100 protein-coding genes, 6 tRNA genes, 1 pseudogene and 1 riboswitch (2 of these 108 cut by a window edge) are annotated in these 115343 nt (G+C 42.4%); of the genes and pseudogenes, 24 read left to right on the forward strand and 83 right to left on the reverse strand.

Annotated features, from left to right (window positions below; all coding sequences use genetic code 11):
• The 16 genes from pglZ to nspC all read right to left on the reverse strand — a co-directional run.
• Window positions 1-2208: the 5' portion of a BREX-1 system phosphatase PglZ type A gene (gene pglZ / locus ACGHVY_RS08595; RefSeq protein WP_390598412.1), read on the reverse strand. Its footprint begins 333 nt before the window's first position; only the first 2208 of its 2541 coding nucleotides appear in the window; the start codon lies at window positions 2206-2208; the stop codon falls past the left edge of the window.
• Window positions 2205-3803, reverse strand: coding sequence for an RNA-binding domain-containing protein (locus ACGHVY_RS08600; protein WP_390598414.1), 1599 nt, complete (start codon window positions 3801-3803; stop codon window positions 2205-2207). Before ACGHVY_RS08600 ends, pglZ begins: the two co-directional genes overlap by 4 nt.
• 43 nt (window positions 3804-3846) lie before the next feature.
• Window positions 3847-4680, reverse strand: a complete 834-nt coding sequence (locus ACGHVY_RS08605) for a hypothetical protein (protein WP_390598416.1) — start codon at window positions 4678-4680, stop codon at window positions 3847-3849.
• Window position 4681: 1 nt separating this feature from the next.
• On the reverse strand, window positions 4682-5815 hold the full coding sequence (locus ACGHVY_RS08610; protein WP_390598418.1) for a DUF3696 domain-containing protein: 1134 nt from the start codon (window positions 5813-5815) through the stop codon (window positions 4682-4684).
• Window positions 5812-6993, reverse strand: a complete 1182-nt coding sequence (locus tag ACGHVY_RS08615) for a DUF262 domain-containing protein (protein WP_390598420.1) — start codon at window positions 6991-6993, stop codon at window positions 5812-5814. Before ACGHVY_RS08615 ends, ACGHVY_RS08610 begins: the two co-directional genes overlap by 4 nt.
• Window positions 6994-7004: 11 nt before the next feature.
• Window positions 7005-10535 carry a BREX-1 system adenine-specific DNA-methyltransferase PglX gene (gene pglX / locus ACGHVY_RS08620; protein ID WP_390598422.1) on the reverse strand — a complete coding sequence of 1177 codons (3531 nt, stop codon included), beginning with the start codon at window positions 10533-10535 and terminating at the stop codon, window positions 7005-7007.
• 21 nt (window positions 10536-10556) lie between these two features.
• Window positions 10557-14165 (reverse strand): BREX system P-loop protein BrxC, encoded by a 3609-nt coding sequence (gene brxC, locus ACGHVY_RS08625; protein WP_390598424.1) that lies wholly within the window; start codon window positions 14163-14165, stop codon window positions 10557-10559.
• Window positions 14166-14168: 3 nt separating this feature from the next.
• Window positions 14169-14780 carry a BREX protein BrxB domain-containing protein gene (locus tag ACGHVY_RS08630; RefSeq protein ID WP_390598426.1) on the reverse strand — a complete coding sequence of 204 codons (612 nt, stop codon included), beginning with the start codon at window positions 14778-14780 and terminating at the stop codon, window positions 14169-14171.
• Window positions 14777-15406, reverse strand: coding sequence for a BrxA family protein (locus ACGHVY_RS08635; protein WP_390598428.1), 630 nt, complete (start codon window positions 15404-15406; stop codon window positions 14777-14779). The genes ACGHVY_RS08630 and ACGHVY_RS08635 overlap by 4 nt, the downstream gene beginning before the upstream one ends.
• 337 nt (window positions 15407-15743) lie before the next feature.
• Window positions 15744-15819 (reverse strand) — tRNA-Gly (locus ACGHVY_RS08640).
• Window positions 15820-15853: 34 nt separating this feature from the next.
• Window positions 15854-15938, reverse strand: a tRNA-Leu gene (locus ACGHVY_RS08645).
• A 32-nt stretch (window positions 15939-15970) separates the two neighbouring features.
• A tRNA-Gly gene (locus ACGHVY_RS08650) sits at window positions 15971-16043 on the reverse strand.
• A 20-nt stretch (window positions 16044-16063) separates the two neighbouring features.
• Window positions 16064-16147: transfer RNA gene (locus ACGHVY_RS08655), tRNA-Leu, on the reverse strand.
• A gap of 23 nt (window positions 16148-16170) precedes the next feature.
• Window positions 16171-16252: transfer RNA gene (locus ACGHVY_RS08660), tRNA-Leu, on the reverse strand.
• 34 nt (window positions 16253-16286) lie between these two features.
• A tRNA-Gly gene (locus ACGHVY_RS08665) sits at window positions 16287-16359 on the reverse strand.
• A 118-nt stretch (window positions 16360-16477) separates the two neighbouring features.
• Window positions 16478-17617 carry a carboxynorspermidine decarboxylase gene (gene nspC, locus ACGHVY_RS08670; RefSeq protein ID WP_390598430.1) on the reverse strand — a complete coding sequence of 380 codons (1140 nt, stop codon included), beginning with the start codon at window positions 17615-17617 and terminating at the stop codon, window positions 16478-16480.
• Window positions 17618-17795: 178 nt separating this feature from the next.
• On the opposite strand from nspC, the gene ACGHVY_RS08675 reads away from it, so the two are divergent.
• A complete protein-coding gene (locus tag ACGHVY_RS08675) occupies window positions 17796-18353 on the forward strand; it encodes an NAD(P)H-dependent oxidoreductase (protein WP_308745274.1) in 558 nt (185 codons plus the stop codon).
• A gap of 116 nt (window positions 18354-18469) precedes the next feature.
• Here ACGHVY_RS08675 and ACGHVY_RS08680 read toward each other — a convergent pair whose 3' ends face one another.
• From ACGHVY_RS08680 to ACGHVY_RS08780, 21 genes are all read right to left on the reverse strand, one after another.
• Entirely contained in the window at window positions 18470-19630 is a 1161-nt protein-coding gene (locus ACGHVY_RS08680; RefSeq protein ID WP_390598432.1) for a WG repeat-containing protein, read from the reverse strand.
• A 239-nt stretch (window positions 19631-19869) separates the two neighbouring features.
• The gene (locus tag ACGHVY_RS08685) at window positions 19870-23118 is read right to left on the reverse strand and encodes an efflux RND transporter permease subunit (protein WP_390598433.1); all 3249 of its coding nucleotides are present in this window, start codon (window positions 23116-23118) and stop codon (window positions 19870-19872) included.
• A gap of 144 nt (window positions 23119-23262) precedes the next feature.
• The gene (locus ACGHVY_RS08690; protein WP_390599663.1) at window positions 23263-24726 is read right to left on the reverse strand and encodes a TolC family protein; all 1464 of its coding nucleotides are present in this window, start codon (window positions 24724-24726) and stop codon (window positions 23263-23265) included.
• 54 nt (window positions 24727-24780) lie between these two features.
• A complete protein-coding gene (locus ACGHVY_RS08695) occupies window positions 24781-27900 on the reverse strand; it encodes an efflux RND transporter permease subunit (RefSeq protein ID WP_390598435.1) in 3120 nt (1039 codons plus the stop codon).
• 22 nt (window positions 27901-27922) lie between these two features.
• Window positions 27923-29014: an efflux RND transporter periplasmic adaptor subunit gene (locus ACGHVY_RS08700; RefSeq protein ID WP_390598437.1), complete on the reverse strand. Its 1092-nt coding sequence runs from the start codon at window positions 29012-29014 to the stop codon at window positions 27923-27925.
• 47 nt (window positions 29015-29061) lie between these two features.
• The gene (locus ACGHVY_RS08705; protein ID WP_390598439.1) at window positions 29062-30249 is read right to left on the reverse strand and encodes a 6-bladed beta-propeller; all 1188 of its coding nucleotides are present in this window, start codon (window positions 30247-30249) and stop codon (window positions 29062-29064) included.
• Between the two features lie 12 nt (window positions 30250-30261).
• Window positions 30262-30573 (reverse strand): NVEALA domain-containing protein, encoded by a 312-nt coding sequence (locus tag ACGHVY_RS08710; RefSeq protein WP_390598440.1) that lies wholly within the window; start codon window positions 30571-30573, stop codon window positions 30262-30264.
• A 167-nt stretch (window positions 30574-30740) separates the two neighbouring features.
• Window positions 30741-32381: an O-antigen ligase family protein gene (locus tag ACGHVY_RS08715; RefSeq protein WP_390598442.1), complete on the reverse strand. Its 1641-nt coding sequence runs from the start codon at window positions 32379-32381 to the stop codon at window positions 30741-30743.
• 24 nt (window positions 32382-32405) lie between these two features.
• On the reverse strand, window positions 32406-33281 hold the full coding sequence (gene lepB, locus ACGHVY_RS08720) for a signal peptidase I (RefSeq protein WP_390598444.1): 876 nt from the start codon (window positions 33279-33281) through the stop codon (window positions 32406-32408).
• Window positions 33278-35158 (reverse strand): glutaminase domain-containing protein, encoded by a 1881-nt coding sequence (locus tag ACGHVY_RS08725; RefSeq protein ID WP_390598446.1) that lies wholly within the window; start codon window positions 35156-35158, stop codon window positions 33278-33280. The genes lepB and ACGHVY_RS08725 overlap by 4 nt, the downstream gene beginning before the upstream one ends.
• Window positions 35149-37104: a transglutaminase domain-containing protein gene (locus ACGHVY_RS08730; RefSeq protein ID WP_390599664.1), complete on the reverse strand. Its 1956-nt coding sequence runs from the start codon at window positions 37102-37104 to the stop codon at window positions 35149-35151. The genes ACGHVY_RS08725 and ACGHVY_RS08730 overlap by 10 nt, the downstream gene beginning before the upstream one ends.
• Before the next feature lie 51 nt (window positions 37105-37155).
• A complete protein-coding gene (locus tag ACGHVY_RS08735; RefSeq protein ID WP_390598448.1) occupies window positions 37156-38085 on the reverse strand; it encodes a DUF1573 domain-containing protein in 930 nt (309 codons plus the stop codon).
• The gene (locus tag ACGHVY_RS08740) at window positions 38036-39091 is read right to left on the reverse strand and encodes a BF3164 family lipoprotein (RefSeq protein ID WP_390598450.1); all 1056 of its coding nucleotides are present in this window, start codon (window positions 39089-39091) and stop codon (window positions 38036-38038) included. Before ACGHVY_RS08740 ends, ACGHVY_RS08735 begins: the two co-directional genes overlap by 50 nt.
• Before the next feature lie 82 nt (window positions 39092-39173).
• On the reverse strand, window positions 39174-39428 hold the full coding sequence (locus ACGHVY_RS08745) for an NVEALA domain-containing protein (RefSeq protein WP_390598451.1): 255 nt from the start codon (window positions 39426-39428) through the stop codon (window positions 39174-39176).
• A gap of 209 nt (window positions 39429-39637) precedes the next feature.
• Window positions 39638-40720, reverse strand: coding sequence for a BF3164 family lipoprotein (locus tag ACGHVY_RS08750; RefSeq protein WP_390598453.1), 1083 nt, complete (start codon window positions 40718-40720; stop codon window positions 39638-39640).
• Window positions 40689-40919, reverse strand: coding sequence for an NVEALA domain-containing protein (locus ACGHVY_RS08755; protein ID WP_390598455.1), 231 nt, complete (start codon window positions 40917-40919; stop codon window positions 40689-40691). Before ACGHVY_RS08755 ends, ACGHVY_RS08750 begins: the two co-directional genes overlap by 32 nt.
• A gap of 173 nt (window positions 40920-41092) precedes the next feature.
• Window positions 41093-42151 (reverse strand): transcriptional regulator, encoded by a 1059-nt coding sequence (locus ACGHVY_RS08760; RefSeq protein WP_390598456.1) that lies wholly within the window; start codon window positions 42149-42151, stop codon window positions 41093-41095.
• A gap of 718 nt (window positions 42152-42869) precedes the next feature.
• Entirely contained in the window at window positions 42870-43793 is a 924-nt protein-coding gene (locus ACGHVY_RS08765) for a PD-(D/E)XK nuclease family transposase (protein ID WP_390598457.1), read from the reverse strand.
• Window positions 43794-43854: 61 nt separating this feature from the next.
• A complete protein-coding gene (locus ACGHVY_RS08770; RefSeq protein WP_390598458.1) occupies window positions 43855-45417 on the reverse strand; it encodes an ATP-binding protein in 1563 nt (520 codons plus the stop codon).
• A gap of 272 nt (window positions 45418-45689) precedes the next feature.
• The gene (locus ACGHVY_RS08775; protein ID WP_390598460.1) at window positions 45690-46379 is read right to left on the reverse strand and encodes a glycine zipper family protein; all 690 of its coding nucleotides are present in this window, start codon (window positions 46377-46379) and stop codon (window positions 45690-45692) included.
• A gap of 27 nt (window positions 46380-46406) precedes the next feature.
• Window positions 46407-48785 (reverse strand): ATP-dependent helicase, encoded by a 2379-nt coding sequence (locus ACGHVY_RS08780; RefSeq protein WP_390598461.1) that lies wholly within the window; start codon window positions 48783-48785, stop codon window positions 46407-46409.
• Between the two features lie 147 nt (window positions 48786-48932).
• Here ACGHVY_RS08780 and ACGHVY_RS08785 point away from each other — a divergent pair, with 147 nt between their 5' ends.
• The 9 genes from ACGHVY_RS08785 to ACGHVY_RS08825 all read left to right on the forward strand — a co-directional run bounded on the left by ACGHVY_RS08785 (window position 48933) and on the right by ACGHVY_RS08825 (window position 57594).
• Complete coding sequence (locus ACGHVY_RS08785; RefSeq protein WP_390598463.1) at window positions 48933-50672, forward strand: RHS repeat domain-containing protein; 1740 nt, start codon at window positions 48933-48935, stop codon at window positions 50670-50672.
• Window positions 50673-50747: 75 nt separating this feature from the next.
• Entirely contained in the window at window positions 50748-51365 is a 618-nt protein-coding gene (locus ACGHVY_RS08790; protein WP_308745301.1) for a superoxide dismutase, read from the forward strand.
• A gap of 217 nt (window positions 51366-51582) precedes the next feature.
• Window positions 51583-51676: riboswitch (TPP riboswitch) on the forward strand.
• A 60-nt stretch (window positions 51677-51736) separates the two neighbouring features.
• Window positions 51737-51937, forward strand: a complete 201-nt coding sequence (gene thiS / locus ACGHVY_RS08795) for a sulfur carrier protein ThiS (RefSeq protein ID WP_390598465.1) — start codon at window positions 51737-51739, stop codon at window positions 51935-51937.
• A gap of 4 nt (window positions 51938-51941) precedes the next feature.
• The gene (locus ACGHVY_RS08800) at window positions 51942-52559 is read left to right on the forward strand and encodes a thiamine phosphate synthase (protein WP_390598466.1); all 618 of its coding nucleotides are present in this window, start codon (window positions 51942-51944) and stop codon (window positions 52557-52559) included.
• A gap of 33 nt (window positions 52560-52592) precedes the next feature.
• Window positions 52593-53369, forward strand: coding sequence for a thiazole synthase (locus ACGHVY_RS08805; protein ID WP_308745304.1), 777 nt, complete (start codon window positions 52593-52595; stop codon window positions 53367-53369).
• Window positions 53370-53403: 34 nt separating this feature from the next.
• The gene (gene thiC / locus ACGHVY_RS08810; protein WP_390598468.1) at window positions 53404-55098 is read left to right on the forward strand and encodes a phosphomethylpyrimidine synthase ThiC; all 1695 of its coding nucleotides are present in this window, start codon (window positions 53404-53406) and stop codon (window positions 55096-55098) included.
• A 4-nt stretch (window positions 55099-55102) separates the two neighbouring features.
• Window positions 55103-56227 carry a 2-iminoacetate synthase ThiH gene (thiH, locus tag ACGHVY_RS08815; protein ID WP_308745316.1) on the forward strand — a complete coding sequence of 375 codons (1125 nt, stop codon included), beginning with the start codon at window positions 55103-55105 and terminating at the stop codon, window positions 56225-56227.
• Between the two features lie 4 nt (window positions 56228-56231).
• Entirely contained in the window at window positions 56232-56924 is a 693-nt protein-coding gene (locus ACGHVY_RS08820) for a HesA/MoeB/ThiF family protein (RefSeq protein WP_390598470.1), read from the forward strand.
• A gap of 61 nt (window positions 56925-56985) precedes the next feature.
• The gene (locus ACGHVY_RS08825) at window positions 56986-57594 is read left to right on the forward strand and encodes a thiamine phosphate synthase (RefSeq protein ID WP_308745307.1); all 609 of its coding nucleotides are present in this window, start codon (window positions 56986-56988) and stop codon (window positions 57592-57594) included.
• Window positions 57595-57683: 89 nt separating this feature from the next.
• On the opposite strand, the gene ACGHVY_RS08830 is transcribed toward ACGHVY_RS08825, so the two are convergent.
• Window positions 57684-58196 (reverse strand): outer membrane beta-barrel protein, encoded by a 513-nt coding sequence (locus tag ACGHVY_RS08830; protein WP_308745308.1) that lies wholly within the window; start codon window positions 58194-58196, stop codon window positions 57684-57686.
• A gap of 222 nt (window positions 58197-58418) precedes the next feature.
• Window positions 58419-61139, reverse strand: a complete 2721-nt coding sequence (gene ppdK / locus ACGHVY_RS08835) for a pyruvate, phosphate dikinase (RefSeq protein WP_390598472.1) — start codon at window positions 61137-61139, stop codon at window positions 58419-58421.
• Between the two features lie 247 nt (window positions 61140-61386).
• Here ppdK and rlmD point away from each other — a divergent pair, with 247 nt between their 5' ends.
• The gene (gene rlmD / locus ACGHVY_RS08840) at window positions 61387-62757 is read left to right on the forward strand and encodes a 23S rRNA (uracil(1939)-C(5))-methyltransferase RlmD (RefSeq protein ID WP_308745317.1); all 1371 of its coding nucleotides are present in this window, start codon (window positions 61387-61389) and stop codon (window positions 62755-62757) included.
• A gap of 12 nt (window positions 62758-62769) precedes the next feature.
• Window positions 62770-63690 (forward strand): RluA family pseudouridine synthase, encoded by a 921-nt coding sequence (locus tag ACGHVY_RS08845; RefSeq protein WP_308745310.1) that lies wholly within the window; start codon window positions 62770-62772, stop codon window positions 63688-63690.
• A gap of 66 nt (window positions 63691-63756) precedes the next feature.
• Here ACGHVY_RS08845 and ACGHVY_RS08850 read toward each other — a convergent pair whose 3' ends face one another.
• The gene (locus ACGHVY_RS08850; RefSeq protein WP_308745318.1) at window positions 63757-64155 is read right to left on the reverse strand and encodes a hypothetical protein; all 399 of its coding nucleotides are present in this window, start codon (window positions 64153-64155) and stop codon (window positions 63757-63759) included.
• A 120-nt stretch (window positions 64156-64275) separates the two neighbouring features.
• Between ACGHVY_RS08850 and ACGHVY_RS08855 the strand changes: the two genes are divergently transcribed.
• Window positions 64276-65916, forward strand: a complete 1641-nt coding sequence (locus ACGHVY_RS08855) for a DUF4080 domain-containing protein (RefSeq protein WP_308745311.1) — start codon at window positions 64276-64278, stop codon at window positions 65914-65916.
• A gap of 34 nt (window positions 65917-65950) precedes the next feature.
• On the opposite strand, the gene ACGHVY_RS08860 is transcribed toward ACGHVY_RS08855, so the two are convergent.
• A complete protein-coding gene (locus tag ACGHVY_RS08860) occupies window positions 65951-66253 on the reverse strand; it encodes a hypothetical protein (protein ID WP_308745312.1) in 303 nt (100 codons plus the stop codon).
• Window positions 66250-66513 (reverse strand): hypothetical protein, encoded by a 264-nt coding sequence (locus ACGHVY_RS08865; RefSeq protein WP_308745313.1) that lies wholly within the window; start codon window positions 66511-66513, stop codon window positions 66250-66252. Before ACGHVY_RS08865 ends, ACGHVY_RS08860 begins: the two co-directional genes overlap by 4 nt.
• A 193-nt stretch (window positions 66514-66706) precedes the next feature.
• On the opposite strand from ACGHVY_RS08865, the pseudogene ACGHVY_RS08870 reads away from it, so the two are divergent.
• From ACGHVY_RS08870 to ACGHVY_RS08880, 3 genes and pseudogenes are all read left to right on the forward strand, one after another.
• Window positions 66707-66805: pseudogene (locus ACGHVY_RS08870) on the forward strand (DUF4858 domain-containing protein); the annotation flags it as partial.
• Window positions 66806-66857: 52 nt separating this feature from the next.
• On the forward strand, window positions 66858-67712 hold the full coding sequence (gene map / locus ACGHVY_RS08875) for a type I methionyl aminopeptidase (RefSeq protein WP_390598475.1): 855 nt from the start codon (window positions 66858-66860) through the stop codon (window positions 67710-67712).
• On the forward strand, window positions 67712-68950 hold the full coding sequence (locus ACGHVY_RS08880) for a DNA recombination protein RmuC (RefSeq protein ID WP_308747203.1): 1239 nt from the start codon (window positions 67712-67714) through the stop codon (window positions 68948-68950). Before map ends, ACGHVY_RS08880 begins: the two co-directional genes overlap by 1 nt.
• A 123-nt stretch (window positions 68951-69073) precedes the next feature.
• Here the strand turns inward: ACGHVY_RS08880 and nhaA are convergent, their stop codons facing one another.
• From nhaA to dnaB, 10 genes are all read right to left on the reverse strand, one after another.
• On the reverse strand, window positions 69074-70393 hold the full coding sequence (gene nhaA, locus ACGHVY_RS08885; protein WP_308747204.1) for a Na+/H+ antiporter NhaA: 1320 nt from the start codon (window positions 70391-70393) through the stop codon (window positions 69074-69076).
• Window positions 70394-70438: 45 nt separating this feature from the next.
• Complete coding sequence (locus ACGHVY_RS08890) at window positions 70439-71617, reverse strand: sodium:proton antiporter (RefSeq protein WP_390598478.1); 1179 nt, start codon at window positions 71615-71617, stop codon at window positions 70439-70441.
• 140 nt (window positions 71618-71757) lie between these two features.
• Window positions 71758-73539, reverse strand: coding sequence for a translation elongation factor 4 (gene lepA / locus ACGHVY_RS08895; RefSeq protein WP_308747206.1), 1782 nt, complete (start codon window positions 73537-73539; stop codon window positions 71758-71760).
• Between the two features lie 129 nt (window positions 73540-73668).
• Window positions 73669-73869 (reverse strand): winged helix-turn-helix domain-containing protein, encoded by a 201-nt coding sequence (locus tag ACGHVY_RS08900; protein WP_044654713.1) that lies wholly within the window; start codon window positions 73867-73869, stop codon window positions 73669-73671.
• A gap of 154 nt (window positions 73870-74023) precedes the next feature.
• Complete coding sequence (locus ACGHVY_RS08905; protein ID WP_308747207.1) at window positions 74024-74482, reverse strand: C-GCAxxG-C-C family protein; 459 nt, start codon at window positions 74480-74482, stop codon at window positions 74024-74026.
• Between the two features lie 67 nt (window positions 74483-74549).
• Window positions 74550-75803: an Nramp family divalent metal transporter gene (locus tag ACGHVY_RS08910; protein ID WP_308747208.1), complete on the reverse strand. Its 1254-nt coding sequence runs from the start codon at window positions 75801-75803 to the stop codon at window positions 74550-74552.
• Window positions 75804-76040: 237 nt separating this feature from the next.
• Window positions 76041-76286: a TIGR03905 family TSCPD domain-containing protein gene (locus ACGHVY_RS08915; protein WP_308747209.1), complete on the reverse strand. Its 246-nt coding sequence runs from the start codon at window positions 76284-76286 to the stop codon at window positions 76041-76043.
• A 6-nt stretch (window positions 76287-76292) separates the two neighbouring features.
• The gene (locus ACGHVY_RS08920) at window positions 76293-77027 is read right to left on the reverse strand and encodes a YebC/PmpR family DNA-binding transcriptional regulator (RefSeq protein ID WP_294629437.1); all 735 of its coding nucleotides are present in this window, start codon (window positions 77025-77027) and stop codon (window positions 76293-76295) included.
• A 40-nt stretch (window positions 77028-77067) separates the two neighbouring features.
• Window positions 77068-79530 (reverse strand): phenylalanine--tRNA ligase subunit beta, encoded by a 2463-nt coding sequence (gene pheT, locus ACGHVY_RS08925; RefSeq protein WP_390598482.1) that lies wholly within the window; start codon window positions 79528-79530, stop codon window positions 77068-77070.
• A gap of 178 nt (window positions 79531-79708) precedes the next feature.
• Window positions 79709-81277: a replicative DNA helicase gene (dnaB, locus tag ACGHVY_RS08930; protein WP_390598484.1), complete on the reverse strand. Its 1569-nt coding sequence runs from the start codon at window positions 81275-81277 to the stop codon at window positions 79709-79711.
• 233 nt (window positions 81278-81510) lie between these two features.
• On the opposite strand from dnaB, the gene ispE reads away from it, so the two are divergent.
• Window positions 81511-82335 carry a 4-(cytidine 5'-diphospho)-2-C-methyl-D-erythritol kinase gene (gene ispE / locus ACGHVY_RS08935; RefSeq protein ID WP_390598486.1) on the forward strand — a complete coding sequence of 275 codons (825 nt, stop codon included), beginning with the start codon at window positions 81511-81513 and terminating at the stop codon, window positions 82333-82335.
• 463 nt (window positions 82336-82798) lie between these two features.
• Here the strand turns inward: ispE and galE are convergent, their stop codons facing one another.
• The 8 genes from galE to ACGHVY_RS08975 all read right to left on the reverse strand — a co-directional run bounded on the left by galE (window position 82799) and on the right by ACGHVY_RS08975 (window position 89738).
• Window positions 82799-83833, reverse strand: coding sequence for a UDP-glucose 4-epimerase GalE (galE, locus tag ACGHVY_RS08940; protein WP_390598488.1), 1035 nt, complete (start codon window positions 83831-83833; stop codon window positions 82799-82801).
• A 230-nt stretch (window positions 83834-84063) separates the two neighbouring features.
• On the reverse strand, window positions 84064-84636 hold the full coding sequence (rsxA, locus tag ACGHVY_RS08945) for an electron transport complex subunit RsxA (protein ID WP_004303570.1): 573 nt from the start codon (window positions 84634-84636) through the stop codon (window positions 84064-84066).
• A gap of 22 nt (window positions 84637-84658) precedes the next feature.
• Complete coding sequence (locus ACGHVY_RS08950) at window positions 84659-85243, reverse strand: electron transport complex subunit E (protein WP_294629714.1); 585 nt, start codon at window positions 85241-85243, stop codon at window positions 84659-84661.
• Between the two features lie 14 nt (window positions 85244-85257).
• Entirely contained in the window at window positions 85258-85995 is a 738-nt protein-coding gene (locus ACGHVY_RS08955) for an RnfABCDGE type electron transport complex subunit G (protein WP_390598491.1), read from the reverse strand.
• Window positions 85992-86984, reverse strand: coding sequence for an RnfABCDGE type electron transport complex subunit D (locus ACGHVY_RS08960; RefSeq protein ID WP_390598493.1), 993 nt, complete (start codon window positions 86982-86984; stop codon window positions 85992-85994). Before ACGHVY_RS08960 ends, ACGHVY_RS08955 begins: the two co-directional genes overlap by 4 nt.
• 5 nt (window positions 86985-86989) lie before the next feature.
• Window positions 86990-88327: an electron transport complex subunit RsxC gene (rsxC, locus tag ACGHVY_RS08965; RefSeq protein ID WP_390598495.1), complete on the reverse strand. Its 1338-nt coding sequence runs from the start codon at window positions 88325-88327 to the stop codon at window positions 86990-86992.
• Window positions 88328-88351: 24 nt separating this feature from the next.
• Window positions 88352-89308, reverse strand: coding sequence for a Fe-S cluster domain-containing protein (locus ACGHVY_RS08970; RefSeq protein ID WP_390598497.1), 957 nt, complete (start codon window positions 89306-89308; stop codon window positions 88352-88354).
• 7 nt (window positions 89309-89315) lie between these two features.
• Window positions 89316-89738 (reverse strand): SoxR reducing system RseC family protein, encoded by a 423-nt coding sequence (locus tag ACGHVY_RS08975; RefSeq protein ID WP_390598499.1) that lies wholly within the window; start codon window positions 89736-89738, stop codon window positions 89316-89318.
• A gap of 263 nt (window positions 89739-90001) precedes the next feature.
• On the opposite strand from ACGHVY_RS08975, the gene ACGHVY_RS08980 reads away from it, so the two are divergent.
• Together ACGHVY_RS08980 and ACGHVY_RS08985 are read left to right on the forward strand one after the other, a co-directional pair.
• Window positions 90002-90322 (forward strand): type II toxin-antitoxin system RelE/ParE family toxin, encoded by a 321-nt coding sequence (locus ACGHVY_RS08980; protein ID WP_390598500.1) that lies wholly within the window; start codon window positions 90002-90004, stop codon window positions 90320-90322.
• Window positions 90323-90328: 6 nt separating this feature from the next.
• Entirely contained in the window at window positions 90329-90649 is a 321-nt protein-coding gene (locus tag ACGHVY_RS08985; RefSeq protein ID WP_390598501.1) for a HigA family addiction module antitoxin, read from the forward strand.
• A 235-nt stretch (window positions 90650-90884) separates the two neighbouring features.
• Here ACGHVY_RS08985 and ACGHVY_RS08990 read toward each other — a convergent pair whose 3' ends face one another.
• Window positions 90885-91037 (reverse strand): hypothetical protein, encoded by a 153-nt coding sequence (locus ACGHVY_RS08990; protein ID WP_390598503.1) that lies wholly within the window; start codon window positions 91035-91037, stop codon window positions 90885-90887.
• A gap of 165 nt (window positions 91038-91202) precedes the next feature.
• Between ACGHVY_RS08990 and ACGHVY_RS08995 the strand changes: the two genes are divergently transcribed.
• Both ACGHVY_RS08995 and ACGHVY_RS09000 read left to right on the forward strand, forming a co-directional pair.
• A complete protein-coding gene (locus tag ACGHVY_RS08995; protein WP_390598504.1) occupies window positions 91203-91829 on the forward strand; it encodes a BT4734/BF3469 family protein in 627 nt (208 codons plus the stop codon).
• 29 nt (window positions 91830-91858) lie between these two features.
• A complete protein-coding gene (locus tag ACGHVY_RS09000) occupies window positions 91859-93694 on the forward strand; it encodes a DUF3987 domain-containing protein (RefSeq protein ID WP_390598506.1) in 1836 nt (611 codons plus the stop codon).
• A gap of 147 nt (window positions 93695-93841) precedes the next feature.
• Here ACGHVY_RS09000 and ACGHVY_RS09005 read toward each other — a convergent pair whose 3' ends face one another.
• Entirely contained in the window at window positions 93842-94060 is a 219-nt protein-coding gene (locus ACGHVY_RS09005) for a DUF4248 domain-containing protein (RefSeq protein WP_390598508.1), read from the reverse strand.
• Between the two features lie 220 nt (window positions 94061-94280).
• Here ACGHVY_RS09005 and ACGHVY_RS09010 point away from each other — a divergent pair, with 220 nt between their 5' ends.
• The 3 genes from ACGHVY_RS09010 (at window position 94281) to ACGHVY_RS09020 (ending at window position 95403) form a co-directional block, all read left to right on the forward strand.
• On the forward strand, window positions 94281-94778 hold the full coding sequence (locus ACGHVY_RS09010) for a DNA-binding protein (protein WP_390598509.1): 498 nt from the start codon (window positions 94281-94283) through the stop codon (window positions 94776-94778).
• A gap of 99 nt (window positions 94779-94877) precedes the next feature.
• The gene (locus tag ACGHVY_RS09015; RefSeq protein ID WP_022136901.1) at window positions 94878-94985 is read left to right on the forward strand and encodes a smalltalk protein; all 108 of its coding nucleotides are present in this window, start codon (window positions 94878-94880) and stop codon (window positions 94983-94985) included.
• Window positions 94986-94989: 4 nt separating this feature from the next.
• Window positions 94990-95403, forward strand: coding sequence for an N-acetylmuramoyl-L-alanine amidase (locus ACGHVY_RS09020; RefSeq protein WP_390598510.1), 414 nt, complete (start codon window positions 94990-94992; stop codon window positions 95401-95403).
• Window positions 95404-95500: 97 nt separating this feature from the next.
• Here ACGHVY_RS09020 and ACGHVY_RS09025 read toward each other — a convergent pair whose 3' ends face one another.
• From ACGHVY_RS09025 to ACGHVY_RS09125, 21 genes are all read right to left on the reverse strand, one after another.
• Window positions 95501-96235, reverse strand: coding sequence for a hypothetical protein (locus ACGHVY_RS09025; protein WP_390598512.1), 735 nt, complete (start codon window positions 96233-96235; stop codon window positions 95501-95503).
• Window positions 96228-97289, reverse strand: a complete 1062-nt coding sequence (locus ACGHVY_RS09030) for an ATP-binding protein (protein ID WP_390598514.1) — start codon at window positions 97287-97289, stop codon at window positions 96228-96230. Before ACGHVY_RS09030 ends, ACGHVY_RS09025 begins: the two co-directional genes overlap by 8 nt.
• Before the next feature lie 129 nt (window positions 97290-97418).
• On the reverse strand, window positions 97419-97814 hold the full coding sequence (locus tag ACGHVY_RS09035) for a WbuC family cupin fold metalloprotein (protein WP_390599665.1): 396 nt from the start codon (window positions 97812-97814) through the stop codon (window positions 97419-97421).
• Window positions 97804-98793: a glycosyltransferase family 4 protein gene (locus ACGHVY_RS09040; RefSeq protein ID WP_390598516.1), complete on the reverse strand. Its 990-nt coding sequence runs from the start codon at window positions 98791-98793 to the stop codon at window positions 97804-97806. The genes ACGHVY_RS09035 and ACGHVY_RS09040 overlap by 11 nt, the downstream gene beginning before the upstream one ends.
• Before the next feature lie 2 nt (window positions 98794-98795).
• Window positions 98796-99734, reverse strand: a complete 939-nt coding sequence (locus ACGHVY_RS09045) for an NAD-dependent epimerase/dehydratase family protein (protein WP_390598517.1) — start codon at window positions 99732-99734, stop codon at window positions 98796-98798.
• A complete protein-coding gene (locus tag ACGHVY_RS09050; RefSeq protein ID WP_390598519.1) occupies window positions 99731-100960 on the reverse strand; it encodes a glycosyltransferase family 4 protein in 1230 nt (409 codons plus the stop codon). Before ACGHVY_RS09050 ends, ACGHVY_RS09045 begins: the two co-directional genes overlap by 4 nt.
• Entirely contained in the window at window positions 100957-101847 is an 891-nt protein-coding gene (locus tag ACGHVY_RS09055; RefSeq protein WP_390598521.1) for a glycosyltransferase family 2 protein, read from the reverse strand. Before ACGHVY_RS09055 ends, ACGHVY_RS09050 begins: the two co-directional genes overlap by 4 nt.
• Before the next feature lie 29 nt (window positions 101848-101876).
• A complete protein-coding gene (locus ACGHVY_RS09060) occupies window positions 101877-102968 on the reverse strand; it encodes a glycosyltransferase (RefSeq protein WP_390598522.1) in 1092 nt (363 codons plus the stop codon).
• A 5-nt stretch (window positions 102969-102973) separates the two neighbouring features.
• Window positions 102974-103705 (reverse strand): polysaccharide deacetylase family protein, encoded by a 732-nt coding sequence (locus tag ACGHVY_RS09065; protein ID WP_390598524.1) that lies wholly within the window; start codon window positions 103703-103705, stop codon window positions 102974-102976.
• Window positions 103702-104760, reverse strand: a complete 1059-nt coding sequence (locus ACGHVY_RS09070; RefSeq protein WP_390598526.1) for a glycosyltransferase family 4 protein — start codon at window positions 104758-104760, stop codon at window positions 103702-103704. The genes ACGHVY_RS09065 and ACGHVY_RS09070 overlap by 4 nt, the downstream gene beginning before the upstream one ends.
• Window positions 104760-105809: a hypothetical protein gene (locus ACGHVY_RS09075; protein ID WP_390598527.1), complete on the reverse strand. Its 1050-nt coding sequence runs from the start codon at window positions 105807-105809 to the stop codon at window positions 104760-104762. The genes ACGHVY_RS09070 and ACGHVY_RS09075 overlap by 1 nt, the downstream gene beginning before the upstream one ends.
• Before the next feature lie 2 nt (window positions 105810-105811).
• Window positions 105812-106996 carry an O-antigen ligase family protein gene (locus ACGHVY_RS09080; protein WP_390598529.1) on the reverse strand — a complete coding sequence of 395 codons (1185 nt, stop codon included), beginning with the start codon at window positions 106994-106996 and terminating at the stop codon, window positions 105812-105814.
• The gene (locus ACGHVY_RS09085; protein WP_390598530.1) at window positions 106993-108141 is read right to left on the reverse strand and encodes a glycosyltransferase family 4 protein; all 1149 of its coding nucleotides are present in this window, start codon (window positions 108139-108141) and stop codon (window positions 106993-106995) included. The genes ACGHVY_RS09080 and ACGHVY_RS09085 overlap by 4 nt, the downstream gene beginning before the upstream one ends.
• A 29-nt stretch (window positions 108142-108170) precedes the next feature.
• Window positions 108171-109151: an acyltransferase family protein gene (locus tag ACGHVY_RS09090; protein WP_390598532.1), complete on the reverse strand. Its 981-nt coding sequence runs from the start codon at window positions 109149-109151 to the stop codon at window positions 108171-108173.
• 2 nt (window positions 109152-109153) lie between these two features.
• A complete protein-coding gene (locus ACGHVY_RS09095; RefSeq protein ID WP_390598534.1) occupies window positions 109154-109645 on the reverse strand; it encodes a hypothetical protein in 492 nt (163 codons plus the stop codon).
• Between the two features lie 52 nt (window positions 109646-109697).
• Window positions 109698-110765, reverse strand: a complete 1068-nt coding sequence (locus tag ACGHVY_RS09100; RefSeq protein WP_390598536.1) for a glycosyltransferase family 4 protein — start codon at window positions 110763-110765, stop codon at window positions 109698-109700.
• Window positions 110755-111933, reverse strand: coding sequence for a hypothetical protein (locus ACGHVY_RS09105; protein ID WP_390598538.1), 1179 nt, complete (start codon window positions 111931-111933; stop codon window positions 110755-110757). The genes ACGHVY_RS09100 and ACGHVY_RS09105 overlap by 11 nt, the downstream gene beginning before the upstream one ends.
• A 21-nt stretch (window positions 111934-111954) precedes the next feature.
• The gene (locus ACGHVY_RS09110) at window positions 111955-112980 is read right to left on the reverse strand and encodes an acyltransferase family protein (RefSeq protein WP_390598540.1); all 1026 of its coding nucleotides are present in this window, start codon (window positions 112978-112980) and stop codon (window positions 111955-111957) included.
• A 17-nt stretch (window positions 112981-112997) separates the two neighbouring features.
• Window positions 112998-114539 carry a lipopolysaccharide biosynthesis protein gene (locus ACGHVY_RS09115; protein WP_390598542.1) on the reverse strand — a complete coding sequence of 514 codons (1542 nt, stop codon included), beginning with the start codon at window positions 114537-114539 and terminating at the stop codon, window positions 112998-113000.
• Window positions 114540-114701: 162 nt separating this feature from the next.
• Window positions 114702-114941 (reverse strand): hypothetical protein, encoded by a 240-nt coding sequence (locus tag ACGHVY_RS09120; protein WP_390598544.1) that lies wholly within the window; start codon window positions 114939-114941, stop codon window positions 114702-114704.
• Between the two features lie 199 nt (window positions 114942-115140).
• Window positions 115141-115343: the 3' end of a KdsC family phosphatase gene (locus tag ACGHVY_RS09125; RefSeq protein WP_390598546.1), read on the reverse strand. Its footprint extends 304 nt past the window's final position; 203 of the gene's 507 nt are visible here — the last part of the coding sequence; its start codon lies off the right edge, out of view; its stop codon occupies window positions 115141-115143.

Genomic DNA, 115343 nt, shown 5'->3' on the forward strand with positions numbered 1-115343 from the left:
ACCCACTTTATTAGTCTTATCAGAGCGTTTCTGCGAACTATGAATCACGGGAATAAGCATTTCCTGCAAAGTCGCTCCGCCATGGGCAAAGCTGTATCCACCAGAAGCAGCCAAACGATTGGTACCCATAGGTACTCCTATATATATAGGAGTCTCGGCTTTCATTCCCGATACTTTGTCCAATGGCATTGTTACCACCCCTTCTTGCGCGCTAACTTGATCACTCACGTAGTAACGCGTTTTCTTCTCGATAATACCCGCAACCGTCACCGCATGTTTATCCTTCTCTGCAAACTCCACGTCATTGTAGAGAAAGCCATGGTCGGCTGTCAGCACAACATTCGTCACATTCCAAGAGGCATGAAGGCGACGAATCAGCACAGCGAGCTGTTCAATAGCCTTGCGACAAGCCGCAATTACATCTCCGGCTCCAGCCCCATGACTAGCAGCGTCAATTGTATCATGGAAAATATAGACTAATGGACATTTAAATAGTTCGCGTGCAGTTTTTACATCTGCTTTGATTACAGTTTCATAGTCTACACAACAAGCACTTTCTTTGTATTTGGCCACCTGTGCCGAACGGCTCTCTAAGGTGTCTAATACTTCACCATCTACCAGCATTTCTTTGTTCTTCCATATCAATGAAGTATGAGGCAGAAGAGCCGGCTTACAGTATTTGGTTTCAGTAGGCAGCATGGCCCGATATGCAGATAGTTTTGCTATATGTTTCTCTTTAGCCAGTTCCTGCATCAGTTCTGCCGCCACTTCATAGCGTAGTGCATCAGAGATGATTACTACCTGCTTACTGTTGCTGACACATTCATTTGCATAAAAATCCTCTTGTTTTTTCAACGACAGGTCGTTAAAGTAGTTCCCTTTTTCTATCACACAGGTCATCCATTCCAGATTGAAAACATTGACCATACGTGCATACTCTCCGTCAAACTGTTGTTTCAGTCCATTCAAACAAGTAAGTATAGGAACATCCTTTGACAACAATTCATGATATTCTTCCAATGCACAACGATAGAAGGTGTCAAGCCTGTACAAGTCGTTCGTATAGAGTTGCACATAAGCTTCCGGAGTATTCAACTTCAGGCTGCCCAGTCCTCTTACCATTTCATAATAAAAAGCCATTTGCATCAAGAAGCTTATAGCTTGTTGATGCACACTATCGGCAGGAAGTTTTTGGGAAAGCAAACGCAAACGTTCTTGCATTTCTGCAGGTTCTGTCACGAGTTTGCTACCAGCAATTTCTTGCAATATAGGCCAACCTAATTCTTCCGTCAAGTAATAGAAGGAGGCATCCATGCCATAAATGGTAGTCAGCTCCTTTTCGTGAATATCAGCACCTAGTTCTTTCATCACTTTCATGAATTTATCTACAAACTCCCGGTCACGTGTGCCCAGTTCATAGATACGATTCATTTGTTCAAGTGCTATACTGCTCTTTATTTTGTAAGCCTTGTAGGGGTCATCGGCAATCACATCAAGAAGTTGGGTGATGCTATTATACTTCAAACTCTCCACCAACTCTTTCACCTTTGCCTCTTGGTTGGATTTGTAACTGAATCCAAATATCTTAGTCAAACGCTCATCAACCGCTGTCTTGGCATCCTTGTTTCGTTCCAACTTATGATAGAAATCCAACCGTTTCTTATTTTCTGAATCCAATCCAAGTATGAACATTTTTATGATGATGTTTTCCCATTCCAAAAGTCTCTTTTCACCCAGATAAGAAGAAATAAAACCGCGGACTACTACATCCTCACTGAATGCTTCCGGCGTAAACCGGTCTTTCAGCATTGCATTTATCTTATTCGACATCAATTCACCGATATGGCGGCTGATAAAGGCGCGATATTTCTCTGGAAGTTTATATTGTTGCATGAAAGCGGCATAATCTTCCTCTTTATATTCCATATTAGCTTTCAGCATGTCCATAAGAGGGAATCTGAGCTGTTGTTCCTCACTTATGGGATAGGTGCCTAATGGGAAGAGTAATACCACACGTTTCTCTTTCCATGCGTATTCAATGTTATATTTAGTGTTGAACCAAGCTCCATCAAATACTTTATAGATATATTCAGTTTCCCACGAACAGTCTGCCAAATCATTCATAATGATATTCGCCTTGTCGAAGATGAAAAGCACATGCAACTGTGGGTTACGCTGAAAATAACTGTATATTCTTTCTTGAGTCATAATGATTGCTTCTTTTTATACTTTTGATTCATAGCAAAAGGGTTATCGGGAATGGTTCGCTCCAAATACCCTGCTTCTACTAATTCGGTAACATATCTTTTGATATTACTATTATGATATTTCACTCCTACCCTCTCAAGTATCTCCCGACTACTTCTCGGTACACTACAAAAGTTTACTATATCCTTTTGTTTATTGGTAAGTTTCATCTGATGAGTGTTAGGGCATTCATCAAAAGTGTTAGGGGTAGTGTCTGAGTGCTCCGAAAAAGTGTTAGGGCATTCATCGGAAGTGTTAGGGGTAGTGTCTGAGTGCTCCGAAAAAGTGTTAGGGGTAGTGTCAGAGTCAGCTAGATTACTATCCAAGTCTTTGTTTCTCTTTATGGTAGTTAGAAACTCATGTATCCGTTCATCATTCGTAAACTCTACTTGCACTCCTTCCTCCAAGGCACGTTGAATACCACTACCTGCACCTGTATAGGGAAGAAGATAGATAGCATTGCTAAAAAGGAAGTTGTTACGGGGCATCGAGATGCCATTGGTAATATCTTCTACTTGCAAGCCGTTAGGCAACGTGCCCGGGCTGTGAATTTCCACTCTGTTATCAAAGATAAAGATACGTATGGGAGCTTTCCAATTCAGCGAACGATGGACCAGTGCATTTACTACAAACTCCATCAGGCTTACGTATGGAATCTCAAGCTCGCCCAATGAATTGAACTCTTTTTCCACTTGTACATTCTTGAGGTTGCGAGTGAAAAAAGACATAATGGTCTCAAATTGATGCAGAAGATTTCCTTCCATTACTGCATCGTTCACCTTGTCTCGAAAGACCTTGCCTCCAATAGAGTTACCGACATAGCTGATACACTTTGCCGTCATCACAGGTAACCAACGCTGGGTGTACTTACCAAACAGTAATATGGCAGCCACTGTAAGGCTCCCATCTGGACGGATAAAACGCAGGTTGCGCATCAGTTTATTAAGATCATGTCCTTTGGCAATCGCATTGGCTATCTCATCAAGTGACGCTTCCTGCAAAGCATCGCCAACCATTCCTTTTTTCTCCAATACCATAGCAAAACGGTTTTGCAGGAACTGCTTGATAGTGTCTTCATCCAAATCATCCAACGTGGCATCTTTCACGGCGGCTTCATCGGGAGTAAAGCTACCACACTCGGTCATCATCTCCGCCAACTCCGCATTATCGAAAACCTTACGCTTATCCGCTCCATTTTTCATCCACACGATACCTTTATTGTCATGGTAGGGCTTGTTAATTCCTTCCTTAATAGTAGCTATCACTACACTGCCACCTTCAACGCTGACTGTATCTATCTCAAGTAGGATATTGGGTACCACATTCTCCGAAGCCATATTGCTCAAAAGATTGGTGGTTTCCTGCACTTCGGCATACGACAACGGATTAAAAGCTCCTGTCTTGTCGTTGATGCCAATGACAAGTTGCCCTCCGCGAGCATTACTCATGGCAACTAGCTCGCAACCTATATCATATTTATCCAAGATACGTTCTTTGAACTGTACCTTGCTCACTTCGCCGAGGTCTCTGAGTTTCAGTATGTCTTTTATTGTCATCGTCTCCTTTTTTATACGTTTAAGATACTCTAAATTACTATTATTAAAATAGTTTCTTAATCGCATCTTTGATATTATTAGGAATTAGTTGCTCATCTTCCTTGTCTAAATGAAAAGCATGGTAAACATTTTCGCTTTCTCTTTTGAATTCGATGTATTGATTGTATTTCGCATCATAAAAATATAATGTTCTTAAATTTTCGCCTATCGCCTTTTTTAATAAGATACCAGCTTCACCCTTGCTACACATTAACACAGATACTTTTTCTCCTTTGTTTGAAGGATGTGCTCCTTTGCCAAATTCACCATGTTTAGGATTTAAGTGAAATGTTCTTTGGGGAATCCGATTGATTTCAAACCATTCTGCTATAGACTTTATTTCAGCTTTCCTAACTTCAATTTCAAAGTCCTCATCATCACATTTTGTTTTAATTCTGTCTTCAGAGCAAGAAAATGCCTCATGATTTATCAACAGAAACGTACTTTCATCAGCTGAATCTTTTTTACGTTTTGTCAATTCACAGAGGGTATCATCCTTTATTTCCGTATGATAATAATAATAATTATCAGTATCGCTTTGTTTTCTATCATTCCGCCAATTTTCACCCCATCTCCCCATCAATACACGAAAACGAGTTTTTATATTCGGATAATAATCTTCGGCTATTTCAAATGGCAAAAGGAATGCCTGTACATTCTTTCCATCGTAATAACCATCATAATTCTCATTTTGAAAGAAATGAATCATTTCATCCAAACAGTTAACTATTTTACTAATATCTTCCATAGACATCACATCTACGGATTTTAGATAATGCGGTTTCTCTTCTACCTCTTTATAAGAAGGGAATATTATAAAAAGTTCACTGTGCTCCATTTTAGAATCCTGTCAAAGTTTTCAAATCAATGTCTATCTGGTCAAAAAAACCTTTTGGAGGGCGTTTGATATGACCATTCTTTGAAATTTCTAATGGATGAGAAATAGCCACATGCTGATGCTCTTCTCTGTTGAAATAATAAATGGATAAGAGATCAGGTGTAATCAACCCATTACTCACAGCTACAAGGCTGCCATTAATGATATGATCACTATGTGACTCTAAAATGATTTGGATACCATTGGCAACTGCTTTTGCCATCAGTTCCATCAGTATAGCCTGACCTTTAGGATGAATATGAGCTTCCGGATTTTCTATAAGAATGACAGCATCTTTCTGCGCACTCAATATGGCTATTAAAATAGGTAACACATAAGTAACACCAAAGCCTGTATTTAGCGCAGTTATATCTTCAGTAATCGTATTTTCTTCTCGATTGAACTTGTATTTCAATTTAAAATCTTCACCCGATTGCTCAATATTAATTTTTATATTAGGAGAAATCATACGTAGCCATCGTTCTACTTGCACAATCAACCTTAAATCGGGTGTTACATCATTTTTATCTGTCAGAGCCAATTCCTTCACAGGAATATCCGTATTCTTATATTGCTCTAAAAAATGCACAGCATATTCGCACTGCCCCATAATTTTAGAAATCTGTTTCTTTGTTACCACTAAAGAAGTATCTCGATTATAACTTTTCTGAGGCCCAAACCGGAAAGCACTCAAATACTGGAAATATTCATTGAATAATGAATACTTTGATAGAATATTCTTATCTACTATATTGCCTTTTACACTTGGCAGCAACGTATCCATTATATTATCCGGATAATTAAAAACATACATCAAATCATCCTGCTGCGAAAACTTCAATTCAATCTTTAATGAATGCTCATCAGATGATTGACAAGCCAACTCTCCTGATATTCCAGCATCACACAAATCTCCTTTTAAATTGAGACCAGCATCCAAGTCATTCATCATAAACGACTGACGTAATAAAATCAACGACTGTATAACGGTTGATTTTCCCATCCCGTTCATTCCTGTTAAAATAGTCAGTCCCTTTATATCAAGCTGTGTTTGTTTATGCAGCTTGAAGTTATTGATGTTTAAGTTCGTAATCATGATTCAATTATTTTTCTGATTAATTCTTTTACCCGTGTAAAACGTAATTCAACTCTATACTTTTGACCTGTACCTGTAGTAATTGCAGAGTTAAATGATTTATCGTTAAATAGCTCCATCATTCCCTCTTTGAATATATCCGCATTGGCCATTAACTTACTCCTTTCTTCATTTGTCAACCAAGCTATATTTACGCTCAGCGTATCATATACAGCTTTAGAAATAGGTTTTCTGGAATCCTTTTCGTTGAGTCTTCTTCTAAAAGAATCATCACCGAAAATTTGATAGCAGCATTTCATTGACTTATCAAAAGCTTGCCGTATGGATTCTCGCTGCTCCGAATTCATTCTGTTCACTTCACCCATCTTATCATTTAAGAAAGCATCCAATTCTCCATTGTATTCGCTATAACCAATAAAGAATGCTACAAAGCGATTGGCAAAATCACGATCTTCCATTCTTTTGGTTTTTACCGAATGCTTGGTCGCTTTTACAAAAGAATCCATTTCTGCCAACTCCTTTATAAAGGAAGCCGCTTCTCCTTGATTTAAGGCATGACGCATTTCTTGTTGAGTCAAAGGTTCTCCTGCGGTGTTTACACGTTGGAATATAATGAACTTCACTTCATTTGGTGTGGCCTTACGAAGTATATTCATTGTTATCTTTAATGCTTTTATACGCCTTACATCGGGACGTTCCAACTCCGAATAAGTTTTCCCTTCAAAGTTTTTCAAAAATTGCAAGTTTTGTAAAACCAAAGGATTCTCGTCTTCAAGCTTATTGTCATTCTCCTCTTTGTCCTTGCCCTTTAGTATAAAATCACGAATAGCACACAGGCGTTGCAAGCCATCAATCACAGATAACTTTTTAGTTGCAGAATCCTCACTAAAATAGAAAGACGGCAAGGGTAATCCTAATAATATGGATTCTATCAATCTACTTTTCTTTGTGTTATCCCAAACATCTGCCGCACGCTGAAAATCCGGTTGGAGCTCTATTTCTTCATTCTCCAACTGCTCTATAACGGAACCAAGATTGACCGTAGCAATATCTACATCAATATCATTAGGATTAAACGGCTTTGTTATGACATCAGCATCCATTTCACCATTTATGTCCTCTTTCTCTACAAAATCAATATCTAATTGATTCTGAGTAATATATTTCTTATCTTCCATATTTTACGTTTTTATTTCAACTTTGCTACAACATCCCCCAACTTCGCATAGTTCACTACCACCCCATCGTCCAAATCAAGCGGAATGGCTTGCTCAGCTACTACCGCCAATCGGTCGTGATATTCGCGGCATTCTTCAAGCTGTTTGTTCAGCGTGTCGAGTTTCTTACGTTCAGAGGTGCTAAGGTCGGCAGCACGAGTAGTGAGTTCGGCAATCTTGCGACCTAACGTTTCGATGAAGGGCAACAGGTATTTACTGCGGATGCGTTCAGGAGTATAGGGGGTCATACGATGCAGGTAGGCGATACACTGGAAAGTACCCTTTTTACTTGCAAAGAGCCAGTAGATAGGGCGGTTCTGATACATCTTCTTATGGTCTTTCCAAAAGTCCTTCTGCCAATACTGCTCGATGGTTTTGCCGAGGGTGCGTTCTATATAGTTAAGATTCTCCACTTGATACTCCACACCAAACACATCGCTCACAAATTGGGCGGTTCGCAGGCAGGCATTGTCTGTGAAGTCACTATCGGCAGTCATTAAAGGGAAAATGCCGTCATCATCTATCTCGATGGTGTGACCGTTATAGGTATAAGGAGCCAGTTCTTCGGCTGTGGAGTTGGGATGAGCGATATGCAGACCAGGCTTATCAAGACGGTAGCGGCCCATCCATACACCGGCGGCATAACTGAGGAGTTGCTTCAATATTACTTCATCGTGCCACTTCAAGGCATTGCCCTCAATGTTCACCTCGCCTTGTTGCAAGATGGTAATTTCGTTCAAAGGCACATCGGGAGTAAGCTCATCTTGCAGGCCGTAGATGTCAATGAACTGACGGTTAAGTTCTTCTTCATTGGCGTGCAGCTGCATAAAGAGAGTACTCCACTTCTGATGATAACGTTCCATGAGAGCTTGCAATTTGACTGCACGAGGACTTTCGGCGGCTTGCTGTGTTACTGCATTACTGTGTGCAGTAGTATTATACAAGGCATTCAGTGACTCTGTTGTAATGTCTTGTTCGGTGAAATCTATAAGGGAAATAAGCTCGTTCTGTTGAAAGTCCCAAGAAGTTTCGTGGGAATCCCAGTCGAGCTTGCTGATTGTGATGTTAGATTTTACAAACACATCAATCTCTGCAACGTTCTCAATATCTTCATATGGGACTTTACCCATGGGACCTTCATGATAATCTAAGGTAGGAGACAAAGTTTGAAGACAAGCAACTACAATAGGAGAGTTCAAATAACCCATTAGAGTATAAAGTTTATCTTCCTTTATAGGAAAACATACAGATCCTTTAGTCTCAAACAACCAACTTCTATCAAAGAAACGGAAAGATGGTTTGCCTGATGCTATAGTTGACCACGTAGCACCCGATGAAGTAAAGTATCGCTTTTCATTTCTTATAACAGAACCCTTAAACTCTTTTAGTTCCTTTCCATCATTTTCCCAGTTTACTAAATAGTCCATATTGCCGTACCATCTTCTAAATGGGCCGCCTTTAGTAGTTATGAACCACTTCTTTCCCGATTCTTTTGCTTCCTCAGCCGATTTCATCCCAAAGCCAATCTTTTCAAGATTGACTTCATGCCAATATCTGAGAAATCTCGCATTGTCTGCCGTTTGCAAACCAACGCAGGGTTTAGCAACGGCAGACAATGCGAGATTTCCCGCGAAGCGGGATAAAATTTTTTCAGAAACCCAGTATCCAATCGGGCATCCCGGAATCTTCTCAAAGTTAGCCTGCGGCACATTAGAGTAGTATATCTTTGTACCTTGCCCTGCATAGTTCAAGAACATTTGCTCTTTATCAGCACAACTTTTCCCATCCACCAAACGGAAGTACATTCCACCTTGTTGGACACTGTGCTTTGCCACCACGAAAGCTGTGTTCTGTACCACTTCCCCACTCAGCTCGTCAAAAGTACGAGGACCAAGGTGAAGCATATTCTCAATATGATAGTTGTCGAGTAATGTCTTGCGAAGTTTCTCGAACGAAGAAAGAAACATCCAACTCTGCATATTAATCATGCCATAACGACCGTGTACTTTTAGTCGTTCAATGGCAACCTCCATAAATACAGAGAAAAGGTCTGTTTTTCCATCCTCATAATTCCTTTTCACATATTTACTCAACACCTCATTCATATTACCTCCCCCCATATACGGCGGATTCATCACCAAAGCATCATACTGCTCTGTCAACGCTATCACCAACGCTGCCGCTTCATTCTCTTCAACCCGCGAAGCCACCCATTCACGAGCAGCAGGTGTAAGGTCAAACTTCATAATGCTACCTAAAGAATCGGCATCCTTCAGCAAAGCATTGGCGACATTAATCTCTACCGCTAATCGGGTATCGGCAGGCAAAGGCAATTGCACCTTCGGCATCGTCAGCACCCGTGGCAAGCAATGTGCATCTACAAAGCTATGATCGCGTTGACAAGCCTTCAGCGTCAATGCAAAGAGCGAAAGTTGCTGTGCACGAGGATCGAGATCGATACCCGTGAGGTTATCTTGGAAGATATGTGTTATGGCTTCAACACGGGTATAACCTTCAGTGATATAAAGATCGTAGAGTAGATCGAAACACTCGTTAAGGATATGTCCCGAACCACAAGCAAGGTCAGCCACTTTCAGATCGGTCAGTTCATTGTAATGAAGAATAGCTTCAGCAGGAGTCGGCTCTGCAGGCTCCACGAGATATTGCCATTTCTCCTTATAAGTCAAAATAGTATAGGGATTGTTATCGAGATAGATGCGTCCCACCGTATTCTGCACCATGTACTTCACAATCCAGTTAGGTGTAAAGATCTGCGTGGCGGCAGGAATATCATCAGCCTCAAACTTACCTTTCTTGGCAAACACCTCATCCTTACGTTCACTTATGTAGAACTGATAAAGCCAACCAATCAGTTCGGGCGAGCGAAACTCTTCGTCGGTGATAAACTCGGTGTGGTTCAAGAGGTCGATAAAACCATTCTCCGCCAAAATATTGGCGGGAAGCAACAGTTCAGTATAGTCCTCCATAGTGCCAAAGCAACGTTGCAGGATAGGGTTGGCATGGCACCATGCCACCAAAAGCACAGCAAACTGTTCAGTAACTTTCGTATCGTCATCAAGGAGTTCCAAGAGGTGACGCTTGCTCGCCTCCACCATTGGCGGGAATAGCCCTTGCCGGGCTTGGTTTACAATCTGCGGGGTATGTGCAGAGTCGGCGTATGCACTTACCGGTTCACAAAGTCCGTTCTTCTGTAAGATACGAATGGCTACCAGACGATTAAACCATGTGTAAGCTGCTTGCTCGTATACTTCGTTCACACCCTTAGCCTGCACCTCCTCGTAGAGGCGCATCCATTGATGAAAGAACCCTTCGGAGAGAGTCCGTCCGTTCCAAAGCGTACCACCCTGCAAGAGTTGCGGGCGTAAATTCTCAGCCACTTCGCCCTTGTTGTCAAAGCCCAAGCTGGTGAGTTTGGCGGCAATACCCGCCTTTAGTATGTTGCGTGCTTCGGTAGCAAATTTCTTTAATCTATTGGTATCCATCTATCTTATTCCTTCATTTCATTATTTGATAATCATTACCGTCTCGCCTTTGTCAATATGTGCCATTAGTTGCTTCTTGAGTTGTGCCAAATACTTATCCACATCAACCTCTGAGCCAATAGGTAAAGTGGTACGAGTACTTAAAGCTACCTGTGTAGGATACTTCTTAGCAGGAGTTTCTTCCTTCTTGTTTTTGTCATCACCAACCGTAGGTTTAGGCTTCGGTTTTGCAGCCAATATCTTCGCCGTTTGCTCAGCAAAGAATGCATTGGTATCGAGGTTGGTCTGCAACACAGGAATGCTATCCGGTTGTGTTTTGAGTTTTACTATAACCTCTTGATCTGAGAGAACAGAAGTCGATACCTCGTTTTCCTTACAGCCTTGCTCCAACTGAGCATACGTTTTGGCATATTCTTCAGAAATTTGTTTGCGAAGTTCTGTTCGCTTAGCATCGATGGCTCCGGCAAAGGTGTTGCGAAGCTTCATATAAGTACGTATAGCGATAGGCCATGCTGCATTCTCTATTCCCATCAACTGCGTAACTGCCTCGTGAAGCTCTACAGGTACGAAGCTAAAATTATCCCGATTATCACGCACAAAGCGGAGTACATCCTTATAATTGCCCATCTGATCTTGAGCAAACTGCACGACTTCTTTACAAGTATCGAAGAGGGTGCGTGCCTGCTGCTGTTCGTCAATCACACGGCGGAAATACTTCAACGGATCGCGCTCGGCAAGCCAACCTTCGAGCAAGGTCACCATTTCGTCGAGCGGCGCACTGAAAGAGTATGCGGCAATATCCTTGTAGAGCTGCTTGTAGCGTGCAACTACATTCTCCACACTTCGTACATTCTCTTTCTCTCGACTGAGACGGAATAGCTGGGTACTATCGGTAGTGGAGAAAGATTCGCTCACACCAAAGATATTCTTCCAAGCGGCAATGAAACCATTAATCACCTCGGACGAAATGGTTACAGCCGGACGAATGGTAAACTTGTTAGTTTCACTCAGCAAACGGTTTGCTACAATATTCACCTCCACATTGGGATTGTTGCTATAACTATAGTCACGCTTATGCCGGCGTACGAGTTCGTTCACCACATAAAGGGTACAGATGCCATCCCAACCGAACGGAGCTTTGGAGAACTTGGCTACCACATCACCCACATTCAACTCCTCGTATTGCTTGTTGAGGTAAATTTCCACCTCATGTTCTGCTTCGGTAAGCGAGTCATTTAATCCCTCGTAATCACCAGAATTCACGGGACGAAGGATAGCTGTCTTGAGTTTATCGCTGTTTCGGGGAATTTGCGGTAAATCTACCAGTCCTGCCTTAGTATAGATACCGGAGAGGTGTTTTTCTATAGCAGCCAAGTAGCGGTCATTCCCTTTTTTATTACCCAACTCTACATCATCAATCACAGAGAGTCCACTTACTAGAGGACAGGTATCGAGAATCTTTTGGAACTCTCTCTCAATAATACCAGTCATCACTTCGCTGGCACGCTTTTTAAATTCTTCGCGCACAGCAGCATTCTCGTCGCTGGTAGCAGGATTGGCGATCATATAACTCTGCACCTTACAATACCAATAAAAGTTGTTGCGCAAACGAGCATTGGCACGGAACTGTGGCCCCACATAGTACACCAACCGATTGATCTGGTTTTGTAGAGCAAGTTGTTCGGGTGTATCATAGTCGTCATCCATCATAAATTCCAGCACTACATCAGGGTTATTACTGAGGTAGTTGCGCTGATTGATGGTCATTCCCACGGCAAACGAACGAGTTTTATATTGTTCCTTGTTCTTCAATCCTTTCAAGTAGCGATTGAAGATTTCTTTCAGCTCACCGGCTTGTAGGTTGTTATCAGCAGTCTGACTTTTAATCAGCTCGGCTACTTTCATTTCCTCTTCACTATAGAACGAGAAGAAGTCGGGCGCACCCTGACGGCCTTGTTCACGACGGATGATGTTGTTGTCGCAAAGGAAATCGACCACCTTTTCTACCTCATTCTTCAGATTGAGGCGAGGCGTGGTCATATCGTTAATCAGCAACGTGGTGATATTGTCGAGCGTTGCCGGGAAAACCAGTTGGTCAGTTTGCGAAATATTGCAAACCATAAAGAGGACATTGGCTACACGTATAGCCAATTTCGGGTCAGTATAGGTACGGGCAATGCGGATAGCATTATCCACAGCCTTCTGTCCACGAGCCTGCAAACCCTCCTCGAACATATTGTTGTAAAGTTCATCAAACGAAACGAACTTACCTATTTCAGCCTGAGCATTGTTGGGAGCCTTAGCCGTAGCGTGAATCACCTTGATGATGCTTCGTTCGTTACCTTTCACCTCCTTAGCCACATACCCCAAAGCAAGGAAAGAGTCGAACACCTGCATGATGAGCTTAAACTGATAAGGAACAAAGGGGTAAAAGTCGATAAAGTCAGTCTCCGTATCGTAGCTCTTATACGCATTGGGTAACTTAAACTGGAGACTGAAGGCTCCTTGCTGCTGCTCGTACATGGCAGCTAAGTCGGTTTTCACCTCGGGCTTCTTTTCCAAGATACGCTTCTGTGTAATCACTTCGGGCTGCGTGCCTTTGAGTGATACTTTCACTTCAAAACGACCTTTAATCTTTCCTTCCTTGTCCTTTTCTTCACCAATATTGCAGTCGTCCATTATTTCGCTAAGGTCCTGTTGAGCGGTACAAGCCACCCACACCTGATTGTTGCAAGCTTCAGAAAGTTTAGTGATAATTTCTTGCAGATTCAGATAACGGTCGCGTTCCTTATTGATAAACTGGCTCACCTCATCGGCAAGCAATATCAAGCGATAATCTTCGCCTTTGTCCTTGATATAGTCTGCCAGTTCCATACCGAAGCGTTCGATGCTGATGGCATAGTCGCGCTTGTCGATATGATTGTAAAGGGAGTTGCGGTCAAACTGCGGATTGAGTTCACAAGCGGCATCTACAACCATCTCCAAAGCTTGATCCACCAAATCGGCAGCCTCGCTGGGATTGTTCCAATCGCCACCCATCTCGGCAATTACCTCCTTAAATTGCTCCAACAACCCACGCTCCATCAGCGGTTTTTCCAAAAGCTGTGCTAAGGTGAGATTAAACTTGTTCAGTCCACGTTTGCCGTTAAACTCATCCCAAAACACCTGCAAGAAAGCCTTTTTTTTGTCAGTAGTCGCATTGTAGGAGGTTTCGAGGTTGAAGATGCAGGTATCGATGATGGCAGCCTTGAGCCATGAAGCAATATCTTGAATCTGTGAAAACTCAAACTGAAGGTTATGCTTACCATCGAAAGGGTCGATTTCTTTCACTGCATCAAGTAAACGCTCTAAGGCTACATCGCGAGTTTCGGGAGTAATGCAGTAGTCGAGGTACTTTAAGAAGTGAGATTTACCCGAACCGTAGTAACCATCAATCCAAATACCAACATGGTCGTAAGGTTTATTGTTCTTGATAGCATTCAGAATGCGATAAAGTCCATTGAGGATTTCATCGGTAAAAACGTATTCCTTGATTTCAATATCAATGGTCTCTTTATCGAACTTGGTAGCAGAAACCGCCGGATTGACCGGACGATTAATGGATTTGATATACAGATCTTGTAGTTGCATCGTTTATTCGTTTATTAAAAGGGTTGCGCGATAAGTATGATGGTCATTTAAGGTATCAAAGAGTTTGAATGAATTTTGTTCCCGATGTCCGGGATAAAAGAGAATGATTTTATAGCGTCCGGTCTCATTGTAATCCTCGTACTTTGCCAAAAGTTCATTGGCACGAAGATAAGGATACATGGTGCCGATGCCATAGATAAACACGTATGGACGACGGTATTCATCATCAATCGTGATATGCGCCACGATCCGCTCATGCAGATATTTCACGAACTTCTCACTATGGGCGTGACGCTCCAATGTACTGAAAATTTTACTGCTCGTATCGGGCTGTTCTTGTTCTTTCTCGAGCAAATATTGCAGCATGGAGTCGAACTTGAGAAACTTTTGTCCATTGAGGTAGTTACAGAACTCTTCAAACAAGTCGAGCGTGAGCACATCCACATAATTCGTGGGACGGATAAGGTTTTGTTTGAACTCCTGTATCTGCTTACGGATATCATATTCTTTCTCTGCCGGATATTGGTAGATGAAGAAATTATAAAATAAGTCTCCGTTCTCAGTATCCTGAAATCCGGGACTATTAAGTTTATCATCCAGTTCTTTTATAGTCATACCAAACTGTTTTTAATCTTTTCAATTTGATAAGGCTGTAACAAACAAGCCTCCAGAAACCAAGGTTCGCCAATCTGCAAATAGTATGGATAGTTGGTACAATCAAGCACTTGCAATTGGTTAGCTCTATCGAGAATCCCTATCTTTCGCAAAATAGATAAATAGGCACTAATCACTTTGTCTTTCGTAGCTTCACTCCACGAGTCAACAAATGCATCACGAGCAGATATTTCATTAAACTCCATGAGGATATCTTCTCTCTTCACAGACTTAGCGACGCTGTTCCAACGACGTATCGTCACGTTTACATGAAAATCAAAAAGTATTTTGTACGTCTTCAACATCACAAAAAAGAGAGCAATAGGCTGCTCTGCGGCAGTCATCGCTAAAAAGTCCTGCCAGAAAGCAGGTGACATTGTATCATAACGACGACTAATCTCTAGAATTGCCTTCTTTCTTGATGTTTCAGCATTAATCATCAGTACACGGTTGTTTAATTGCTCATCTTTAAGAAGTTCTTTCCGCTCTGCACTCTGCAAAAGAGGAAGCAGGGCAAGCGTCTCATTGAAAAGGAATCCTCCGCCTGTTATTGCAGCTGTATAAGGGCTATTTATCTTCATTACCATACTATCTTTTTATTCCTTTGATTATTTATCAATTCTCGTACGTCAATATCCAAAGCATTCACTATTTTAGTCAATGTCAAAAAGGTCGGGTTGCGACACATTGGTACACCAATAGTTGTATATACAACATTGAGTTTGTCGCAAATTTAATGATATTCTTTGGTCGAGCCATGGATTTTACCGCCTTTTTAGTGCGGTATGTATAATCTTTCGCTTTACTTTACTCATTGATTAACGAATGTGGTTCACTGAAAGACATGAAAATAGAAGCAAAGAAAGTAAAAAAAAATCCCTACAACCAGCACATTTGCTTATTGTAAGGATTTATATCTATATATGGAGCGGAAAACGAGACTCGAACTCGCGACCCTAACCTTGGCAAGGTTATGCTCTACCAACTGAGCTATTTCCGCAAACTAAATTTCGTCATTCAGAAAACTGAAAGATTGGTGCCCAGAACAGGACTCGAACCTGCATGCCTCTCGACACACGCACCTGAAACGTGCGCGTCTACCAATTCCGCCACCTGGGCAAAACTTAGTTCCATCATTTCAAAGAAACAAGAGCGGAAAACGAGACTCGAACTCGCGACCCTAACCTTGGCAAGGTTATGCTCTACCAACTGAGCTATTTCCGCAAATAAACCTTCGTGAACCGTGAAGAGAAGGAGACTCGAACTCCCACGACATAACTGTCACTACCCCCTCAAAGTAGCGCGTCTACCAATTCCGCCACCTCTCCGTAATTCCAAAAGCTAATCTCTGTGCCCAGAACAGGACTCGAACCTGCATGCCTCTCGACACACGCACCTGAAACGTGCGCGTCTACCAATTCCGCCACCTGGGCAAAGATTATTGTTCCAACATTTCAAAGAAACATGAGCGGAAAACGAGACTCGAACTCGCGACCCTAACCTTGGCAAGGTTATGCTCTACCAACTGAGCTATTTCCGCATTTTTTCGTTTGCGGTTGCAAAGGTAGGGATTTTCCGTAAACCTGCAAACATTCTGCGCACTTTTTTTTAAGAAATCTGCACACTCTGCCCCCGCCACGAAACAATCTTTTTGATTATCAACTCATTCGGTTACGATAATCTTCGTAAGAAAACTGCTTGTAAATTTCAGCTTTCCCCTCTTTTGTCCACAAAGCGATGGCAGGATGATGGATTCCGTTAAACATATTCGTCTTTACCATCGTATAGTGAATCATATCTTCAAATACTATCCGCTCTCCGATTTGCAGCTCGTGGTCGAAACTCCACAGCCCCATATAGTCGCCGCTCAAACAGGAGTTTCCCCCGAGACGGTAAATGTATTTCCCTTCATTTCCCATCTCCGCACCCCGAACGGCAGGCTGATAAGGCATCTCCAGACAATCGGGCATATGGCAAGTAAAGCTGACATTCAAAATGGCTGTCCTGATTCCACGGCTCTCTACAATATCCACGACTTCGGAAACCAATACTCCCGTCTGCCAGGTAAAAGCCGAACCGGGCTCTAGGATAATCTGCAAATGCGGATAACGTGCTTTCAATCCTTGCAACAGCTTTATCAGATGTTCCGTATCATAATCTTTACGGGTCATCAGATGTCCGCCACCAAGATTCAACCATTTAATCTGCGGGAACCAGCGGGCAAACTTTTCTTCCAAGTGTTCTAAAGTACGCTCCAGTTCATAAGAAGAAGATTCGCAATGGCAATGGCAGTGAAAGCCTTCAATTCCTTGCGGCAGCGTCTCCGGCAACAAATCAGCCGTTATGCCGAAACGGGTGCCGGGAGCGCACGGATTATAAAGCTCCGTCTCCACCTCCGAATATTCGGGATTCACACGGACACCACAGGAAATACCGCTTCCTCCGGCTACCGTCATCGGATAGAAACGTTCAAACTGCGCCATTGAGTTGAACGTGATATGGCTGCTGCAACGCATGATTTCCGGAAAATCCTGTTCTGTATAGGCAGGAGAATAGGTATGCGCCTTACTACCGAATTCTTCCAATGCCAGGCGGGCTTCATATACCGAACTGGCCGTTGAATGATTGATATATTCGCGGAATATAGGGAAAGAGCGCCACATGGCGAACGACTTGAAAGCCAGGATAATCTCCACTCCCGCCCTGTCGGCTACGCTTTTTATCAAACTCAGGTTCTTTCTTAAAAGTTCTTCTTCCATAATGTAGCAGGGAGAAGGAAACCGGGTAAAATCTATCATATACAATCTTATTATCTAAAGTAACGTTTTACGAACGTGGATGCAAAAATACAAATTCAAAAGCAAAGAGGGATTATTTTATTTTTAATTAAGATATTGCTTTTCGAGAACTTTTTCCTATTTTTAAACCTTATTATATAATACACGTAATTGTTTCATCCTAAATACCTGATTGAATATGAATAAAGATTTAAGAAAAGTAGTGATTTTGCTGGCACACCCCAACATGAAAGAATCACAGGCAAACAAAGCATTAATCGACGCTGTAAGTGACATTGAAGGGGTGGCGGTTTTCAACCTTTACGAGCTGTCGGAGGAAATCGCCTTCAATGTGGACGAATGGAGTAAAATCATTTCTGATGCTTCGGCTGTCATCTATCAGTTTCCTTTCTATTGGATGGCTGCCCCGTCATTACTGAAGAAATGGCAGGACGAAGTATTCACTTACTTGTCCAAGACTCCGGCTGTTGCGGGCAAGCCGCTGGCAGTAGTAACAACTACCGGTTCCGAATACGATGCTTATCGCAGCGGCGGACGAAACAAGTTCACAATCGACGAACTTCTGCGTCCGTATCAGGGCAGTGCGATTCATTCGGGTATGGCGTGGCAGACTCCCATTGTCATTTACGGAATGGGAACCGCAGAGGCAGGAAAGAATATTGCCGAAGGAGCGAACTTATACAAACAACGGATAGAAATGCTTGTCAATAGCAGTAATGCAGGTAATAATTGGTAAGACAATGAAAAGCGTAGCTTTAGACCGGATAAAGCTACGCTTTAGCATCCTTAAAGCATAGCTTTAGATGTCGCTTCTTCAACGTCAGCACCGGCAACCGACAGGAAAACAAAGACTCAATTCCAGTCAATATAGAACCAAGAGTCGCTTTCCCATTTCCAATGTTCTTTCTGTTTATCTATAAAATATTTCTTACCAGAATAAGTTACTTTTGCCTTACCATTCTCAAAAGGATAAGCAAAAGCATACTGAGGTTTAATAATTATATTACCCAACGTATCAGCAAATCCTATCTTTCCCGCCTTGTCTTTAATACGAAACACACCCTCTTTCACCGGGTCGATACCATTGTCGAAACAAAAAACATCAAACAATTCATTTCCTTTATTATCTATACAGACAATCTCTTTATCCACAACAAAACCGATGTGCCGAATTGTATCGCTATTGAAGTATTTATACTTTCCAAATGGTATAATAGTATCTTTCCGTGTATTCAAATAGCAAACAGGTACACCCGGTTCCCGATACTCTCCTGTGGTATGCGCCGTCAATATAGGATATTGCAAAGGTATTCCATAACTAGTACAATCCATTGTATATTTCCCATTGAGATATAAAACTTCCCACGGATAAATATCTTTCATGACCGCCTTAAAAGCTTTGATAACCGGATGCTGCTGGTCATTTACATAGTTCTCCGTATTGGGTAGCCTAACATCAATACAGCAATCGAGAAAATGGCTATCGGGAGACATCTCCAAGTCTCTAATAATAAAGACACTCCTTTTCCCTACCATTTCCGGGAACCGCTCAAAAGGAAATCGTTTTTCCAGTTCCCAGCGAGCGTTTAGCAAAGCTATTCCTTCTTTCTTCCAGTTATGGTAAAGTTCTTGCTCTACGATGACACCATTACGTATACACATTACGTGCTCTTCCTCCATATTCCGATTAAAAGCCAAGTGTACATATCGAATTGTTTTTCCCCGTCCGCTTCTTATTATCCCATTCAACCACTTAGCACAGATACCTTTTTCATCATAATAAGAAGTAAACAGATTTTTTAATGAATCCGTAGTATATGTGAGCGTATAGTCCTCTCCATCCTTTAACGAATACATATGGACATCTATCTTCTGCAGGTATATTTTTCCATCTGTCACTATCCAATATCCCGTGTAACCATCCCAATTAGCAGTAGAGATAATCCGTCCCTCAGGCAGAAAATTCTTCAGATTGGCATACACAGTCGAATCCCTCTCCAATGGTTTATCCATTAACAACCATTTTTCACCATTAATATATATGTAATCACATGAAAGACCTGTCGCGAACAAAAGTGACGTTTGCAAGGCAAAGATAAGGCATATAAGAATGTGTTTCATAAACCAATATTCAAATAGAATTTGATACAAATTAAGTCAATAAAAATAAGAAAAAGCTCAAAATGAATCAATATTTTAAGAATAAGAGATTATCTTGTTATTTTTTAATTGGCATATATCCATCATCTTGATTATTGAACGAATAGTTTTTTCATTTTCTTATGTCTTTTTTTCAACGTCAGCACCGGCAGAAAAACAAACACCCCGATTATGGACATTATCAGTCCACCGATAGTGCCTGCCGCCAATGGAAACCAGAAACCTTCTTTCTCCGCTCCCACCATGAAAGGGATAAAGCCCAGGATAGTGGAAGCCACCGTCAGGAAAATAGGAATCACTTTCGTGTTCCAGGCTTTCACGTAAGCCCGGAGCGGTGAAAGACGCGGGAAACGCTTACGGATAGAGTTATATTCATTCAGGATATAGATACTCGCATTCACCGTAATGCCACAGAGCAGGACAAAAGAAGCAAAACCGCCCTGGTCGAAGTTCAGTTTGAACCAGTAGAATGTAAGGAACACGCCGATATAGGATACCGGAATCACAAAGATTATTGCCAACGGCTGTTTTAGAGAATTGAACAGGATACTCGTGATAAAGAAGATGATGGCAATCACTATCAGGAGCAGGCGATATTGCTTGTTGTCCTTTCCGCCCCATGACCAGTTGTTTTCTTCCGATTTGGCGGTATATCCCATCGGAAGAAGCCCGTTAAACTCTTCCAGGTCTTTCTTCAACAGTTTGTTTCCCTGTTCCGAAGAGCCGATATACTCATATTGCAGGCATAATCGGTACTGCTGGTTCTCCTTCGCCACTTCCTGCGGCATCTGTCCTTTCTCTACCGTTGCCAGTTCCGAGAGCTTATATTCCTTACCGCCCGCCTCGAAAGGATAATACTGCATCGCCCATACATCCCTCTCTTCCGACTGCCGCGAAGAAAGTTTTATCTTTTCCGTACCCTCTTCCGTCACCACCAAACCGATTTCCATATTCCGCCCATATACCGGACGGATAGCGGAAAACAGTCTCCCGGCTCCAATCCCTTCCTCTGCCATCCGCCGTTTATCCAGATTGAAATAGAATTCCATATAATCATCCTTCCACCAGGAGAAATCGGAACCGATGGTCACTTCCCTGATACGGCGGTGGGACAACAGCTTTTCTTTCAACTTTTCCGCCTGTGCATACAACTCATCATAATTGTACCCATACATCTTCACCCAGAAAGAGCCCGCATTTTCACGTACATTATTACTGAATCCCTGGTCTTGCAATCCGTATATGCTCCAGTCACCACCGCCCAGTTGGAGTGCCTTGCCAATCATATTGGCTTTCAGCGTATAAGGAAAACCGCTTTTCTGATGTTCTTTCGTGAAATAAATATGAATGGATGCCCTGCGGGCGCTTTCCACAGAAGTCTGAAACTGCTTGATTTCCTTAAATCCGCTCAGATAGGTTTCCATCTTCTTAACCAGTGTATTCATCTGTTCCAGTGTACTTCCATTCGGCAGATTGGCATTGGCATGGAGCACCACCTCTTCATTGCGGGTAAAGTAACTCCCCTCATATACCTTTTGCACAAACAGCCTTAAAGTCCCCCCCAACGCCTTGTCCACCACCGGTTTCACCTTTTCTTTATAAGTGGAAGTGCCCAGCGTCTTATTATAAGCTTCCGCCCACTTGTCATCCCCTTTCATCTTTTCCGGCAACAGGAACACCGGTAATCCGAAAGCCAGCAATAACAGTATGCAGACCGCTACTCTCCAACGACAGAGAATCCGTATCAGCCACCCGTAAAAACGGCTGAAATAAACCGGAACACGCCGCATCTTTGAACGTATCCACATAAAGGAACGCACGCTCCCCATCCGCCTTCCCGGTTTTGAGAGAGATGTTTTCTTCCGACGTTTCAGTCCGATTTTATCAATCAGGGAAGGGACGAAAAACAGGGCGACCAGCAATGATACTCCCAGGTTAATAATTACCACAGCAGCAAAATCCTGCAAATTGAGACGTATCTTCTCATCCAGAAAGAAGATGATAGCCAGTGCCCCTATCGTCGTCAGCGTAGCTGCCAGCACGGACATGAACGCTTTCCGGTTCCCGCGCCTCAGATAGTGGTCGCTCATCACTATCGTATTGTCAATCACAAGATTCAAAGAGACGGTGATGCCTGCCAAAGAGTACAATTGCATTTCCAATCCGAACGCATAATAAAAAATAACGGCTATCGCCATATTGACGGACAGGCTGACTACAATCAAAAACAGATATTTGGGACTGAAAGTAATCAGCAACACAAACAGAAGCAGAATGGCCACCGTCACTCCCGTACGCAGATAAATCTTGTCTAGTTCTTCCTGAATAAACTCCGTCGCGTCATAACTGGTGTGAATCTCATACCCTGCCGGAAGTAGCGACCGGATACCATCCATATACGCTTTCACTTCCTTGCTCAATGCCAACTGGTTGGCCGTTTCTTCCGCCACGATCGACAGATAAATCGAGTTCAGCCCGTTAATCCGGTAGTAGCTCTGCGGCTGCTCTTCCACACGGGAAACCTTCACCAGTTCATTCAGGCCGATAATTCTCCCGTCTTTCATCTTTACCTGTATCCGTGTTGCGTCAAACTCACGGCTCTCATATTCGGGAACCAGTGCCAGACGTATCCACTGCTTGTCCAAAGCACCCTGCTCTACATCGTAAGTACCCATGAACTCTTTCTGATAATGCAACCGGACTGCCTCACGGATATCATCCGTACTTATCCCGAGCGTGCGCAACTGTTCGGAATCATACTCCAACCGCCACTCCATCGGGGTAGCACCGCTGAGGTTAATCTTATAAATCCCCGGAAGTTGTGCCAGGCGTGTTTTTATATGTTCTTCCGCATACTGCTGAATCAACACAGGCGTAGCAGGCGCATTAATTGTAAACGCCATGAAAGGAGACTGGCTGCTTTGTCCCGGACTTTGCATCTGGATATACGGATAGCTCACCCCGTCCGGCAACTCCGGCCACGTCTGGCGGATAATGGTGGAAGCCTCGAAACGGGCGACCGCCGCATCCACATGCTTGTCCAGGTTCACGCTGATACTTCCCCACCCGTTTCCCGAAGTGGAGTAAATTCCCCGAATCCCCTTTACGCGGGCAAGCATCGCTTCCAGTTTACTGGTAGCCGTCATTTCCACCACACGCGCCGAGGTGCCGGGCATACTGAAACGCACCGTGAAGCCGGGCAGCGTCCGTGACGGGTTCAGTTTGACAGGTAACAGAGGGACAAGTGCCAGCCCGACCAACGCTACACAGACAAAAGCCACAATCAGCGTAAAGGCGGAAGCCTTCGGGGACTTATTTATTTCAGGATTCATATCTTGCATTATCTTTTTTGCGCCACAGATTACACAGATTACACAGATTCTCACAGATTATTTCCATCTATTCTATCTGTAATACTCAGCCATGAATATTCTTCTTAATGAATATTTTTTATCTGTGTAATCTGTGGTGAACTCTTTTATTTATCATTTAACCAACTTCCCTCCATTGAAATCGAACCTGTCCGAAAGTGAAAGCTTCGCTGCGAAATCGAACAGGGTAAGCCGGCGTATCTTATAATAATTCAGCCAATAATTCTGCAAGGCTGAAATATAATTCCGCTGTGCCTGCTGCTGCCTGTTGAGTGAAAGTGTCAGGCTGTTTATATCCGCCTTACCGATGATAAAACGCTGTTTCGTCTCATTATACGCAAGTACGGACAAATCCAGCGCCTCTTCCGCGCTTGCTATCAACTGCTGCTGGATATTGAAATCGCTCACTGTCATAATCACTTCCTCTTCAATGCTAATCTCATCCTGACGTGCCGAAATCCTCACCACGTTCAGATTATTCCGGGCCATATTATACTTGCCCTTGCGGACACCCCAGTCCAGTAACGGGATGGAGACACTGACCGCCACCAGGTCCTGCTGCATCGGCTTATGATACACGTCCCCGAAATTATCCGCCACCTGGTTAAAACCGATGCTCGCATTCACGCTGGCATTGAAACGGGATTCTTTCTTAGTCTTGTCCACATTCCGCTGCGCTTCCAATACATTCTGCTTCAATTCCAGTAATTGTGGATTGTTGCTTCTCCCCCAACTCAAAGCCTCATCCACCGGAATCTCAATCATGCCCGGACGGGAAGGAAGTTTCAGTTCGATTTGCGTATTCTTATCCAGGTTGAGGAAGGACGCTAAAGAGAACATCGCCCGTTTCAGGTCGCTTGCCTTGTTCTGTAATGTATTCTGTGCGTTTACACGGTCCAGTTTCAACGTCAGCAGGTCGGCTTGTGAGATAGCGGCTATCCGGTGGCGTTGCTGCCCGATACGGTAAAGCGTATCCGTGGAAGCCAGATTGTCCTTTGCCAGTTTATACTCAGCCTGTGCCATGGCGAGGGAAAAGAAATAGTTCGTGGCCGTTTCCGAGACTTTCTCCACATTATAAAGGAACTCCTTCTTCACACGCTCGTATTTCAACGGTTCGATTCGGCGCTCCCACTTGAAAGGGTTGTAGCCTACCAGGCTCTGCGAATATCCAAGCCTTATCGGGACACTGGTGAGTTGTGTCGCGCTATTATCCCCGAAGTTGCGCATATAGGCAAGATTTGATTCCAGATAGAATGTACCCCCGGTCAGGTCGAGGTTTTGTCTCACGCTCAGTCCGCCGTAGGCATAGTATGATTGCTGCGTGCGGTACACGTCCAGGTTGGAGCCCGAATCATAACGTTTCGTAATATCCCGGTTATATTGTGCCGGAGTAAGGTCCAGCGTCAGGCTGGGCAGGCGGTTCGCCTTGTATGTCCGGTATTCCCAATAACCGGAGAGATACATATTCTGTGTGCGGAATGATTCCAGCGAACTGTCGTTGGCCAGGGCAATCGTCTGATTCAAGTCCAGTACCAGGTGTTTCTGTGCGTACAGCGGGGAGAGACATACGCCCGACATTGCCGCCACTATAAAAAGAGTAGATAGTTTCTTCATAACTCAACTTGTTTTCGTTCAATCTGTTGTTGTCATCTGTTTGTTTCCGGCCGCTTTCCTGCCGCCTTCTTTTTTCCGATAAATGAACCAATAAAGCAACGGTATGATGAACAGGCTCACCGCCGTGCCTATCGACATCGTCCCTATCATGGCAATGGACAACGGCTTTTGCAGTTCCGAACCCATATCCGAAGAGAACAAGAGCGGAACCATGGCGAAAATCGTAGTCAGCGAGGTCATGATAATGGGACGCAGGCGCCTGCGTCCGGCTTCATGGATGGCTTCCAGCAAAGGGACACCTGCTTTACGCAGTTCATTGATTGCGTCCAGTTTCAGGATAGAGTCATTGATGACGATACCGCAGGTGACGATAAGCCCGATGGCTGACATCAGGTTCAGCGTATGCCCGCAAATCCAAAGCAGCAGAAGCGCGAATGCCACGTCTATCGGGATTTCCGCCAGGACAAGCAAGGGTTGCAGAAAGCTCTCGAACTGTGCCGAAAGGATGAAATACATCAGCAACAGGGAAATCAGGAGTATCACTACCAGTTCGTCCAGCATTTCCCGGTTCGAGAAGAAGCTGCCGGAAAAGCCGGCATCCCACTCCCCTGTATTTCCGGCTACCTGCTTCACGTCTTTTATCAGCCTGTCCGCATCCCGCACTCCATAAAAATCGAAAGGCACAAATTCCCCGTTACGCCCGGCGGTAATACTTTTCAGGTCTTCGGCAGGAGTCACCTTTACCAGTTCCCGGAGCGGGATATATTCTATATTGCCATGGTTATCCGGCTGTGTCTGTATCAATGTCTCCTGCAATACCCTGTTCACGGTTTTCTCATTCCCCGCAATATTAATCGGAAGATACTGCTGGTAGGAATGCAGCATAGTCACGCTGTTTTCGCGGAAAGCCGTTTTCAGGACACGGTAAAGTTCATTATAGGATACACGGTAAAGCAGCAGTTTTTCCTTGCTGATGCTCAGGTTCAACTGGTTCTCAAAAGCGATGCCCGTAGGATTGATTCCGGTTTCTACTGCCAGTTCATATTCCAGTTTGCGAATCGTTTCCGCAACAGGAGCCTGTGCCCTGTTGCGGGCATAAAATTCGGCTACGATATCCGGCTCGCCCGTTACAAAAAGTTTCTCGAATACCGTCTCCGGCGGAGAGAAAGAAATGACGGAGAGCGGATAACGTTCTTTCAGCCGTCGGTATATCTCCTGTTCCAAAGGGGCAATCCCGCCGGAAGTCTCCGTCCGGAAATAAAGTTCCGCTTCGGAAGAGGAAAGCTCCCTTTCCCGGTTCAGGATAAAATCCTGCCTGCCGACAGAAGCCGTCTGCTCCAGGGAGCGGCCGTCCAGTTCCTTAAAAAGTTCGTCCACGCGCTTCCTGTTTTCATCCACGTGGATATTCTCATTCCATTCTATGCGGACAATCAGTTCGTTTTCTTCTATATCGGGCATCCGCTCCTTGTCTATAAAGAAAAAGAAGAATACACAGAGCGGAATGGAAATGACGCAAAACAATACGCTGAACGTTTTATGACGGAATACCCAGTCCACTCCGGCATCATAGAAACGGTCCAGTGTATGGTCTTTTATCGGGTTATTGAATTTAAAGGAGAGCCACTTCCATTTCCGGGTATGGATACCTGTACGGTAGACCAGCAGATAAAGGACGGGAAGCAGCATGATACCTGTAAAATAAGACACCATCAGCCCTACCGTGACGGAGAAAGCCTGGTCGTAGAAGATGGCTCCGGCAATGCCGCTCATAAAAATCAGGGGAGCGAATACGGCGATGGTGGTCAGCGAAGAGCTTAGCATGGGCGTCACTACTTCACTTGTCCCTGTGATACAGGCACGTCGCAGGGAATATCCCCGTTCGCGGTATTGCGAAATATTCTCGGTCACGATAATCGAGCTGTCAATCATCATTCCCAAAGCCAGAATCAATCCGGCAAGGGAAATGATATTCAGTGACATATTACAAAGGTAGAAGAACACGAAACTGATTACGATGGAAACCACCATGCTGAGCCCGATAACCAACGGGGATTTCACGTCACCCAGAAACAGGACTGCTACCAGGCAGATAAAGAGGAATCCTAAAGAAAGGTTCTGCCTGAGATTGGAAATCGTGAAGTCCAGCAACTCCGTCTGGTTACGGCTGATACTGAAATCAATATCCGGATAGACCCGCTGGAAATACTCCATCGTTCCTACCAGCGAGTTCTTCATCTTGTCCATATTCTCATCCGCCTGCTTGATGACAGCCAGTGTCACCGCACGCTTTCCATTCGATAAGGACACGCCCTTTTCCTTCACAGGCACGATATTTACCTTGCAAAAATCCTTTAACTGCACAATGCGGTCACCCTTGCGCAGATAGATATTCTCCACATCTTCCGCCGTACGCAGCAATGTCGAGAATTTGATATTATATTCGTAGTACCCGTCACGTACCGTCATACTGCCCGGTTCTACATTGTTGGACGACAGGGCGGATTCAATATCCTCGATGGCAAGTCCCATCATGGCAAGCTTGTCCTCATCGGGCACAATCTGCACCTGGCGTTCCACCAGTCCGGTCACGTCCACCATAGCCACTTCTTCAAGCTGCTCTATCCTGCGCTTGATAACCGATTCGGCAAATTCACACAAGTCAAGAAAGGATTGCTGTCCCGTGGTAGTGCTATAAGCACTGTCATTCTTCAAGGTCAGATTCAGGTAAAACACGGGAATATCCGTTGCGCTCGCCTTGATAACTTTCGGACGTTCCGTTTCTTTGGGAAGATAGTTCATTGCGGCGTCTATCTTCTCATTGACCTCGATAAAAGCAAGGTCCGTATTAGTGCCGAACTCAAAAGACAGGCGGATGATACCTGCCCCGTCCCTCGATTCGCTATGAATGTCTTTCAAGGTGGAAACTTGAATCAGTTGGCTGCGTAAAGGTTTCACAATCGTGTTTTCCAGTTCACGGGCGGATGTATTGGCGGCAGAAACCTGTACGGTAATCTCCGGAATGGCGATATTCGAAAGCAGCGATATCGGCAATGTGGAATAGGTAACCAAGCCGATTATAAAACAGGCGGTGAACGCCATCAACACGGCGATAGGACGCTGGATTAAAAATTTTATCATGCTTACTTGATTTTGGGACGGATTATCTTACATTTACTTCTGCTTCATGCGCCAGATTCAGATTCCCGGTCACAATAACCGTGTCTCCTTCCAACAGACCGTCTTCAACTCCTTTCCGGGATTTATCGGAAACAATGTATTCCGTCGCATTCTCCAGTCCCGTATGCACATAGTTCCACATGGCCTTGCCTTTTTCCAATGTAAACACCACCTGCTTGCCGGAACGCAATACCACAGCCGTCTTGGGAATCACCAACTGTTCACCCAAGTTCCGCCTGACACTAACCCGCACATTCATACCGCTGAACAGCTTGCCTTCACCGTTTACGTCAGCCTTTACCTTTACCATTCCATTGGTATCCACCAACGGATTGATTTCGGATACGCTACCTTCAAAAGAACTTCCTCCGGCATAAGGAATAACCGTCACCTTATCACCTTTTTTAATAAAGGCAAGTTCATTCTCCAATACGGTAAATTCTGCTTCCATCCCTTTCGTATCAAGAATAGTACAGAATACTTCCGAGGTATTAGCCGGGTTATAAGGTTTTGAGAAAAGATTAGCCACCACCCCGTCAAAAGGCGCGGTAAGCGTCGCGTGTTCCGTCTCCCTTTTTGTCAGTTCGTACTGGGACTTCGACTGCTCATAACCGCTCTTCACTTTCGCAAGTTTCATTGTCTCCACAGGAACCTTACTGAAATCATCCGGCGTATATCCCTGCCCGATAAGCACATCTTTCAATTCGAGTTCAGCTTTCAACAAAGCGTCTTCCGCTTGGGACAGTTTCTGCTCCAGACGGAATTTATCCAGTTCAGCCAGTTTCTGTCCTTTATATACACGGTCGCCATTCTTCACATAAATACGGGCAATGACTTCACTCGTTTCAAAACGCAAATCGGCTTTACTCCGGGCATTCACCTTTCCGTTGCTTACCAGTTCGTGATTAAAATTCTGTCTTTTCAGAACTTGGATGGTTACCTCATTTTTTGCATCAGGAAGAACGGTGGTTACTCCTAGCTCCTGCTTTTCCGTATTGTTTTTCTTATCAGAGCAAGAGATTAGAAAACCTACAGCTAGCCACAATAACACCCATATATAGTTATGTGTTTTCATCTTTTATTCCTAATTATATTAAATCTATTTCCTCCTCACACTATTTTCTATTTTTTTCCAAAATCATAGCTAAATATTACCGGATTAGATTCTTCCGTTATTTGTTCTAGTAAAGATAGTAATTTTTCAGGATATTTCTTTCGCTTTTCCGGAGCATCTTTTACGTTTTCTTTCATTTTGACAAGCTCATAAGCTGGATAAACAAAGAAAACCCGATTATTATCACTTTCCACAAACATATAATTAGGCATCAAAATGCCATAATCCACATTCATAATCTTACCATAATGAACTATATCCTGAGTAAGCTTATCTAAAATAAAAATTCCGGGAAGATTAGTTGAGAAAAGTATTGAACGTTCGGACTCAACTACATTTGAAATTTCATATATATATTTATTACCCAAACAGTATTTTAATAATTCCACACACGAAAACTTATGCTCTTTCATGCTTTCCGGAAACTCATAACCTCCCCAATTTATATCAATTTCAGGGAGTATCTCCTTCCCTTTCAGGCTATAGATATGGTTATCGAACTTACGAGTGAAAAGAGGTGTTAATCCTCTCATCAATGTACGTCCCCGAAAGTGACAATAAGGAGCAATTTCCGGAAGAGGTTCCAGAATATCATATTTCTCATCAGGATGTTGCTTACTTACAACAGTGATGGAAGTCTCTTCCAATTTATCATTATAGAAAGTCGGTTTTGATAAGTAGATATATTTTTCATCTATGACTAAAGAATGAAAGCTTGTTTTATTGCCCAAATGAATTGTTTTGATATATTCCCCTTCCAAATCATAATATAATAGAGTAGACGGATAAGACAATAATACTAATTGTGAAGAAGTAGGGTCAAGAGCTATATCCATAAGCCTTACATACTCCCCCGGACCATTACCGACCGACTTAATGGCATGCATAAACCTTCCATTATGCGTATAGAATAAGACTTGATTGGTTCTTTTGTCCAAAATGTAATACGTACTATCGTGTTCAATAACATGATCTATAGATGCAATCAAAGATTGTTCCGCCTGTTCTAGCATGAAAACGTGGGGATTTGAAAACAAAGATGTATCCTGAACTACATCAATATAATCAGATACTACCGCCATAGAATTGTCTATGCGTGATGACGATTGACAGCAACTTAGCAGACATGCAATGCCTAATAATGAAACTCTACTATTATTTAGTAGAGTTCCTAATATATTTACAGATGATTCCATATTATGCATCCATCAGTTTACATACTGTCGTTCAGCCGAATAATCCCGCTCACATTTTACCACACCTTCACCTAAGCAGTCAACATACGTATATACCCAGTAGTATTCTCGAGCCGTATTTCCTGATGTATCGTAAAAAGGTCCTTCCTGCCATGTATCTGAGTATTTTTCCGCAAAATCTTTGTAATATTCATCCCCGGCCAAGGCTTCTATGTTTGCCAACAATAGAGAAGATATAGTTTCATGATTCTTCTGTCCACTATTATAACAAACAAAGGCTGAAACAATAAGTGCTGTTAAAGCGAATAGCATTTTCTTTCTCATAATCGAATTTTATTATGTTTACATTTTCTTTTTTCATCTCTGTATTTATCATTTCAACAAAACACAAAATCTATTTGTCATACTTGCTAATTATCTATTTCTATCTTCATCACCTCCTTTCTTATAGCTATGGCAGAGTATGTAATATATGATTCATAGAATTTTTATTACTCATATTCTGCTTTTCCTTTTAATGATTTTACTTCCTCTCTCATTTCCCTTATCGCTGTCGATTGCACCTTCGGCTCTTTTGTCAGCACCACCTCAACCGCCCACTTCAGTTTCTCAGGTTGTTGGTACTCCGGTTTCGTATATAGTTTTACCAGTAAATAATATGGATAAATCCGCCCCGGAAGCCGATGTGTAGAGCGAATTAAATATTCTTCGGCTTTCTCATACGCTCCTAATGCCTGATAATTCTTGCCGATAATATTCAGAATCATTGGATCATTGCTATGCGCCATTGCTTCCTCCAATATCCTTGTCGAGTTATCATATTCTTTCAATTTATGAAGAGAATATCCGTATTCAAAGAGAAATGCCCCACGATTCGCTAATTCCGGATATAGCTTCCCATAGTCTTCTTTAGCAGACTGATAAGCCCCTATATTATAGAGCATCTTACTACGATACCAGTCCTTACATGCAGCATATTGATTGTTTTTCCAATAATACGTTCCTAATAGAACCATCATCGAAATAAAAAGGAATAATATTACTTTAGAACGCCCGATAACACAAGCCGCCAACAGTAAATAAAATGTCACTGCAAATCCGGGAATCTGCATCGGATAAGAAGAAAAGGCAAATACCAAAAATGAAATTACTCCGCCACAAAGACCTATTCTCCCTTCACTACTCCCTTTCCATAGACAAAACGCAATTACCAACGAGATTACTAATAAAAAAGGAATCCCATATTCCATCGCTACTTGCAGATATTCATTAAAAGCATACTCCGGACTTCCTGCCACCAACTCTTCCATCTCCGAAAATTCCCCATTTGCAAAATAGTTTTCTTGCGCTCTGCCATAAGCTGAAACAAAGTTCCCTGTGCCATGGCCTATAAGCGGACTTTCGGCAATAGCCATACTACTGATTTTCCACATGAACAAGCGTCCATTGGCAGAGGTTGCTTTTAGCTGGAAAAGAGCATAACCTGCCACTATGATTATAACGCTGCCTACAATGCAAGCCAGTACTAGTTTTTTCTTATATTTTCGTCCAAATTCCTTTAGTTTGCTTCCCCATGAAACATGCATCCCATACACCCATATACCCGATATTGCGGCAGCAATCCAAGCCGAACGGCTCATTCCGGCAGGCAGTACACAAAGAATCAACAGCATAACTCCTAATGCCACATAATATTTTCCCTGTTCTACCCATGTACGTTCTGTTTTTTCTTTCAAGTTTAGCCATTCATACAAGCAAAGCGGGAATATCATCGCCAAATACCCCGAATAAGGTCCCGGATTATAGAAAGAGCCCGTAAGTGCATATAAAGAGTGATTGGAAACAGCCAAGCCGTATATCTGCCTCAATCCCCAGATAGCTTCCATTCCACCCAGGACAATCAATACCCACGTCACGATGGTTGGAAAAGACAAATAGTTTTTTCTATTCAGACAAAAGGATAATAGACAACAAGCGACAAAAACAAAAGTCATGCGTCCCAACCATAGTTTTTGATATGCCATTTCACCGACAGGAATATCATTCGGAGTAGCAAAAACCACTACGCTCAAGATTGCCGCAACTCCTGTAAGAGTTATTACATCCGCCATATTCTTCTGTGTCATCCGCATCAATTCCAACTTTATTTTCGTTCTTTATTTGATTTTCTTCATAATTCTATTCCAACGAGGTTTCTCCGTAAATTTATCTTCCGAATACCATATACGGGAAGCTTTACCTACAATGTACTCTTCCGGCAACATCCCCCAATATCTCGAGTCCTGCGAATTAGCCATATTATCACCGGAAACAAAATAATAGTTCTTTTTAAAGCGATATTGGGTAATAACGCTGTCCCCCAATACTATCTGTCCGTCTTTTATACGTAGTTTCTTCTTCTGTTCCCAACCTATCAACTGCCTGTACAAAAGGCAGTTCGTACGGTTCATCATTACTATCTGGCCTTTCTTGGGAATCGGCAAAGGTCCGAACTCACGGATAGTCCAACCTATTTGTTTGTCATACGGAAATGTACCTACTACAATGCCATGCTGTTCCGGATGCTCCAAGTTTGCAATATAGTATTGGGCATTATGGTTTCCCAACTGTTCATCGCATCCACGTATTTTATAAAATCCTCCCCGAATCTCCAACGTATCTCCCGGCAGAGCAATACAACGCTTTACATAATACTGCATTACATCCATCCGAACGCTATCCCAACGGTTCATTTGATAAGGGAAGTTGAAAACCAGTATATCATTTCTCTTGAAATTCCCAAATCCGGGCATTCGGTGAATAACAACATCCTCATTATTCAAAGCTGCAAACACATCGAACAAACGGGCCCCCTTTATCATCTTATTAACTAATATCCGGTCGCCATCCTTCAACGCCGGTTCCATAGAGTCCGAAGGTATCCTGAATGAAGTAAAGCAGAACAGTTGCATCAAGAATAGAATTACCACCATACAGAATATGAAGAATGCCAAATTCTCCAGTATTGCCAAAATTCTCTTCGCTTTGTTCATAAGCTTCCCTTTAATTGAACCAATTTACGATAAGCCATCAGCCCTAACACACATTTCACACGTTCGTCGTCATTATCCAATAATCCAACAGATGGAAAAGTCATATTCTTCATTCTTTCCTGCAAATAATCCGCCCACAAACATAACTGTTTCCAATGCATATCAGCGTAACCGAAATCCTGTTCCGCTTCTACAATAGCAGTTGTCATCATCAACATATTGGCAGCCGCTTCTACGGCACAGTCTTCCAATTTCACTTGTTTACTGGCAATGGGATACAAACCTATATCGTAAGGAGGATACTTCTTTATCCAATGAATATCTTCACAATATGCAAATACAGGATTCAACAAACCTTTCATCCAGTCGGTACGGTTAAAAAACAACAACGTTGGAAAATTTTCATAAGCTTCTCTGACATTACCTAAAGTATCACCAAAACAAAAAAGCTTATTATCCGAGGATGACACAAACCTATGAGAGGATATAAAATTACGATAAGCAGGAAGCATTTGTTCGGCAAAAGCTTTATTCCCTGCTTGAAACGCCTTGATATTCCACCGATAATCCAATTTACTACATTCTGCTTTCAACTCCTGATACCTGTTTCCTACAGACATCATCAATTCTTTTATTTCTCTTGTTCCACCCTTATTCCAAAGTGGGCGTAAACTCTCACCACTATACTGGAAAGTTTTCCCTTCTTCATATCCGAGAAGCAATACCCCCCTATTTTCATTTCCCGTACACAATTTTTGAGATAGAATGATATGATTATCTTCACACGAAAAGGTTGTTTCATCTGCTGCCATAGCCAAATACAAACTGTCGGACTTCACAAAACACCAATCCTTATCGACCCAACTATCAACTTTCCTCTTGCCAAACATCCATTCCGTGTCCACGTCGAACAAAACTTCCACCGCATGTTCCTTTTCGCTTTCCGTACGAACCTGATAGGTCAGAAAACCAACAGGCCATCCTGTCATATCCCATTTTTCCGATAAGGAAGGGGAAACAAAGTCAATCTGAAGTTCCACATCTCCACATTGGAAAATAAATTGAGTCTGCGTGGCTTGCACTTCCATTTCTTTCAAAGTTGCCGGTTCCGCTTCAGCATAAGTTTTATTTTCGATGTACAAACCAAAATCCAACAAGCCGGCACCTCCCGTATTACGACAATATGCAGCCAGAATATTATCTCCATCAATTATTTGGTTAACAGCTTCATCAGTCAAGCGCTGACATTTCGTTAGATGCGTAAATCCATTCTCTAACAGAAATTCCCCATTACAAAAAAGTTTTATCCGGTCGTCGCATACATAGCGGGCATACACTTTATGACTCTTCAAAACATCTTTATTATCTACCTTGACATGCCTGCGGACATAAATATTCTCCGCTCCCCAAAGAGTATGAGCCGGATAATAATAACCCCTTGTCGGACCAAAAGCTCCGTTACCTTCATTCCACAAAGAATCATTATATTCTCTCAGTTCCCATCCTTTTCCCGGATACAAAAAAGAATATTTCCCCGTCCATCCGATAGTATCCTCCGAAAGAGGAGCTAAAGGAGATATACGCAAAGAATCGTCTCCCATGAAACGATAAACTTTACCGTCTACACGTAAAATACCTGTTATCGGAAATGTCTTTCCGGTTCTCAACTGCGGATAACTTTTGTTTAGCGAATCGCCTATTACTTTGATACCAACATCGGGAGCAATCGCCAATAACGTATGTTCAGAAGGAGCAATACCGGAAAGATGCGAAATCTTCTTCTCCGAATAAGAACAAGCATATATCAGAGAAATAATACCCGAGATTATAATTATTCTCCATGCCACGACAAGTCTGATATGAGTTCTTATTTCCATAGTTGAGTTCCGTTTTCATAAATAAAGATTCTCTCGTCCAGTCCGCGCGTATGATTTCTCAGAAGTAACACCGTATTTACGGGAATATCCCGAAATACCAGTGAATCGGCAGTTGCTTTTATTTTTCCGGCAGACTTCCAATCCCGGTCACAATAAAATAACTCATACACATCATCAGGGCGAACATAATTATCCCGATTGCGCGGAGTATAGACAATGCGGTCTACACGGACTTTTCGGCCTAAATCAAGCCCCGCCCATCCTCCGGTAGGCTTAAAATAGTCGAAAGAAGTCCATGTTTTCCCGTCAAACACATTGGTATATTCATGCGTTCCGTCATGTTGATAGCATCCGGGAGTCCCTATGATTTTCCCTGACAGAGCAACAGTATCATTCTTCTCATAAAAAGTGACTTCCGAAATATTGCATGCACTTTTGGGCGGACCGAAATATCTAAGATAACGATATTCCTTATCAGGCCAACTTTTTACAGTCGTATTCAAACGATTAGGTCTGCCCTGTATAATAAACAAAGTGTCTTTTTCCAAAAAATCAGGATAGTTGCTCCCTTCAAAAACACCTCCTATCATCCGGTCCCTATACATATTTTCTCTCCCGATATCACACTTGGCATATAATACCACATCTTCCTTCTCCTTTCCTGCGGGATAATAGTAGATCTCATTACTCTGTTTATCAACATAAAAAGGATCGGTCAAAAAGCATAACTCTCCATTCTCATAAGTAGCCACTCTCATAAACGAACCATTCCGTACATACTGAAACGCTAGATGCCTCGCATCATATGCAGTCCAGTCAACGGGAGTCCAACGATCCCTATCACTGACACATAGATAAGCTATTTTTCCACTCCGTTTCGTTTTATACTGTTTTTCCAAAGGAATAACCAATTCTTTCTTTAAATTATAGCCATATCCATAAGTTACATCCGTAAATTTCGGCAAACGCCAAAATGGATATACTTCTTCACCATACTTTGCCATTTGCTCGTACAGTTCCCTGTTCGCACTAAAAGTATATCTATACACTTTAGAACTATCATCCCACCGATACCACCAATTCTTACGTGCAGGTCGCAGTTTTTGTGGGAAATCAGTCATATACTCTTCTCCATCCTTATTCCACGTTGTCAGCCAAAAATGCCCGGCATTTATATAACTTCGTACAGGAACAAAGTCTATGGCACAAGGAATACCTAAAGCTCTAAATAAATACACACCAAAATCAGTCACTTCCCTACATGTACCGGATAAGTATTGTACATATTCCGGTCCTATATGCCCAAATGGATATGGTGTTACAGAAGTATAATAATAGCTTTTATCAGGCAATTTACTTATTAGATAATTAGCGGCAACAACCGGATCCTCGATATCCAATGAATCAGACATACGCAATGAATCCAACAACGAATTATATTTTTCATAGTACATTTCACGCCAATAAGTTAATGGTTCATCACCTATCCGGTAAGGCAATAAAAACTCACAAAACGTTTCAAACGAAATTTTCTTTCCCCACGGTTGTTCCTGCCAGACTTTAAATGCCCAATCAATGTTATGGCATAAATAAGCGGAATCTATCTCCATAATATCTCGCTTCTTACTGGGCTCTTTCATAGGACCATATATTTTCTTTATAGAATCAACTACTTGTTGCGGTGTTTTACCTTTACTCTTTTTCAACCATGTATAGTAAGATTTATAATTTTCTAATTGTTCTCCATCAGAATAAGTATAAAAAGGAATATTTTCTATCAGAAAACAAGCGGCTTTATACTTTAAACTATCAGATGAATTCTTTTTATAATAGCGAAGCACCTTTTCCAACTCTTGTCTATTTTCACCAGCCACTTGTAATACTGTTTCCAAAGAAGTAACATTCTCTTTTCTAAAAGAGTTTATTATTACTTTTCCAATTAACATGATAACAAGTACAATAACTAAAGTATATTTAAAATTCCTGTTCATACACTTTTAATGAGCATTTCCAGTAACTTTCACTCGTAATGGTGCATTAGATGCATTACAATAAACTGTAATAGTCTTATCAAAACGTTCCGGGCGCTCTGATTTATAAATTATTTTCATCTTTGCTATTTCATGAGGGTTAAATGGTTTCTTAACGTATTTTGCAGTAACACAACCACAAGACGTAATCACATCATTAATTACTAATGGGATTTCTCCAGTATTGCAGATTTCGAATTCTACCTCTTGCTCCTTCTCCCAAGAAAAATTACCCATTTCTATTTGAGACGAAGAAAGTGAAACAGTAGTTAGCGGTTGATTATCCAACAAAGATGAATCTAGTCTGCCTGAAATTATATTCCAATAAAGTTCTTTAATACGAGGATTCTGTATCGGATTACCAATTGCCATAACTTTATTATTTCTATCCAATAAGAATGTATGAAACCTTGAATCAGAAGAAAAATTATTAAGTTTTGTAATACTATCCAGATCATCCACACATACTGGATAGTTAAAATTGGAGGTCAATATAGCATGATGAATTTCTTTAATTCTATGAGGAGAAAAAACAAAAACAAAATTCACCTTATCAACATATAAAGAATCAATTTCTTTAATCAATATATCCCATGCCGGTAATTGCAGTTTACAACTAGTACATCCTATTGAATCAACATACGTCAATATCTTATATTCACTGTTAAGATTATAATATATAGTATCCTTCAACATTGTTGTAAAATATATTTTTTTAGGGAACAGAATTTCTTTCTGTTCCCACTCTTTCAAAAGAGAAGTTATATTACTATCATTTCTATTTGAACATGATATCAATATTAATAGCAATAATATGAAAATTCCACCTTTCATTACTGTCCAATTATTAAAATGAAAATTCCACGACATGAAATTCAGGCGAGCTACTAATTCCATAAATCTTTTTATGGATTTTGTCAACAGCAAAATTTATAATTCCTTGATCTAAAGAGTATATTTTTTGAGGAGAGCCATCCCATCCAAAAACCAATATACGATCCGGTAATTCCGCTTCCTTTGCATCCGGATTCCAAGGCTTACCATTAAATAATACAAAAAAATCATCTCCAACATTATATGGAAAGAAATATGCATCTTTGTTATCTTTATCAGGAGTAGCGGCAATAGCATTACCATTATGGAATTCCTTAAAACGCGCATACGATTGCTCAGGTCCATGAATTCTTTTTTTCAATTGCCCGTTTTGATCATAGATATCAATTAAATCTGTCCATTTATAACAAACAGCAATCCTATCTTTCATATTAGTTACAAAAGAAAATTTAAAAGCCTCCAATTTTTCATCATCAGTATATGACAAGCCTGCCACTTCTGGATAATAACCGAATTCACTGACTTTATTTCCTGCATTATTAAATTTTATAAATTGATTCTTTGGATTATAAGTCGACCCTATAAAACAATCAGAAAGTAAACCAACTTCACCATATGCCTGTAATTCTAATGTTTTTCTTTCTATAGGAAGTGTATTTTCATTTGAAATAAAATCTGTTGTATCATATGTGAATAACGTAAAGGTGGCAACATCGAATATTATGATTTGATTCTCATCAAATTTTATAATAGAAGGACGAATCATTTCGTTCGGTCCTTGTCCTAAAGAAATCCGCTGACCTATTTTTCTTTTAGAATTTAAATCAAAAAGATGAAACAATTTCTTCTCCATTGGATTCATTGTTACTAAAATAGTATCACAGACATAAACACGCATAGGTTTTAATACTTCTTTATCTGATAAAAATACTTTCCCTGTCAATTTTTGGATAGATGTAAAATCCTTATATTCAATAGTAATTGCATCTTGATAGTTACTTCCATTCTTATCTGAACAAGCAACCAATACTATAAAAAACAGTATTATATATGATTTATGGATATTCATTGTATTATTATATATTTATTATTAGGCTATATAAAAACATATTAACAATGTCTCTACATAGCCTATTAAACCAATCGATTATCTATCGCCTTATTCTACTATCATAACAAGTAGTAAAAGTATTATTTGTATATCGAATTATACATGTATCAAAATAGCTGGTCATACAATAAGTTTCACAATCGCTCTGAGAACCTTCACCTGAACTAGCCAATGCTTCTATATTAGCCAAAGCCAAGTCCGACAACTTTACATTATTTTGTGAAGTATATACATTATATCCTGTGATAGCGGCAATAGCAACAACGGCAATAATACTCATTATTTTTTGTTTCATCCTTCAATGATTTTTAGTTTACAATTTATTTTTCTCTTCTGTATCTATCCTTTCAACAGAATAGCAATAGTTTGCTACATTAATTTTTTATTCTTATGTTTGCATCGGAATCTTTTTTTAAAGGTTTAGGAGCAGATGATATGTAAGCAAATCCGGCAAGATGAACAAACTCATCATTCTGCTCCTTTTAATCAAGTTAATTATCTAATTCAACCAAAGCTAAACTTTAGTATTGGCTGATCGTTATTTACATCTGTTGCCATTATTGTTTTAGTAGCTTCATCCACCCAAATACCATATATATAATGGTCGAGTACATATTTACATAACGGTTCTCCTTTCAAACTAAATACATAAATGTGCTTTCCGCCGTCAGGAAGTTTTCCGCTTTGCCTTGCTATTTCTTTAAAGGGCGTTCCATGAAATACCGTATAAATGGCACTATCAGTTACTTGCACATCGCTAAATCCCATAATGCCTGTTGGTATACCATATCCATCTGATTCTTTGAATTCAGGTTCGTCGTGCTCACCGATACGAACTACATGAGTACTATCTTTTAAATTATAAACTTCAATCACTTCTCCCAACTGAGTAACAGCAGCCAAAATACTATTACGAGGATTATAATCTAAAAAGCTACGCCATGCCTGTGCTAATGCCGGACGAGCTTCTTGCAAGGCCTTCTCATTTGTTGTTGGTATAGCTCCTATTTTCTCTATTAGCTTACCCTTACAACTAACCTTCAAAAAACGGCTCTCACCTGAATAGTCAGGAATGACAAATGTCGTATCATTATATATGGCAAAATCAAGTGGTCGAAGTATATCTTCATCCAATGTTACCGTTTCCTCACGAAGCAGTGAATCACCGGATGAAGAAAAATCTAACCTAGTTAATTCGCTTTTGTTAGCATCTAAAGTCCATAATTCATGGTTATACAAACGGAAGTTTTCCATCGACAACATTTCTATGGGAGAATCGCCTCGTCTACCAAAAGAAGATAGATACCGGAAACTTGGGTATTGGAATAAATGCCCATAATAATCGGAACCATGTAAATCCATCACAATGGCTTTATCCCCTTTTATCCGTATCCGAAAAGGATAGCGGAACAAGGCTGTATCAAGCTCTATTACTTCTCCTTTCAATTCTTTTTCTTGCAGGAATCCAGAATAGGGAAATACATTTTTTGCATATTCCTTATGATTCTTACCACAAGAGAGCAGAATTAAAAAGAAAAGGAACAGATACTTAATATCACTCCTCAAGGCTATATCCTCCAAAAACATATTTAACTTTAGTATGGACTACCGGACAATCTACGGATCCTGTTCCAAAACATTGATATACACTTGAACCTTCACCCGCCGCTAAAGCCTCTATATTATAATTAAGCAATGTATTGAATGAAGCGTGGTGATTAGTTGAGCGTTTTGCTGTCAAATATACCACTGTACATAAAAATAAGAAGAATACCAGTTTTCTCATATTACTTTTTGTTATAAGATTAATATGGGAACAAAGATAGAAAACTGATAAACAGAAGCTATAAAATGTGTCTGACCATTTCTGACCTGATAGAAAATATTATCTAAAAGAAATAACAATCATCGAAAAAGTGCCATTTCATCGAGATTTAAAGCTATTGATGAAATTTTATATTATAGAACCAATTGATACCCATCTACACATTTTTTTATATCAATAGAAGAATCCAACTCTTTTATGTTAGAACGTAAACGTGCTACCGCTTTATGAATCCGATCGGGAGTAGCACTTCCATCAGACCATAAACTCTCACTTATATCACTATTCTTTAAAACATATCCTGTTTCTTCCATTCTTAGAAAAAGTTCTAATAACTTACTAGGCTGTGGCTGCAAAATCTTTTGTTGACCATTAAACTCTATCAAGTTCTGATCTGCATGAAATATAAAACCTCCACGTAATTTATAAGAACGTATAGAAGAACTATCATTCATTTCTTTCACTATTTTTATAATTGGCTTTTCTATAACTTCCTTCTTTCTTATAGAAACTATTTTATTTTGAACAAATAAGCTAAATTTGTAAATCATATATATACAAACGATGTATATCAATAAACCCAAAATAATTTCCACATATATTATATTCCATACGGAATAATGAAGATAAGCCATTACCTCTATTTCACAAGCATAGCCTATAAAAATAGTAAACATCAGATTGGAGCACTTACGCCATTCACTATAAGAGGTAGATGTAGATGTTACATCACCAAACCTATCCATAACAGAAATATATAATGCTGATTCCTGTGAGATACCAGATTCGTTTAAATACTTTTTCCAAATAATATTTAATGAATCCAATCGAATGGGATTCTCTTTAAAAGTGATACTATGTATCATACGGATACTAGTATCTGTAGTTATATTATTGTAATGTTTTTCCTTATCGAACTTGAACTTATATATACCTGTAGAATCTATATAACTTACTGAATCCAGTAATTCTGCATTTTTCATATTTGCCATATCTGGAAGAGTAAACACCAAAGGACCTTCCACATTCCGACTTTTCACTTCCTGATCAACCGCCTCAATAAAAGTACTTCTTGCCTTCTGTTTAAGAATAGATAGCTTAGACTCATAGGTATACTTACAAGCAAAGAAAAATACAACTCCACCAATGCAGGCAACAATAAACAACAAAATAACATTATAAGTTCTCATCATGTTTCATTTTAGTTCCTTTTCAACCACAAAGATAACATTATTTAATTAAATTCACGAATAAGCCAAACAATATCTATAGTGAGAAAAGCAAGATTCTTGCAGTCTCAACAGAGCATGGAATGTCAACCGTGTCTCTCAGAATAAGAGATTCTGTTCTATTTTTAAGATTCTCCCTTTTAATATTCAACTCAAAATCGAGCAAATAGAAAAATAAATGCATAAATTAATGCAAGAATATGCTATTCATGAGCTAAAAACTGCATAAATGAGGAATAAAAACAAGTTATTCTCTCTTGATTAAGCTCCGTTCCTTTAAAAGGAACGCATCGTTGGTCGGTGAGGATCAATGCTTTTCTCACCGACCAACGATGTATTCATCGGTGTGACTCTAAACAACCTGCATATTTTCAGCTATTCCATGCTTTTTACTACAATAAACTGATGTAGCAAAATACGATATAGCCCCACAATTCTCTGACGAAATATCATAATTAGCACTTTATTACAAACTATATGCACCACAATAACATATAAGCAGAAGCAATACAGATTTTCATAATGCCTGATTACTCGCATATTTGCTTGCGCGCCATGCACTGTTCAGATTTCAAGCAAGAGAAACGCATACAGTATCCTATTTTTATGAATAAAAAAACGCTCCCAGTATAAATGGAAGCGTTGTCTTTATCATTTTAAAATTCACAATTTTCTGTGGCAATCACAAACTTTTTATTTCTTCAATGGATAGTCCTGTAACTTGCGAAATGGTATCAAGTGGAATATTCAAAGATTTCATATTATGTACCATTTCTCTTTTTTCTTCCATGCGACCCTCCATAAGTCCCTCTGCACGACCTTCCATACGTCCTTCCATGCGACCTTCCGCACGCTCGGTATATATATTGTCACGTAGAATCACTATATTATCCAAATGACGATAATATGCATTTAATTCTTCTTTAGTCATCTTATCCAGTTTCAGGCGTTGACGAGCCTCATCCAACCCCGGCGCTGTCGCACTATCAGGTATATCACCAGTATTCATATAATAAATCCATTCTTCCAATGGACTCCGGGCCACTTGATTAAAATCATTGACCTTCAAAATATAATATTCGGGATAAAGCTGACTGACACTATCTACTTTGAACGTCTGTTTCTGGAAAGGAGTCAATTCCAAAACATCTCCCTGATGGATTCCGCGGAATTCAGTTTTTCCATGATATACAATATCCTTTCCACTCCCTAAAGAGAAATATACAATATTGACACTATATACTTTCCTTACTTTGTCATACCCTTCCCCGCGGTTTATGTATTCGGTCACCAATTTCGAAGTGCCGAATAACATATGTTGGAAATACGCATACTCATTATTATTTTGAACTTCAATCAAAATAAGTTCACCCTTTGAGTTTTCCGCAAGCATATCCACCCGATTATACTTGTCAAACTCATCCTCTTGATTGCTCTCACTTTCCAACAGCTTCTGAATGACTATCTTTTCATTTAGAAGAGTGGTAAGAAAGCCCTCGAGAACTGCAAAATTGGCTTTATTACGCAACAAGCGTTTCATTGCCCAATCGAAACGAATATAATTACTTGCCATAAGTTCGTCTCCTTTCCCGTTTTCTTTTTTCATGCAAACAAAGGTAAGCAGAAAATGTTTGATTTCAAGTATATATGATTCAATTTATTTCTGTCTAAGAATATTCTATCTCCCACTCTCCCAAAGTCCGCGTTGCGCTATCGAAATTCACTCCAACTTTAACAACCTTGCGATGGTCTATCTCATAAGGGATGGCATATTGTTTACTATTAATTTGCGCCAATGCCTCTCCAGGAGTACCATCCACCTTGAATTCAAGTACATAAACCGCGTCAGGCATTTTGATTACCACGTCGGCCCTGCCAATGGCATTCTTTACCTCTACATCCACATATTGCCCCATCAAACGGAACAGCAAGTAAAAGATGGTTTGATAGTGTTTTTCCTGATTATTCTCCAAATCATAAGGAATAGAAGAGAAGAAAGAACGGGTACGAAGCAGACATTGCTCAATATCACCTTTCATCAAGTCTCTTACGAAAGAAACTACATAGAAATTACTTTCGCGGGTTGGTTGATTAAGATAGGAAGGAATCAGCGTCTCAATAAAGCCTATTTTAACTTCTTCGTTCGGATAACCTAACGTGTATGTACGAAAAAGAGGTTCATATCCTTTGATAGTCAAATAGCCACTCTGATAAAGTACGGGAATCGGGTCAGTGATAACCTCTGTCGCTTTATCAAAGTCTTCATCTTTCACTTCCATCTTCTCCAAGAGATTGAGATTGAAGTCCATTCGCTGTAACATCTCAATCAAGAAAGTGGGTGTGCCGGTAGAGAACCAGAAACTTTTATATTTTCTTTGAGAAAAAGCATTGAAAAGACTGAACGGGTTATAAATATCTTCACAATGTTCACTGAAATGATAACCGTCATATTGCCGCTTCAAATGCTGGCAGGCTTCTTCATAAGTCTCATTGTTCGCTTGGGCTATCCTCTCAATATCCGGTTGCATCTGACTCCGCAATTCCGGCTCTGTAATACCACAAATAGCACTATAATCATCGCTCATACTGATATTCTGCAAATTGTTTAGCTCACTGAATATGCTCATCTGGCTAAATTTGCTGATACCTGTCAGAAATAAGAAACGAAGGTATTGTCCTTGTGCTTTAAGGGGACTAAAGAACTTTCGCATTTCAGTTCGTAATTGTCCTTGTAAAGCTGAGTCACTATTACTATCCAATAAAGGTGCATCATATTCGTCAATCAATACGACAACCTGCTTTCCTGTCTGTTGATAAATCCGTTGAAGCAAGCCTGTCAAACGAGCTGCATAACTCGTTTCTTCTTCATTTTTCCCATAAGTCCTCTCCCATCCGCTCAGATAAAGATTCAATTGTTCCTGCAAATCTTCAATAGCGGTATATTTCGTTCTGCTGAAATCAATATGCAACACAGGATAAACAGTCCATTCCTGTTCCAACTGTTCTATTGCCAACCCTCCGAATAAATCTTTCTTCCCAGAGAAGTAGGCTTCAAGAGTAGAGACTAGAAGACTTTTTCCGAAACGGCGGGGACGGCTAAGAAAATACACAGTATCAGTATGGACTAATTGATAAATCAATGCAGTTTTATCAATATATACACAATCCATATTACGCAACTGCTCAAAATTCTGTATCCCGATAGGATATCTTCTGAATATCTCTTTCATATCAATCTAATGTTTATTGTTGAAACATGTACAAAGATAGCGTTTTTACACGTATCTTGTACAAATACGGTTCGAATTTCCTATCTTTACCCGTATCATTGTTATATTGAAAACCTCTCTCCGAAGGTTTTCTTTATGTAAAATGGCTCTTAAAAGAGTGACGCTATCCCACCAACATAGTGACGGTATATACTCAGGATAGCGTCACTATCCCGGGCACATACCGTCACTATATTTATGCCGGATATTTCCGGATTATTTTCCCCTTAAAATCAACGTTGTGTAGGCAAGGTAAACTCCTGCGAATCGCAAATTACCCCATTCTCGTCCGCCACTGCTACACGGAATGTGACTTCACCGTCTTTCAGCCTTTCGCCTGCATGGATAGATGCCGTATAACGGATACCTTCGCCCGGAAGAATCTCCTCTATCATAACGGAAGGGGAAATGCCGAGATGTTTCACTTTACCAACGGTTTCTACCACAGGAACTACGTTATAAACTGGTTTCCGCCCTTCATTCATAACTTCAAAGATTATCTTACTGTTCTCTCCCGCATCAATCACATGACTGCGGTTATCATCAATAAAACGAATCCTGCGCAATTTCAGTTGGGTAAGCGGGCGCTGAACCTGCTGCGGCTGTTTCTTGTATTTCTGAACACGGACTTCACGCACCTCAGGAACGTAGGCGTCATCTTCTATCGGGTCTTGTTTAGGTGCAGTCAACGCGCCTCCGATAGCTGCACCGGCAATGGTTCCTACAATATTTCCGATGGCAGAACCACGGTAACCGCCGCGCCAGCCACGATTATTATCTCCGATAAGTCCACCTATCGAACCACCCAGACTGCCTCCGATAGAAGCACCTGCCATGATAGCTCCCGGATTCCCCATACGCCCCGACGCACATCCGCTCAAAATCAAGGCGGAAAGCAAAATTACTGTTAGTTGTTTCTTCATGAACCTCTCTATTTAGTGTTACTTTTCTTATTCTACCACTTTAAAACGAGCGAAACGCAATAATAGTTGTTTGTCACCCGCATTTTTAAAATGGATGGTGGCTTTCGCATTATCTCCCGTTCCTTCTACTTTCATCACTTCTCCCAGTCCGAAACGTTCGTGCTCTATCATTTGTCCGGCTTGCACTCCTGCCACCGATGCAGAACCGGAAGACGATACCTGAGTACCCCCACTGCTGCCTACCGCACTAACCTTCTTCAAGTTTCTCGGCACACTGGGAGCTATTATCTGCGTTTTCGGCCGTTCGCGCTGTTCAGAAGAAGAAGAAGTACTTCCAAAAGGTGCACGTGACGGAGAAGCAGAACGGGTAAATCCGCCTTCTATCTCCCTGCGGAAACGTCCCGCACCTTCATCCACCAAGCGGCTGACTCCCGCCTCATGCGGCATCCGCAAATAATGAACATCAATATCACGCAAGAAACGGCTGGGACTTCCAAACTCCATCTTTCCGTAACGGAAACGGGTTTTGGCAAACGACAGATAACAATGTTCTTCCGCACGGGTAATAGCCACATAAAACAAACGACGCTCCTCTTCCAACGCACGTGGCGAATCTCCTACCATGCCGCTAGGGAACAGGTTTTCTTCCAGACCGACCACAAACACGTTCTTAAATTCCAATCCCTTAGCGGAATGAACGGTCATTAAAGTTATCTTTTCCCCGTCATCCGCCTTATCGGAGTCCTGATCGGTAAGCAATGAAATTTCCGAAAGGAAATCAGTTAGGGATATATTCGGATTGCCTTCTTCCTGCCGTAAAGCACAAAAATCGTTCATACCGTTTACCAACTCTTCAATGTTTTCCTTGCGGCTCAGATTCTCAGGAGAAGTGTCTTGACAGACATCATTGATAATGCCGGATTGACGGATAATATCCGTTCCAATCTCGTATGCGTTCTTTTCTGCCTGTTCGGTAATAAAGCCTTCTATCAACTTACGGAAACCTTGAAGTTTCGCATGTGTTCCTTTGTTGATATTCAAACCATAGCTCAACGGCTCGCAAAGCGCTGCCCACAGGCTGACTCCATTATCGGTGGCTGCCGATATTATCTTGCCGACGGTAGTATCTCCGATACCGCGGGCAGGATAATTGATGATACGCTTGAACGCTTCTTCGTCATTCGGATTCACCACCAGCCGGAAATAAGCGATAACGTCTTTTATCTCCTTTCGTTGATAGAAGGAAAGTCCACCGTAAATCTTATAAGGCATCGTCCGCTTCCGAAGAGCTTCCTCGAAAATACGGCTTTGCGCATTCGTACGATACAGGATAGCGAAATCAGCATAGCCGTAGGAATGTTCGCGGCGCAGTTCGGCTATCTTATTCGCCACAATATCACCCTCTTCCACATCACTGTATGCCTGGAACACACCGATAGCTTCTCCTTTCTCCTTCTCTGAGAATACGGCTTTCCGTATCTGACGTTCGTTCTTCTCAATCAGGCTGTTGGCAGCACAGACAATGGTCTGTGTGGAACGGTAATTCTGCTCCAGTTTGAAGACTTTCGTATTAGGATAGATTTTCGTAAAATAAAGGATATTGTCGATATCCGCCCCACGGAAAGAATAGATACTTTGCGCGTCATCCCCTACGACACAGACACGCTGGTTCTCTTTGGTCAGTTGCAGGACAATACTATGTTGGGCATAGTTTGTATCCTGATACTCGTCCACGAGCACATAGCGGAACTGCTCCCGATAGCGGGCGAGCACATCCGGAAAATCACGGAACAGAATATAGGTATATACCAGCAAGTCATCGAAATCCATGGCTCCCGCCTGGCGGCATCTTTCCCAATAACGGGTATAAATGTCACGGATAGCGGGCATCTTGGCTGCCATATCGCCTTCGTACGCTTCCTTATTGGCAGCATATCCCGTCGGAGTGACCAGGTGGTTCTTGGCATTGGAGATGCGGGATTGCACGACTCCCGGCTTATAGGTCTTTTCGTCAAGCCCCATTTCCTTGATGATGGAACGGAGCAGACTCTTACTATCAGCGGTATCATAAATAGTAAACTGGGAAGTAAATCCGATATACTGCGCTTCGGCACGAAGGATACGGGAGAAAATGGAATGGAAAGTCCCCATCCACAAATAACGTGCCCGCTCCATACCTACCTGGCGGGCAATACGTTCTTTCATCTCACGGGCTGCCTTATTGGTAAAGGTCAGCGCAAGAATGTTCCACGGATTGTAACCGTTCTCCAGCAAATAGGCAATTTTATAAGTCAATACGCGCGTCTTCCCCGAACCCGCACCGGCTATCACCAGTAAAGGCCCGTCGTTGTAAGTCACTGCTGCACACTGACTCTCATTCAATTCCTCTATATAATTGGTATTCATAAACAGCATTATAAAAACAATGTAGTTTTTTAACAAACTCTTGGCGTTCAATTTTGTTCTCAATACAAAAGTATAATATTCATTCGAGAATGAAGGTATTTTTACGATTTTTCATCACTAACTATTTTAACCTAACCCCCAAAAGCAATGAAAAGAGGTATATTTTTATCGATTATTTTGAGTTTAGCCCTGGTCGCCTGTATTCCACAGGCCATGGCACAGAAGCAGAGCCGCATGGAAAAGCTGCTCAGATATCTGAATGACAACGACGCTGACAAATGGCAGAAAAACCGAGAAAAGGTAGACGATGAAACGCAGGCATATTATGCTGAGGAACTGGAACTGCTGGATGTCCTCAACGAACTGTGGAACAACCAAAGCGAACAGGCTGCTACCAATTATTTCGGATGCTACGAGAAGGCAGCCAAATCCTACTTCCCCAACATCTGTGAAGAGGAGAAAATTCAGATTTCCAACGTACAGGACAAAGCGGAGCAATCTATTATCTACATATTAGAGGCTTCGAAAGACCGGATTCCGTTCAGCCGGACATTAATGGACAGTATCCGTTCAAGCGGCTATCCGGCAGACTCCGCCCTGACGCAGAAGATACGGGATATCCGCGAAATGGCATTACTGGAAGGCATGCTGAAAGCACCTGCACCCGGCATTTATCAGACGTATATGGCGGAATATCCGAACGGGAAGTTCGTCTCCCAAATCAATGCCGCCGAAAACAAACGGCTCTACCAGATTGTGAAAAGCAATCCTACACCGGAGAATTTCAAGGCTTTCTTTGATAATCCCGCCATGCAGAAATTCTTCACGGACAAGGATACCCGTCCGTTCCTGGCTGAAGTCCAAGCGTTATATGACAATTACCTGTTCCATAGCATCGACAGCCTGCGGGAAGGGGGAAATGCGACCGCCATCCGGCAAATTATTGACGACTACAAACGTACTCCTTATCTGGATGCCACGGCGCGCAAGCATCTGAATGACCTAGAGTATCTCAGTGAGAAAGCGGATTTTGAGCTTTTGAAGCCGGCTATCGTCAGTTCCGAATCTTTGGATCTGCTGCAGGAATTTCTGAGTACGCATAAATACAAAGAATTCCGCGACCAAGCCAATGCGTTGCGGACGCCGTTTATCCTGCAAGCAATCGTCTCCACTCCTACATCTGTGAAATATTATAACGCGGGACGACTGATAAAGTCTGCCGAAAACGACAGCACAGGAAATATTTCGACCACTTATTCGTACGACGATAAAGGGCAGCTCGTCTCCACCCTCGCACTGACCATGAAAAACGGGCAGGCAAGCAATGAGATACAAACAAGCAGATTATATGACCCGCAGGGGCATTGTATCTTTGAAGTGCAGACGAATCCAAAAACCAAGACGGACATTTACCGACGGACACGCCGCATCGGTGCCGATGGAAGCATCGAGAGCGATTCCCTTAAATATATGGACGGAAGACTTATCATCAGCACTTATGACAAGCAAGGATTACTGACCGAAGCCAAAGAATACAACAAAAACGGGGAACTCCAGACATACACTGCGAACAAATATGATGACAAAGGCAGACTGGTCGCATCGCAACATCAGAACCTGCTTTTCGCCAACTCCCCCGACCAGATTATCTCACAAAAAGAGGCTTACGAGTATGATAAATACGGTTATCTGACGCAGATTGTCTACCAGCGGATTATGGGCAACAACCAGAAAACGTCCGGCTGCCTGACCTGCCTGTACGATAAATACGGGAACCGTATTGATGGAAATTCTTACTACGAATATGACAATACGGGACAATGGATTTGCCGCACGAACCGCGACAACCCGCAAGCAGTGGAACGGATACAGTATATTTATAAATAAAATAAGATACTGTGAACATTTTGCGGAAGGCTTCTGTTATTATAGTATAACAAGCCAATTAAAACTTGTAACATTATGAATACTATATTAATGTCTTTAATTATGATGACCATGACTTACGAAATGCCTAAACTTCCTTACGCAAACAATGCGTTGGAACCTGTAATCAGTCAGCAAACAATAGATTTCCATTACGGAAAACATCTACAAACGTATGTAAATAATCTGAACAGCCTCGTTCCGGGAACAGAATATGAAGGTAAGACGGTGGAAGAAATCGTTGCCGCAGCACCGGATGGAGCTATATTCAATAACGCCGGACAAGTATTGAACCACAACCTGTATTTCCTGCAATTTGCACCGAAACCCTCAAAGAAGGAACCGACAGGCAAACTGGGAGAAGCTATCAAACGCGACTTCGGCAGCTTTGAAAACTTCAAGAAAGAGTTCAACGCAGCAGCAGTAGGATTGTTCGGTTCGGGATGGGCATGGCTGTCCGTTGATAAGAACGGCAAACTGCACATCACCAAAGAAGGAAACGGCAGCAATCCTGTACGTGCCGGATTGAAACCGCTTCTCGGATTCGACGTGTGGGAACACTCTTATTATCTGGATTACCAAAACCGCCGTGCCGACCACGTCAACGCGCTGTGGAATATCATCGACTGGGATGTGGTTGAAAAAAGGATGTAACCGGATTGACTGACTAAACTATACTAATGAAAAGGTCGTTGTGAAAATCACAGCGGCCTTTTTTTTGTATAAGAATAAATAGATGGATTGACAAAGACCATAAGAATGGCGCGCGATTTGTTTTTTCATCCAATCAAAAAAAGGGAATCGGAAGAAAAATGAAAAAAAATCTGCAGATTTAGTGTTTTTCTGTTTCTTTTTCGCTTACTTTGCTCCCGTAAAGACAAAGGGGTGCCCCATGAGGGGCTGAGATTATACCCTAGGAACCTGAGGCAGTTAGCACTGACGTAGGGATTGTGTTTCTTCTTATCGCCTTTCTATAAAAGCACGCTCTTTGTATTTACTTTCAACTTATTTATTCTGATAGGACAATGAAAGTACAAGTGAACAACAAAGAGGTGGAAACGACTCCCGGCTCTACCCTTACACAACTGACAGCGCAACTCGAACTTCCGGTTCAAGGCATCGCTATCGCCGTAAACAACAAAATGATTCCCCGCACCGAGTGGGAACGTTTCATGCTTCATGAGAACGATAACCTGGTAATTATCAAAGCTGCTTGCGGGGGATAACGGAATGGTCAGTCTACAATTTATCACGCATCAGACCGAACGGTATTCATACCTCGAATCGGCACGCATGGCTCTCGAAGGCGGATGCAAATGGATTCAACTACGCATGAAGGAAGCTCCTCTCGAAGAGGTGGAAGCTGTAGCCCTGCAACTGAAGCCGCTCTGCAAGGAGCACGAAGCCGTCTTAATTCTCGATGACCACGTCGAACTGGCTAAGAAGCTGGAAGTGGACGGTGTGCATCTGGGTAAGAAAGACATGCCCATCGACCAGGCACGACAAGTACTCGGAGAAGCCTTTATCATCGGCGGCACGGCAAATACATTCGAAGATGTCGTACAGCATTACCGCGCCGGAGCCGATTATCTCGGCATCGGCCCTTTCCGGTTTACCACCACCAAAAAGAACCTTAGCCCTGTACTGGGCTTGGAAGGCTATGCCTCTATCATGTCGCAGATGAAAGAAGCGAATATCGAACTGCCCGTAGTGGCTATCGGTGGAATTACCGCAGAGGATATTCCCGCTATCCTCCGTACAGGAGTCAACGGGATTGCCATGTCCGGCACGATTCTTCGGGCGGAGAATCCGGTAGCGGAAACACGCAGAATTTTAAGTAACTCATAAATAAAAAACTATCATTCTAAAATTCCCAAAGACATGGAAAAGTTAGTAATTGCAGGACGCGAGTTTAACTCCCGCCTTTTCCTGGGAACAGGAAAATTCAATTCCAATGAAGTAATGGAACAGTCCATCCTGGCATCTGGCACAGAGATGGTTACGGTTGCCATGAAACGTATCGACATGGACAACAAAGAGGACGACATGCTGAAACATATTATCCATCCGAATATCCAGTTATTGCCCAATACTTCCGGTGTGCGTGATGCGGAAGAAGCTGTATTCGCCGCACAACTGGCTCGTGAAGCCTTTGGAACAAACTGGCTGAAACTGGAAATACATCCTGACCCCCGCTATCTGCTCCCCGACTCCATCGAGACATTGAAAGCTACGGAAGAGCTGGTGAAACTGGGTTTTGTCGTGTTGCCTTATTGCCAGGCTGACCCTGTGCTCTGCAAGCGCCTGGAAGAAGCCGGCGCAGCTACCGTCATGCCGCTCGGTGCGCCGATTGGCACGAACAAAGGCCTGCAAACCAAAGAATTCCTGCAAATCATTATCGAACAGGCGGGTATTCCCGTTGTAGTGGATGCCGGTATCGGTGCGCCAAGCCATGCTGCCGAAGCGATGGAACTGGGAGCTTCTGCCGTATTGGTGAACACGGCAATCGCCGTTGCCGGAAACCCGGTAGAGATGGCAAAGGCTTTCAAAGCTGCCACCGAAGCCGGAAGACAGGCTTACGAAGCGGGATTAGGACTGCAAGCCGATAATTTTATAGCGGAGGCGAGTTCACCTTTAACTGCTTTTCTGGATAAATAATTATGAACAAGTAGTTGACTATAAAACAACAATTATGGAACAAAGAATAAAATTCCCCCGCTCTCAGAAAGTATATTTACCCGGTAAACTTTTTCCGAATATCCGTGTGGCCATGCGGAAAGTGGAACAAGTGCCCAGTGTCAGTTTTGAAGGCGAAGAAAAGATAGCGACACCGAATCCTGAGGTATATGTATACGACACCAGCGGGCCCTTCAGTGATACAGAGATGAATATCGACCTTAAAAAGGGATTGCCGCGAATGCGCGAAGAATGGATTGTCGGTCGCGGTGATGTGGAACAGCTTCCTGAAATCACCTCTGAATACGGACGGATGAGACGGGATGACAAAAGTCTCGACCATCTGCGTTTTGAACATATCGCCCTGCCCTATCGTGCGAAAAAGGGAGAAGCCATCACACAAATGGCGTATGCGAAAAGAGGTATCATAACTCCCGAAATGGAATACGTAGCCATCCGCGAAAATATGAATTGCGAGGAATTGGGAATCAAGACGCATATCACTCCCGAATTCGTCCGCCAGGAAATAGCTGAAGGCCGTGCCGTACTGCCTGCCAACATCAACCATCCAGAAGCGGAACCAATGATTATCGGACGTAACTTCCTGGTAAAAATCAATACAAATATCGGCAACTCGGCTACTACTTCGAGCATTGACGAAGAGGTGGAAAAAGCACTGTGGAGCTGCAAATGGGGCGGTGACACTTTGATGGATCTCTCCACAGGAGAGAATATCCATGAGACACGCGAGTGGATTATCCGCAACTGTCCTGTTCCGGTCGGTACGGTTCCTATCTATCAGGCGCTCGAAAAAGTGAACGGTGTAGTGGAAGACCTGACTTGGGAAATCTACCGGGATACCTTGATTGAGCAATGTGAGCAAGGAGTGGATTATTTTACGATTCATGCAGGTATCCGTCGCCACAATGTGCACCTTGCCGACAAGCGGTTGTGCGGTATCGTCAGCCGTGGGGGAAGTATCATGAGCAAATGGTGTCTGGTTCACGACCGGGAAAGTTTCCTGTACGAGCACTTTGACGATATTTGTGATATTTTGGCGGAATATGATGTAGCGGTATCTTTAGGTGACGGACTGCGTCCGGGTTCCATCTACGATGCCAACGATGAAGCCCAGTTTGCAGAACTGGATACAATGGGAGAACTCGTACTCCGTGCCTGGGACAAGAATGTACAGGCATTTATCGAAGGCCCCGGCCATGTGCCGATGCACAAGATTAAGGAGAATATGGAACGCCAGATTGAGAAGTGCCATGACGCGCCATTCTACACGCTCGGCCCGTTGGTGACGGACATTGCCCCGGGATACGACCATATCACTTCCGCTATCGGTGCAGCGCAGATAGGCTGGCTGGGTACGGCAATGCTATGTTATGTAACTCCGAAAGAGCATCTTGCCCTGCCGGACAAAGAGGACGTACGCGTAGGAGTTATCACCTATAAAATTGCCGCTCACGCCGCCGACCTTGCCAAAGGGCATCCGGGCGCACAGGTACGGGACAATGCATTGAGCAAAGCACGTTATGAATTCCGCTGGAAAGACCAGTTCGACTTGTCCCTCGACCCGGAACGGGCACAGACGTATTTCCGTGCCGGACATCATATCGACGGTGAATATTGCACGATGTGCGGCCCTAACTTCTGTGCGATGCGGTTATCACGTGATTTAAAAAAGAGTAAAAAAAATGATTAATACAATGTTCTCAGACGAATTAGAAAAAATATCCTGGGAAGAGACGACAAAAGCCATCTATTCCAAAACAGATGCCGACGTACGCCGTGCGCTAGGCAAGAAAGAGCATTTGGACGTCAACGACTTTATGGCGCTGATTTCACCTGCCGCCGCTCCCTATCTGGAAGTGATGGCACGTCTCAGCCAAAAATACACGATGGAACGGTTCGGCAAAACAATCTCGATGTTTGTCCCGCTCTACCTGACTAATTCATGCACTAATTCCTGTGTCTATTGCGGTTTCCACATCAGTAACCCGATGAAGAGGACAATACTGACAGAGGAAGAGATTATCAATGAATACAAGGCTATCAAGCGGTTGGCTCCTTTTGAGAATCTTCTGCTCGTGACGGGCGAGAACCCTGCGGCAGCCGGAGTTCCGTATATCGCCCGTGCGCTGGATTTGGCAAAGCCTTATTTCAGTAATCTGCAAATCGAGGTAATGCCGCTGAAAGCGGAAGAGTATAAGGAACTGACGGAGCATGGACTGAACGGCGTAATCTGTTTTCAGGAAACTTACAACAAGGCAAACTACAAGACGTACCATCCAAGAGGCATGAAGTCTAAATTTGAATGGCGCGTCAATGGTTTTGACCGCATGGGACAGGCAGGTGTACATAAAATCGGCATGGGTGTCCTGATAGGCCTGGAAGAATGGCGGACAGATGTAACGATGATGGCGTATCATCTGCGTTATCTTCAAAAGCACTACTGGAAAACCAAATATAGCGTAAACTTCCCCCGTATGCGTCCGTCGGAGAATGGCGGTTTCCAACCGAATGTTATCATGAACGACCGGGAACTGGCGCAACTGACATTCGCCATGCGTATCTTCGACCATGATGTAGACATCTCCTATTCTACCCGTGAAAGTGCAGAAATCCGGAACAATATGGCAACACTGGGTGTTACGACCATGAGTGCGGAAAGCAAGACAGAGCCGGGAGGATATTACAGTTATCCCCAGACATTGGAGCAATTCCATGTCAGTGACGAACGGAAAGCGGTTGAAGTGGAACGTGATTTGAAGAAATTAGGCCGTGAACCCATCTGGAAGGATTGGGATCAGTCATTCGATTTTAAAAGATAAGCGGATGCGGTACGACAGGCAAATAATTCTTCCCGAAATCGGAGAAGAAGGTCAAAGAGAACTGCAAGAAGCCAAAGTGCTTATTGTAGGCGTGGGAGGGCTGGGCTCTCCCATAGCCCTTTACCTGGCGGGTGCCGGTGTGGGATATATCGGGCTGGTAGATGATGACAGGGTAAGTATCAGCAATCTGCAACGGCAAGTGCTTTATTCCGAAAAAGAGCTGGACAGGCCTAAGGCAGTTTGTGCGGCGGAACGGCTCTCTGCCCTTAACAGTGAAATCAAGGTACACCACTACCCCACCCGGCTGACAGAGGAGAATGCCCGCGACATTATCCGGGAATACGACATGGTTGTGGATGGCTGCGACAACTTCGCCACACGTTATCTGATTAATGATATTTGTATCGAACAGGGAAAGCCGTACGTATACGGTGCTATCTGTGGTTTCGAAGGACAAGTTTCGGTATTCAATTATGGAAACCGGAAGAAAAGTTACCGCGACCTTTATCCCGATGAAGAAGAAATGAAGCGGATGCCACCGCCACCTAAAGGCGTAATGGGAATAACTCCCGCTGTCGTAGGAAGCATTGAAGCTACGGAAGTCCTGAAAATAATCTGTGGTTTTGGCAACGTTTTAGCGGGCGAGCTATGGACTATTGACTTGCGGACATTGCAATCTAACAAATTTTCACTATAAACGTTGGTTTGTGATATAGTTAATTACTAACTTTGCTAAACAATCCAAGTTAACAAAGGAAATGAAATTAATTGTAGTCACCACACCCACTTTCTTCGTTGAAGAAGATAAGATTATTACTGCTCTTTTCGAAGAGGGACTGGACATTCTACATCTTAGGAAACCGGAGACTCCGGCCATGTATTCAGAACGGTTACTGACGCTTATCCCTGAAAAATATCACCGTCGCATTGTCACACACGAGCACTTTTACTTGAAAGAAGAATTCAACCTGATGGGGATTCATCTGAATGCACGTAATCCGAAAGAGCCGCATGACTATGCGGGGCACGTCAGTTGTTCCTGCCATTCTGTCGAAGAAGTGAAAAATAGAAAGCATTTCTATGATTATGTTTTCATGAGTCCTATCTATGACAGCATCTCCAAGGTGAACTACTATTCTACATATACCGCCGAAGAATTGCGTGAGGCTCAAAAAGCCAGAATCATTGACTCCAAAGTAATGGCATTGGGCGGTATCAACGAAGATAACTTACTCGAAATTAAAGATTTCGGTTTTGGTGGGGCTGTCGTACTGGGTGACCTTTGGAATAGGTTCGATGCTTGCTCGGATCAAGATTATCTGGCTGTGATTGAGCATTTCAAGAAGTTGAAGAAGTTGTCGGATTAAAATAAATGCGTAACTTAGTTTATAATAAAGAAAGGGAATCCCCTATTTTTAAGGGACTCCCTTTCCTGTTTTTTGTTCGTTTCTCCTTATCAGAATTCGTAGTGGAAGCCAAATGACAAGTCCTCGCTGCCAAATGAAAATCCGTAACCGTTAGTGCCATACACATAATCATCCCTATATCCTAGAAAACCACATTTGGTCACCAAACTGAAATGATCGTTCAATTTTATAGCAAGTCCCGGCTTGATACCTAATTCAAAACCACCTTCAGATTCTCCATCCCACTTTACAGAGGAAACTCCGATACCACCATCCAAAAACAGGCGTACCACTTTATTTTCATAATATGAATAGCGAACGTAAGGAGCAAAACTGAAAGCATTTTTGAAGCCGGCCGTCTCTTCGCTGTTATGTGCAAATCCCAATGTAGCCCCGACTGCCCATTGCTCACTCAAATTATATCCAAGCTCCGGCTCTATCAAAAAAGAAGTATTATCAGCATCATCATTATGCCACAATGCAACATTACCACCTACATAGAATTGAGCCTTGGCAGACAATGCTACCATTACCACAAAAAACAAAATTACAATCTTTTTCATTTTATCGTTGTCTTTAATTAAACACTACGGGGGAAATCCCCGAAATACCTTATCATTTTTCGGGGTGCAAAAGTATAATCCTTTTCTTGATAAAACAACTTTTTAGTTAGTTTTTTATAAAATACACAGTTTATCAGCTCACAAAAAAATAGACTGCAAATACTTTCTCAAGTATTTACAGCCTATTTATCAGATAGTTAAGTACCTAACCAGTGTATTCAACTACCCTTCTATTGCTGCCTGCGCCGCAGCCAATCTTGCGATAGGCACGCGGAATGGAGAACAACTAACGTAGTTTAATCCTACTCTGTGACAGAATTTCACTGAAGAAGGTTCGCCACCATGTTCACCGCAAATACCGCATTTCAAATCCGGACGGATAGCACGGCCTTTTTCTGTTGCCATACGAACCAATTGTCCCACACCATTCTGGTCGAGCACCTGGAACGGGTCTACTTTCAAAATCTTCTTTTCCAGATAAACAGGAAGGAAAGAAGCAATATCATCACGAGAATAACCAAAGGTCATCTGCGTCAAGTCATTTGTACCGAATGAGAAGAACTCAGCAGAAGAAGCAATACGGTCGGCTGTCAAAGCTGCACGCGGAATTTCGATCATTGTACCTACTTTAAAGTCAATGCTGTCTCCCAGTTCTTCAAACAGCTTCGCTGCTTCCGTACGAATCACACTTTCCTGTTCCTTGAATTCATACAAGATACCGGTCAACGGAACCATGATTTCCGGATGAGTCTCCACTCCTTCTTTCTTCAGTTCCAATGCAGCACCCAGGATAGCACGTGTCTGCATCTGAGTAATTTCAGGATATGTATTTCCCAGACGGCAACCACGGTGACCCAACATCGGGTTGTGTTCACACAGTGATTCTACACGTTGCTGGATATACTGCAAACTTACACCCATGGTATCCGCCATCTCCTGCTGTCCCTTCAGATCGTGGGGAACGAACTCGTGCAAAGGAGGATCGAGCAGACGTACAGTCACCGGACAACCTGCCATTGCCTTAAAGATACCCTTAAAGTCTGCCTGCTGGTACGGAAGAATCTTAGCCAATGCCTTGCGACGTCCTTCGGCATCTTCTGCCAGAATCATTTCACGCATTGCCTTAATCTTCTCACCTTCAAAGAACATATGTTCCGTACGGCAAAGACCGATACCTACCGCACCGAAGTTACGGGCCACTTCCGCATCATGAGGAGTATCCGCATTGGTACGTACTTGCAGACGGGTATATTTATCGGCAAGTGTCATCAATTCGGCAAAGTCGCCGGAAAGCTCGGCAGCTTTCGTCTCTACCTTACCATTATATACCACACCCGTACTTCCGTTCAGAGAGATGTAATCGCCTTCTTTCAGCACCACACCATCAATTTCCACCGTACGTGTCTTATAGTCAATATTCAGAGCACCTGCACCCGATACACAGCATTTACCCATACCGCGGGCTACTACGGCAGCATGAGAAGTCATACCGCCACGGGCTGTAAGAATCCCTTCGGCAACAGCCATACCTGCCAAGTCCTCAGGAGAAGTTTCGATACGAACCATCACCACACGTTTTCCGGCAGCATGCCATTCGGCAGCGTCCTCAGCGAAGAATACAATCTGGCCTGTCGCAGCACCCGGAGAAGCCGGCAGACCGCGGGTCAATACTTTTGCCTTCTTCAAAGCATCCTTGTCAAATACAGGGTGAAGCAGTTCGTCCAACTTATTCGGTTCTACGCGCATCAAAGCAGTCTTTTCGTCAATCATGCCCTGACGAAGCAAATCCATAGCAATCTTCACCATGGCAGCACCCGTACGTTTACCGTTACGTGTCTGAAGGAACCAGAGTTTACCTTCCTGTACGGTGAACTCCATGTCCTGCATATCTTTATAGTGGTTTTCCAGTTTCGTCTGAAGCTCATCCAGTTCTTTATAGATTTCCGGCATAGCCTCTTCCATAGAAGGATATTTCGCAGCGCGTTCCTCTTCGCTTACACCGGCCAGTTGAGCCCAGCGTTGAGAACCGATCTTGGTAATCTGTTGCGGAGTACGGATACCGGCTACTACGTCTTCACCTTGCGCGTTAATCAAGTACTCACCATTGAAAAGGTCTTCACCCGTACCGGCGTCACGTGAGAAACAAACACCGGTTGCGGAAGTATCTCCCATATTACCGAATACCATTGCCTGTACGTTTACGGCTGTTCCCCATTCGTCAGGAATACTTTCCATCTTACGGTAGAGGATAGCACGTTCATTCATCCACGAATCAAATACAGCGCAGATGGCTCCCCAAAGTTGTTCGTATGCACAAGTCGGGAAATCTTTTCCGGTCTGTTCTTTTACGGCAGCCTTAAATTTCTTCACGAGTTCTTTCAGGTCTTCCACTTCCAACTCGTTATCAAGTTTCACCCCTTTCGCTTCTTTCACCTCTTCGATGATTTCTTCGAACGGGTCGATGTCATCCTTATTAGTAGGCTTCATTCCCAAAACCACATCACCGTACATTTGTACAAAACGACGGTAAGAATCCCATGCAAAACGTGCATTGCCTGTCTTACGGATAATTCCTTCCACCACTTCGTCATTCAAACCAAGGTTGAGGATAGTATCCATCATACCCGGCATGGATGCGCGGGCGCCGGAACGTACAGACACCAACAAAGGATTTTCAATGTCACCAAATTTTGATTTCATCAAGCCTTCTACATTAGAGATAGCCTTAACGACTTCATCTTTCAGCAATTCAACCACTTTATCACGTCCTAACGTGTTGTATTCCGTACAAACATCTGTAGTTATTGTGAATCCGGGAGGGACTGGAATTCCGATTAAATTCATTTCGGCAAGGTTTGCACCTTTACCACCCAGCAAATTCTTCATGTCGGCTTTTCCTTCCGCCTGACCATTTCCAAAGGTATAAACTCTTTTTTTATCCATAATATTGTGTTTAAAGTTACATTATGACTTTTTTCTGTTCGCAAATCTAAGGATATTTCGCAAACCAGAAAACTTTTTGCGAAAAAACTTTCTATCAAAATGCAATTTCGACATTACAATCTGGATTATTTCAACAGACACGAAAATTTTCCAAAAAAAATACCTACTTTTGCAAAGTAATTATTAGACTGGTGTAAAAGTGGCAAGAAAGAAAAAAGAGCTTCCCCTATTGGAGAAGGTAACAATCATGGATGTGGCTGCCGAAGGAAAAGCCATCGCAAAAGTAAACGACCTGGTGATTTTTGTTCCCTACGTAGTGCCGGGTGATGTCGTAGACCTTCAGATCAAGCGTAAGAAGAATAAATATGCCGAAGCAGAAGCGGTGAAGTTTCATGAACTGTCGCCCGACCGCGCCGTTCCTTTCTGCCAGCACTATGGCGTATGCGGCGGCTGTAAGTGGCAGGTGCTCCCCTATCCGGAGCAAATCAGATATAAGCAGAAACAAGTGGAAGATAACCTGAGACGTATCGGCAAGATCGAACTTCCCGAAATTTCCCCTATTCTCGGTTCGGCAAAAACCGAATGGTACAGGAACAAGCTGGAGTTCACATTCTCCAATAAACGTTGGCTGACCAACGAGGAAGTCCGTCAGGATGTGAAGTATGACCAGATGAATGCTGTCGGTTTCCATATTCCGGGAGCGTTCGACAAGGTACTGGCTATCGAGAAATGCTGGTTGCAGGACGATATATCCAACCGTATCCGTAACGCGATACGCGATTATGCTTATGAGCACGATTATTCTTTTATTAATCTGCGCACACAGGAAGGCATGTTGCGGAACATGATTGTCCGTACTTCATCGACAGGTGAGCTGATGGTAATCATCATTTGCAAAATCACGGAAGACCACGAGATGGAACTGTTCAAGCAACTGCTTCAGTTCGTTGCCGACTCTTTCCCGGAAATTACTTCTCTATTATACATTATTAATAATAAGTGCAACGACACCATCAACGATTTGGATGTGCACGTATTCAAAGGCAAGGATCATATCTTTGAGGAGATGGAAGGACTGCGTTTCAAGGTAGGCCCGAAATCGTTCTATCAGACTAATTCGGAACAGGCATATAACCTGTATAAGATAGCCCGTGACTTTGCCGGACTGACCGGAAACGAGCTGGTGTATGACCTTTATACCGGAACAGGAACGATTGCCAATTTCGTCTCACGCCAGGCTCGTCAGGTGATTGGCATCGAGTATGTGCCGGAAGCTATCGAAGACGCAAAAGTAAATGCGGAAATCAATGATATCAAGAACACTTTGTTCTATGCCGGCGACATGAAGGATATGCTGACTCAGGAATTCATCAATCAGCACGGACGTCCGGATGTCATCATCACAGACCCGCCTCGTGCGGGTATGCATCAGGATGTGGTTGATGTCATTTTGTTTGCCGAGCCCAAACGTATTGTTTATGTAAGTTGTAATCCTGCTACCCAGGCACGCGATTTGCAGTTGCTGGATGGTAAATACAAGGTGAAGGCAGTGCAGCCGGTAGATATGTTCCCTCACACTCATCATGTGGAGAATGTAGTATTGCTAGAACTTCGATAAAAGAAAAAAGAAATGGAAAAAAGACCAAGAAAGACGCCTGCTGAAAAAGCACGTGCCCAATATACGAATTATGCAGTCAGAGAACCGATGGAACTCATGGACTTTCTGGCTGCCAAGATGCCGGACGCAAGCCGCACAAAGCTGAAATCTTTGTTAAGCAAGCGGGTGGTATTTGTTGATAATGTGATTACTACACAATTCAACTTCCCCCTTCAACCGGGAATGAAGGTGAAAATCAGCAAGCAAAAAGGAAAGAAAGAGTTTAACAACAGATTGCTGAAAATCGTGTATGAAGACGCTTATATCATTGTTGTCGAGAAGATGCAAGGACTCTTGTCTGTCAATACGGAGCGTCAGAAAGAGCGTACCGCTTATACAATACTTAATGAATATGTACAACGTTCGGGACGTCAGTTTCGCGTATTCGTCGTTCACCGCCTGGACAGGGACACTTCCGGCTTGATGATGTTTGCCAAAGACGAGAAGACCCAGCGGGTTCTGCGTGATAACTGGCACGAAATAGTGACCGACCGCAGATACGTAGCCGTAGTGGAAGGAACTATGGAAAAAGATTATGATACGGTAGTATCCTGGTTGACCGACAAGACTTTGTATGTAAGTTCCAGCGAATATGATGATGGCGGTTCAAAATCAATCACCCATTATAGAACAATCAAACGTGCGAACGGGTATTCTCTTATGGAACTCGACCTGGAGACAGGACGCAAGAATCAGATTCGTGTACATATGCAGGATTTGGGTCATCCGATTGTCGGTGATGGAAGATATGGCGGAGAAAACTATTCGAATCCTATCGGACGGTTAGCCCTTCATGCCTTCAAGCTTTGTTTTTATCATCCGGTAACGGGAGATTTAATGGAGTTTGAGACACCTTATCCGGGAGATTTCAAGAAGTTGTTTCTGAAGAAATAAAAAATAAAAGCGGAACTCTTTAAAAAAGAGACTTCCGCTTTTTATTTATATTAAAATATTCATCTTCTATTGCATTTCCAATGTAAAAGGGAAACCCTCTGAATCTCCTGTCAAATAAAAAATTCCAGTCATTAACCCCCGACGTATGTTCACATCATCCATGTAGGAGATTCCATTTCTACCATAATCCAAAATAAGGTTATTACTGTAACGTTCCTCCCAATACCACTGAAAACGAAAATGATCATATAGTTCACCGTTACGATAATATTGATATTCTTCACCAAAACCATCCGGATCAAAAGTAAACTCACTATATATATACCTTCCATTGGCAGCACTCATGCCGACATCTCCTGTCCATATCCTGCCGAACATCTGCTCTTCTAAATCTTCATCGTCCTCGCACGAAGCAAAGCCAACCAATAAAGTCAGCATCATTAAGATACCTGCATATCTCTTAATCATTTTCATAATTTTCCAGTTTATTGCGTTTATAAATACAAATTTAGCGTTTTTATTTTACTATACGCTCCAAGCCATAAGTTTTTTGTACCTTTGCCCCGATAATATTAAAAAAATTACATGAAACTTCTTTGGCTCGATTTAAATAGCTCCTATGCCCACTCCTCATTGGCACTCCCTGCACTCCATGCCCAAATAGCAGATGATACTACTATCGAATGGTGTGTAGTCTCTGCCACAATCAATGAAAATACCGGTAGCGTTGTCAATCAAATCTACCGTCACCGGCCGGATATCATTGCAGCCACAAACTGGCTATTCAATCACGAGCAACTATTACATATCGTTTCACGTGCAAAAGCATTATTACCTCATTGCTGCATCATACTCGGCGGTCCCGAGTTTTTAGGAGACAACGAAGCTTTCTTATATAAGAACAAATTTGTAAGCGGAGTGTTTCGCGGAGAAGGCGAAGAAGTATTCCCTTTATGGCTAAAAGTGTGGAATCACCCAAAAGAAGAGTGGAAATCAATAACAGGCCTCTGTTATCTTGATGAAAACAATCAATATCAAGACAACGGCATCGCCCGCGTCATGAATTTCTCCCAGCTCATATCCCCTGAAAAGAGCTGTTTCTTCAATTGGAGCAAGCCCTTTGTCCAACTAGAGACAACCCGGGGATGTTTCAACACATGTGCCTTTTGCGTCAGCGGCGGTGAAAAGCCCGTCCGCACCATCCCTTTGGAAGCTATCCGTGAACGTCTGAATGACATTCACCAGCATGGAATCAAGAATGTACGTGTCCTCGACCGTACCTTTAATTACAACAATAAGCGGGCAAAAGAATTACTCGACCTATTCCGCAACTATCCGGACATCTGTTTCCATCTTGAAATCCATCCGGCTCTCCTTTCCGAAGAACTTAAAAAGGAGTTATCTGTTCTCCCCAAAGGTTTATTACACCTGGAAGCCGGAATCCAGAGTTTAAAAGAACCGGTTCTACAACAAAGCCGACGCATCGGAAAGCTATCCGACGCTCTTGAAGGATTAAAATACCTCTGCTCTCTAAAAAATATGGAGACACATGCCGACCTGATAGCAGGACTCCCACTCTATCACTTATCCGAGATATTCGAAGATGTCCGCACCTTGGCAGAATATGGCGCAGGAGAAATCCAACTGGAATCCCTAAAGCTGCTTCCCGGCACGGAAATGCGAAGAAGAGCAGAAGAATTAGGCATCCAATACTCACCGCTCCCACCGTACGAAGTGTTACAGACCCGTGAAATATCAGTAGACGAACTGCAAACGGCCCATTACCTATCCCGTATGTTAGACGGATTCTACAATACTTCTACCTGGCAAAAAATTACCCGGACACTAATTTTGGAGAATCCTTCTTTCTTACATGAATTCCTTGACCATTTGGTGCAAACAGATGTCATCGATACTCCTTTAAGTTTAGAAAGAAGAGGATTGATTCTATACGATTTCTGTAAAAATCATTATCCGGATTACCTGACGCAAGTCAGCATCGCATGGATAGAAGCAGGTATGTCGCTTAAAAAAGCTCCAGCAGAAAGAGTAAGGACAAAAAGACAAGTTCCCCCTGAAAAATGGGAAGTGGAATATGGCTCGTATCGTGAGAATCTACGATTATGTTTTCTTCCCGTTGACGAAGAAGGGCATGGATACTGGTTCGGCTTTGAATCGGAGATTCAGAAGATACAACCGGTATTTAAAGCTAATAAATTATTCTAGATATAGTTCTAATAGTTACAGAAAGAGCATTTAATCATCTATCTTTTAGTCTCAAACTTTCTTCATTCTTTTTACTATATGCTTCCCCTCTTGATAACAAATATTGAAACAAGACAACATCGTCTTTTATTTGTACATGAAAAATAAAGAAAGCCCGATAACTTCCTATACGAATCCGATAGATATAATCGAAATCTACCATTTTTTTGCAGTCGGTAATCTTGTTAATATTATCCGCTTGTTCAACTTCTAAAATAGCTTTCTGAAGAGATTCTTTTGTTTTACCAGATAATTTACTTGCAGCTTTAATGAAAGTCTTAGAAAATTCCACTTTCATATTCCAAGCCATTTACGAAATTCTTCCTGCTCTACATCACTAGCAGGTGTAAGCCCTTCCGGCTCGTTTTTTGAAAGCAATCTATATGCTTCATTATCATCCATATTTTCTATCATACTTTCCACATCTTTCACAAGCAACCCTTCAATATACTTTTTCAAATTCGTACCTTTAGCTGCTGCCTTAATAGACAAGTAGCGGAAAATATCATCCGGAATGTCTATCACTTTTCTTTTTGTATTTTTAATCGTTGCGTCCATAAGTCATTGTTGTTATCTAGCAAATATATATGATATATATGATATATACAAATTATGAAGTTCTTTTTTACGGATATTCTACCAACTCAAACAATGCAAACATAAAAAAAGGAAAGTATCCCCATCTTTTGTGAAATAATCACTATTCATTTATCATTTGTAGCAGCATTTCCTATTCTCCATCGTCCATACAGAAAACTGGAAGATTAAAACCGGTATGCAATATCAATACAATGCCCTACGAAAAAGATGGGAATGGATACCACAAGTTAGTGTTTCATATGAATGGTAAATTCCATTAATTCTCGTACCTTTGTAATACGATTAAAAAACATCCTATAATAATGAAGAACTTTATCAAGGGATTCCGGTTTACCCCCTCCAATTATCCGGCAGCAGTAGAAGAGAAAATACAGAAATACAGAAAACAAGGATATAAGCTCCCCCCACGTAAAGTACTCCGTACGCCTGAGCAACTGGAAGGGATTCGTGAGAGCGCCAAAATCAATACGGCATTATTGGATTATATCTCGGAAAATATACGTGAAGGAATGTCCACCGAAGAGATTGACGTGATGGTATATGACTTCACAACCGGGCACGGAGCCATCCCTGCCCCACTCAATTATGAAGGATTTCCCAAAAGCGTTTGTACGAGTATCAATGATGTGGTATGTCATGGAATACCCAGCAAGAATGAGATTTTGAAAAGCGGAGATATTATCAATGTAGACGTATCTACGATTTACAACGGATACTTCTCCGATGCATCCCGCATGTTTATGATTGGCGATGTAAGTCCCGAAATGCGCAAACTCGTTCAGGTAACCAAAGAATGTATGGAAATAGGCATTGCCGCCGCACAGCCCTGGAAACAACTGGGCGATGTAGGCGCAGCCATCCAGGAGCATGCCGAAAAGAACGGATTCAGCGTTGTCCGCGACCTTTGCGGGCATGGCGTGGGAATGAAATTCCATGAAGAGCCGGACGTAGAACACTTCGGACGCCGCGGCACAGGCATGATGATTGTACCGGGGATGACCTTCACCATCGAACCGATGATTAATATGGGAACTTACGAAGTATTCATTGACGAAGCTGACGGATGGACCGTCTGCACCGACGACGGACTCCCCTCAGCCCAATGGGAAAACATGATTCTGATTACTGAAACCGGAAACGAAATTCTGACATACTGATGGAACTGATTCTACTTATTGTAATTGCCGTATTAGTGATAGTCCTGCTGGTATTATCACTGACCAAAGGCAACAACCAGACTCAAGCGGAACAATTACAGATAGCTTTGCGCCAGCAGATGCAGGAGAACCGGGAAGAGCTGAACCGCAGCATCCGGGAACTTCGCATGGAAATGACGCAAACACTCAATCAGAATATGCAGCAACTCCAAGATGTCCTGCATAAGAACATGATGACCAGCGGAGAGTTGCAACGGCAGAAATTCGATTCGATGGCACGCCAGCAGGAAATCCTGATTAAATCGACCGAGAAACGTCTGGACGACATGCGCCTGATGGTAGAGGAAAAGTTGCAAAAGACACTCAACGAACGAATCGGTCAGTCATTCGAGATAGTCCGTTCGCAGCTTGAAAATGTGCAAAAGGGACTGGGAGAAATGAAGTCCCTGGCACAAGACGTCGGCGGACTGAAAAAAGTATTGAGCAACGTAAAAATGCGGGGAACATTCGGTGAAGTACAACTCGGAGCATTATTAGAGCAAATGATGAGCCCCGAACAGTATGACGCTAACGTCAAGACAAAAAAGAGCGGAACCGAATTCGTCGAATTTGCCATCAAACTTCCGGGTAAAGATGACGCAAACAGCACCGTCTATCTTCCGATTGACGCCAAATTCCCGAAAGACATATACGAGCAATATTACGATGCTTTCGAAGCAGGAGATGCCGCGTTGATGGAATCATCCGGCAAGCAGTTGGAAAGCACGATTAAAAAGATGGCCAAGGATATTCACGATAAATATGTGGATCCCCCTTTCACTACCGACTTCGCCATCATGTTCTTACCTTTCGAAAGCATTTACGCCGAAGTAATCCGAAGGACAAGTCTTGTAGAGACGCTTCAGAAAGAATATAAGATCGTAGTGACCGGACCGACGACACTAGGAGCTATCTTGAACAGCCTTCAAATGGGATTCCGCACACTAGCCATCCAAAAGCGTACCGGCGAAGTTTGGACTGTATTAGGAGCCGTCAAAACGGAATTCGGCAAGTTCGGCGGATTGCTTGAGAAAGTACAGAAGAACCTGCAAAGTGCCGGTGACCAACTGGAAGAAGTAATGGGAAAACGGACACGCGCCATCGAACGGAAACTGCGACAAGTAGAGCAGTTACCACATGAAGAAAGTCAGAAGATTCTGCCGATTGACGGAATAGATGATGAACTTACAGATGAATAGAATAATCAAAAATAACTCTGCATATTATTACAAGAGTTTCATATTTTAAACTAATAATCCCGCCATTCAAGCTTTATCCCCTTGACAGGAATAAAGATAGAATGGCGGGATTATTATATTTTATCAACGCCCCTGCCCCTTTGCAAGCACCACCCGGAGCACAATATACCCCAATAATCCGGAAAGTATGGAACCCGACAGCACACCAAACTTAGCCTGATTCAACAAGACCGGATAATCAGTTCCGAAAGAAAGGTTGGCAATGAAAAGCGATACGGTAAAACCGATGCCGCCCAACAAGGCAATGCCGGTAAGATTCATCCAGTTCATCCCCAACGGCCTGGGAGTCAGCCCTGTTCTGATAGCCAGCCAGGTAAACGAGTAAATGCCGATGAATTTCCCCAGCAATAATCCGGCCGCCACCGCAATGCCCACATTGCCGGCCAACTCGCCGCCCCCGCTAAACACAACACCCGCATTGACAAAAGCAAAAAGCGGAAGAATCAGGTAATTGACCGCCCCATGCAGATTGTCCTCCAATGACTGCAACGGGCTGATCACACGGTCGGAAGCCGACTCCACCTCTTTCAGTTTGGCAATCTGCTCATTGGTCAGCACGATACTTCCCGACTCCATCGTCGGGAAACCGGCTATCGTATGGCGGATATGCTCAATATACTTCCCCACGTCCAGACGAGGTTTCGCAGGAATCACAAAAGCCAGGATAACCCCTGAGATTGTACTATGAATACCCGATTGCAGGAATAAATACCAGATAACCACCCCAATCACCAGAAAGAATATCTTATTTGTCGCTCCCCACTTCCCTATAAAGTAAAGCAAAACATAAAGCAACGCAGCCACCAGAAGATAACCATAAGAAACATGCGAACTATAAAAAATGGCAATCACCAGGATACCGCCAATATCATCGACTACCGCAAAAGCCGTCAGAAAGATTTTCAGGCTCAGCGGAACACGATTCCCCAATAAACTCAACACACCCAATGAGAAAGCAATATCCGTTGCCATCGGGATGGCAAGCCCTTGTCCGCCGACACTGCCCGGCGGGCAAATCAGCATATATATCATTACAGGAACCAGCATACCACCGCAAGCAGCAATAAAAGGCAATGCAGCCTTACGGAAAGAAGAAAGTTCGCCGACCAGCAGTTCCCTTTTAATTTCCAACCCCACCAACAAAAAGAAAATCGTCATCAAGCCATCATTGATAAACTCAATCATCCGCAAATTCTCCCCGCCATGCGACAGTAAATTAAAGTCGCCAATCCGCAAATGGAGTTCATGCGACAAAAATTCCTGATACACCGGAGCCACTGGAGAGTTCGCAATGACGGCTGCCGAAATAGCAGCCAGAAACAAAAGAATACTCGCCGTGATATTCATGGACGAGAAGTTTCGCATAGTCCGTAAAATAGTCATAACGAAATGTTTTTATGGTATTAAAATCGCAATATACGGATTTTTCTAATCAGTATAACTCCTTAAAGCAAGGTTTTTCACCCAAAGCACAAAAATTCCTGTCAAGATAAGGTTCAGGACTAAAGTCAGTACGGAAATGACCAATGCCGGGCCGCCCAGATTGTAGCCCAACGCAATGAAAATAATCCCGGCTCCTACCTCTCCACGGGTAAACATACCGATAGAAAGCGCCAGCCGCTCACTCAGTTTCCGGTCACGATAGAAGAACATCGGACAAAGTTTTCCTATATTCGACAACAAAGAAACAATCACCACGTGAAGCATAATCATCCCCCATGACATCATCTCCTGCGAACCCGTCACCGAATGTGTGCCCGCATGAGTTTCCGCAAAGTTCACCCCGATAAAATGAGGCATGCTCATACCCACCAGAAACATGAACAGGAAAGAAATCCCGGTAGATACCTTCCGCTCCACAGCAGTGTCGTGCTCCTTATGCTTCATTATCATTCCGAGAACAAACGCCGGCAACAGCACCTCAATATGAATACTCCCCTCTTCGCCATACAACTCTTTACTGCCCAAATAAAGAATCTGGGTAGCCAGAAATATAATAACCGAATAAAAAAGGATAGCCTTCCAATCCTGACGCCAATCATATCTGTTCAACCTCTGCCAGCCGGCAGCCAACAACATAAACACAATTACCACCACAATAATCAACTGCCAGCGCAAACCGATCATCATTATTTGCAGAGGAATCATCAGAATTATCGTATCCAAATCGTCAAAAATGGCCAACACCTGGATCTTCTTGTAAATCCAACTGGATTTCAGCCCGATAGCAGCCAGCATCGTAAACAAAATACCGGCGGATGTCGGTGCCGCGAAACGGCTCAACAACAAATTCTCCTTCCACGCTTCCCAACTATTCCAATAATCGGGCGGCAACAATACAAACACATAATAAATGGCAATCATAAACCACGGCAGAGCCGCCGTAGCCATCGCTATGAAATAATCCTCAGCATAGCTTTTCCATCGAACCTTGTCGAGAACAAATTCCCGGCCTACATTAATCATTATAAAACTAAGACACACATAAAGCAATACATTCGAAACGGACTTGACAGCCCCATAACCTTGCCCTGCCACCACCGGCAGGAATTGTGAAATGATGAGCCCCAACATCAGGAAGCCCGAAAAAGACAGAACTTTTCTCATATTTACAGTTGTTTGTTCTCTAAAAGTGATTGCCAAGGAAAGCTCTGCAGACAGAAGGCAGTCACCCTGGTGTATTAAAAAACTAACCGCAAGTCAATTTGTTCAGAATAATCTCTGAAAAATTGCTTGCGGCAATATTCTTAATCCAGCTTCAGTACAGCGAGGAAGGCCTTTTGAGGCACCTCCACGTTACCGATTTGTTTCATTCGTTTTTTACCTCTTTTCTGTTTTTCAAGCAGCTTGCGCTTACGGCTCACGTCACCGCCGTAACACTTCGCAGTCACATCCTTACGAACCGCCTTAATCGTCTCACGGGAAATAATCTTCGCTCCGATAGCCGCCTGTATGGCTATATCAAACTGCTGGCGGGGAATCAGCTCCTTCAACTTCTCGCACATCCGCCTGCCCATATCATACGCATTATCAATATGCGTCAATGTAGAAAGCGCGTCCACCGGCTCGCCGTTCAGCAGGATATCAAGTTTCACCAACTTGGAAGTACGGAAACCGTTCGGATGATAGTCAAATGAAGCATACCCCTTGGAGATACTCTTCAGTTTATCATAGAAATCGATGACAATCTCTCCCAAAGGCATATTATAATAAATCTCCACACGATTACCGGAGATATACTCCTGTTTGAGAAGCTCGCCGCGTTTGCCCAGGCAAAGCGTCATGATAGGGCCGATATAATCGGTCGTTGTAATGATGGAAGCCTTGATATACGGCTCTTCGATATGATCTATCAAGGTCGGGTCGGGCATACCGCCCGGATTGTGCACTTCCTTCATATTGCCCTGCTTGTCATAGATATGATAGGATACGTTCGGCACGGTAGTAATCACGTTCATGTCAAACTCACGATCCAGCCGTTCCTGTACAATCTCCATATGGAGCAATCCCAGGAAACCGCAACGGAAACCGAAGCCCAGCGCCAGCGAAGATTCCGGCTGGAAGGTCAGAGAAGCATCATTCAACTGCAACTTCTCCAAAGACGCACGAAGGTCTTCAAAATCTTCCGCCTCAATCGGATAAACTCCGGCAAACACCATCGGCTTCACTTCCTCAAAACCGGCGATGGCCTTGTCGCACGGACGGGCGATATGCGTAATGGTATCTCCCACTTTCACCTCTTTGGAAGTCTTGATACCCGAAATAATATATCCTACATCTCCCGTACGAAGCTCGTTACGGGGAACCATATCCATCCTCAGCACTCCCACCTCGTCGGCATCATACTCCTTTCCCGTATTGAAGAACTTCACCTTGTCACCCTTGCGGATGATACCGTTCTCAATCTTGAAATAAGCGATGATTCCACGGAAAGAGTTGAACACAGAGTCGAAAATCAACGCCTGCAACGGAGCATCCTCGTCTCCTTCGGGATGCGGGATACGTTCGATAACGGCTGCAAGTATCTCTTCCACGCCCATGCCCGTTTTGCCCGACGCACGGATTATCTCTTCGCGTTTGCAACCCAGCAGTTCCACAATCTCATCTTCCACCTCTTCGGGGTTGGCACTTGCCATATCACATTTATTGATAACCGGGATAATTTCAAGATCGTGCTCAATCGCCATATACAGGTTGGAAATGGTCTGCGCCTGTACGCCCTGCGACGCATCGACAATCAGCAATGCACCCTCGCAAGCGGCAATCGAGCGGGACACCTCATACGAGAAGTCCACATGTCCCGGAGTGTCAATCAGATTAAGGACATACTTCTCACCCTTGTAAGTATATTCCATCTGGATGGCATGGCTCTTGATTGTAATCCCTCTTTCTTTCTCCAGGTCCATATTGTCAAGCATCTGTCCCGAAGTCACCTGTATAGTCTTGGTAAACTCCAGCAGACGGTCTGCCAGAGTCGACTTACCGTGGTCAATATGAGCGATAATGCAAAAATTGCGTATATTCTTCATTCTGAATTCTTATTATTTTATCTTTTTGGTGTGCAAAGATACGTAAATGGCGGAATAAAAAAAAATGCGTTGATAACATTCTGACAATGTACCAACGCATTTTTTTTATTACTTAAGTGAGTTACTCGCTTAGATCAATTTGATGAAGAGTTCACCTTCAACTTCTTCCACAGAGACTTTGTCTTCTCTCAATAACCAACCAAGTCCAAGAAATAGGTCTTTGTCAACCAACTTAGTTGCTTTCTTCAGTTGCTTGGCAGTCATTCCTTCTGTTTCATTCAGTGCATTCCAGATATTACCTGCGATTACACCTGCTTTTTCTTTCAACATTTGCTTTGAAATTTTAGTTAGACATGCTTCAAATCATCCGCTCCCTCAGGACTTTCAGATTTTATTTCGGGAGCAAAGATAGTTATTTTTATGTTATATAACACTTTATTGAATGTTTTTTTATTGATTTTGTAATAAAAAAGCATTTTTCCATTCATTTCGGATGCTTTTCGAGGTATTCACACCAGATTCTTGCCGCTTCCTCCACCATTTTCGCACAAGGACGCTTGCTATAATATTGAGTAGTACGCTCTTCCGGAACGGTGGAAACCGGTTCTTTTTTCTTTAATCCCAACAATTCTCCACAAATCAGCGAGCCGTTGCGTTTTTTAAACTCAGCCGCCAGTTCCTGCACCACCGCATAGTTGGCAGCCTTCCCTTCCCGGTCTGCCGCTTCCGTCGCCCCGGTTTCCAGTCCCGCAACGAGAAACATGCCGCAGGCAGCCCCGCAAGTCTCACGCATCCTGCCTATCCCCCCACCGAAAGAAGCACTCATGCGCAAAGCCTGTTCCTGTGTGAATCCATACATATCCGCAAAGGCAGCCACCACAGACTGCGAGCAGTTATATCCGCTTTTAAAAAGCTCCACTGCTTTTTGTATTCTATCTTCCATACTATTTTTCCGCTTTTTATTTTCATGCAAAAATACAAAAAAAAGTATTTATTGATTCATGTTCATTTCAGGAAAACAGCAGCATGATGTTCAGCACCGATACGATAATCGCAATCGTATACAGCACAAACGTACTCCAGCGGCTATTCACATAATCCCCCATCACTTTTCGGGAAGAAGTCAGCCCCACCTGCAGAAACACCGTAAAGGGCAACTGGATACTAAGTATCATCTGTGAGATAATCAATCCCTTAAAAGGATCCCCGATAAAGAAAATCAATAATAAGGCAATGCCCAAGGACAAAAGTACCCCCACCTGCGAGTGGCTATCCCTGATATGATAAGACTCACCGAAAATACCCGCAAAGATAGAGCCTGCCGCCATCCCGCTTGTGATAGTCGACGAAATGCCCGCCATCAGCAGCGCCAGCGCGAATACGATTGCGGCATTGCTCCCCAGCAACGGTTCGAGCAGCGATTTGGCCTGTTGCAACTCCTCCACCTGAATACCGCTTTTGAAGAAAGTGGCGGCAGCCAGCAGAATCATCGCACTGTTAATCGCCCAGCCTACAATCATCGAGAACAACGTGTCAAACAACTCATACTTCAATACCTTCTTTATCGACGCGTCGTCTTTCTTGTTATACTCGTGGCTCTGTATCACTTCCGAATGGAGAAACAGATTGTGAGGCATCACCACCGCTCCCAGCACACTCATGATAATCAGCATGCTTCCTTTCGGGAATGACGGAGTCACCCACCCCAGCGTTGCGGCCGGCCAGTCTATCTCTACGAGAAACAGCTCATAGATAAAAGAAAGCCCGATAACGGAAACGAACGCGATGATAGAACGTTCTATCTTCTTATACGAATTGGTGAAAAGCATGATGGAGACAAAAAGCGTTGTCAGTATAGCCCCCCATATGATAGGAATATCCAACAGCATCTCCAGTGCGATGGCGCCACCCAGAATCTCCGCCAGCGAAGTGGAGATAGAAGCCAGTACGGCCGTACCAAGTATGGGACGGGACACCCATTTGGGAGTATATTTAGTGGCCGCTTCCGACAGACAGAGTCCGGTCACAATCCCCAGGTGGGCAACGTTGTGTTGAAGTACAATCAACATGACAGTAGACAGGGTGACCACCCAAAGCAGCGAATACCCGAATTCGGAACCGGCGGCGAAATTAGACGCCCAGTTTCCCGGATCAATAAATCCTACCGTCACCAAGAGTCCCGGCCCGATATATCTGAACACATCCAGTCCGCCCAAATAGCGTTTATGGTCTTTGCGTTTTAAGTCTTGAAAAATATTCTTCATTTTTTGCATAATAGTTTCTCCAGTACAAATATACTTATAAATAACGACTGAAGTTCGGTTTTGGTTCAAAATACCGACAAGTAAGTATATGAAAACAGGCACGGATTACACGAACTTCACGGTTCCAAATCAATAAAAACCGTGTCATCCGTGTAATCCGTGCCTGAGCAAAAATCAAAAGGGAGTTTTTTCGCCACTCCCTTCCGATATAACTATAAAAAAGGGAAATCTTACCTGTTAATATCCCATCTCATGTAATGCACGACATAACTGGTCGGGGCAAGACGTCGGTCGGCCGCCACAGCGTACACCTTCCAGCCTGGTAATCACCTCTTCCACTTTCATACCTTTTACCAGGCGTGAAAGCCCTTGCAGATTACCGTTGCATCCGCCCCAAAAGGCCACCTCCTTCACGACACCATCTTCCACATTCAGTTCGATGTTCGTGCTGCAAGTACCTTTTGTTTTATAAACATATTCCATGGCAATTTATTCCTCGCCTTCTGGTTTCATGTTTGTGTAAACAGTCTGCACGTCATCAAATTCTTCCAGACGTTCAATCATCTTGTCCAGCGTCTCGCGTTGTTCGGGAGTCACATCCTTCATATCGTTCGGGATATAAGTAAAGTCTCCGCCGACATCTTCAAAACCACATTCTTCCAGATGCTTCTGAATAGCGGCATAACTCTTCGGGTCACCATAGATAGTGATTGTTCCTTCCTCTTCGTCCTCATCATATTCATCTTCCACGTCATAATCAATCAGGTCAAGAATCAGTTCCTCCATATCCAGTCCGTCTTTCTTCTTGAAAGTGAACATACATTTGTGATCGAAAAGGAATGCCAGCGACCCCATTGTACCCAAGTTACCGCCGAACTTGTTAAATACCGAACGGACGTCGGCCACCGTACGGGTCGTGTTATCAGTCAACGTATCCACAAAGACAGCAATTCCGTGAGGGCCATATCCTTCGTAAGTCATGCTCTTGTAGTCGCTCTGGTCTTTACCCATAGCGTTCTTGATGGCACGTTCGATATTATCCTTCGGCATATTCTCACGCTTACAAGTAGCGATAACCGAACGTAGGGTCGGGTTATTTTCAGGTTCCGGACCGCCTGCCTTTACAGCGATAGCGATCTGTTTGCCCAGTCTTGTGAATGTCTTAGCCATGTGGCCCCATCTTTTCAGTTTAGCGGCCTTTCTATATTCAAATGCTCTTCCCATTGGTTTATATTTTTATAATAACAATTTTAAGTTTATCTGATTATCTTAGTTTGGCGCCCAGTTTGTCTTCCAGATTCTTCACCAGTTTCGACATGATTTTGTCAATCATCTTGTCGTTCAATGTCTGGTTCTCATCCTGAAGCAGGAAGCTCACTGCATAGGATTTCTTGCCGGCTTCCAGATTCTTGCCTTCGTACACGTCAAAGAGTTCCACTTCTTTCAGCAGCTTCTTCTCCGTATCGAATGCAATCTTCTCGATTTCGGCAAACTGCACATTCTTGTCAAGCAACAAAGCCAGGTCGCGTTTCACAGCCGGGAACTTGGAGATTTCCTTGTAGCTGATCTTCACCGAACGGACAGCCTTCATAAGCTCCTTCCAGTTCAAGTCGGCGAAATAGACCTCATTGTCAATATCGAATGCTTTCAGCAACTTCTTAGTCACCACACCGAAAGATGCCAGGCGTTTGCCGCCCTTGGTATTTACAGAAAGCGCGGCTGCAAAAACATCATCGGTCAGGTTACCTACAACCAGGTTATGCAGATCCAGTCCCAAACGTTTCAATACATTTTCGACATAAGCCTTCAATTCATAAACAGAGCTGTTCTCATCCGCGTGTGCCCATGAGTTGGAAACCTTCTTACCGGTTACCCACAAGCCCAAGTGATAATCTTCCGAGTAAGGAGCCAATACTTTCTCCTCATTCTTCTTGTCTCCGTCGAAATAATAACAGTTGCCGAATTCGAAGAATTTCAGATCGGCATTCTTACGGTTCGCGTTGTGAGCGATGCTTTCCAGTCCGCCGAACAACAAAGTCTGGCGCATAGCGTTCAAATCCGCGCTCAACGGGTTCAGCAACATCACCAGGCGGTTGGACGGATAAGTTTCCAAGCCGTCATAGTAAGCGGCACGGGTCAATGAGTTATTCAGTATTTCATTGAATCCGCAACCAACCAACTGCTCGGCAACCAGATTCTGTAATTTATTCGACTTATCATGTTCTCCCTTAGTGGTCAGGCTGGATTTCAAAGTAGACGGAATTTCAACATTATTATATCCGTAGATACGGAGAATGTCCTCAATCACGTCGCAGTCACGCTGCACATCCACCCGGTATGGCGGAACTGCCAATGTCAGGCCTTCCGGTGTCTCATTCGTAATCTTCATCTCCAGGCTGGTCACAATGCTCTTGATTGTCTCCACCGGAATCACCTTGCCTATCAGCGAATTTACTTTCGCATAAGCCAAGTCTACGATGAAATCCTGTGCAGGAGTAGTATATACATCCTTAATATCGGAAGAAATCGTACCTCCGGCCAGTTCCTTCACCATCATGGCAGCCAGTTTCAGGCAATAAATCACACCGTTCGGGTCGATACCGCGTTCAAAACGGAAAGAAGCGTCGGTGTTCAAGCCATGGCGGCGTGCAGTCTTACGCACCCATGTAGGATGGAAGTAAGCACTTTCAATGAATACATCCGTCGTTGCTTCGGTAGAACCGGAATCCAGTCCGCCGAATACGCCGGCAATACACATCGCCTCTTCCTTATTGCAAATCATCAGGTCGCGGTCGCTCAACTTGCGTTCCACCTCGTCCAGCGTAACGAACGAAGTCCCTTCGGGCATGGTCTTAACAATCACCTCGTTGCCTTTAATCTTTCCGGCATCGAAGCAGTGCAAAGGCTGGCCGAAAGCATGAACGATATAATTGGTAATATCCACTACATTATTAATAGGACGCACACCGATCAGGCGCAGTTTGTTCTGCAGCCATTCCGGGCTTTCCTTCACGGTCACCCCTTTCACGGTCACACCGGCATAATGCGGGCAAGCCTCCGTGTTTTCAACCTTCACTTCGATATTCAAGTCCCGGTTTTCCACATTGAAGCCATCTACCGACGGGCGTTGCAGGGTAGCCTGTCTGCCGTTCTGAATCAGATAAGCATACAAGTCACGGGCCACGCCGTAGTGAGAGCAGGCATCCGCACGGTTGGGCGTGATGTCCACTTCAAGCACATAGTCGCTCTTGATATTATAGTAATCCTTGGCAAGCGTACCCGGAACAGCATTTTCCGGCAATACGATGATGCCTGCATGATCCGTACCGATGCCTATTTCATCTTCAGCACAAATCATGCCGGTAGATTCCACACCACGGATTTTTGATTTCTTGATGGTAAAACATTCGTCACCGTCATAAAGTTTCGTACCCAAGGTAGCTACCACCACTTTCTGTCCGGCAGCCACATTCGGAGCACCACAAACGATCTGCACCGGTTCGCCTTCTCCCAGATTGACAGTAGTAATGTGTAAATGGTCGGAATTCGGGTGTTCCACGCAAGTCAGCACTTCGCCGATCACAAGACCTTCCAAACCGCCTTTAATGGTTTGCACTTCTTCCACACCACCTGTTTCCAAGCCGATAGAGGTCAACGCTGCAGCCGTTTCATCAGGCGTCAAATCGAAGTTGACATACTCTTTCAGCCAGTTATAAGAGATATTCATATTATTAATTTTTTATTGTTTCTCAAAAAGATTCGCAAAGTTAATAAGTTTTTTCGGTTGACCGAAAAGGTTTGAAAGAAAATTGAAAGTTCAAAGTCCAAAGTAGAAAATTACCCTGCTGAACTACAAACACCCCATAGGGATATTGCGCAGCCCACTCTCAAATCTCAACTCTCAACTAAAACGGCAACGGTCCGTCCCCCCCTATCGGTGCGGCAAACGGGTTACTTGTCTGCGGAGCAAAGTCAGGCGCCGGCGGAGGCGGCACGGAACCGGCTGCCCCTGCATTCATTTTAGAACCCAGCATAGCCCCTGCAGGCTCACCCGGCATCGGAATAACCATATCGTCCTCCGGATTCGAGAATCGTGTAAACTCACCCTTAAACCGGAGCAGCACCTCGCCTACCGCACCGTTACGGTGCTTGGCTATCACAATCTCCGCCATACCGCGCAAGTCATTCCCCCGGTCGTCCTGATAAATCTTATAATATTCCGGACGATGGATAAAGCACACCATATCGGCATCCTGCTCAATGGCTCCCGACTCACGAAGGTCACTCAACTGCGGACGCTTGCCGTCAATACCTTCACGGCTTTCCACACCACGGTTCAACTGTGACAGCGCGATAATCGGAATATTCAACTCCTTCGCCAATCCCTTCAACGAACGTGAAATGGTACTCACCTCTTCCTGACGGCTGCCAAACGCCATACCGCTCGCATTCATCAACTGAAGGTAGTCAATAATAATAATTCTCACCCCATGCTCGCGTACCAGACGGCGTGCTTTCGTACGCAGCTCGAAAACGGACAAAGACGGAGTATCATCCACATAGAGCGGCGCATCCAGCAAGTCCTTCAACTTATAGTCCAACTGCTGCCATTCGTAATTCGCCAACTGTCCGCTCTTGATTTTCTCACTCGGAATCTCGCAGACATTCGTAATCAAACGGTTCACCAACTGGACGTTACTCATTTCAAGAGAGAACAGCGCCACCGGATTCCGATAATCAACGGCAATATTCTTCGCCATAGAAAGCACGAAAGCTGTCTTACCCATGGCAGGACGGGCAGCGATAATAATAAGGTCGGAATTCTGCCAGCCGGAAGTCATCTTGTCCAATTTCGTGAAGCCACTTTCAAGACCGCTCAAACCGTCGGTTCGCGCCGCAGCTTTCTGAATCAGCTTATAGGCTTCGTCAATCACCGGATTGATCTGCGTATAATCCTTTTTCATGTTCTGCTGCGAAATCTCAAAAAGCTTGCCTTCCGCTTCCTGCATCAAGTCGTCCACATCCAGCGTCTCATCAAAAGCCTTGCTTTGGATATTGCTCGTAAATGTAATCAGCTCACGCGCCAGCGACTTCTGCGCAATGATACGTGCATGGTATTCAATATGTGCCGAAGAAGCTACCCTACTACTCAACTGAGTAATATAGAACGGCCCTCCGACCTCTTCCAAATCCCCCCGTTTGCTAAGCTGCTCCTTCACCGTCAGGATATCCACCGGTTTCTGGTTCACGGCAAGGTCGGTAATAGCTGCATAAATCAATTGGTGACGGCGCTCATAAAAAGATTCGGGACGAAGAATCTCGCTCACCAGCGAATAAGCATCCTTCTCGATCATCAAAGCACCCAACACTGCTTCCTCCAACTCAGGCGCCTGAGGCTGGATACGACCATAATCATTTACCGGTTGTACTTTTGCAGACTTTGTATTGCGGGTATTTTTTCTCTGTTCAGCCATGGAGATATTTACTATTTTACAATTTACGATTTACTATTTATGACCGGATACGCTCCTTCAATAACAGCGTCCTTCCGTTCGGGACGACAAAGATAAAATATAATCATGAAGAATGGATAAGGAAAAATGAAGATTTTACTAACTTTGCTCCCGAATCACATTTAGCCACGATTAATTGTGATATGTGGCACTACAAATTGTAAATAGTAAATTACGAAACAGTAAATAACCTTATGCTCACTTTCCCGAATATTAAAATAAACCTGGGACTCTCCATCACGGAGAAACGCCCGGACGGTTATCACAATCTCGAAACGGTCTTCTATCCGGTAAACCTGGAAGACGCTTTGGAAATCCGCACTTCTTCCGAAGCAGAAAAAAAGATAACTCTCCACCAGTATGGAATGGAAATAGCCGGCAGTCCGGAAGACAACCTGGTAGCAAAGGCTTATTCACTGCTGGACAAGGAGTTCCACCTTCCCCCTGTCGAGATTCATTTGTACAAACATATCCCTTCGGGAGCCGGACTTGGCGGCGGTTCGTCAGATGCCGCTTTTATGCTGAAGTTACTCAACGAGCAGTTTCATTTGAATTTATCTGAAGAGCAACTGGAAATATACGCCGCCACCTTAGGAGCGGACTGTGCTTTCTTTATCAAGAACAAACCAGTCTACGCCGAAGGTATCGGCAACATCTTCTCGCCAATCGAACTTTCATTAAAAGGTTATCAGATTATGATTGTGAAGCCGGACGTTTTCGTTTCCACCCGCGAAGCCTTCGCGAACATTCATCCCCATCATCCCGAATATCCGGTCAAAGAGGTAATCCGTCGTCCGGTGGCAGAATGGAAGGATACATTAATCAACGACTTCGAGGCAAGTGTCTTTCCGCAGCATCCCGTTATCGGAGAAATCAAGCAAGAACTCTATAACCAAGGAGCAATCTACGCATCCATGAGCGGTTCCGGTTCTTCCGTGTTCGGGCTGTTCGCACCGGATGCAGCGCTACCGGAAATAAACAGGAAGCCCGATACCTTCTGCTTTAAAGGAAAACTGTAAACGAGACGGGCATATTAGGATAAAAAAGGCGTGAGAGCCAAAACAATCACGCAAAGCCATCTCAGAGTCAGCGTGTTTCAAGATGCAGTTTCTTATAGCCGCAAATGATATTATTCTCATATCTTATTTCTAATTTGAAACAAAGATAGCTGTTCTTTTTTGAAAAACAAAACATTTTTCCAATATTCAGAAATGGTTAAAACCAAACCTTCAAAGCAGTTTTGCCCGCTTTGCGGGCAAACAAAAAACGGTACCACGACTCACGTCGTAGTACCGTCACAACACAAACACAAAATAAAACACGACAAAACTACTATGCAATCTCCTGTCTATACCGGGAGGTATAAGTACTGTCTATGTATATTCACATACCCATAACCAGCTTCAGGTCGATTTGCATTAATTAAACAAATCGCATGCACGATTTGTTTAAACTTTTATGTTAATTAAAACAAGTCTCTTTTTACTGAATACCTCTCTCACGGAGTTTCAACTGCCAGTTCCAGGCAGAGCGTAAAGTATCTTCCAAAGTCTCTACGGCTTTCCAACCCAATTCATTATTTGCAAAATCGGGGTTTGCCCAAACTTTCTCAATATCACCGGCACGACGTCCTACAATCTGATAATTCAACTTCACGCCGGTAGCTTTTTCAAAGCCATTGATTAATTCCAATACGGAAACACCGCGTCCCGTACCGATATTGAATACTTCAACTTTTTCTTTCTGTCCCTTTTCCAAGATACGGCGGATAGCGATCACGTGTGCCTTAGCCAAATCAACCACGTTGATAAAGTCACGGATACAAGAACCGTCGGGCGTATCATAATCATCACCGAACACGCTCAGTTTCTCACGGATACCGATAGCAGTCTGAGTCAGATAAGGAATCAGGTTTTGAGGAACACCGTTCGGCAGTTCGCCCAGCAATGCGGTAGGATGCGCACCGATCGGGTTAAAGTAACGCAACATGATAGCATTGATCGGAGCACCGGAAGCTACCGTATCGCGAATAATCTCTTCATTAATCTGTTTGGTATTTCCATAAGGCGATTCCGCTTTCTTGATCGGGGCCTTTTCCGTCACCGGCAGTTCATCCGGCTGACCGTACACTGTACAGGAAGAAGAGAACACGATACCTTCCACTCCGTGTTTCGGCATCAGTTCGAGAAGGTTGATCAAAGAAACCAGGTTGTTGCGATAATAAAGCAACGGTTTCTCCACCGACTCGCCTACGGCTTTACTCGCCGCAAAATGAATAATAGCCTTAATTCCTTTATATTTTGTAAATACAGCATCAAGTCCTGCAAAATCCAGACAATCCAGTTTCTCGAACACCGGACGAATACCGGATACTTTCTCTATATTGTCAACAACGTCGGCACTTGAATTTGATAAATTATCGATGATGATTACTTCATATCCACTGTTTTGCAGTTCCACTACGGTGTGAGAACCGATATATCCTGTCCCGCCCGTTACTAAAATTCTTTCTTTCATATTCTTTATAAATGGTTAGTTTTTCGGCTTTTTGTCGTTTGAGCTACAAATTTATGGAAATAAAATGGAAATCCAATAATCTATGACCATTTATTTCAATAAAAGGTAATTAAAGAACGATTTGATGGAAATCGGGTATTTAAAAAAAGAATTGGAAACCCACAATCTGTATGTCGCCATACAGCGGAGTTCCCAATTCCTATCAATCAATTATCAACTGTAAGTCTTTATTATACCACGCCGGAGAATCCCATGAATGCCATGGCAAGCAGGCCGGCGGTAATCAGGGCAATCGGAGTGCCTTGCATGCCTTTCGGGACTTTCACCAGGCTCATCTGCTCGCGCAGTCCGGCAAAGAGTACCAGTGCCAGCCCGAAGCCGATAGCCGTAGAGAACGCATATACAACACCCGTCAGCAGGTCATAGTCTTTCTGAATCACCAGGATGGCCACACCCAGAATACAGCAGTTTGTCGTAATCAACGGCAGGAACACGCCCAACGCCTGATACAAAGCAGGAGAAACCTTCTTCAGGATGATTTCCACCATCTGCACCAGTCCGGCAATCACCAGGATGAAAGTAATCGTCTGCAAGTATCCCAGTCCGAAAACATCCAATACAAACTTCTGGATCAGGAAGGTAACGATGGTAGCGATAGTCAGCACGAAAGCAACCGCGGCGCTCATACCCATCGCAGTTTCCACCTTCTTGGAAACGCCCAGAAACGGACAGATACCCAGGAATTGCGACAACACGATGTTGTTTACAAAGATTGCCGAAATAAATATCAATATATATTCCATATTCTTTTCTTATTTAATTGAGTTAGGCTTTCTTAAAGCTATTAATCAATGCAATGAGGTATCCCAAGGCGATGAACGCACCCGGAGCCAGCACGAACACCAACATACCGTATTCTTCGGGCATGATGGCGAAGTCGAAAATCTTGCCTGTTCCCAGGAACTCGCGGACAGCGCCCAGCAAAGTCAGGGCAATGGTAAAACCAAGTCCCATGCCGATGCCGTCGAACATGGAAGCGACCGCGTTATTCTTTGCGGCAAAAGCCTCGGCACGTCCCAACACGATACAGTTCACCACAATCAACGGAATGAAAAGACCGAGCGTAGCATACAGTCCCGGCACATAAGCCTGCATCACCATCTGGAGCAGCGTCACGAAAGACGCGATCACCACGATAAATGAAGGGATACGCACCATATCCGGAATCAGGTTCTTAATCAGGGAGATCACCACGTTCGAGCAGATCAATACGAACATCGTAGCCAGCCCCATACCCATACCGTTGATGGCCGATGAGGTCGTACCCAACGTAGGACACATACCAAGCAGGAGCACAAACGTAGGATTCTCTTTGATAATCCCGTTCATCATTACTTTAAAGTTATTCATATCTGTCTCCTTTCTTAATTAGCACTGATAGAATCAGTAAGTTCAACTTTAATCGTAGCACCCGTAGCAGCGTCCATGTTCTCACCGGCAGCCTTTTGAGAAGCGCCGGAAACACCGTTCACTTCCCCACCTTCTGCCTTGTAAGCCTGATAAGCCGCGTTTACAGCATTCAGGAAAGCACGCGAACTGATGGTAGAAGCAGTGATGGCGTCCACCTGTCCGCCGTCTTTGCTGACAGTCAGCGGAGTTTCACCCGGATTCATGCCCAGGATAGACTTCGCACTTTCTTCGTGCGACACCGCCTGCTCGCCTTTGGCAGGGTCATAAGCGCCAAACCATTTGTCGGCTTTCGAGCCCAGCCCCGGAGTTTCCGCATGAGCCAGCAGAGAGTAATTATAGATTTTGCCTTCGGCATTAAAGCCTACCAGCACTTTCAGTTCACCACCGAATCCCATCGACTTGGCTTCAACAGCCGTACCGACCAGCTCTTCGCCGTTCTTTGCCGGATAGACGATAAAGTCAACGAACTTCTTTCCGTCTTTCTCACCGAAAATAGTATCGCTTTCCGCTACCGGATTGTTCGTAAATTCGGGAAGAACCTTCTTCAAAGCCTCGTTCAGCGTCTTTGCGTTCGCTTCGGCGATAGGGCCTTTCGTCAGTTCATTCACATAAGCCAGCAACGCTACGGAGACAGCCGTCACACCCGTAAGCACCAGCAACATATTCTTTAAAGATGATTGTAACTTTTTCATTTCTTCTTCGCTACCTCCCCAAAGCGTTTAGGTTTACAATAGGTGTTAATCAGCGGAGTGAACGCGTTCATAATCAGGATGGCGAACGACATACCTTCGGGATATGCGCCGAACAGACGGATAACCACCGTCAGCAGACCGATACAAACACCATAAATCAACATTCCTTTTTTGCTCATCGGAGAAGTCACGTAATCCGTTGCCATAAAGACAGCTCCCAGCATCAGACCACCGGAGAGTAACTGCAACAGCGGAGAAACGTATTTTTCAGGATCCACCAGATGCATGATGCCGGCAAACACAAATACCGTCGCCAGGATGGATACAGGGATATGCCAAGTGATAATCTTCTTCCAAAGCATATAGACCAGCCCGATCAGCAGCGCCAATGCACTTACCTCACCCAGACATCCGCCGTTTTGTCCAATCAGCAGGCTCAAGGCATCCGGAATCTGGCTCAACGCAGAGGTATCGCCATGAATCGCCTGCTTCATCAACGCCAACGGAGTAGCGCCGGTCGTGGCGTCCGTATAAGCCGCCAACTGTCCGACTACCGGCCAACTGGTCATCTGCACCGGAAAAGAGAGCAACAGGAACACACGTCCCGCCAATGCCGGGTTGAAAGGGTTGCAACCCAGTCCGCCGAAAGACATCTTGCCCACACCGATAGCGAACAATGCGCCGAGGATGATAATCCAAACCGGCAGGTTGGAAGGTAAGTTGAATGCCAGCAACACACCTGTAATGATGGCAGAGCCGTCACAGATGGTGGTGGTCGGTTTCTTCAGTAAATATTTCCCGATCGCCCATTCGAAGAACAAACAAGCCGCAACGGAAGTAGCTGTAACAATCAGGGCTCCCAGTCCGAAGAAATAGAGAGACACCAGAAAAGCCGGAATCAGTGCAATCAGCACGCCGTACATATTCTTCTGCACGCTGTCTCCGCCATGAACGTGGGGTGATAGTGATACGATTAATTTATTTTCCATATTCGTTATTTTTTAGCTTGACGTGCGCGAATCATAGCCCCTACTTTACCTTTTCCCAGACGACAGTAGTCGAGCAGCGGACGGTTGGCAGGACAAGTGAACTGGCAGGAGCCGCACTCGATGCAATCCATGATTCTTTCTTTTTCCATTGTTTCAAAATCTCCGTTTTCGGACAAAGCTCCGAGCAAGTACGGCTCCAGTCCCATCGGACAGGCACTCACGCACTTCGCGCAACGGATACAGGTCTGTGCCTCACCGCGTCTGGCTTCCTTCTGATTCATAATCAGGATACCGGAACTGCCCTTCGCAGTAGGAACCTCGATATTCACCAGCGCCTTACCCATCATCGGGCCGCCGCCGATTACTTTTCCCGTATCTTCGGGCAGACCGCCGCAAGCGTCGATCAACTGCTTCATCGGCGTACCGATACGGGCAAGGAAGTTGGACGGCTTCGCAACAGATTTTCCCGTCACGGTAATCACACGTTCGAACAACGGTTTATTCTTCTGGACAGCTTCATAAACAGCAAACGCCGTACCTACGTTCTGCACAACAGCTCCCGTGGAGATAGGCAACGCGCCGCTGGCCACCTGGCGTTTGGTTATCGCGTCAATCAACTGTTTTTCACCCCCTTGCGGATATTTCACCTTCAAGGGCACCACCTCGATACCTGCATAGCTTGCAGCCACTTTCGTCATCAGTTCGATGGCATCCGGCTTGTTATTTTCGATTCCGATAAACGCTTTGTTCACCTTCACGGCTTTCATCAGGATAGAGACACCCACCATGATTTCCTCCGCGTGTTCCAGCATCAACTGATGGTCGGCAGTCAGGTACGGCTCGCACTCCACCGCATTGATAATCACACATTCGGCCTTGAAAGACGGCGGCGGGCACAATTTCACCTGTGTAGGGAAACAAGCACCACCCAGACCTACGATTCCTGCATCGGCAATCTTCTTCACGATTTCTTCCGCCGGAAGTTCACACTCCTTCACCAGCGACTTGCTGCGGTCGATTGTCTCTTCCCATTCGTCACCTTCCACATCAATAAAGATGGCAGGTTTCGCATAACCGCTGGCATCGACTATCGTATCAATCTTCGCCACTTTGCCACTGACTGAAGAGTGAATTGCTGCCGAAACAAAGCCGGCAGGTTCGGCAATCTTGGTGCCCACCTTTACCACATCACCTTTCGCAACAATCGGTTTTGCAGGCGCACCGATGTGCTGCCCCAACAAAATAACGGCCTTTGCAGGAACTTCCGCCGTGATAATAGGTTGATGTGCCGACAATTTATTTTCGTGTGGATGAACTCCACCAATTGAAAATGTCTTTAACATACAATTCTGTATTTTATTCTGTTATTATTCTGTTACTTTCGGAGCTTCAGCCGTAGCTTTCGGAGCAGTCGTCTCTTTCGGAGCAGCCGGATTCGGAGCAACTGTTTCCTTTGGAGTCGCAGGAGCTTTCGGAGCAGCCGTAGCCTCTTCCGTCTTCGGTTTGCGCGGCGGGAAATTCAACTCGGTAATGGTGTTCTGCGGACAAACTTCCACACACTTGCGGCAAGATTTACACTTGTTCGGGTCGATGTAAGCCAGGTTGTTCTCCAGCGTGATAGCCTCGAACGGACAAGTCTTCACACACTTGCCACAGCCGATACAGCTAACGGTACAAGCCTTGCGTGCCACGGCACCCTTGTCCTTATTCACACAAGAGACGTACACACGGCGCGACTTCTTGCCTTGCGGGCGGATTTCGATAATCGCCTTCGGACAAGCCTTCACACAAGCTCCACAAGCCGTACATTTCGCTTCGTCCACTTCGGGAAGCCCTGTTTCGGGATTCATGTGGATAGCGTCGAACTGGCAGGCAGCCACACAGTCGCCACAGCCCAGACAGCCGTAGCTGCAACCGGTTTCCCCACCATACAGTGAAGCGGCGATAGCGCAACTCTTCGCACCGTCGTACTGGTTGGTACGCGGGCGGTTGGCGCAAGTTCCGTTACATCTCACTACTGCTACCATCGGTTCAGCCTCACCGGCTGCCAGTCCGAGGATATCAGCGACTTTTGCCATGACAGGCTGTCCGCCTACAGGGCAAAATTTACCATCCAGTGATCCGGCTTTGACACAAGCGTCGGCAAATCCGCTACAACCGGGGTAGCCACATCCACCACAATTGGCCTGGGGCAGAACCTCCCCCACCTGGGCAATCCGCGGGTCTTCATACACGGCAAATTTCTTGGAAGCCACATAAAGAATAGCGGCCAGCACGAGCGCTATCGCTCCCAATGAAATCACTGCAATCAGAATCAAATTCATAATGTTTTTAGTTATTTATTGGTTTTATAGTAAATGAAAATTTTTGTTTCAGTCGCGTTTTATTGAGCCACAAAATGAAATAATAAGGCACGAGGACAGCCAGAGAAAGAAGGGCTGCATACAGTTCATTCTCCATCAACGCCATAAAAAGGAATAAAGAAACAATCAGAAGTATGAAAGGAAGTACAAATGCCAATACCACTGCCATCATGCCCATCGACATTTCGCCGACTACCATCACTTTATCCCCCACTTTCCAGGAAGCAGCAGTATCAATAATATCTATGATTTTGTCCTTACTATCCGCCGAGGAACAGTGCCCCTTTGCGCTACAAGCCGCACAAGCCGATGTCTGGACGATCCTCACCGACAGATGAGAACCCTGTATGTTTTCCACAATACCTAGATGCTTTATAGTATTATTCGTCATTTTGCAAACTCAACATTACAAATCGCGGCAAATTTAATCATTATTTGCGAACTACGAAGCATTCCCCGTATTTTTTCTACATAATAATTTGTTATTTCTTGTGTTTTCGTTATCGCACACGGAAAAAGATATGGCTACTATTTGATATGTTTGCAACATAAAAGGCAGGCGGAACTAATATGGAGTATCCTTTTAAATAATTCGCTAAATTCGCGAATTTTCCAATAAGAATCACTATATTTGCAAAAACAAAGAACAACTATATGAATGTTGAATTTGAGAAAGAATATTTAGCTAAGCTGTATGAGAAAGGAAAAACAGATGATAAAAAACATCGGTTTCAACCTCAAATAGTCAGCGGGTATTTAAAATGCGTGAAAGCCTTGGTAAACGCTTCTTGTATGGAAGACTTATACACATTCAAAGCATTGAATTATGAAAAGCTAAAAGGAGACAAGAAGGGTCTTTCCTCATTGCGTATAAATAACCAATACAGGCTTGAGTTTCGAGAAATACCAAATCAATCTAATCAAATGATCATTGAAATATGTTCTTTGGTAGATATTACAAACCATTATAAGTAAAAGAATATGGGAACATCAGCAAATAACTTACAATCATTCCGTCCGTATCATCCGGGAGAACTGATAAAGGAAGAACTGGAATGTAGAAATATTAAGCAAAAAGATTTTGCAAAGAAATTTGAGTTATCTTACACCGCTTTAAATGAAATTCTAAATGCCAAACGTCCTGTTACTACTGAGTTTGCACTACTTTTAGAAGCTGCATTAGGAATCAATGCAGACTTACTTGTGAAGATGCAAACAGAGTACAATTTAGAAACAGCCCGGAAAAATGCTACTATTATTGAAAGAATAAACAAAATCAAAAAAATAGCAGCAGTATTTTAATAACAAAGATAACATTCCAAAGCATTACTAAAGTCGGATATAAAAGGGTTGCAGGCGGGAAACTTTTTCCCGCCTGCAACCCTTTTACTTTATCTGTTCTTTCACTGTTCTCCCCGCTCCTCCTCTCTTCTCTTCCTGTGCTCCAAATACAGCAACTTCCATTTGTCCAAATACGCCTCGATTTCCTCCTCACTAAAGGAGTCAAAAAAGAAATCGGCAACTTCTACGTAATGACTCAATCTGCCATCCAGCCCTTTTTTACATCATTATAGGTTGAATGGCCGATGTTTACTGCATTATACACTGCAACATTCGTCAACCCCAAACAGTCTTGCAACTCTGAAATGCAAGCGCCCAAACTCTCGTAACAAGCTTTTTCTTTTTTCATTCTTATTTATTGTTAAAAACACACTATAACGATTAATTATCCCAACTTCCATCCCGTATGTCGGGATAATGTTTATTTTGTCTTTGCTAATTTTACGCCGTGTTCTGAAGCACATTTGTGTTTCTCCGCAAAAGTAAAGATTTTAACTCATTACAGCAAAATATTATGCCAAACAATTACCGAATGTCCTATTTTATGCCGCCCATCGCCCCCGTCAGGAATGAAGAAGGACGAATTGTCACTCCCGCCACCCTTCTCCCCTTCTGCGAAATCTCCGTGGAACAGGTTTTCCAAATGATCACCTGCAATGAAAACCTCAGGCTCCTGACCGAACAAGTACGCAACGCTCCGGACATGCGGACGGCGAAAGCCACGCTCCTGCCTTACGTGACTCCCTGCGGCACCTTCACCCGCCGCAACAGCAAATGCTTCCTATCCTCCTCACGGCTGATAGTGATAGACGTAGACCACCTCGACTCCAACGAAGAAGCCGCCGGAATGCGCCGTACCCTGTTCGACGATCCTTTCCTCCGTCCCGTACTTACGTATATCAGCCCCAGCGGTCGGGGCGTGAAAGCATTCGTCCCGACCGGCACGCCATTTCCGGCAGACGAGATACAGAATGTCACGGAAAGCATCAACAGAGCCATGCAATATGTCGAAATGGTCTACACCCCGACGACGGACATCGCTGCCCGGACAACTGCCAAAGGCGTAGACGGTTCAGGGAAAGACCTGGTAAGAGCCTGTTTCCTGAGCCACGACCCCGAAGCCTTATTCAGAAACATCTGATATAATCTATAATTCCCAATCCAAGAAAAATGAACGACATTGAATCACTACGCCGCCTCACCGAGACAGTTGAAACAGCAGGAGCGGACATCGCTCCGACTTACATCGAGTACGTACAACTGGCATTTGCCATCGCCACAGATTGCGGCGAAGCCGGGCGCGACTATTTTCACCGCCTCTGCCGCTTGTCCGCCAAATATCAGCGTGAACAAGCCGACAAGGTATTCTCCAACGCGCTCGCCACGAAACACGGTGACATACATCTGGGCACAGTGTTCCACCTTGCCGAAACCGCAGGGGTGACCATCCGCAAAGACGAGGTTATGAACAGCCCGGCGGGTACAAAAGGTACAGCAGGTACACCGCGCAATTTTTCCACACACACGTGCGCGCATAATAAGGTAAGAAATGACGAAACTTCCGAAGAGGAAGAAGAAGAACTATTGCCGGGCAGCGAACCGCAGCATCCGTTGCCCACTTTCCCCGAAGCTGACTGGCCGGAGTTTCTGCAACGCATCATAAGCTATGGCAACACTGCGGCACAACATGACATCATGCTATTGGGAGCATTGACAGCTTTGGGTTCTTCCATGGAACGGTACGTGCGTTGTTCTTATGGCGGTAAATACCAGTATCCCTGTATGCAATGTTTCGTCATCGCTCCTTCCGCTTCCGGCAAGAGTATCCTTTCCTACATCCGGTTGCTCGTAGAACCTATTCACGACCAGATCCGCGCAGAAGTGGCCGTACAGATGAAAACTTATAAAAGAGAGAAAGCGGCTTACGAAGCAATGGGCAAAGAACGTGCAAAAGTGGAAGCTCCGCAAATGCCTGCCAACAGGATGTTTCTCATTTCCGGTAATAATACCGGTACGGGTATCCTGCAAAATATCATGGATTCCGAAGGAACAGGACTTATCTGTGAAGCCGAAGCGGATACCCTTTCCACTGCCATAGGCTCGGACTACGGCCACTGGAGCGACACGCTCCGCAAAGCGTTCGACCACGACCGCTTGTCTTATAACCGCCGCACCGACCAGGAATACCGGGAAGTAAAGAAGAGCTTTCTTTCCGTCCTGATTTCCGGAACACCATCACAAGTCAAAACTTTTATTCCGACGACAGAAGACGGTTCTTTCTCCCGTCAACTGTTCTACTACCTGCACGGTATCTGGAAATGGGTGAGCCAGTTTACAGAGAACAAGATAAATTTGGAAGAGGTATTTACTGCTATGGGATTGGAATGGAAAGGGAAACTGGATATGATAAAAGCACATGGGATTCATACACTCCGGCTCACGCATGAACAGCAAGAGGAATTCGACGCACTCTTCTCCCGCCTGTTCTCCCGTTCGAGCATAGCTAACGGCAGGGAGATGTACAGTTTCGTAGCCCGCCTGGCTGTCAATATGTGTCGTATCATGGCGGAAGTAGCTGTATTGCGTGCTCTCGAAAGTCCGCAATCTTATCAGTTCAAGGTATCCCCTGCTTCCAGCTTTACTCCTGACAAGGAGATTCCTACCGACAACATCAATGACGGTATTATTACCCGTTGGGATGTAACTATTACTCCTGAGGACTTTAAAGCTGTACTTGCACTTGCTGAACCTCTCTACTGTCATGCCACGCATATCCTGTCTTTCTTTCCTGCCGTAGAAATCAGCCACCGTTCCAATGCTGACCGGGATTTCCTCTTCAAACAGTTGGGTGAAGAATTTACCCGCGCACAGTTGTTGGAACAGGCAACTGCCATGGGAATCAAGACAAACACTGCCCTCACCTGGTTGAAACGATTGACCAAAAGCGGAGTGCTTATCAGTATAGACGGGAAAGGAACTTACGCACGCGCATGTGTGCGTGTGTAAGGGAGCCCCGAAAAAGTGTACCTGCTGTACCTGCCCGTTATTAACAACGTAGCGGTTTGTCTGTACCAAAGCGGCGCTTTACGAGTGCTAAAGCTTAGCTTTACATCCTCTAAAGCGCCGCTTTAGCAGTTGTAAAACGCTGCTCCTCTAAGGCTCGCCCAACGCATCCACAATTATCCTTACTTCCAAGGGTGTATAAGAGCGATGTTCCGGTTGATACCCCAAATCATACAAGCGTTGTAAAAGTCCGGGACACCGTAGGATCCATTTTTTCATTTTCCGGTAAGCGGCAATACTGGTAAGTTCGGGAGAATAGAGTTGCGCCAGCTCCATGCGTCCATACGCACGTATTCTGAATTCTTTCATGATGGATAAGTTTCTGATTTACTGTTACAAAAGTAACAAAATATATCCACATAGCCAACGCTTTTCCATTGAATAACCGACCCTAATTGCATATAACTGACAAGGTATGAGCATAACGGTACATAACCGATTTTCGGGGATTCCGGGGTTGTATCTTTGTATCGTCGAAAGGGGAAAGAATCCCGGAGACACAATGTATAACCCTTTAATTTATTGTTTTATGATTCGTTACAAAATTTATCAGAACCAGCAGCAGAAAGGCTTGAATGCGGGCAAGTGGTTCGCCCGTGCGGTAAGCGATGAAACGTATGATTTGGGCAAACTTGCCGAACATATGTCGAAGCACAATTCGCCGTATTCCGGCGGTGTCATCAAGGGTGTGCTCACCGATATGGTGGACTGCATCAAGGAGTTGCTGCTCGACGGCAAATGCGTGAAAATTGATGACCTTGCCATTTTCGGTGTGGGTATCCGTAGCAAGGCAGCCGAAACGCTGGAAGAGTTCTCGCTGGAGAAGAATATCACCGGTATGAGACTCAAGGCACGTGCCACCGGCAATCTGTCAACGACCAACCTGAAACTCGACAGCCAACTGAGACAACAGGCGGAGTATCAGAAGCCTACCACTTCCGGTGGTGGCGGTTCCGGTTCGGGCAATACACCTGACCCTAACCCGGATGATGGCGGAGAGACTCCGGACCCGGATCCGGCAGCATAGCCTTTGCCCCTATCTCCTGCCTCTCCTATTTTCTGTGAGCCCTTCTTTTTGCGAAGGGCTCGCCAATATCCAATTATTTAATCCTTTAAAAATTGACTTATGAGCAATTCATCATCACGCCGCTCCGTATGGAGCTTAGTTCTCAAAATTATCATCACTGTAGCCACCGCCATCGGCGGTGTGTTTGGAGTACAAAGCTGTATGTAGCCTAATGAGGACTATTACGCTAATTATCATTCATTGCAGCGCTACGCCGGAGGGGAAATCCCTCTCGGCGGAAGCCTGTCGTTCAGACCATATCCACCATCGTGGATTCCGTGACATCGGGTATCATTTCTATATCACACGGGACGGGGAAATCCATCGGGGACGGTCTATTGAAAAGGTCGGGGCACATTGCAGGAACCATAACGCCCATTCGGTCGGTATTTGCTATGAAGGCGGGCTGGATGCGGAAGGAAAGCCGAAGGATACGCGTACTTTGGAACAAAAAGGCTCGTTGCTTGCTTTGTTGAGGGAGTTACGGCGACAGTTTCCGAAAGCGTTGATTGTGGGGCATCATGATTTGAATCCGATGAAGGGATGCCCGTGCTTTGAATGTGTGAAGGAGTATTCAGATTTGTAAAAGAGGGAAATTTCATAGTAAAGGCGGTCACTTCACAAATGACCGCCTTTACTTGTTATACTATATTCTACTATTTTATTCTCAACAAATATATCGGCTATTCACCTACCAAATCTTCCACAAATTCTTTAAATGAATTACACTTCCCCGAATCTAATAAAGATAAATAATCTTCCTTACTAAACTGTGAAGTTATAGCACTTATCTCGTCAAGATGTTTGTCATACTGACGATCAGCCAAATGATATATGTCAGCTAACACTTTAGCAGGATGATAAAAAGAAATTTCCGGATCGGAAGTTATATCTATTTGCAACTGTGACATAATAAAATGCGGAGTTAAACCCGGATCTACTCGCTGAAAGAATTGATACATCCCCAAAATCCATGCTTCCACCTCCATAACAGCAAAATGATAACTTAGCAAGTCTTTTTGCAATGACTTGTCAAGTTGTTCACGGTGTGCCTTTATAAATCGCTGATTAATAGCTATATCAATACGTCGTTCCCTTGTTTGTTCATGATAAAGGTCACTATACATGTCACTCAAACCTATTATTTGATGAAATCCCGCATTCTGTAGACGAGGCCCCTCTTTCAGCATCTTACTGAGTACACTACGATCATTACCAACATTTACTATTTGGTAATAATTATAACTCTCCCGATCGCCAAAAGGATATGGTACCGAATGAAAACGGTCAGAACGAAGAGAGAAACACTCTATTCCCAAAAGAGAAGAATCGTAGTTATACCAACCACACAAAAAATCACGAACAAAGATGTACTCGGATTGACCTTCTACAAATACAGCAATTTTACGCCTATTCATTACAATCCTTCTTTTTCCGGGTAATATAATCAGAAGAAAAGAAATCAAAATTACTCAAACCCGTGAATAGAAAACCATCGAATAAATCCGGATTCTTGATAATATCTATAGAGGACACTTCGCTCCCTTCACGTTGAAGGATATTCCAATATTTCAAATCAACTACATCCATCAAAAAAGTATCATTAGAACTGGCTATCAACTGTATATGATGTTCTATGCAAAAATCAAAAAGAATCTTTCCCAGCTTTGTAGAACGGTCATAGTCAAGTCCTTCACACAAATCGTCAATAAGTAACAAGGACGGGTATTCTCGAACAGACATATATTGTGCGTAAATGAGAAGATAAAGAGCACGAAACATTCCTTTTGACATCAATGCATCAAAAAGCTGGCTCTTGACATTCTCTTCGTGAAACAACACCATTTTCAAATTACTGCCATGTTCAAACAGCTCGATTCTTTGAATGGGATAACCAAGTTCATGTGCCTGGTCAATAACCTGTTGAATGGATTTTTCTGGTAAAGATTTAACCATCGCAAAGAGAGTTTGCCCTTGCCCTAATATATAAAAAGGTATAGCACTATCCCCTGCCATCTCTATTTCATTAAAGCATAATCCACACGCATGCTCTGCCCATAACATAATTTTCTCAATGAATGGATATTGCACTACATCACGGCGAACATGTAATGTCAATTTACTTACAGGAGGATTGATAGATTCACCACACAAATTAGTTCCATTTTCATTGCGAGACAATAAAGTCTCCCCATTTACTTTCAAGGACTCGTAAACCACATCTGCCCCTTTTAGACGAAATTCATAACTAATCGAGTCATTTTCATCTTCAAAAAGAAGCTCACTACGAAATATATCTAATGTGTTCCGTTCAGATAACTGCATCAAATAAAGCAATACATTCCCTAAGGCACGAATCGTCCTAGACTTACCTACTGCATTCTTACCTACTAATAAATTAACTTCCTGTAAGTTGATAGGCGATGCCAATCTCCAATCTTCTCCTCTATATGTAAACTGAGTTAACTTCATTTTATTCTGTTATGGCTTTATCGTACAAAAGAACTAATTCTTTCTTAGATTTCCTAACTTTATAGGCTTTTTCATGCGGACTTTTTCATCTAGAGAACTTATATGAAGGAGTATTTGCAGAACCGGAATTTATTCGTATTGCCAAATATCATCCATGGTAAGGGGCACATAAGCACCATCTTTCATCTCTATGATAACAGAAGGTTCATGCACAACAAGAGTATGCCACATTCCAACGGGTACCTGAACACCATAAACACCTTTCGCGGGATTCAATTCATGACGACCGCATTCAACCCCTTTTTCGTTATAGAAAAGTTCAGTGACATGGCCTCTAAGCAGAATTACAGTTTCACTAGTCGTTGTGTGACGATGAATAGGAACATGCGTTCCCGGTTGCAAGGCATTGAGCATACGCTGTGAAGTGTCTCCATCGCCATTACGCAAATCGAGATTGACACGGCGTCTCTCATTGTTCTCGGCCTGAGACAACAATTCATCAAGCAATTGGTTATTAATTTCCATTATTCCTTTCGTTAGCTTTAGCACGCAGATACTCTTCGTGCAAATGATAATACTTCTTTTTGAACAATATATAGGCTACACACAGCAATGCCAATACCACTACAAGATACAGATACTTGTTCACCGGCAGATAGATGGCTCCCAAAGAAATTACCAACTGCAAAGCCATGTAAATGGTGGACACTGTCACATGCTTAATATGCAGTTCATTAGCCATCAGTTGATAAGCATGTTTGCGGTGAGGTTGACCAATATTCTCGTGCAACATGATACGGTGACAGATAGTGAGTACACTGTCCACACCATATACCATCAACAGCACTATAGCCCAATAGTTTCCGCTCTGCAAAATATAAGAGCCCAGGAAATAGAGCAAAATAAATGCGATGGAGACACTACCCACATCACCGGCAAAGCATTTTGCCCTGGTACGGAAGTTGAACAGACAGAACACCAATACACTCAACAAAGTCACAATAATAAAGTTATTATCGGTGTATTCCTCCTGCATATTCAAGAGCAACAAGGGAATCAATACCGCCAATGAATAACCACCAGTGATACCATTAATGCCGTCCATAAAGTTATAAGCATTGATAATGCCGGTGCATACTATAAGTGCGATAATAACCACCCACCAATACTCAGGCAGTAAAATTCCCCACTGATAAAACATGAGTGTCATAGCGGCGAAATGTACAATCAGTCGAAATTTATTGGGTACCGAATGAATATCATCAGCAAAACTGATGCCACCCAACATGGTGAGCCCCAACAGGAACCACGGACATGTAAAACCATAAAAGGCGGCATAAAGCCAGGCGCCAAACAAGAAAATAATACCACCACCACGCAGCACTATAGAACTGTGCGACGAACGTAAATTAGGTTTATCTATAATGTTACACTTATCGGCAACCTTGAAATATGCCAATTCAAGAACAAGCAATAATACTGCTATCAACAGATATACGACCATACTTATTTTGTATTTGCAAATGATTTAACGGTTTGTGTTAGTCCTTCTTCGGCACGTATGGGCATTCTATCTACCCCCAGTGCCCTTTTTATTTTGGCATTGCTAACCACATAGTTTTCGGTAAGTTTCGTCAAACGCTCCGAGTTCAGCGGCAGGTGCAAAATGTCTCCCACTTTTGCCATGCCATTCATCAATCCCTTAGGCAGATGCCAGATGCGTGCCCTCTTACCCAACGCACTGCAAATGACTGCAATAAGCTCGTTCGTAGACAAAGATTCATCATCTCCCATATTGTAGATACCCGAAGCGACATCTTTGGTAAGCAAACCCTCGATGGCAAAGCAAAGATTGCCAATGGAAGTAAAACAGCGTCGGTTCTCAAACGCTCCCAACGGCCAAGGTATCCCTTTTTTCACCACACCATAAAGCAGATTGAGATTACCTTTGTTGCCGGGACCGTGTATCATACAGGGACGCAGGATGTACACTTGCTTATCGGTTGCAGGATGAGACAAAATATACTCTTCAGCCTTAATCTTGGACTCACCGTAAGGCCCCACAGGATTAGGGACAATATCCTCAGTGAGAATATCGCCCGGAACAAAATCGGCAGCAGCCTTTACAGACGAGAAGAAGATAAACTTTCCGGCCGATGACTGAAGGAACCAGTCATAGATTTTTTGTGTCAATCCGGTATTAATCTTGAAATATACCTCCGGCCCCGATGTTTTCTTCAAATCATGTGCCTTGCCGGCAAGATGGATGACAGCATCTACTTGTGGAATCTTATTTTCGTCAAGGTCGTTCCAGGAAAAGGTCTTGACCACACCCTCCTTTTCAGGAGCAACAATGTCGAGACCATAAATCTCATGATTCCGTCCCATGGCTTTTACAATATTACTTCCGACAAAGCCGTGGATTCCGGTTATAAGTATCTTCATATTATTTTATTTACCAAATCAACATATTGTTTTGTTACCTTTTCTTTTGTGTAATAGCGCTGTATCACATCATATCCGTTACGCCCCATTTTCTGAAGCTCTTCACGCGATACCGATGCCAGCCATTGCGCCATTTCATCTACCTTCTTATCAAAATCCTTCTCAGTAATGAGCTTTGCACAGTTATGATCCTTGGTGAAGTTTACGATAGGTGTTTTATCTCCGGAACATATAAGCAATGGTCTCTCACACGCCATAATAGTATAAACTTTAGACGGGAATCCCATCATCTCCATCTCGGGTGCCATAAAGATGAACTGCACGTCACTGTATGCCAATATACTTGGCATCAGATGGCGAGGTTGATAATCGAGTACATGCAACTTATCCAATCGCTTCTCTATTTTCTGTTCTTCCAAATATGATCGTTGTACCCCCATACCTATCACAAAGTACTCAACATCCAAATCCTTTGTTTTTTCGACCAATGCCACCAACGGACGCCAATCTTGCGCATGTCCTATATTCCCGGCATAAAGCAACTTCAAAGAATCGGTTTTAGGAAAGATTTTCTCGTCAAGAGGTTCTACATTAGTTGGATTATAAAGGTCAGTATCTACGAAGTTGGGAATGATGTGTAACTTACTCGTATCTTCAAAGCGACTCACAATTGTATTATAAAAAACATCGTCAATGGTAGTGATTGCAGCAGATTTGTTGTAAATACAACGTTCAACTTTCTTTAAACAAGCAATTATCGGTCCTGTCTTTTTCTTTAGGATATCGGGGTAAATCTCCTGCACATTATATATGACTTTGCAACCTTTTAGTTTACCAAGAATGAGATTGAGCATTCCTATGCTGAGGGGTGGCGAGGGTGATACTATTACACTAACATTGCGTATGCACAAACCAAGGATAAATGAAATGATATGCCAATAAACAAAACCAAGAATGCGTAATGCAGTGCTCTTGAACTTCTTCTGTGGCACATGTATCACTTTTATACCATGGAAATTACTTTCCTTATAAATTCCGGGAATTTTCCACTTTAGAGGTTGTTTTGCCAGTTGTTCCTTTACCACATTAAAGTGCGGCGTTGTAGAAAGTACTACTACTTCGTAACCTTCCTTTTGAAATCTAAGCGCGATATCGTTATAGAGATATGCAGTGGAAACACCGTCGGGGCTGAAGATAAGACTGTGAATTAAGACTTTCTTGCTCATTTATCAACGTTTATATTGAATCGTTCTTTAAAATATGTTCGCATCTCTTGCGGTGTAGGGTTCTTTCCTATATAATATTCCATCTCCTCAATCTTGGCATCTATAAGATACCTGTACCAATATGCCTGCAATGTAGCCCAAATAAAACCGGGCTTACCATCAAGAAAACCACCAAAGCAGATGTAGCGAACGAAGAAATAGATGAACGCACGTAAGAATTTGGGCAGTTTATAATACTTTCCCTTCTCCTTGTTTCGGCTCTCCAATCCATTTCCTCCTGAAACAGAGTCGTTCCAATAGCCTTCATAAGCTGCTACAATCTCACGGTTGGCATAGTTATTGTGCTTTTGAGTCCACGCATGTATACCATTCAGGTTTTCATCTATGAAATAGTTATTCATAGTAACCGTTTCCCCCTCGGTCACATAACAACGTTCATCCATCCAACGCTGTTCCATCATGGCCTTTCCCGTACGCCACAAACGTAAAATCTGAATTTTTCGAATTTTTCCATGCTTTAAGGGCTTCCCAAGAAACTTCACCATTAGCGGAAGCATACATCCTGTAACACTAGCGGGTAGCGAAGGTAGTTTCTTCTCCAACTCTGCTATTAATTCATCAGTAAGATATTCATCGGCATCCATACGCATAGTCCATGCTGTTTTAACTGGGCAATTTTCCATAGCCCAAATAAATTGCTGTGCCTGATTCACATACTTGTTTTGGAATACTATTGCACCATGTTCACGCGCTAGGTCACAGGTTTTATCGGTTGAGTAGCTATCCACTACATATACCTGTTTTGCTATACGTTTTACATTGTCAATGCTTCGTGCAATGTGTCTTTCCTCATTATATGTAAGGATTATTACAGAAAGGTCTAACATTTCTATTTGACGTTATTTTAACTTAATGTCTACTTTATCAAATCAAAAAAAACACCCCAGTCACTTTCTCGTTCTTGCGGCAAAGGTTTATATCGTTTGTGATTTAGACTAAACGTCACTATATTCTTTGCCCAAGCTTCATAATCATGCACATCTGTATAAACTACTCCATCATAACCATTCAACACTTCATGAGCATAATCTACATCAGCCGCCAAAACTGGAAGTCCAAAGGCTGCCGCTTCAAGTAATGGCAAACCGACTGTCTCAATCGAACTCGGAAAAACTAAAGCTGCAGCAGATTTATAGTAACTCAATAAATTATCATGCTTTATAATACCTTCAAATACGAAATTTTTGTCTACACCATTCTTAACTACCTCATTGTACATTATAGGAGCTTTTTCTGCAGAACTTGTTACATGAATTTTTATATCCTCCGCCAATACCGGATTTTGTTTACTTAATATTCCCATGGCTTTTGCCAAAGTGCAACCATTACGATATTTAGAATCATCACCAACAAATATGAAATGTTTCTTATTATCTTCCCAATTATAGGTTTTACACTGCGTAATATTCACCTTCTCAACATCCGGAAAACATACATGAACATTTTCCGTAGGAACACTAAAGTATGATACAAAACGTTTTTTCACAATAGGTGTTTGTACAACAAACTGTGTATTTTTAACCCATGTACGCTTTACTATGCGAGGAAAAATATGCTTATAATTGAACAATGTTCTTTCTGTACGTTTGAAAGGATTGTAAACTCCCGGATACAACGGCAATGACTGATGAAAATAAACAATCTGCTTACTTCCCCCGATCTTCTTATATCCATTGTTCTGAAGTGAAACCACAACATCAGGCTTTACTCCCAACTTTACAATTTCATTTTGTAGCAATTTGCCTTCAAACAAAATTCGTTTTAACTTAGATTGTAGAGGAAAAGATATATATGTTACTCCCTCTATCACCACTTTCGGCAGTATGGGATTAATAAATATCCAATATTTGTTTTGCCCTATATACTTTGGCAGATGCGATAAAAACTGCTTATATATTGTTATACCTCCCCCGGCTTGTAAGGTTGTAGCAATTACGAAAATATTCATAACTATTATCCTTTCCAGTGCATTTTAACATATCTATTATGTATCATATCATTGCCACCATGCAGTATAAGTTTTGCTTCATTGGTATCAGCAAACTGCAACAGGTTACGAGTCCGCAAACCATCCGCATACAGTTGGTCAAAATAATTACCTGGTATACTGGAATACATAGTGTTGTAACCATAACGTTTACACTCATCAAGTACTAATTGCGAAAAATAACCTATAGGGAAACATATTTCATCCACCGTTTTACCCAAAAATTCTGTGAGTGTTTTTTTCGATTCATAAAGTTCTTGTACCAATTCCTCTTTAGTAAATTCAGTTAAATCGCTGTGGCTCCAAGCATGACACTGAAATACAAAGCCCTCTTTCTGGAGTTCAAGAATTTCATCTTTATTGAGATACCCCGGCTTTCCGATCAAGCTTATCGCAAGAAAAACTGTTGGACGCAAACCATTATCTATGAAAAACTGCTTGGTATCATAAATGCCACGGAAGCCATCGTCAAAGCATATCATCACCTCTTTATTAGGATTCTCTATTTTAGCTTTTATGGTAAAGCCAGCTTTTCGTATAACCTTAATGTGCTGTGCAAACATATTGAGTGAAGTACCCATATCAGTGTATTTCTTATTGCTATACACGTCATGATAATACACTATCTTACTTTTTTTATTATGATATAATATGCTTGAGAACCATAGCAGAACTTTTTTTATTATTTTTTTCATCATGCAGTTTTGTTTATAAATTCTTCCAAACACCTACGATAGAGTGAATAGTTCCAATAATTATGCATAAACTTATACGCATTATCAGAACATTTCTTATATGTGTCGACGCTTGATATTTGTTCCATGACATTAACAAGTGCCTGTTCATCGTATGCATCAAACACAAAACCTGTATCGTTACCATCTACAAGATCATAATGTGCCCCCACCTCATTACTCACGAGCACTGGCATTCCTGCTGACATGGCCTCGTTAACAACCAATCCCCAAGGTTCATAAGTAGAAGGCAACACCAACACATGATTCTGACGATAAACATCCAATAGATCGTTGCCATACTTTGGTCCATCCCAAAAGATAGAGCCACATGACGCATACCTATTCTTAAGCATTTCATCTAAAGTTCCTTTTCCCACAATATGTAATTCGCTATTTGCATATTTTTGGTGATAAACCAAAAAAGCACGAATCATAAAATCTATATTTTTACACTCTATCAATCGCCCAACATATACGAAGCGCATTATATCTGTTTTTTTCTGCTTATACTCCTTGTTATCAAAATGTACATTATCTACCACCATCGGCATCAACAGAACCCTCTCTTGCGCCATACCAAACTTACGAAACAAGTCTTTGTGTGTATAACTACCACCAGCAAGACCATAAATATGTTTGTTTCCAAACACTATGCTTAGATACATGCGTTTTATCCAACGTTTAAACAGCCCTACCGGTTCTCTATACTGAGTGTCAGAGTCTATACCAATAGATTTACTATACCATACATTTAAGACAAACAGCATAAAAAACGACAAGCCTGTATATCCGTTAAATATAACAGTATCGTATTCCTTGAGTACACGTCGCATATAACACCACTGTCTCCATTTCGACAGGTCTGCAAGCACATCCTTCTTCCCCTCACCCCCTGTATTTTTTGCCTCGCTATCGCCCAATAGATAACAGTAATCTATTCCCATTGGCACATAGACTCTAAGATTTCGATCTACCGTATAACTGGCAGGTTCAGCAAGAAAAGCAAAAACCTTCATCAGCCTTTATATTTTTTTAAAGTTTTACGCATATGTGAAGCAGCAATCTTAAACAGCACATACCAATTCCCCCACTTGGTTTTAGATGCCATAAAGCGATAGAGATTTTCTACTTGGGGTCGGAAATTTTGCATTTTATAATCATAGCCACCGCGACCAAAATCAACAACAGAGCCACCAATTTGAGATTTTTCAACAATGTACCTCACATTATTCCACAAATTGAATTGGCCTGATTTATACAATATCACCCATCTCATACTATAAGTTCTCTGCTCATTCACAAATACAAAACCTAACGATATTGGCTCACCATTGTCATATAGAACAGGCAATTCTACCAACCCATTCTCGTAAAGTTTACGCATAAATAACCTCATAGTATCACTTAAATATGATGACGAACGTAAACCAGAATCAATCATCAATTGTATAATTCGATTTATCACATGTTCCGGATAAGGTTCATTGGCAATATTAAAAATTTTCATATTACATTGAACCGTTTTTTTGCCAAGTGTAACCAAACGCTTCCGTTCTTTGGCATTTAAGTGTCGAAACTCACTAAAAATATTCTCAGATTTAGGACAGTTTAACCATGAGTGTTCTGTTTGCGAAAAAACGAAAGCATTGCCTTGAAACACTTTCCAATATGTCAAAATAGGAGAATTAGAAACTACATTATCAAGCAACAGGAGCTTTATCAACTTATCTTCCTCTACAAATTTCCAGACATCGTTCATCAAATTATATATAGCTACAACCTCTTTCGATATAATAATATTACAAAAATCGGTATGTCTATCATTTATAAACTTTAAGAATCTCTTTTCATTTATGTAAAAAGGGAATATAGCCTGCAATTCTTTATCATTAGTACGGTATGTTATAATATAAAGTTTATCATTTTTGGTTGCAAACGTCTCCCAAGCAATCCAATTATACTTAAATGTTTGGAAAAATGTTACATCATTAGCATTATGAAATAATGAATTCCATTCAATCTCTAAATTCTTGAACTTATCAATAGCATCTATTATTTCTATCATATTTACTCTTGTGTTATTTTATATTTATTATCCACGATTACATTGGCCAAAGCTATCAATATCCACACATGCAAAAAAGAAAAGTCACCTGCAGCCATAATATAGCCCTCCGCAAAAAGATGGATGCTTCGCCATACCAATAAAGTTATCACTAACAGCAATTGCAGTGGATACCTTTTTGCATTGAACATATACTTTATTATTGGTTTTAGTACTAATATGGCAAAGAATAATGTTCCTAATAGTCCAACTGATGACAACATAAAAAACCAACTGGTACCTGGTTCAATGCCACCATTAGCACGCACACTGTCAGCCGACTTCTTAAGGTCAACACTAGAGAATCCTATTCCCAGAACTGGGCTCGATTCAAACTCCGCTTTTCTAGCATTCCACATATCATCCCTACTTGAAAACTGTCCTCCCATTGCATTACGCGCCTCTGTTTTTTCACGCACTCTTTCAGTATAAGGATACCATACAGGAGATGAGACAACCACAAGAAATAGAGCCACAATTAAATATTTCATGAATTTACCCACATTGCCCAAATAAAACCATAAATAAAAGAATAATGCAACAAACGTAGCTCCCAATGCAGCACGAGATGCACCTAAAAAACTAACAAGAACAGATGCAACAGACGCACCCAAGAAGCCCCATTTTTTATAAAAAGTTGTATCAGGATTATTTGTTTCATCAAGAAATAACTTAAAGCAAAGTAAAGATGATATACCACCAATACTACTCATTGTCATACTATGATTAGTAAATCCATTAAATCCGGACCACCCATGAAACAATGGAATATGTGCCAAATATCCACCAAACGAAATTAATGTACCGACTATAATAACCTTGTTTATTAAACCATACAAATTCCATTTAAATTTATTCGATGCATTTCCTTCATTTAATGGTCCAATTGCTAAAATCATTAAACAAAAAGAAATCAACCTATATTCAGCCTGAAATATGGACGGGATATCATTGATAAGAATAGATAAAACACATGCTATTATAAATAATACCATCGTAACATTAATCCTCACACCATTGATAAGACCTATTAAACCAATAAAAGCAAACCATCCGTAATAAGCAGTCTGAGGTATAGGAAGCCCAATACATAGTGAATTTGAGAATGCTATGATTACAGATAAAATTAAAATAATATTGCTATTCATTTTTGTGTTAAATAATTCACAAATGGTTCTATAAGTTCATTTATATCTACAGGATATTTAAGTATCTGCTTTTCTCGGTTTTTAATGTAGTGGCTAATATTTCGAGCAAGTGCCTTGTAGTCGTGTGGTTCAATCACCCAATTGTCAAAATCTTCATCTCGTATATATTCTGTGATACCAGAACCTTTGGCCGTCATAAAAGGCACGCCACAAGCATAAGCCTCAGTATAGACACACCCAAAGGCATCCCAGTAAGATGGAAGAACAAATAAATCCAAAGTATTATAGAAAGCATTTAGTTGACGATGGTCAACTTCATTTTGAAATTCAAAATACTTTGTCAATCCACGTTCGCACACATAACGTTCACATGATTCACGAGTATAACCAGTCCCAACAAACGAAACACGGATATTCCTATACCCATTATTGACTAAAATTTCGACAGCTTTTATAAGCGTAATTTGATCTTTAAGCTTCCAAAAATTAGCAACGCAACCAATATTAAAGCCTGTATGCACTTCTCCTGCCCAATAAAATTTCGTTGTATCAACCCCATTATACAGTACATATTTATCCTTCAAACAAATCCCCTCATAGGCTTCCAAATAACGAAGTATTTCCTTACTAACTCCCACATGTAAATCTACTTTATTACACAATTTAATCCCATAACTAATACAACGTTTCCTGTGCCATAGCATATTGGCAAAGCGTCCATCTGTAAGACTGAGCACATCATATCCATGGTGCTGAAGCACTGTCGTTGCCTTAGAATTGTGATATTTCACAAAGTTGGCATACTTTGCATTACCGATTACATGAGCATGCACCACTGCGATGTCCTCAAACATAATACCTATACGTTTTAACGCTTTTTCAAAAGAACGTAAGCTGAGATAGTCTCCAGCTCCAGGCCACGCATTAGTAGGCAGATTATACTGAATAAAACGATACACATGTATACCGTCATAATCATAGTCATCGCTCTTATGAAAGTATTGCTGCGGCATCATAACCACCACCCGATAACGCCCATCCTTCATTATAGCTTTCACTTGGTCATAGACATAAGGTCCCCGAAAAGACTGCATAGACGGGAAGAAAGCTGTTACCACCAAGTATATGGGTTTATTAATTAGCATTCTTAATTTCTTTTACAAATGGATAAAAATCACCACTCACGTTTCTTACTTTCTCCAAAAAATATCATGCGTGTAATAGGATTTAGCGATAATATTCTATCAACCAACAAACACAGAAAAATTACAAGCACCGCATACACAAAAGTTATCACTAATTGAAAAAAGAACCCATGGGGAATATTTAACACATCACGCAATGTACATGGCATAATTGCAATAAAAAGATAATGAATTGCATATATCGGTAATGTGTTCTTACCTATTATACTTAGTATCTTTGCCACTTTCAACTCTGAGTTTATCTCCCTACAAGCCATCCATACAACAACCACAGCACCACAAGCTGCAACAAACCAAATGACAAAACTCTCTATCGATGAGAAATACCAACCAATAATCAGCAGTAGCATACCAACAACATAACTATACTTGTTAAGAGTCACATCATTCACAAATTTATATTTGCGCATCAAAAGCCCCAATACAAAGAATGGAAAATAATACTGCACATTCTGTATGGGCAATATTCCACCAAGGTCAATATCCTTGATACGCCCCAATAAAATAACAGCATATATTGAACTATAAAGTACCATGTCAGCTACCATACAAAACTTAAACTTTTTAGAGGTGTAAGCTGCAAACGTATTCAATACATCACACCACCACAAAGCAATAAAGAACCAGTATCCTCCCCTATAAACCATTGACAAAGAAAATGTAATCCTTTCATCACAAAGATTTAGAACAATAGACCACACAACTAGAGGAACAAGCAAAGTTCTTGAACGTACCAAAAGTCGCGACATAGTCTCTTTAAAACTCTCTTCTCTATCTTTATGAGCCAAATAGCCACTAACTACAAAAAATAATGGCATTTCGCATATACCTATAATAGCAATTAAAGCCGTATGTTCAATCTTTAGGCTAAACAACACATGTCCCATCACAACCATCAACATTGCGATGCACCTTACGTAGTCAAGCTCATTAATACGTGTAATACTCATAGTTATAACCACTTTAATTTCAATGATTTCTCAAAAAACATCAAAACATTATCAATAACTATTCCTATTAGCCTCATCACTTTATGATATAATTTTCGCCATAAAGACACCATATTCTCAGTTTTTTTAGATTCCGATTGGCTTATAACTGACGTAAAACCTGACTCTGCATTATTATGCCAACAAACCTTAGTATTACAATTATATAATTCTATAATTCCATATTTGTCCCATCTTGGCCACCAATCCGAAGGTGTCACCATTGGATAATTCTCTTTCAATAATCCACAACCAATTTCACCTAAAAGAGGTCTACGTCCAACAACACACCCAAACCTAAAACAATTTACAGTTCTATTTCTCTCCTCTAAAGATAAATCTTTACCATATATCCTAGGTATCCGTTCTATTTTATATCCATACTTTTTTGACTGTTCAATAGAAAAGAATAGTCTATCTTTATCACGCCCTAAGTTTGTCAAGAAAAATCCCATATATTTAAATTAATTATGGTAAATTCCAATACAGCAAACTGAACAAAAGTAATCATACAGCATATACATCCTCAATCACAGTTTCCCAATCCTTTGCCAGCACCTGCCAATCGAAAGACTTGGCAAGTTTAATCGCCCCCTCTGCTAAAAGATCAAGCATCTCAGGATGCTGCTGTAGATTCTTAATAATAACTTCAATCTCCTCTACAGTATTAACTACAAATCCATTTTTGCCAGTGGTTATCCACTCTGTAGCGCCATAATCACCATATACCACAGAAGGCACCCCCATGGATGCAGTTTCAAGTGTAACTTTAGGAAATCCTTCAGAACGTGAAGGGAAAATGTGCAAATCAATACCTTTGAGAAACTCCGATATTTGAGTATGGCTCATTAAACCATGATAGACACAGTTCCTCAGTCCTTTGGATTTAATTTCCTCAACTACATCATAACCAATACCACCACCAACTATATGAAAAGTGAGCTCCGGAAACTTCTCTGCTATTGCATAGAAATCATCAATGCCCTTATAGCGAATATTATTACCTATAAACGCTATATTATGTAACTTATCTCTAGATCTACTTTGAGGTTGAAATAGCTCTGTGTCAATACCTAAATACAGCACTCCGTCAGAATTAATCCCAAGCAATTCCTTATTCTTCTCAGACATGTATTTGGTAATAGCATAGGTTTTCGTCGTAAAGCTATAGACGTTTACAATAGCTTCCTTAGAGCCATAAGATGCAATAGATTTATCTAGATTTGTACTTGATATGACCCCCTCAACAGTTGTGAACGACTTCTTACCAAACCACTTCAGGCACCTACTACAGAACTCCCATATTTCACCTTTTGGCAAATATGCCACGTCACACCACATAATACCTCTCAAATATGTAAGATAACGAAAATAACGTTGAGGACGCAAACACTTAAACAACTTTATGCCAACCAAATCACTATCCACACTCAAATTACCATTTGGGAAAAGCATTGCCGCACACTCAATCTTCCCCTTATTAAGATATTTTGCCAAAGCACGACAATTCAAATTTTGCGCATTAGTGTAATTAACGTATCCTCCAAGGAACACTTTTATCTTTTTAGTCTTCATTTCCTGTGAGTATTTTTAATACCTGTTGTTTGTTAAACGAAGCGTATGCACTATCATACCATTCCTTTACAACCTTACAATCTTCTTCATAAACCTGCTTGTCCGCTATCCGTGTTCCCACCTCTAATAAACTCATACTTTCATAAAGAGGATAGCGATATTGTTCATAAAAGATTGTTGTACCATGAGACAACACCTCATCAACCAAGAAAAAAGTAGGAACACCAAAATTTGCATATTCGAAACTAGTAGTAGAACTCCATGTAATATGGAATAAAGCTAAAGGAACCAACTCTATTAATGTTTTTGTGGTAAACTCTACAAACGGATGTTTTGTGGTGACATCACTCAAATCTACCTCATTATTAAAACGAGGATGGTGCTTCAACAACACCTTATAACCCCATTTATCCAATTGCTCCAAGCACTCATACAACATCTTAGGCGAATGCTTATACCACATTTCACCATCTGATGTTATTTGCAAAGATATTACAACGCACTCTCGTTTTTGATATACAATATCAATCGCAGAAGTTGGTATTGGATAACCAACTACCCTTATCCTCTTACATAATTCATCTTTAGGCAAAGCTCCTTCAAAAGCATGTCGGTAAAGTGTTCCCCATAGCATCACACGTCTGTTACACTTTGTATATGAGGGTGTCAATTTGTCTTTCTCTATAAAATACCCGGGATGTCCATTAAATATAATTCCATGTTGATAGTCGTACACAACACCATTTGGACTCAACTCGGCTAAAACATCAATCATAGAGTTTGAGATTGTAATATATCTCTTTGCTCTAAACCTATGAAAGGTAATTGCATCCCAAACATGAGCTATCTTCGCATCTATCTCTACAGATATTTTTCCTTTATGACTAATACGCATTAGCTTACGCATTATTGTCACAATCCAAAAGAAAGCATCTGCTTTCATACACTGAGGAGCACGAGGATTAGAAGTCCCACCATCAGGTTCTTCCATTATAAGATATTTCACCCCATTCTCTTTACAAACCTCAACTATCAAATCAAAATAAGGATTCGTACCTTTAGTTGAACGATTGAAATGCTGCGGATAATATAGAACTACATCTATATTTTTGCCAAACAAAATGTGCTTGGTCAATTGAATAAAAGAATATAAGATATCGAAAAACATTATAACATTAAAATTACAACTTTACAGCCTTTGTTGATATATACTTATAAGCCACCATGCAACTACTACTGTAAATGTTAGTGTTGATACAAAATAAATGATAGGATTAACAAATAAGGGCCTAAATGCAAGTAATGCTATATGCTGAACTATATAAAACTCAAAACTAATATTGCCTAGAAATTCAAGCCATTTTACTTTTTTTATTTCGTCAAAGTTATATTTCCAAAAAACAATCACAATCATCGCCGCACCAATACCCCGAAAAAACATGTATATTTTACCTGCTCCCCAATATACATGTGCAAGTAAAAACACAGCTATACAAATCCATATAACAAGGACAATCTTATTTTGTAGAAACTTCAATTCATTCTTTTGCGTGATATAACGAGCCAAAGTTCCTATGCAGCAGACTGCTACTAAGTAAATCAAACTGTACATCGGTTGATTGGTGAAAAGAGCAAATAAGCCCAATGCCAATAGCCCCCATGAATATTTCCACCCCACTTTATTTATAACTCCAATAATAAGAGGCATTATCAAAAACAACCACACTTCATATTCTAAATACCATGCGGAAGGATTAATCTGATTTTCTGCATCTTTAATAAACAAACACGATGCACTTTTTAGAAAATCCGACATCATTATTGGGTAATTCCAAAATTTGTTACCCCATTCAGTAAAACAAGAAACATTCCACTCAAGATGACAGTTTGCAAACAACATTCCAAAAAGCAATATTATAATGTGGGCAGGATAGATATGTAACACTTTTCGCTGTATACCATTAAAATAACGTTCTACAGAAAAAGACTTTGTATTACAATAGAAAAAGCCAGAAAGCACAAAGAATATTGCCACTGCTATTGATCCATCAACTATAAAACTCCATCGCATAAGACGAAAATCATTCACAGGATTCCAATCAACTGCCTTCACATAATGCGAAAGATATACTATTACAGCACAAATAGCACGAAGATACTGTATTCCTACATTTTTGCCCCCAACCAAGGGGTGTACAATATTAAGATTCGGCATATCACAACATCATACATTTACCGGTTTTTAATATAATCTCTTATATGAATTATCAAATATCTAAAACTTTTATCGATGCATACAAATAATATCGTAAGTAATAATAGGACTAAACATCCAATAATTAAACAGTATGTAAGAGCGCCAACTATTGATGTTGAATTAATTAAAGAACTGATATCCCTTTCAATATACAAAATAGAGCATATTACAATAAAAAGGATAACAACATATTTAAAAAACACTGGTACATATTCTTTAATTATGGACACTTGGAAACCATTTTTAAATAGATAAAATGGTTGCCAACAAATTTTTATAAGCAAATCAGCTATTGTAAAAGCGAATAAGATACCAGGTAATCCGAAATACTTACCTAATATTAATGATAGAGACACACTAATAAGCACCTCTGCTATTGGAGCCCATACATCTTGGAACAATCCATAAGCATCTTTGAAGTTTGTGACAGTAAGACGCGCTTGAAGTATGAAAATATGAATAGACATCAGTATGAGAACTAATTGAGGCATAATATATTCTTCACCTAGCCATACAAGAATTAACTTCGGAACAGCAAAATAAAGCGTTATACTGCACAACCCTGCAACAAAGTATCTTAAACTCATTAGTTCAAAAAACACTTTAAGCAGTTTTTCTTTGTTACCCTCTGCTATTAAATTTCCTATACTAGCTCCCATACCAATAAACAAACCATCAAAAAAGGCTGTTATTTTAGACATCAGCATATTATAGTTGCCATATATTGCAACCATAGACAATGAAGAAAAAATACTTATAAAAATATTTATTGACCCATTAAATATTAAATGAGATAACTTAAATGCAAAAACTTGCTTTGTCCTTACCCACAAGTCTTTGTAATCTTTAAATTTAGCTCTTCCTAATTTAATAGAAGTATTTAGCCATGGATAGCGTATCTTCACAGAAAGATGAAGAATGATAGAGTTTACTGTTCCCGCAACAATCTCCCAACATATCCACCAAATATAGCAAAATGGCAGTAATGATGATGCCATCTGTAACAATGTCTTTACAACAGTAATAGTATTATAGCGATATATTATTACATAGTTATTCTGCGATGCAGAAAGAATAATCTGCTTATAATTAACAAAATAACTAAGAAGAGCACCATATACCATTGAGAAGAACATGAAATACACTAACCATAGTGGAATATTTATATCCTTAAACATTAACGGAAAAAAGCACGATAATATAAGACTAGCACCACCTATCAATATACCTATACGGGAATAAAGGAAGCCATAAACTGATACAATATCACTTATTTTTTCTCTTTCATCATTAAATAAAGGCTTATAAAGGGTAACACCAACAGCAGTACCAATACCCAGCTCTGTGATATTCATCAAATTAAGTATATCGCCTAACGTTGATGACAATCCCAAGAACTCTGTACCGAGATTATCTAAGAAAACTTTACGAGAGAAGAAAGCCAAAACTGCCGTAATAACATAAAATATCACGTTCACTTTGGCATTTTTTATAGATTTCTGTATTCTACTTGCCATTAAAATCCTTTTTCAAAACTCAATTATTCCTTGTTGAGATAATAAGAGTCTGTGTCACTTACTTTTTTAGCAGGATTACCTGCTACGGTAATTCCAGGTTCATTTATAGAATGTACGACTACTGCATTTGCACCAATTACCACATCACTAGCTATAGTAATATTACCAATAATCTTTGCACCACTTCCAAGTAAATACCCTATCCCCTATCTGCGGAGCACTAGGTTTATCATAACGTCCCTGCCAACCAATTGTAACATCAGACAAAATCTTGCAATCCTTTCCTATTTTAGCGTTAAGATGCACCACAATCTTACCATGGACAATATGAAGACCAGAATCAGCACAGTTAGGGTTAAGTTCTATACCTGTAATTGCACGTAATCTTGATAACTTCTTCATAAAATATATGCGTTTCACCCCCATGAAATATTATTACGATTAATAAAATATTCCAAGTATCTAAGACATTTAGTAAATTCATAGTTATAATCGGGAAATAGCCATTCAAGTATTCGTTGTTTTAATGAAGGATACAGTATCTTATGTTGAGCCTTGCGGTCTTCAAGAAGATAATGCTTTAAATCCTGTTTAGACTGTATCATTGTTCCATTAAATAAACTTTACTAATTATTTTACGAAGTTGTTCCTCGCCTATGATTACCTCCACAAATTCACGAAACACGCCTTCCCCACCCTTTTTGGAAAGAGGAACATTGGCTAGTTGTTTCACATACTCGGGAGCTGATGTCGGAACACCGGCAAATCCCACTTTAGAAAGAACATCCATATCATTAAGATCGT

Origin of the sequence: Bacteroides sp. f07 (assembly GCF_042854785.1) — a bacterium.
Classification (GTDB): domain Bacteria; phylum Bacteroidota; class Bacteroidia; order Bacteroidales; family Bacteroidaceae; genus Bacteroides.

Bases quoted from the DNA above. Each gene is read 5' to 3' on its own strand.
- ACGHVY_RS08600 (WP_390598414.1), bottom strand. From the start codon at position 3,803: ATGACAATAAAAGACATACTGAAACTCAGAGACCTCGGCGAAGTGAGC.
- ACGHVY_RS08605 (WP_390598416.1), bottom strand. From the start codon at position 4,680: ATGGAGCACAGTGAACTTTTTATAATATTCCCTTCTTATAAAGAGGTA.
- ACGHVY_RS08610 (WP_390598418.1), bottom strand. From the start codon at position 5,815: ATGATTACGAACTTAAACATCAATAACTTCAAGCTGCATAAACAAACA.
- ACGHVY_RS08615 (WP_390598420.1), bottom strand. From the start codon at position 6,993: ATGGAAGATAAGAAATATATTACTCAGAATCAATTAGATATTGATTTT.
- pglX (WP_390598422.1), bottom strand. From the start codon at position 10,535: ATGGATACCAATAGATTAAAGAAATTTGCTACCGAAGCACGCAACATA.
- brxC (WP_390598424.1), bottom strand. From the start codon at position 14,165: ATGCAACTACAAGATCTGTATATCAAATCCATTAATCGTCCGGTCAAT.
- ACGHVY_RS08630 (WP_390598426.1), bottom strand. From the start codon at position 14,780: ATGACTATAAAAGAACTGGATGATAAACTTAATAGTCCCGGATTTCAG.
- ACGHVY_RS08635 (WP_390598428.1), bottom strand. From the start codon at position 15,406: ATGGTAATGAAGATAAATAGCCCTTATACAGCTGCAATAACAGGCGGA.
- nspC (WP_390598430.1), bottom strand. From the start codon at position 17,617: ATGATAGATTTTACCCGGTTTCCTTCTCCCTGCTACATTATGGAAGAA.
- ACGHVY_RS08675 (WP_308745274.1), top strand. From the start codon at position 17,796: ATGAATAAAGATTTAAGAAAAGTAGTGATTTTGCTGGCACACCCCAAC.
- ACGHVY_RS08680 (WP_390598432.1), bottom strand. From the start codon at position 19,630: ATGGATAAACCATTGGAGAGGGATTCGACTGTGTATGCCAATCTGAAG.
- ACGHVY_RS08685 (WP_390598433.1), bottom strand. From the start codon at position 23,118: ATGCAAGATATGAATCCTGAAATAAATAAGTCCCCGAAGGCTTCCGCC.
- ACGHVY_RS08690 (WP_390599663.1), bottom strand. From the start codon at position 24,726: ATGTCGGGCGTATGTCTCTCCCCGCTGTACGCACAGAAACACCTGGTA.
- ACGHVY_RS08695 (WP_390598435.1), bottom strand. From the start codon at position 27,900: ATGATAAAATTTTTAATCCAGCGTCCTATCGCCGTGTTGATGGCGTTC.
- ACGHVY_RS08700 (WP_390598437.1), bottom strand. From the start codon at position 29,014: ATGAAAACACATAACTATATATGGGTGTTATTGTGGCTAGCTGTAGGT.
- ACGHVY_RS08705 (WP_390598439.1), bottom strand. From the start codon at position 30,249: ATGGAATCATCTGTAAATATATTAGGAACTCTACTAAATAATAGTAGA.
- ACGHVY_RS08710 (WP_390598440.1), bottom strand. From the start codon at position 30,573: ATGAGAAAGAAAATGCTATTCGCTTTAACAGCACTTATTGTTTCAGCC.
- ACGHVY_RS08715 (WP_390598442.1), bottom strand. From the start codon at position 32,381: ATGCGGATGACACAGAAGAATATGGCGGATGTAATAACTCTTACAGGA.
- lepB (WP_390598444.1), bottom strand. From the start codon at position 33,281: ATGAACAAAGCGAAGAGAATTTTGGCAATACTGGAGAATTTGGCATTC.
- ACGHVY_RS08725 (WP_390598446.1), bottom strand. From the start codon at position 35,158: ATGGAAATAAGAACTCATATCAGACTTGTCGTGGCATGGAGAATAATT.
- ACGHVY_RS08730 (WP_390599664.1), bottom strand. From the start codon at position 37,104: ATGTTAATTGGAAAAGTAATAATAAACTCTTTTAGAAAAGAGAATGTT.
- ACGHVY_RS08735 (WP_390598448.1), bottom strand. From the start codon at position 38,085: ATGGAATTAGTAGCTCGCCTGAATTTCATGTCGTGGAATTTTCATTTT.
- ACGHVY_RS08740 (WP_390598450.1), bottom strand. From the start codon at position 39,091: ATGAATATCCATAAATCATATATAATACTGTTTTTTATAGTATTGGTT.
- ACGHVY_RS08745 (WP_390598451.1), bottom strand. From the start codon at position 39,428: ATGAAACAAAAAATAATGAGTATTATTGCCGTTGTTGCTATTGCCGCT.
- ACGHVY_RS08750 (WP_390598453.1), bottom strand. From the start codon at position 40,720: ATGTTTTTGGAGGATATAGCCTTGAGGAGTGATATTAAGTATCTGTTC.
- ACGHVY_RS08755 (WP_390598455.1), bottom strand. From the start codon at position 40,919: ATGAGAAAACTGGTATTCTTCTTATTTTTATGTACAGTGGTATATTTG.
- ACGHVY_RS08760 (WP_390598456.1), bottom strand. From the start codon at position 42,151: ATGATGAGAACTTATAATGTTATTTTGTTGTTTATTGTTGCCTGCATT.
- ACGHVY_RS08765 (WP_390598457.1), bottom strand. From the start codon at position 43,793: ATGAAAAAAGAAAACGGGAAAGGAGACGAACTTATGGCAAGTAATTAT.
- ACGHVY_RS08770 (WP_390598458.1), bottom strand. From the start codon at position 45,417: ATGAAAGAGATATTCAGAAGATATCCTATCGGGATACAGAATTTTGAG.
- ACGHVY_RS08775 (WP_390598460.1), bottom strand. From the start codon at position 46,379: ATGAAGAAACAACTAACAGTAATTTTGCTTTCCGCCTTGATTTTGAGC.
- ACGHVY_RS08780 (WP_390598461.1), bottom strand. From the start codon at position 48,785: ATGAATACCAATTATATAGAGGAATTGAATGAGAGTCAGTGTGCAGCA.
- ACGHVY_RS08785 (WP_390598463.1), top strand. From the start codon at position 48,933: ATGAAAAGAGGTATATTTTTATCGATTATTTTGAGTTTAGCCCTGGTC.
- ACGHVY_RS08790 (WP_308745301.1), top strand. From the start codon at position 50,748: ATGAATACTATATTAATGTCTTTAATTATGATGACCATGACTTACGAA.
- thiS (WP_390598465.1), top strand. From the start codon at position 51,737: ATGAAAGTACAAGTGAACAACAAAGAGGTGGAAACGACTCCCGGCTCT.
- ACGHVY_RS08800 (WP_390598466.1), top strand. From the start codon at position 51,942: ATGGTCAGTCTACAATTTATCACGCATCAGACCGAACGGTATTCATAC.
- ACGHVY_RS08805 (WP_308745304.1), top strand. From the start codon at position 52,593: ATGGAAAAGTTAGTAATTGCAGGACGCGAGTTTAACTCCCGCCTTTTC.
- thiC (WP_390598468.1), top strand. From the start codon at position 53,404: ATGGAACAAAGAATAAAATTCCCCCGCTCTCAGAAAGTATATTTACCC.
- thiH (WP_308745316.1), top strand. From the start codon at position 55,103: ATGTTCTCAGACGAATTAGAAAAAATATCCTGGGAAGAGACGACAAAA.
- ACGHVY_RS08820 (WP_390598470.1), top strand. From the start codon at position 56,232: ATGCGGTACGACAGGCAAATAATTCTTCCCGAAATCGGAGAAGAAGGT.
- ACGHVY_RS08825 (WP_308745307.1), top strand. From the start codon at position 56,986: ATGAAATTAATTGTAGTCACCACACCCACTTTCTTCGTTGAAGAAGAT.
- ACGHVY_RS08830 (WP_308745308.1), bottom strand. From the start codon at position 58,196: ATGAAAAAGATTGTAATTTTGTTTTTTGTGGTAATGGTAGCATTGTCT.
- ppdK (WP_390598472.1), bottom strand. From the start codon at position 61,139: ATGGATAAAAAAAGAGTTTATACCTTTGGAAATGGTCAGGCGGAAGGA.
- rlmD (WP_308745317.1), top strand. From the start codon at position 61,387: ATGGATGTGGCTGCCGAAGGAAAAGCCATCGCAAAAGTAAACGACCTG.
- ACGHVY_RS08845 (WP_308745310.1), top strand. From the start codon at position 62,770: ATGGAAAAAAGACCAAGAAAGACGCCTGCTGAAAAAGCACGTGCCCAA.
- ACGHVY_RS08855 (WP_308745311.1), top strand. From the start codon at position 64,276: ATGAAACTTCTTTGGCTCGATTTAAATAGCTCCTATGCCCACTCCTCA.
- ACGHVY_RS08860 (WP_308745312.1), bottom strand. From the start codon at position 66,253: ATGAAAGTGGAATTTTCTAAGACTTTCATTAAAGCTGCAAGTAAATTA.
- ACGHVY_RS08865 (WP_308745313.1), bottom strand. From the start codon at position 66,513: ATGGACGCAACGATTAAAAATACAAAAAGAAAAGTGATAGACATTCCG.
- map (WP_390598475.1), top strand. From the start codon at position 66,858: ATGAAGAACTTTATCAAGGGATTCCGGTTTACCCCCTCCAATTATCCG.
- ACGHVY_RS08880 (WP_308747203.1), top strand. From the start codon at position 67,712: ATGGAACTGATTCTACTTATTGTAATTGCCGTATTAGTGATAGTCCTG.
- nhaA (WP_308747204.1), bottom strand. From the start codon at position 70,393: ATGACTATTTTACGGACTATGCGAAACTTCTCGTCCATGAATATCACG.
- ACGHVY_RS08890 (WP_390598478.1), bottom strand. From the start codon at position 71,617: ATGAGAAAAGTTCTGTCTTTTTCGGGCTTCCTGATGTTGGGGCTCATC.
- lepA (WP_308747206.1), bottom strand. From the start codon at position 73,539: ATGAAGAATATACGCAATTTTTGCATTATCGCTCATATTGACCACGGT.
- ACGHVY_RS08900 (WP_044654713.1), bottom strand. From the start codon at position 73,869: ATGTTGAAAGAAAAAGCAGGTGTAATCGCAGGTAATATCTGGAATGCA.
- ACGHVY_RS08905 (WP_308747207.1), bottom strand. From the start codon at position 74,482: ATGGAAGATAGAATACAAAAAGCAGTGGAGCTTTTTAAAAGCGGATAT.
- ACGHVY_RS08910 (WP_308747208.1), bottom strand. From the start codon at position 75,803: ATGAAGAATATTTTTCAAGACTTAAAACGCAAAGACCATAAACGCTAT.
- ACGHVY_RS08915 (WP_308747209.1), bottom strand. From the start codon at position 76,286: ATGGAATATGTTTATAAAACAAAAGGTACTTGCAGCACGAACATCGAA.
- ACGHVY_RS08920 (WP_294629437.1), bottom strand. From the start codon at position 77,027: ATGGGAAGAGCATTTGAATATAGAAAGGCCGCTAAACTGAAAAGATGG.
- pheT (WP_390598482.1), bottom strand. From the start codon at position 79,530: ATGAATATCTCTTATAACTGGCTGAAAGAGTATGTCAACTTCGATTTG.
- dnaB (WP_390598484.1), bottom strand. From the start codon at position 81,277: ATGGCTGAACAGAGAAAAAATACCCGCAATACAAAGTCTGCAAAAGTA.
- ispE (WP_390598486.1), top strand. From the start codon at position 81,511: ATGCTCACTTTCCCGAATATTAAAATAAACCTGGGACTCTCCATCACG.
- galE (WP_390598488.1), bottom strand. From the start codon at position 83,833: ATGAAAGAAAGAATTTTAGTAACGGGCGGGACAGGATATATCGGTTCT.
- rsxA (WP_004303570.1), bottom strand. From the start codon at position 84,636: ATGGAATATATATTGATATTTATTTCGGCAATCTTTGTAAACAACATC.
- ACGHVY_RS08950 (WP_294629714.1), bottom strand. From the start codon at position 85,243: ATGAATAACTTTAAAGTAATGATGAACGGGATTATCAAAGAGAATCCT.
- ACGHVY_RS08955 (WP_390598491.1), bottom strand. From the start codon at position 85,995: ATGAAAAAGTTACAATCATCTTTAAAGAATATGTTGCTGGTGCTTACG.
- ACGHVY_RS08960 (WP_390598493.1), bottom strand. From the start codon at position 86,984: ATGGAAAATAAATTAATCGTATCACTATCACCCCACGTTCATGGCGGA.
- rsxC (WP_390598495.1), bottom strand. From the start codon at position 88,327: ATGTTAAAGACATTTTCAATTGGTGGAGTTCATCCACACGAAAATAAA.
- ACGHVY_RS08970 (WP_390598497.1), bottom strand. From the start codon at position 89,308: ATGAATTTGATTCTGATTGCAGTGATTTCATTGGGAGCGATAGCGCTC.
- ACGHVY_RS08975 (WP_390598499.1), bottom strand. From the start codon at position 89,738: ATGACGAATAATACTATAAAGCATCTAGGTATTGTGGAAAACATACAG.
- ACGHVY_RS08980 (WP_390598500.1), top strand. From the start codon at position 90,002: ATGAATGTTGAATTTGAGAAAGAATATTTAGCTAAGCTGTATGAGAAA.
- ACGHVY_RS08985 (WP_390598501.1), top strand. From the start codon at position 90,329: ATGGGAACATCAGCAAATAACTTACAATCATTCCGTCCGTATCATCCG.
- ACGHVY_RS08990 (WP_390598503.1), bottom strand. From the start codon at position 91,037: ATGAAAAAAGAAAAAGCTTGTTACGAGAGTTTGGGCGCTTGCATTTCA.
- ACGHVY_RS08995 (WP_390598504.1), top strand. From the start codon at position 91,203: ATGCCAAACAATTACCGAATGTCCTATTTTATGCCGCCCATCGCCCCC.
- ACGHVY_RS09000 (WP_390598506.1), top strand. From the start codon at position 91,859: ATGAACGACATTGAATCACTACGCCGCCTCACCGAGACAGTTGAAACA.
- ACGHVY_RS09005 (WP_390598508.1), bottom strand. From the start codon at position 94,060: ATGAAAGAATTCAGAATACGTGCGTATGGACGCATGGAGCTGGCGCAA.
- ACGHVY_RS09010 (WP_390598509.1), top strand. From the start codon at position 94,281: ATGATTCGTTACAAAATTTATCAGAACCAGCAGCAGAAAGGCTTGAAT.
- ACGHVY_RS09015 (WP_022136901.1), top strand. From the start codon at position 94,878: ATGAGCAATTCATCATCACGCCGCTCCGTATGGAGCTTAGTTCTCAAA.
- ACGHVY_RS09020 (WP_390598510.1), top strand. From the start codon at position 94,990: ATGAGGACTATTACGCTAATTATCATTCATTGCAGCGCTACGCCGGAG.
- ACGHVY_RS09025 (WP_390598512.1), bottom strand. From the start codon at position 96,235: ATGAATAGGCGTAAAATTGCTGTATTTGTAGAAGGTCAATCCGAGTAC.
- ACGHVY_RS09030 (WP_390598514.1), bottom strand. From the start codon at position 97,289: ATGAAGTTAACTCAGTTTACATATAGAGGAGAAGATTGGAGATTGGCA.
- ACGHVY_RS09035 (WP_390599665.1), bottom strand. From the start codon at position 97,814: ATGGAAATTAATAACCAATTGCTTGATGAATTGTTGTCTCAGGCCGAG.
- ACGHVY_RS09040 (WP_390598516.1), bottom strand. From the start codon at position 98,793: ATGGTCGTATATCTGTTGATAGCAGTATTATTGCTTGTTCTTGAATTG.
- ACGHVY_RS09045 (WP_390598517.1), bottom strand. From the start codon at position 99,734: ATGAAGATACTTATAACCGGAATCCACGGCTTTGTCGGAAGTAATATT.
- ACGHVY_RS09050 (WP_390598519.1), bottom strand. From the start codon at position 100,960: ATGAGCAAGAAAGTCTTAATTCACAGTCTTATCTTCAGCCCCGACGGT.
- ACGHVY_RS09055 (WP_390598521.1), bottom strand. From the start codon at position 101,847: ATGTTAGACCTTTCTGTAATAATCCTTACATATAATGAGGAAAGACAC.
- ACGHVY_RS09060 (WP_390598522.1), bottom strand. From the start codon at position 102,968: ATGAATATTTTCGTAATTGCTACAACCTTACAAGCCGGGGGAGGTATA.
- ACGHVY_RS09065 (WP_390598524.1), bottom strand. From the start codon at position 103,705: ATGATGAAAAAAATAATAAAAAAAGTTCTGCTATGGTTCTCAAGCATA.
- ACGHVY_RS09070 (WP_390598526.1), bottom strand. From the start codon at position 104,760: ATGAAGGTTTTTGCTTTTCTTGCTGAACCTGCCAGTTATACGGTAGAT.
- ACGHVY_RS09075 (WP_390598527.1), bottom strand. From the start codon at position 105,809: ATGATAGAAATAATAGATGCTATTGATAAGTTCAAGAATTTAGAGATT.
- ACGHVY_RS09080 (WP_390598529.1), bottom strand. From the start codon at position 106,996: ATGAATAGCAATATTATTTTAATTTTATCTGTAATCATAGCATTCTCA.
- ACGHVY_RS09085 (WP_390598530.1), bottom strand. From the start codon at position 108,141: ATGCTAATTAATAAACCCATATACTTGGTGGTAACAGCTTTCTTCCCG.
- ACGHVY_RS09090 (WP_390598532.1), bottom strand. From the start codon at position 109,151: ATGAGTATTACACGTATTAATGAGCTTGACTACGTAAGGTGCATCGCA.
- ACGHVY_RS09095 (WP_390598534.1), bottom strand. From the start codon at position 109,645: ATGGGATTTTTCTTGACAAACTTAGGGCGTGATAAAGATAGACTATTC.
- ACGHVY_RS09100 (WP_390598536.1), bottom strand. From the start codon at position 110,765: ATGAAGACTAAAAAGATAAAAGTGTTCCTTGGAGGATACGTTAATTAC.
- ACGHVY_RS09105 (WP_390598538.1), bottom strand. From the start codon at position 111,933: ATGTTTTTCGATATCTTATATTCTTTTATTCAATTGACCAAGCACATT.
- ACGHVY_RS09110 (WP_390598540.1), bottom strand. From the start codon at position 112,980: ATGCCGAATCTTAATATTGTACACCCCTTGGTTGGGGGCAAAAATGTA.
- ACGHVY_RS09115 (WP_390598542.1), bottom strand. From the start codon at position 114,539: ATGGCAAGTAGAATACAGAAATCTATAAAAAATGCCAAAGTGAACGTG.
- ACGHVY_RS09120 (WP_390598544.1), bottom strand. From the start codon at position 114,941: ATGAAGAAGTTATCAAGATTACGTGCAATTACAGGTATAGAACTTAAC.